Consider the following 115,343-nt stretch of genomic DNA (forward strand, 5'->3'; position numbering starts at 1 on the left):
TGTGCCTCTACAAACAAGAGTGTCGAAGCGCCGACAAACAACTTTTGGGCTCGGTAATCCAATGACTCATCTCTAGTGGAATTCACATGTAACCACTTTAGGCATTGACAAATGACGTTTTGATTCGGTACGTTATCCATAGGAATCTCCTTTGTTGAGGCGTTTTATGGATAACGCTGAGGGTAACTCAACAATAGGAGATTTCTTTATTTTTGTCCACGAATATAGTTCAATAAGTTACAAATATAGAGAATTATAGGGTGAAAATTTTCGTAAAAAGATTGATGCAACGCTAGTGCATTTTTACAGTTTTTCCGGCAAGTTGAGCTGTAAGAAGCGGGGGAAGGGGCAGGGCTGTCTCGCTCAGACCCAAAATATAGGACAGCCCCAGTTCCCGTGGGAAAAATGAAATCCCGAGTCTATTTTGTCTCCGCTTGCAGCGTTCGCACAAACAAGAAAAGATTCCGGCCCGTCTCATCGTCCAACATGGACGGATTCTTTTTCAGCAGAGCTTGAAGCTCGGACAATACCGAATCATCTGGTGCAGTCCGTTGATCAGCCTTCTCAGGAGTGAAAGCCACCGCCGTTTTTGCCGCTGTTATCCCCTCTTTTTCCTCCTTCAGATACGTACTGATCCAATGCTTGTTGTCCGGGATGCGATGGACGAACTTCAGCATGATGCCGAACCAGTCGCCACCGTTCATCATAGCTTCATTCATCTGCTGGTGTCCTTCCGGATCAAATCGCTTCATCAAATCGCCAATGTTGACATAATCATCGGGCGCTCCCGCCGGCTTGGAGGGCATAGATACCTGCGCCGCAGGGTGATGCACAATCGCATCCTCCGCCAGCTTCCGTCCGGCCGCACTGATCTCAACCGTATCATAATTCGCCCCAACAGGCTTGCCCGTTTCGAGTTGCATGGCGCGTCCGGTTTCTCCCTCTCGATTGCTCATGTTGTACAGGTTCGGGGGAAGCAGCGAACCATTGTTGATTTTCATCGCTTAGTCTGTCTCCTTCTCTTTAAAAATAAGTAGGGCAGGTGTTCTTCCAAACTACTAGATTCAGGATGTTATTTACTATATCAGACAATTATTGAAAATATTTGATATAAAGACGGGCAACTAACAGCATCGCCTGCGACCCCGAGACAAGGCCGTAAAGCCGCAGAGGGACGGGTTGACGCTGCAAGCAGCAAGTCAAAATTTTAAGACATATTTCGACACGGCGCATGCCGAACCTAGTTGCTAGCCGGGCAGATTGGTGGCGATTGAAGCGCTATTTTGACGACTTGGCTCAGGAATACTTTCTTTCAAAATAGAAAAAAGACGATGGTTAGATTCATATACAAAAATGGATCTCAAAAATATATTTACAAAATATTTCAATTTGTGTATGATTCTATCAACTTCTTGGGCTTGTTCATCAGGTTAAAAGTATACGAGACAAGGAGGAATGGAATGTGAAAGGCAAAGCTTGGCTGCGGCGATGGCTGATTTTCGTTATCGCGCTCATTATGGGCATGACTTCCGTACCGGGAGCGTATGCGCACACGGGAGACCAGACCGATAATTCGGTCCAGATGGCGGAATCCAACAGGATTCGTCTGCCGCCCGCCGTTGTAGATGGCGAAGTCTATGACGAGTTCGGGCAGGAAGGGACAGGGACTTATATTGTGAAGCTGCGGGAGCAGAGCGACGTGGAGGCCGCCGCGAAGCTGGCCAAGTCTTATTCCGCCTTGAGCGGGGAGACATCCGCGAAGCGCAAGCTGACCGTGCGAAGCTTTGTCTTGAACGACTTGAAGGAGACGGCCGATCGGACTCAGGCCGGGATCAGCGATGAACTGGAAGCGGGCCTAAAGAATGGCTCGGTGCAGGATTACCGCTCCTTCTACATCGTTAACGCTATCGCGGTGACGAGCACGCGGGAGGTGATGGAGCGGCTGGCAGCCCATCCTGCGGTAGAGCGCATCACCCCGAACCGCAAATACATGCTGGAGGTGCCCGACGAGGGGCAAGCCGCAGCGGGTACCGAGCCGTCCAAGGCGGATGGCGCGGGGGGAACGGCCCGGGACAGGACGGGAGGAGCCGCGGCAGCAGTCGAGCTGCCTTGGAATTTGCGCAACTTGAATGTGGGTCAAGCGTGGGACAAAGGCTTTGACGGCATGGGCGTCGTCGTTGCCAACATGGATTCGGGCGTCGATCTGAATCATCCGGCGCTGAAGCGGAAGTGGAGAGGCTATAATGCCCAAGGGCAGGTCGAGAGGCCTGAGCTGAGCTGGTATGACGCCACGCCGGAAAAGAAGAAGCTGCCTTTTGACGGCAACGCCCACGGAACGCATGTGATGGGCACGATGGTCGGATCGGAGCCCGATGGCTCCAACCCGATCGGGGTCGCTCCGCAGGCGAAATGGATCGCGGCGCGCATCTTCAACTCGGCTGGCGAGGCGACGGACGCGGGCATTTTGGCGGCAGGCGAATGGATATTGGCGCCGACTGACGACTCGGGCCGCGCCTATCCCGAGCTGGCTCCGGATATTGTCAACAATTCCTGGGGAAGCGTGCAGGCCGGGAAGAACGAGTTTTTTCAGGATATAGTCCGGTCATGGCGTTCTGCCGGCATCGTGCCTGTATTTGCGGCAGGCAATACGAGACCGCCTTATAATTACGGCGGGCCGGGGTCTATCACCCCGCCAGGCAACTATCCGGAATCCTTCGCGGTCGGAGCGGTCAACAGCAGCAATCAGCTGGCTGCTTTCTCGCTTCAGGGCCCGTCTCCTTACGGGCAGATGAAGCCGGAAGTGTCGGCGCCTGGCGTTAGCATCCGTTCCTCCGTCCCGGGCGGCTCTTACGCTCTCATGAACGGGACATCGATGGCCGCTCCGCATGTGGCCGGAGTTGCCGCGCTGCTGCTGCAGGCCAACCATTCGCTGACGGTGGATCAAGTCGAGAAGATTTTGAAAGATACGGCCATCGCGTTGACGGACAATACGTTCCCGCAGAGTCCGAACAATGGCTATGGATCGGGCATCGTGAATGCCTTGAATGCCGTCTCCACCCAGCAAGCGGGTCTGGGCGAGCTTGAAGGCGCGGTAACGGTGAATGGAGAGGATGCCGAAGAACCGGTCATCGAGCATCATCCCCTGACGCTCGTGTTCAACGCGCTGGATCAGGAAGTATCGGCCCGAATTATGGATGACACCAGCGTCACCCGGGCGGAACTGGAAGTGAAGAAGAAGGGGGAACAGGCTGGAACTGCACTACCTATGGTTCGGATGTCGGGGGATTACCGGGATGGAATCTATGAGGGCATCATCCCGTCATCGATGCTGGACACCGCTGGAATCGAATACCGGATTCGGGCAGTGGATTTCGGAGGCAACGAGGAGGTATCCGCCTGGTGGCCCGTAGAAGTATCGGAGGGAGTCAAGCTCGGATATGCGCAGGACTTCGAGACGGACATCGAAGGCTACGGCTTCGGCGGGGAACCGGGCATCTGGGAATGGGGCGTCCCGACGAGCGGGCCGGGCAAGGCGAGCTCGGGAAGCAAAGTGATGGCGACCCGGCTTGACGGCAATTACCCCACCGGGGTGGAAGAGGCCTACTTCGTCATGCCGCTTATCGATCTGCGGGACAGCGAGCATACGATTCTGAGCTTCAAGCATTGGCACAAGCTCGGAAGCTGGTACTCTATTCTGCTGGACAAGGCAGAGGTTTTTATCGGGCGGGAGTCGGAGCAATTCGAATTCGAGCTCGCGAAGCAATTTGACGGGAAAAGCGGCGATTGGAAAACGGACTACATCGATTTGTCTCCGTACAAAGGAGATCGGATTTTCGTTCTTTTTAATCTCCGGGGAGCCTACGGAAGCGATGAAGGTTGGTATGTCGACGATATCGAGCTTATCGGACCGACTGACCTCCAGCCTGACGCTCCCAAGGTGAAGGCGCGGAGTAACGCCCCGGGCAAGATCATCCTCGAATGGGAGCAGGAGCCGCAAGGCGATGTGAAGGAGTACGTCATCTACCGTTCGTCGGAGCCAGGCGGATCGTACGAGGAGATTGGCGTGAGCACAGGACGCAACTTCGCCGACCACCCCTTGCCGCAGCAGGGAACATATTTTTATATCGCCAAGGCGAGGACATACAGCCATGTGCTTAGCGAAGCTTCGAACGAGGTGAGCTGGACATTTACCGGCGGGGAGCTTATTTACGGCGAAGATTTTGAAGGCGGGGACAGGGGTTGGACGCGTGAAGGCGAGCCGAACGAGTGGGAGCATGGGGTTCCCGATCCGAAGTATGGACCGCCGAAGGCCGTCTCCGGCAAGAACGTCATCGGCACGAACTTCGCTGGATATGTCTCGAAAAATACGAATCAAAGCATCATTTCCCCGGAAATTGATTTGACGGGAGCAAAGCATGCGTCGCTCTACTTTCAGCAGTGGTATGATCTGGAGGACGGCGATAAGGGATACGTCGAGATTAGCGAGGATGGGGGCGCTGTGTGGCAAAGTCTGGCGGCCTATCCGAAGCCAACCTATAATACGAACCATCCCAAAAGGTTTTGGTATATGGATGAGATCGACATCGGCAAATACGCCGGCAAGAAGGTGCACATCCGCTTCCGGCTGAAGACCGGAGGAGCCTCTCTGGCGAACGGTTGGTATTTGGATGATATTCAGGTGCGGGATACGCTGCCAGTCAAGACCTTCATTCCAGCCGGGACCAAGGTCAAGCCTGCCGAAGAAGCGGGGAAGGGAGCGGCGGACCAGGAAGAACGAGTGACTTCGAGGGAAGATGCGGCGGTGAAAGCGCCAGCGGCCCCGAGCTTATCGGCGTGGAGAAGCATGAAGCAGGAGACAGCCTCCCTTGAGACGGCAGACGGGGAGGGAAAACGCTCTTCCGGCCTTCCGGCCGCGGCGACGGTTACAATCGTCGAGACGGACCGTTCGACGAAGACCGATTCCGGGACGGGCCGCTATCGGCTGACGCACCCGCCGGGGACGTATACGATGCGGGTGGAAGCGTATGGCTATCACACGGCCGAACAGACGGTGACGATAAATGATCGGGAGCGGACCGAGGCGAACATTCATTTGCAACCGCTCTCAAGATCCACGATTAGCGGCGTTATTACCGATAAGGCGACGGGAGAACCGATTGCCGGGGCGGCGGTACGTGTGAGGGAAGATGCGCATGTGCCAACGGCCGTTGCGGATGAACAGGGGAACTACACGCTGGAGGTCTACGCTGGAGATTACACGCTGCTCGTCTCTGCGCGCGGGTATTTGCCTTATGAGCAGCAGATCCGTGCGGAAGGGGCGGTGGCGAACCCGATTGCGCTGAAATCTTTCCGCGGGACGGAGGACGAGCTGGCTTACGATCGGGGGAAGGGGGATAATGCGGTAGCTTTTTATGATTCAGGCAATGGCTATGCGGTGCGCATGACAAGCGACGGCCCGGCTCAAGTGACCGGGGCGCGCATGTTCTTCTGGGATGATGGATGGCCGGTTCCCGGCGGAACGGCCTTCCGGTATGCGCTGTATGACGCATCGGGACCCGACGGGCAGCCGGGAGAGCTGCTCTCCGGCCCGCATGCGGGAACGGCCCGCCTGGACGGGGAATGGACCGAGCTTTCTTTTCCGAATGGTCCGTTCGTCGACGGTGATTTCTATGTCGTCTATATTCAGGACGGCTCTTATCCTGACGTGCCGGGACTAGCCGTCGATGAAGAGGGCGTCAATCACGGCCGCTCCTGGAGGCTGGAGGATGGAACCTGGTCACGGGCGGCAGCCTCGCAAGGGAACTATATGATCCGCGCGCGCATTACGCACCCTGATCCTGCCCAACCGGCAGTGAAGATCACGGTGGAGCCGCGTGATATCAGCTTGTACGAAGGACAACAGCTTCAATTGCATGTCAAGGCGGAGGATGAAGCCGGGAACGAGCGCGATGTCACCGCATTGTCCGCCTATGAGGCAGACGGTGGACAGGTCATTGAAGTGAATGCGGAAGGCTTAATTACGGCGCGGTCGGCAGGCGAAGCGACGGTAAAGGTAACCTATGAGGGTCTGGAAGATACCGTTCGGGTCACTGTGACCCCGGTTCCGGACATCCCGGAGGGCGAGATTCGCTCAATTGCCGTCCACCCGCCGGAATTGGCATTGAAGGAAGGGGAAGCTTCGCAATTGACCGTCACGGCCGCGGTCTATTCCGAGGGCAAGGAATTGACGGTCCCGCTGGTGAAGGGCCTGGTGTTCCGTTCGCAGGATGCCGGCATTGCCGCGGTCGATGACGCGGGAAGGGTTACCGGCATTCAAGCAGGCGAGACGGAGGTGACCGTAATCTATGGCGAACTGGAGGCGGTTGTGCCGGTCACGGTAAGGAAGTCCGATGTCCCTCCGACGGAGGAAGCGCGCTCGATCCATGTCCAACCTGAGGAGCTGACATTGAAGGCGGGGGAATCGGCTCAGTTGACCGTGACGGCGGCCGTCTATGCCGACGGCGAAGTGAAGCGCGTCCCGATTACGGAAGGACTGTCCTTCACTTCCTCCAATCCTCAAGTCGCCCGGGCGGAAGCGGACGGCCGCATTGCCGCCCTGAGAGAAGGGGAGGCCCGCATCCAAATTGCCTATGGAACGCTGAAGGCAGAGGCGCTCGTGAAGGTGAAGGGAGCGGACATCGTGACGCCGCCAACGACCCGCCCGGATCCGCCATCATCTGCTTCTGGGTCGGGATCCGGTTCAGGTTCAAGCTCGAGCCCGGCTTCGCCAACCGGGACCCCGATTCGGGTGGATGGCCAATTGATAGGGACGCTGTACGCGACCGATGGCCAGGGCGGCAAGCAGGCGCGCGTGCGGATTGCTTCCGATTGGCTGGAGAAGGAGCTGGACAAGGAGGAAGCTGGCGCTCCGGTCGCGCTCGATCTATCCTCGTTGTCATGGAAGGAGTACAGAGCAGTTGTGTTGGAGATAGTCGCCTCTTCGGCCGAGCGTCTGGCCAAGTCCGGTAAGGCGCTTCGTCTGAAGGGCTTCCGCTTCGCTTTGACCGTGCCGGCAGAAGCGATCCCGGATTTCATTGACCGGGATGGACTGAAGCTGACGCTCTCCGTTCAGGAAGGCTCCGGCGTGGACGGCGCCCGCCAGGCTCTGGTCTCGGGCGATACCGCCGCGCTCGTGTCGGACATCATCGGCATTAAGACTCCGGTGCGGACACAGCAGGCACAGGAGCAAAAACCGGCAGTTGAAAAGCAACAGGGAGCGGGGGGACAGGCGGGCGAACCGGGAATCGGCTCGAAGAGCGCGGCTTGGAGCCAGCCCCTGCTGTTGGAATTGGAACTGGACGAACGGTTGGTCCGGCATCCGCTGGCGGCCGGCATTTATGGGCGCCATGAAGCGGACTCGTGGGCCTACGCCGGGCTGCCGAAGCGCATAGCCAATGAGCCGGGCAAAAAAGGCACGCATGTCCTGACTGTGCCGGTGCGGCAGCCGGGCGAATATGCGGGACTGGAATACGCAAAGACATTTGCAGATATCGCGCAGCATTGGGGCCGCGCCAAGATTGAAGCGCTGGCTTCCCATCATGTCGTGTCAGGACGGAATGATAACCGGTTCGCGCCGAATGATCCGGTGACGCAGGCCGAATTCATGACCTTGCTGGACCGCATCACGGGCAAAGAACCCGATTGGAAGCGGCGGTCCGGCGAGCCGGGGGCTCATGAGGCGCTGCGGCGCGAGGAGATGATCGTCCTGCTCGTGGCGGCGCTCGATCCGGAGCTGCCGCAAGGGCCGGCGGAGGAACTGGACGAGACGGCGCTGGAGCAGGTGTCGCCGGAAGCGCGCGCGGCCGTAGCGTATGCCTATGAGTCCGGATTGGTCAAAGGCATGGGCGCGGGCGGGTTCGCAGGGGATGCTCTGACGACCCGGGCGCAGGTGGCGGTCCTCCTGTACCGCGTATTGCAGCAAATGGGACATATTTAGACAGGAGTTAACAGAGCCGTCCTGCAAGGGAGCAGCAGCCTTGCGGGACGGTTTTTTGCGATGAATAGCGAAGGCAGGGGATAGCCGCGACGAGAAAAAATACGGGGAACCGCAGTGTGCGCGTCTATGGGAGGCAGCGCGCAGAGCAATGAAAAAAGATGAAAGCGAAAGCGGTATCATTTAAATCGAGTGAAATATTCCTTGTTATGGCTTCATATGTTGGTTAAGGATGTTCGATCCGACTTACAGAGAACAGGAGTGGTGGTATGCACGCAATCGACACATTGGCTCGCCTCGTCAGCGAGGTGAAGGAGGAGCCGGCCTGGGAGCTGCGGCTGACGCCGGAGACGAATCTGATTGACGATGTCGGGCTCGATTCGCTTCAGCTCATTCATTTCATGCTGAAGGTGGAGGAGCAGTTGAGCAGTTGAAGGTGCGGATCGATTTCGAACGGTTCGAATACGAGCATTTGCAGAGCGTGCGGGCATTCCTGGGCTTCCTCGGGCAGTTGGACACCGAGGCGGAGCGGCATGCATAATCCGGCCGCGGAGGCTGTGCGGCCGCTGCTGAAGCCGGTCTATGACGGGCCTCGGATCGTACTCGGAACATTCGATGCCGAAGCGTATTGGCGTCCCGATCATCTGGCGAAGCTGCCTGCGGTTCGAGCGGCTCAGGGGCGAGCGGTCGCCGGATGTATGGACGAGCTGCTGTTCCCGCTCTGCGGAGAGGACGGCGTGCTGATCACCCGGCAGCCCATGAACAGGGCCCATGCGGCTTATTTGCGGGAGATTGGCTTCCGCTTCCGGGCGGCGGCGGCAGGAGGGGGCGGGGCTAGCGGCACTGGCGGAATTACCGGAACGGACTCAACCAGCAGAACGGATAGAACTAGCGGAAATGACAAAACGAGCGTAAATGGCAGAACGTGCGAACAAGGCGGAACTGGTCAGCATGGCGGAACGAGCGAACGCGGCGGCACTGACGGAACAGGGGGAGACGATGTCTTCCGGGCCATTGCAAGCCAGCCGGATCAGGAGCAGTGGCGCCGCTGCCTGCAGGAATTGCCCTGGGCTGTCTATGCGGTCATCCCGTCCGCCGCCGCGCTGGCCCGGCGTTATGGTGACGCGGCCCGGGTGCCCGCCGCAGACATCGCGGGCCGGGTCAATTCCAAGGCGTATTCGCATCGGCTGGCGGCCCGCTTGGGCTGGAATCCGCCGGGGCATCTCGCGGAGGATGCCGATGAGGCGATGCGCATCGGGACGGAGCTGCTGCGGGAGGCCGGAAAGCTCGTGCTGAAGGATCCATACGGCGTCTCGGGCAGCGGCAATCTTGCGGCCGATTCCGCGCCGCTGCTGAAACGGCTGATCGGCTATATCCGGGATCAGCAGCGGGCGGGCAAGCGGGTGCAGCTTCTGCTGGAGCCGTGGCTGGAGAAAGAGATTGATTTCTCCTGCCATCTCCAGATTGCGGCAGACGGGGCCGTCTCGCTGCTTGGCGTTCAGCAGATGGTGAACCGCGGGCATAATTACGGCGGTTCTCATGCCGCCGAGCCCGAACTGGCCGATCGGCTGAACGCTTCCGGGTACTTCGCGGCGATGGAACAATTGGCGGGATGCTTGTATGAGGAGGGCTACTTCGGCCCGGTATGCGTCGATTCGATGCTGCTTGCCGACGGCCGCGTCCATCCCGTCGTGGAGATCAATGCGCGGCATTCGATGGGGCTGTTGAATTACAGCCTCGACACGCATTGGGAGCGATACGGACAGCGAAGCTTCCTGTCCTGCCTCCAGCTTGGGCTCCCGGACGCGTGGAAGGCCTCGGCCGGGACGGGCGGAGACATGGAGCAGCCGGAGCGAGAGGACGGCGCTTGGTGCGATCAGTCGGAGCGCTTCGCCGAACTGCTGGCCCGGCTTGATCGGATCGGGCTGCTGTTCACGCCGCAGCGGCGGGAAGGCGTCGTTCCGCTGTCGGCCAATACGCTGTTCGCGCCGGACGGCGGGCGGGTGTCCGGACGCTGGTATCTGGCCGCCGGCAGCCGGGAGGCGAGTGATCGGATCAGCCGGCAGCTCCGCGAGGCGCTGGCGGCGTACGGCTTCCGCATCTATTGAGAACGGGCGAATGAAAATGGATGAATGAAAATGGATGAATGAGAACGGACGAAGTTAATGAACCGTCATGTGCGGCTCAAGCATGAATGGAAAAAAGAAGGTGTCATCTATGCAATCCGCTTCACCTGTTACCATCCTGACCTCAGGCAATTCGCTTGGCGCGTACGTGCCTGGCATCCGCCTGCTGGAGCGGCTGCGGAAGCGCGGCGTTCCGGCGGAATTCGAGGTGCTGGAACGCCTGTTCCCGGAAGAGACGCGGCAGCAGCTTGTCCGGGCGAAGCAGGCGTTCCACGCCAGCTTCGCCACGGCCTTGATGGGCACGCGCTTGGTTCGCGGCATCGGCCCGTCGCTCGCGGACGGGGCGGTGGATGCCCTGCTCGATCGCTGGGAAGCCGAAGGACGCCGCATCTTTCTGTCGGTGACGGGCTTCTGGGCTCCTATTCTGGAGCAATACGAACGGCGCGTTCACCCCGGGACGATCCGGGCGGAATTTCTCCGGCTCGATGCGATCGACACGCCCTCCTACCGCGTCTATCGCGAGACCTATCCCCGCTTCCGCCATCACTGGCTGTTCCGGCTGGAGGGAGAGCAGCCGCTGCTGCATTACCGGCTCGCGATGTCCGATGAGCCGATCCTGCCCTACGCCGAGCGGGACGAGCGGATTGTGGTCCATGGCGGCGGATGGGGCATCGGCACCTACCGCGGCGTGACCCCCGCGCTCCAGGAGCGGTACGCGCTTGATCTCGTCGCCTATGATCAAGACGAGACGGGGGCGGCGCGGCCTGGCGATCGCGTCTATCTCAACGACCCGGCATGGCACCCGTGGTCGGAGGAGCCGGCGCGGCCCGGGCAGCCGCCTTATCCGCCGATGGCGGAATGGAAGGCGGGGGAAGCGCCGATCTATGAGCGGGGCCAGGACGGCCCGCGCCTATACGGCGCCATCCGCCACAGCCTGGCCATCGTCAGCAAGCCCGGCGGCGGCACGCTCGTCGATTCGCTGTCCGCGGCGACGCCGCTCGTCTATCTGGAGCCGTTCGGCGATCATGAGCGGGCCAATGCGCTGCTGTGGGAACGGCTCGGCTTCGGCATATCCTACGACCGATGGGCGGCGTCCGGCTTCGCGCGCAGCGCGCTGGAGCCGCTTCATCACAATCTGCTAAGACATGCGCTTTCACTATCCGATTACGGAGGGATGTATCCATGACACAACCGAAGACAAGCGCCACCCTGACCCCGGCGGAATTCCGCTCCATGAAGCAGACGCTGCACAACCGGAGCGAGGCCAGCCGCGGTCGGAAGCTTGACCGCTCCTTCGCCTTCGATCTGCCGCGCGATATCGGGATCAAGCTGAATAACGGCTGCAATCTGCGCTGCAAGCACTGCTTCGAATGGAATCCCGACGGCTACCATCATGAGTTCGAGCGCCAGGAGGCCCGGCGGGAGATCGATTTTGCCTTGATCGAGCGCATCTTCGAGGAGACGCGGCCTTACCGGTCCCGCATGTACTTATGGGGAGGCGAGCCCTTGATGTATTCCAAGTTCGACGAACTGTGCGAGCTGCTGGCCTCCGATCCGCGCATCTCGACCGTCTGCACGAATGCGGTGCTTGTCGAGCCCAAGCTGGAGTCGCTGCTGAAGCTGCCGGAAGGGGTGACGCTTCTCGCCAGCCTGGAAGGCTTCGAGGCGGAGAACGATGCGATACGCGGACGCGGCATCTTCCGCAAGGTGATGTCCGCCATCGAGCTGCTGCTGGAGCGGAAGCGCGCAGGCGAATTCCGCGGGGATGTGTCGGTCAGCCTGACCATCAACGATGCCATGGTCACCCGGCTGTACGATTTCATGGAATTTTTCGAGGAGGTCGGCGTCAATTCCGTCTACTTCGTCTTCCCTTGGTATATTCCGGAGGAAGTCGCCGAGCGGATGGATACGTACTTCGCCGAGCATTTCGGCTGGCTTGAGGCGGCCCGGCAGGACGCGGAGACGGGCAAAAAGAGCTGGCACTCCTTCACCTACCATCTGTCGCCGGACAATATCGAGCCGCTGCTCGCGGAGATGGAGAAGCTGCGTTCGCGCGTATGGAAGAACCGCATCCGCTTCCAGCCAGCGCTGGAGCCGGAGGAGGTGCGCAGCTTCGTGCTGGGCACGGACCGGCCGGGCATGGGGAGGACCGATTGCCTGGCCTTGTCGACCCGCATGGATGTGCTGCCGAACGGGAAGGTGAATCCATGCAAGTTTTTCCCGGAATTCACGATCGCCGATCTGCGGGACGGCAGCCTGAAGGAGGTCTTTCACGGCGACGGCTACCAGAAGCACCGCGAGGCGCTTGCTTGCGGCTTGACGCCGGTCTGCTCGAAATGCGTTTTGCTGTACAATAACGGCGCCTAACCCCCGGCCCCGGGCCAGGAACAGGGAGGGGCGGACAAGGAAGGAGAGAACTGCCATGAGCGCCATCACGGTGCGGGGATTGAGCAAGACCTTCGCTTACTACCGCAAGCAGAGCGGCCTCCGGCATTCGCTGCGCCATCTGTTCCGCCGCGAGGAGCTGTACCGCCATGCCGTCGACGGCATCAGCTTCGATATTGCCCAGGGCGAAGCCGTCGGCTTCATTGGTCCGAACGGAGCGGGCAAGACGACGACGCTCAAGATGCTGTCCGGCATTCTGCATCCGTCGGCGGGAGAAGCGAAGGTGCTCGGCTATGTGCCTTGGGAGCGCCAGCGGGAGTTCAAGCGCCGCTTCGCCATCGTCATGAGTCAGAAAAGCCAGCTCTGGTGGGATTTGCCCGCAAATGAATCCATTAATTTGAACAAATGCATCTACGGGCTCGACGATCGCGAATACCGGATGACGCTGGACGAACTGGCCGGCATGCTCGATGTGAGGCACCTGCTCGGGGTGCAGGTGCGCCGCCTGTCGCTGGGCGAGCGGATGAAGATGGAAATCATTGCCGCGCTCATTCACCGGCCGCAGCTATTGTTCCTCGATGAACCGACGCTGGGCCTGGACTTCGCCGCCCAGCAGAATGTGCGGCAATTCCTGCGGGCTTATCAGGAAGAGAAGCGGGCGACGATTCTGCTGACGAGCCACTACATGCGGGATATCGAGCAGGTATGCGGCCGGGCGCTCGTCATTCACGGCGGGAAAATCGCCTATGATGGGGAGTTGGCGCGAATAAGCGCGTCCTTCGGCCGCCGCAAGCGGATGAAGGTGCGGTTCGCTGCCGACATTCCCCCGGCCGAGCTGCGAGCGCTCGTGCAGATGCTGGCGGAGGTCCGGGCCCATCACGGCGTGACGGCCGAGCTGGAGGTGGCGGCGGATGAAGTGAAGCCGCTGGCGCTTCTGCTGCTTGACCATGATCTGGTCGAGGACTGGACGGTGGAGGAGATCCCGGTCGAGGAAGCGATCGAGCGGCTGTACGCAGCCAAGTCGGAAGGTGAAGGAGTGCGGGCGGATGGGCAGACATACGAGGCGCCCCGGCATGCGACGGAAGGATAGCGGCGAACGGCGATTGCGGGATGGCAGCGGGACGAATGACCACCCGAATGACCAACCGGATGATCAGCCGGATGACCAACCGGATGATCAGCCGGATGACCAACCGGTCGACCAAACGGATAACCATTCGGCAGAGAAGACGGGGAACAAGCAAGGCGGCCGCCTGCCGGGCAACCGGCCGCACGGCAGGGCCGGATTCGGTAACGGCGGCCTGCACGCGGACGGAACCGGGACGGCGGACGGCAAGGCGCCCGCAGCCGGGCCGGGCAGTTCCAGGGGCGGCCGCTTCCGGCTCGCTGCCGGCAAGTATGCCGCCGCGTTCAAGATCGGGCTGCAGGCCTCAATGGAATATCGGCTTCAATTCCTGATCGGGCTTGTCAGCCTGGTTTTCCCTATCGGCATCCAGTCGCTGATCTGGACGGCCGTGTACCGGTCTTCCGCCGACGGGGTGTTGTACGGGTACGATTACAGCCAGATGATTTTGTACACGATGCTGTCTGGCATCGTGACGAAGCTCGTCATGACCCAACTGGAGCACACGATCGCGGAAGACATTAAGAGCGGCGGACTGAACGCGTATCTGGTCCGTCCGATCAGCTATTTCGGCTATCGGCTTTCCGCTTATGCCGGGAGCCGGGTCATCCCGGACACCGTGCTGGTCGGACTCGTGGCCGCCGTGCTGCTCGTCGCCGTCCGCTACGGCCATGCTCCGCTGCCGCCTGCTCGTCTTGCTCTGTTCGCGGCAGCCCTCCTTCTGGCTGCGCTCGTGCAATTCCTGCTGTCCTACGCGATCTGCGCGCTGGCCTTTCGGCTGGCGGAGATTTCGTACTTTTTCGTCATCACCGGGCTTATCGTGCAGATCGTCAGCGGCGGCATCGCCATCCAATGCGTCTGGATCGTGCTGCTGGCCGGGACCGCGCACATCGCATGGCGGCTTGGCCTGAAGCGGTATGTCGGGTTGGGAGGATGAGGCGGCGATGGGTGTAGAGAGACGGGCGCGCTTCCGGGACGCATGGCGCACGGGAGTGGAGTATTTGCGGCTGTATGGCGTTTTTATCCGGAACAGCCTGGCGGCCAGCATGGAGTACCGCTTTAATTTCTGGATGGGCATTGCGGTCGAAATCGCTTTTTTATGCGCGAAGGCGCTGTACATTTTGATTGTGTATCAGACGAATCTGCATATTGGCAAGCTGACGCCGGATCATATCCTGCTGTTCATCGGCACTTACACGATGATGACGGGACTTTATATGGGCTTGTTCTATGTCAATTTCATCCGGCTGCAGCAATATGTCCGGGACGGGACGCTCGATCTGCTGCTGACGAAGCCGGTATCCCTGCAATTTCTCGTCTCGCTTCGCTATGTCGACATCGGCTTGTCGGTGCCGAACGTGCTGGCCGGAGCCGCCATGATCGCCATCGGCTGGTCCCGCGCCGGGCTGCCGCTCAATGCGGGGAATCTCGTTGGCTTCGCCGGGCTGCTGCTGGCGGCGCTCGCTGTCACCTACGGCCTGATGCTGCTGCCGGCCTTGCTGGCCTTCCGCTTCGTCCAGACCGGGGCGGTGACGGAGATCGCGCATTCGATCTGGGATGCGAACAATATGCCGCTCGATATTTTCCCGTCATGGCTGCAGTGCATCGGCGTCTACGTCATCCCGGTGTTCCTCATCAGCAATTATGCGCCCAAGTTCGTCATGAACGAGTTGAGCGCCGGGGATGTCGCCTGGGCGGCTGCGGCGCCGCTTCTGCTTCTGCTGCTGGCCAGATGGTGCTGGAAGCGGGCGGTAAGCGGGTACAGCAGCGCGGGCAGCTAATAAGGGTCCGGCGGCGCGCATGATTGGCGCAATGAAATGATGAGAGAGGAAGCGATGCAGTGATGGACATACGTGAGAGACTGCGGTTCGAGGCCGGCTTCTTCGATTGCCGGGCCATTCAGTTATCTCTGGCGCTGCAGGAATGGGGAATGCCGGTCGAGGCCCTCTATTATAATGCGTGGGAGAGCACGAAGGAGATTTACGAGCATTTGTATGTGAAAAAGTCGAAGCCATGGTTTTACCATTCCCCTTGTCTGGAGCCGTCCGAACTGGAGCTGATCGGCATTCCTTATGAACAGGTGCCTTATGCGGATGACGAGGAGATTGCCCCGCTGCTGCAGGGCATCGATTACGGCGCTTGCGCGGCCTTCCTCTGGATCTCCTGCGGGGAAGCGCTTTATGCGAAGCCGGGAACGTTCGGCGACCCGGAAGCGGCGCATTCGATATGGGTATGCGGGTGGTCGCCGGATCCTGGCGGTTCGGGCCGCTATGCGATTCGCGATACTTACCCCGAATACGAAGGGGATATATCGGGAGAGGACCTCCGGCGGATGTGCAAGGTTCCTGCGTTGAAGCCGGAGGACAGGGCCGTTTTCCTGCTCCGCAAGCCGGAAGCGAAGGCGAGTCCGGACTGGAATCGGATTAGGGAGAGGTATGCGGATCGCATGGCGCGGCAGCAGGGGGAGACTGCATGCTATGAGATTGTCCGCGCCTATGCATCCGGCGGAGAGACGGGGCCGTTCGCGAGTCTGGCCGAGCTGTATGACTGCCATGCGCATGCCTTCAAATTCATTGCGGGCTCCCGCTTTGCCTTCTCCTGCTTCGTGGAAGCGGCGGAGGGGGACCGGAGCCTGGCGCAGCTGCTGCGCGGCATTGCGCGCAAGGCGGATATGCTGAAAAATTTCTTCCTTATGGCCCTCCACGGCGGAAGCGCTAATGCGGCAATCATCGCGCAGCTATGCAGTGAGATTCAGGAGCTGGAGGAACTGGCGTGGCGTCATATCGCATCGCCTAGCGGCGTGGCGCCCGGCATCGCGCCGCAAGTAACGAATTCCCTGGCATAGCGGCGGGGAGGAGGCCAAAGCCCGGAAGTGGAGTTATCCTGAAAGGGTGGCTTGCTTTCGGGCTTTTTGTAATCTTTATGGGCGAATCGACAACTCGAGGGAACCTCATCTTGGGGCTGCCAATCTAACGATATAGAATAAGCTTAGTCGAGACTAGAGGAGGAGCATGAATGCGCTAACGAGAGACAAGGAGAGGTTGGCTCAGCAGGGAGACTGCGAAGCATTCAAGCGCGATTCATACGTTGAGAGAACCTGCTTACTTCCAAACCTGGCTGTGTCGTATTCTTCTGAACGAATGTCACCAATTAGCCAGCGAAGAGAAGCGCCCACCCTCCGTACAAAAGCATTTCAACGGAAAAGTATTCTGACGGAAAAGATCAAAAGATATGGGCAGCCGCAGTGCCGCTCATCGAAGAGACGGGAGAGATCGTCAATATCTATTTGGATGATCAGTACCTTAGCAAATTGTTACATAAGCCTTCAAAGCGATGAAACCGCTCATGGAAGAACCTATTCGGCATCGATCTGACGGGCTATCAAGTGAAGGTTGACATGAATCGGTATATATTCTCAAAAAAGGGCGGTTTGACCTTAGCGGCCGGGGGGCAGACCATTAACGCTTCTTATTTTCTTTGGCAGCTTGGGCATCTATCGTTTCAAGAAAGTCTTTTGCGGTCCGAACGACATATTTGACCTCGTCAATCGATCTTTCCATCAGCGCAATTTTATGGAGATCAAGAAGCATCTGCTTTTCTTCGATGCCATCCTTGCCGTGGAGCTTCTGAAAATTAAACAACTCAGCCGGTCCAATATCCAGTGCATGCATAAGCGATTCCAATGTTTTCAAGGTCACGTTGACTTTCCCGGATTCGATATCCGAAATGCGTGACTTGCTCATTCCTTCTTTACCGGTTCTTTCCGCAACCTGCTCCTGACTTAATCCCTTTGCGGAGCGAATCATTCTTAGCTGTTCGCCAACAAGTTTAAGTAAATCTGACATGATAGTCACCTCAGTTAGAGGTTAGTAAAACATAGAAGAAAAAGAGATATCACTATAACATAACAAAGATAAAAATGTTATACTATAATAGAACGTTTCCTGGAGATTCCAAGTCAAAAAGAGGAATGAGGCAAAGCTGATAGTTCAGAAATCGATGTGGAGGAAGTAATATGTCCGATTGGGTAAAAGAAACCTTGCATCAACGCCTGGAATATCTAAGAGAGCAAGTGGAACTGCTGCCGGAGATCGCAATACTGCAGAATAAACGGAAAGCATTAGAACGCGCTCTGCAGCGCGAATTACAACAACAGGGAAGCGGCCTGCACATGGAATGGCTGGATGCGCATGCGGAACTCGCCTTAGTGCAGATGGGCTGGTTCTATGCCAAGGGGGTTCAGGACGGGTTGAAAATGCTCATTTTTTTGCAAAACTCGGAAGAAGAGCTGGAGAAGACGATGACGACAATAATGAAATCCTAATTTTGCAGCGGAAAAGGGCAATCCTTCCCCGTCCGTTGATCCAAAAGGGAACAAGGAAGCCAAAAGGCCGAGTCAGGGTGCGTTACCCGGAACTCGGCCTTTTGCGTCGTGCATTCTAACGTCCAGTCTGAAGCCTACTCTTTCTTCACAGACTTCCCAAGTTACATTCCCTGCTCCGCCGATGCGGAGCTCCGCTTCGCGTTGCGCTGCGACCAGGAGGCGAGCCCCATCGTGGAGAGGAGCAGGATACCGGTCACCCAGAAGACGGCATGAATGGAGAACACGCCGCTGATCGCGCCCCCGACCAACGGGCCGAGCATGCCGCCAAGCTGGTTCGCCGTCTGATTCAGGCTGAATGCGCGGCCCCGGAATTCGCTGTCCGTGGTGCGGACGACGAGGCCGTTCAAGGCCGGAAATACGGCGCAGAAGAAGATGCCGTACGCGAACCGGATGAACGAGAACCACCAAATATTGTGGAACGGAATCTGGGCGAGCGTCCCGATGCCGCCGGCGAGAAGGCCAATCAGGAGGACGCGCTGGAATCCGACCCGGTCGGCCATCTTGCCCCAGCGCGGCGCGAAGATGATGCTCGCTACCCCGACGAGCGAGAAGACGAAGCCGGCCGCGAGCGAGGCGTTCTTGTCGGAGATGCCGAGCTCGACAATGTACAGCGGCAGCACCGGCTCGATCGTCATGACGGAGAACTGCGTGCAGAGCGACAGAACAAGCACGACTAGCAGCGGCTTATTGTGGGCCGCCAGGCTGAACGTGTGCACGATCGAGACGCGATCCTTGCTCGGCACGAACGATTCTTCCTTGACCCAGAAAATAATGAGCAGGGTCGCCAGGAAGCAGAGCGCTCCCGCGCTGCCGAAGGCAATCCGGTTGTCGAAAATTCTTGCCAGCACGCCGCCCAGCATCGGGCCCATGATGCTGCCCGTCGCCGTCGCCGTGGACATCATCGACAGCGCATATCCGACCTTGCGCTCCGGCGTATTCGTCCCGACCAGCGCGATCGAACCCGGAATGAATCCAGACAGCAGCCCCTGCAGCAGACGCAGAATGAGCAGTTGAACAGGACTGGTGACGAAGGCCGTCAGCAGATAGATGACGCAGAGCGCCAGCCCGGCCCGAATAATCATCGGCTTCCGCCCGTATTTGTCCCCGACGGCTCCCCAGAACGGAGAAGAAATCGCTCCGGCGAGGAAGGCGCTGCTGAACAGAATTCCGGACCACAGCTCCAGATGATCCTTGACGCCGATCTGAATCAGGAAGAGCGGCAGAAAAGGAACGACCATGGAGAAGCTGGAAGAGACGATGAATGCTCCGAACCACAGTATCCACAGATTTTTCTTCCATGTTTCCATTAGATCTTCACTCCCGATATTCCTTTTTCCACGTACGTTTCGATTGGAGTGTCATTCTAACGGCACTCGATATGTCAGACCGAACACATTATCCGCTTCCTATTATACAGCAAGCAGTCAATCTTTTTCTTCTCCGGCGCGGCCGGCGAACGGGAGCTTGCCTACGCAGAGGTTGATGCATCAAGGGAAAGCGGCAGAAAAAATATTTTTTCAACTGAAGCTGCATATCTCGAAATATGATATTTGGAATTGTTACTATTCTTATCTATTAAGTATGTTATAATGAAAGTTAAAATGTGGGAGAGTGGTTATCCTATGCCAGTTGAGACGTTTAAAGCGACCGCACACCTGCAGGATGGGATGGTGGTAAGAGCTAAATCGAGAAACTTCGAGATCATGATCGATGAACCGAAATCATTGGGCGGCACCGACACAGCCATGAATCCGGTGGAAGTCGTGCTCTGCGCCCTGGGGGCCTGCCAGTCCATCGTCGCCAGAGCCTATGCGCGCAAGTTCAAGATCGATCTTGAGGCATTCTGGGTGGAACTGGAAGGGGATCTGGATACGGACGGCTTTATGAACAAGTCGGATGTGCGCCGCGGATACTCGGAAATCCGTTATAATATACATATCAAAAGCAATGCTTCCTACGAGCAGGCGAAGGAATTCGTAGAGTTCATTGAACGCACTTGCCCGGTGGGCGACACGATCAACAATCCGGTGCGTCTCGTCCTGCAAGATATTATTGTAGAATAGACAAATCCGAGCCTTCCTGCTTATTGGGCAACCTTTCGCAGGAGGGTTCTTTTATTTGCATCATTCTCACACAACCTGTGTTACCGGAGGGATTTGACATGAGCCATCTGCTGCTGCATGAACCTTTTAAGGACGAGATGAAGTCATCGGTAGAGTATATTCCGGACAGCCCGAATAAGCTCGGTGCCGTGGTGACGAATCACGGCTATTCCGATTGGTCGACCCAGGAGGCGGACGAAGGGGACGCGCCGCTTTATTTTTTCAAGAATCGGCAGCGATTTCTATGCCGATTATTCGCTGGATGGGCAGGCCTGGAGGCAGATCCGCATGGCCCATCTGTTCGAACGGGCGGATCTGCCTGTCCAGGCCGGCATCTATGCGTGCAGTCCGCAAGGAGAAGGTTAACTTTAATCGCTGCGGCTGCTCCTTGCTTCGCTGTCCTCTGCTCCGATGCCGTAGCGGGCGAGCGCCTTCGCCGCGCTTTCGCGCATGCGCCGCTGGAGCTTCTCTCCTTCCACGATGCGGACCCGCTTGCCGAGGAAGCGGATTTTGGACAGCACATACTCGCATTCATCGCCCAGGAAGGCGATCCGAATCCGGTAGCTGTCCTCCTCGTCCGCATATTCCACTTCCTTCTCGAAGCAGGAGAAGGCGTACATGATCCGGGACAGCTCCCGGTTGTACATCCGGAGGACCTCGATCACGGCATGCTCCTTGCGGGAATCCAGGACGGCCGCGATTCGGCTCAGCCATGTCTCCGCCATGCCGTCCGGCACCGGTTCCATGTCCGCCTGCGCGATGTTCCGCAGCCGCGTGGACATCAGCATGCGCCGCCGCGGATGGTACCAGAGCAAATACCACTCGCGCTTCACCATGGAATATTCCAGCTTGTAAGGGAAGCCGGACTGCGCAGGCTGCAAGCCTCCGTGCTTGAGCCGGTAAGAGAGGCGGATGCCCTGCCGGGCCGCGATAATGCGGAGCAGGGGGCGCAGGAGCGGATGGTACGCATGGCGCTCGACGCTGGCGGCCTTCTCCGCGACATGCTCGGCCAGCTCGAAATCGGCCTCGTCCCGCAGCGCCGCCGTCAGCTTTGCCAGCGTCTCCGGCGCGAACGCCTCCGCCGCGGCAGGATGATTCAGCATCGTTTTCAGCCACGAGCGCTCCGTCCCCATTGTCCCTGCATCAGGACGCGTTCCTTGACGAAGTTTTTGCGCGCCCCTTCGGGGTTGAAAAACCGGGCCCGAACCGTAACCGGCCCCCCGTATCGATAAGCCAACTGAAGCGCATCTGCTCCTCCAGCTCCCGCAGCCTCCGGCCGAACCGCTCTTCCGGCACGGCCTCTCGTTCCCGAATCTGCGTCAAGCCTTCCATCCGGTACTTCACCAGACCGAGCCGGGAAGCGTGGCCGAGCAAGTACCAGCGGCCGTATTGATGGTCGTAGACGATCTTGAGCGGGAGCACGGTTTCCTGCTTGCCCTCGGCCTCGCGCGTGAAGAGCGGATTCGTATTTTGCGAGGCGTAGGCTGTTCCCTTTTTCGGGGAGAAATAGAGAAAGGACAGCATCCGCCGCTCCCGTATCGCCTGCAGCACCGTATAGAGATGCGCCTCGTCCAGAATGCGCGAGAAATAATGATATTTATACAGAAACGGTTCTGCCGCACCCGCGGCCATCTCTCTCCGCTTCATCGCTTGCTTGAGATTGTCCCGCAGAAGATAGCCCTGCACGGAAGGGACCTGCGTATTCGCCATCACATCGACGTAGTCATACAGATCCATCAATTCGTCATCCGTTAATTCATCGGTCAGATCATGATTTATCGAAAACCGGTAAGGCCGGCCGCCCTTTTCCTTGCGAATGACGCCGATTTCCTCCAAATATTTCAGATCGGAGCGGACCGTCTTCTCGTCCGGCAGCGGATACGGTTCCGGGATGCGGGAACTGCATTCGTCCATCAGCTCCATCGCCGTCAACGGCTGCTCCTGCAGGGCGGTCAAAAGGAGCGCCAGGCGAACGCTTTCCGATTCCTTGACCGATTTGGCGCGGAACAAGAACAGGAGCATCGGATCCGCCGAATCGTAGTAGCTGAAGTGCAGCATCTCCGCGAACTGCCGCCCCTGATCCTCGGGAAGCTGTTCGGTTACCGTATGTACAATCTCCTTCAACCGGCGGATCGTCTTGTCGAAGGTGTGGACCGAGATGCCCAGCCGCTGCGCGAACTGCTCCCGGCTGTATGCGCCGCTCGTCAGGACGAGCATGCGAAGAAACTGGATTTCTTTATCGAAGCTTTCTTTTGCCATTCTGGGAAGCCTCCTTACAGGCCCGATTCGGGCTTATCTTCCATTGTAGCAGGGGAGGCACAAGCGGAGAATGGAAAACTTTCGATCCATTCGTAATACTTGCGCCATGTTCACTTCTCTGAAAATAAGCGAAGATAAGGAGGTGAAGCCGACACCGCGAGTGAAGGCGGCACGGCGGCTCGGTCTTCGCGCTGGCGCTGTACAAAAAAACGCAAGGCAGCTCTCTGTTCTGGCTTTTCGACACGAGCGTGACGGATGCCAAGCCTTCGCGGAAGGATAGCATCCTGACCCAGGCCGATCGCATTCGTCCCCGCGGAGGGACAGACACTGGCGCTCCCGTGCGCGAGCTGCTTCGCCAGCAGAAAAAGGCCGATCAGATCATTATGATTACCAATGAACAGCAGAATAGCGGCAGTCCGTTCTATGCGGCGCTGAAGGACTACCGGGCGAAGGTGAACCGGAACGTGAAGGCGTTCATCGTGGATATCGCGCCGTACCGTTCGGCCATGGTGCCGCCGCTGGATAAGGATACGGGATGACGCCGGCATGACCCATTTTAAGAAAAGAGGAGGGACTTCCATGTCCACACTGTCCAAGATCCATCAGACAATAAAACAGGAGCTGCGCCAAATCGAGAACCGGGAGAACGTACGCATCATCTATGCCTGCGAATCGGGCAGCCGGGCGTGGGGGTTCCCGTCGCAGGACAGTGATTATGATGTCCGCTTCATCTATGTGCGGCCTGTGGACTGGTACTTGTCCATCCGGGACCGCCGAGACGTCATCGAGCGTCCGATTAGCGATCAGCTCGACATTAACGGCTGGGATTTGCGCAAGGCGCTGCAGTTGTTCCGCAAGTCGAACCCGCCGCTGCTGGAATGGCTGCAGTCGCCGATGGTGTATGAAGAGGCGTATTCCGTGACGGAGCGTATCCGCAGCCTGTCTTCGCATACGTTTGCGCCGAAATCATGCATGTATCACTATCTTCATATGGCCAAAGGCAATTACCGCGAGTATTTGCAGGGCAGCCAGGTCAAAATCAAAAAATATTTTTACGTGCTCCGCCCGATACTGGCTTGCGGCTGGATCGAGAAGCATAACGCCATGCCTCCGATGGAGTTTGACGTTTTGGTTCGGGAACTCGTTCCCGAAGGAAGCGAGCTGCGCCGCAATATTAAACGGCTGCTGGAGCGGAAGCGCTCTGGGGAGGAATTGGATGTGGAGTGCCGAATTCCTTCTATAAATGCGTATCTCGAAGATCGCATCGAGCATTATGAGCGCACGGCGGTTCACCTCCTATCGCCGGCTGGACAGCGGCATCAGGATCTGGAGCTCGATGAGCTGTTCCGTTCCGCCTTGCAGGAAGTATGGGCATAGCTGCGCAGCGGCGTGATGAACAAACCCAGCAAGGATCCCGGGGAGGCGACGAGCGGAAGGGAAGAACAGGTGCGAGGAGTGCAAGGATGGAGAGCATGGACATCGGAAAAACGGCGGAACACGAAAATGTGAATATTTTTGCTCTATTTTTATATAGGCTCGAGAATTTTCTCAATGCCAGGGCTTGCCGCAAGCGATTCGGAAATGTGTTTTATGCCGAAGACGAGCCTTCGCTCTTTTTGGTTGCCTCTAACAAAACTAATGGGAAGCCCGTCAGCTTCACTCGTTGGCATGATTTATTTTCGATTTCCAGGTGGGAACAACGAATGCTTGCCAGAGGATGGAGTGAGCAAGATTGTTATATTATCAAGCTGGCATTGTCCCGATTCGGGCATTTGTTCGATATCGATAATCGGCAAAGAACGAATAAGGATTATTTCGTTTTTTTCTACGTCATACAGCTTATCACGCTGAAAAATAGCCCAATGGTAGACAACGATAAAGTTAAGAATCACATGCTTTGCTTTCTGTTGTTTGAATTGAGCATGGAGTATGACGCATATAGCAGGTTCTATATACAGAATAACAAGCTGCTTTACTCCTCTGATCATAGGGGCGAGGTTGATTTCCTTGAGGTGATTGCCACTGTCTATGATGTTCTGGAAGTGGAGAAAAGAAAAGAGAAAGCCCTTCTATTCACGATGAAAAATTTCCACGAAAGTGTCGTCCATTTTCTGGTAACGCCGGATAGCGAAGAGTATCGAATCGATTTTGATGATTGGAATATCGATTTTATTTATCCTGATTTCTTCATGAAGATGCTTGCGCAGGACAGCCGCAAAGTATTCAACGCAATGATCGATGCGGTCGATGTGCGCCAGTCCAACTACAATTTATTTGTGTCCAATATGATCTTGATGAACTATTCTTTTTTATATATTAAAGAATGATCCACGGAATATATTAATATTGAAAAAGCATATCAATGATGATGCATTATTTTTCAAGGTGATGTCCGCATTGATTAACAGACGAATGTGTATCGAAAAAGAAGATTTTGAAGGATTGGATCTGGGGATCGACTTGGATGCGATAGAGGATCAAATATCAACCACTGATGCAGAATAAGGAGAGTTGCAAGCAATGGCATATATAACAACCGACGGCGTACGGGTATGGGGCCAGCCGGAGGAGAGCGCGGTCGCCCAGGCGATAACATGCGCGCGCCACGGGCGCGTCGTCCAGGCGCTCTTGATGGCCGACCATCATAAAGGCTACAGCCAGCCGATTGGGGGCGTCATCGTGTATGATGGACAAATCTCGCCTTCCGGCGTCGGCTATGACATCGGCTGTGGCAATAAGGCGGTGCGGACGAATCTATACGCCGCCGATATCCAGCCGCGGATCGGCGCGATCATGGATGAGATTGCGAGCAAAATATCGTTCGGCGTCGGCCGCAACAATGAGGAGCCGGTGGATCACGAGCTGTTCGACGACCCGGACTGGGCCGTCTATCAGGCGATTGGCCGCCGCGAGCACGACACGCTGAAGGCGCTGGCACGCAACCAATTGGGCACCGTGGGCAGCGGCAACCATTATGTCGACCTGTTTGTGGAGCCGGAGAGCGGGAGGCTGTGGATCGGGAATCATTTTGGCAGCCGCGGCTTCGGCCACAAGACGGCGAGCGGGTTCCTGAATCTGGCCGCCGGGCGGGAATTTCTCGGCAAGGCGCCAGGGGAGAGCATGGATCAGCCGCCGGTGCTGCTGGAACTGGACAGCGAACTCGGCGACATGTACTACCGCGCCATGAAGCTGGCCGGGCGGTACGCCTATGCCGGCCGGGACTACGTCATCGGCCAGGTATTGTCCATCCTCGGGGCGGAGGCGGATTTCGAAGTGCATAATCACCATAACTTCGCATGGCAAGAGCAGCATAACGGACGAGACACCATCGTCGTCCGCAAGGGGGCAACGCCTTCAGCGCCCGGGCAGCTTGGCTTCATCGGCGGAAGCATGGGCGATATTTCCGTCATCGTGCGCGGCAAAGATTCGGAGGAGAATCAGGACGCTTACTACAGCACGGTTCATGGCGCCGGCCGGATGATGAGCCGCACCCAGGCCGCCGGCCGCATGAACTGGAAGACCCGAACCCGGACGGGCGGACAGATCACGCCGGAGCAGATGAAGGCCGCGGTCCGGAGCTTCGGCGTCGAGCTGCGCGGCGCAGGCACCGACGAGAGCCCATTCGTCTACCGCAAGCTGCAGGACGTGCTCGATGCGCACCGGAACACGCTCGACGTGCTGCATGTGCTCAAGCCAATCGGCGTCTGCATGGCCGGAGCGAACGAGTTCGATCCATACAAAGACTAGGCATGTAAGTCGCCCCCTTCGTCTTATCACTAGCCTCACATAAAAAGCAGGGCACTGTGCCCTGCTTCTTTTCGTGTACCACAGGGATATATTGATTAATGATCTGCGGCAATAAGATTTGGGTGCTCTCAATGAAACTTATGGCATAGAGCTTCAAAAGTAAAAATAACGGGAATAGTACGGGGAGATGATGATTTTTGTCAAAAGCAAAATGGAAATTTATCTCTCGCTCAGCTTGCACCGCGGCGTTTGAGGAAGGAAAGGTATTGAAGCAAAGAACAGTGAACCCAAACATAGGCACGGGTAGCGTCATCTTCAGGTCTTGCTGGCATGGAGTTACAAGATGCGATGGCGATCTAATATAGACAGCGAAAAGACGACCGTATTTCAGGAATAACGGTCGTCTTTGGTTTAGGGTCATCTACTTGGTACCGTCAAAACCTTAAGTTCTTCAGTGGCCTCCCATTAGCCGGGCTTTTTTCTAGGAGGATGACCATGGAGCAAGATCTTTACAACGATGGTACTTTGATGGGAAGCCAAGTATTTTGCTTATAATAAATCGTAGATGACCAGGAAAGCTACCTCTAAGACGAGCAGATAAATCATATATCTCCCATACTTAAGTGAATCGTCATCAACGTTTGTTCGATACTTTATTGACCATACGAATAAACCTACTACCGTAAGGCTGGACAGCCGATGACTTATAGGCTTTCATGTTCAATCACTCTCTCGATTATTTGTTACAGTACAAATTCGACAAAACCGTGGGAAAGACCTGTTTAAGCGGACTTTTTCACCAGACTTTTAAAGCTTTTTCCATACTTCCGCTTGGCCTGGCTCTTCGCCGGATGTCCACCAGCGTGCCTCGTAGACAGCGCCATTATGCGCTACCCGGTCACCTGCAACGTAGATCTTGCTTGCGTCCCAAGCTGGATATTGCGAACCGCTGTCGCCCAACGTTTTGACGGTCAGAGCCGCGGAGGGCTGCGATTTGTTGCCTGCCGTATCGACGGCTCTTACTGTGTATGTGTAGGAAGTATTCTTAGTTAGTCCCGTATCGGTATACGAGGTCTGTGCCGTCGTTCCGACCAGGGTGCCGTTGCGATAGACTTCGTACTGCTGGATTCCGTTCGGGCTTGAAGAAGGGCTCCATGTCAAGGAGATGCTCGTCTCCGTCTGCGAAGGCGAAGCTATGCCTGCAGGAATGGATGGCGTCACGCCACCGGAACCATTGTTCAAGTTGACGTCAATGACTTGATAGAACGCATTGCCGGTATCGGCAATTTCCCAGACACCGAGGATGATATGATAGCCGCTGCGATCTGTCGGCACGCTGCATTGATGCGATACGGACTTGTTAGGCTTTTGCCCGCCGTCATTATAGTAGCAGAACGGGTCTGGCTCAAGCTGGGCCCGGGTCAATGGCTGATTTGGATTCCAGTCTTTTTTCGTAATATAGTATTTCCACTCTTTCGTGGCATGCGGCGCAGTCAGATCCCAAGTAAAAGTGTTGTTGCCGCCGTTCATATTGACCTTATTCCAGCGGGTAGAAGATTGCGCATCCAATTCCGGGAACACGCCGCCCCCGGCGATATGGCCATCTTCCGGACCGCCGATCGGGAAGTTGCCCTTTGCTTCGATGCTCTGCGGCTCGTATTGTACGAGTCCGCAATTGGTGTTCTCCCCGAGCTTGCATTGATAGGCTCGGCTGTGCGGGGATTCGATATAGCCATGAGCGGACGCCTGCTCAGCGAATACCACCATGCAGAAGAAGGCGGCCAATACAGCGCCAAAAGCGACAAATAGCGGGGATACTTTGGATGCTAGCGGATTCCATACTCGCAACTGATTCATAACAATACCTCCTAAAAGTTGAAATTATTCGGACAAGCCTTACACAACGCCGGATCGTTGCTTTTGAAAAGAAGACCACCTCCTTCATAGAATGTAAACGTTTTAAAATAAAGTTATCTCGTTTTAACTTTTCTCCAAAAAAAGAAAAGGAATCGTTAAAAAGGACGAAAAATAGTGTCATGTACAGTTAGATAACAGAAGTCAGGTTATGAAGTGGCAGCTGGAACTGCCGGCAGATTGTTATTGTTGATAGTCAGGTTGGACTGGAGCTGTCACATGTTGGCGGCATTTATCACAAAGACAGATTGTGCTTATAAGGTACCGAAAAAGAAGTCGAATTCACGATGAAGGCTTCGTGTCGCCGCGTTTACTCCTTAAGATTCGACAGAAGGGTCGTAAAGCGGGACATTCGTTGGTTTTATATTACAAAATTTTAACCAAATTGGCTATAACCAATTTTCATTATTTTGGAATAAAGTCAAATTGCATCCTTTGATTGGAGGATTATCCGAGGCCGAATTTCCATCTTATCGTGAATGTGAAGAGGGATATCTGTCTTCCGTCACTTTATTTCAGCACTATAAAGAAGACTTCGATTCCAGTAAGATAGTATTATATAATCGTTCGGCGAAAAATTCCGTACCATCTTGTTGGGAGATGTGGATGTTGCTATGATGGGAGGAAACATAGAGGTAAGGAGTCGATCAAGTTGGAGAGACGAGATTATTTGAAGTCTGATGTATGCGCTTACTTGAAGCGGATAGGCTATGACGGTCCGCTTGATGGAAGTGCCGGTGTGCTGGCCGATCTGCAGGAATGTCATCTTCATGCCGTGCCTTATGAAAATTTTGATATTTTGAACCGCGTGCCGTTGTCGCTGGACATTCCTGATCTTATAGATAAAATTATAACCCGCCGCCGGGGCGGCTACTGCTTCGAGCTCAACGCCCTATTCGGATGGCTGCTTCGGGAGCTTGGTTATTCCGTCACCGATTTGATGGCCCGCTTTTGGCGGGATGAACCGCATCTTCCGCCCAAGCGCCGCCACCAGGTTCTGCAAGTCGAGGCAGGAGGCGAGACATACCTGTGCGATGTCGGGGTAGGCGGAATTGTTCCGCGCCGGCCGGTGCGCATCGAAGCGGGCCTGGAGCAGTGGCAGGGGGAGGAATGCTATCGGCTGGAGCGGGATCCGGACTATGGCTGGATGCTGTTCGAGTTCAAGCGGGACGGGTGGAGCCGTCTCTATTCCTTTACGGAGGAACCGCAGCTCGCGCGGGATTTCATCATGCCTTCGTTCTGGTGCGAGTATGCGCCGGAGTCCATTTTTACCCAGCAAGCGATGGCTGCCGTCCGTACTCGTGAAGGACGCAATACCCTCGCTGGAGATGAATTTCGCATCTTCACGGCCGATGGCGTTCACACCTTTGTCCCGGAGACGAAGGAGAAATATGATGAGGCGTTAAAAATCTATTTTGGTATCGTGCTCAGTTAAGCTCGCGGCCGGATGCCATAAAGAGCGCTCCATGCGGGGCGCTCTTTATCCTCTCTTCGGTTGATCCGGGGCCGTTCAGCTTAACTCGAAAGAACTGATTGGCGACAAACGGAAGGTTACAACCTACAACCTCAGCAGAGCCGGATCGAAGGATGGCACAAGCCCTTCCTCTGCCGCTCTTCTCAGAAGAGCATCCACGGCTGCGTATCCGTCCTCGCCCAGATTTGCAGTGAACTCGTTCACATAGAGATTGATATGCGCTTGCGCCACTTGCGGATCCATTTCCTGCGCATGGTGCAGCACGTACGACTGGGACGCTTCCGGATTCGCCCAGGCATATTCCACGGATGCGCGGGTCCATTCGGCGATTCTGCCTGCATCCAGGGTCCGGCGGGCAATGATCGCCCCGAGCGGGATTGGCAGACCGGTATCCGCTTCCCACCAGCTTCCCATATCGGCCAGCAGGGTCAGCCCGTAAGACGGGTAGGTGAAGCGCGCTTCATGGATGACGAGTCCGGCGTCGATATGACCGTCGCGCACCGCCGGCATAATCTGATGGAACGGCATGACGACGATCTCCCCTACGCCGCCGGGTACATGCTTCGCCGCCCACAAGCGGAACAGCAGGTAGGCCGTCGAGCGCTCGCTCGGAACGGCTACCCGCCGGCCGCTGAGCGCCGCCGGATCGCTTCCGGCTTCCTTCGTCAGAACGAGCGGGCCGCAGCCCCTGCCGAGTGCGCCGCCGCATGGGAGCAGCGCGTAATCGGACAGCACCCAGGGAAGCGCCGCATACGAGATTTTAAGGACCTCCGGACCTTGACCGCTGGCGGCCAGACCGTTCGTAATATCGATGTCCGCATAGGTTACATCCAGATCCGGCGCTCCGGGAACAAGCCCGTGCACCCAGGCATGGAATACAAACGTATCGTTCGGACAAGGGGAAAAGGCAATTTTCATGATTACAGCACCTCCGGTAAGACTGAACAAGCGGCTTCCAATGCTTTCAGCGCCTCTGGGATGCGCCATGCCGCCCGATTGCGCGGGCCGACCGCGTTCGAGATCGACCGGATCTCGAATGCCGGCAAGCCGAACTGGCGGGCGGCCACAGCGACACCGTAGCCTTCCATCGCTTCGGCGGCGGCCCCGGGCACCCGCTGCGCCAGCATCGCCGCCGTCTCGGCCGTGCCCGTCACCGTGGACAGGGTCAGCACGGGTCCGGTGCATGCCTGCAGCGGAATGGCCTGCATGGCTTGGCAGATACGCTCGGCCGTATCGGCATCGACTGGTATATGGGCCGAACCGAAGCCAAGCTCGTCCACGCTGCAGAAGCCGTCGGGCGTCTCCGCCCCCAGGTCGGCCGCGATGATCGAGCTGGCCACCACGACGGAGCCGACCTCGGCCCGCTCCGGGAAGCCGCCCGCAATGCCGGCGCATACGGCGGCTCCATAATGAGCGGCAGCCAGCTCCCGTGCGGTGCTCGCTGCCGCTGCGGCCGTGCCGACGCCGCCGACGATTACGTTGAAGCGGGCGTCTCCGCCCAACCCGCGCAGGACGGCATACCGCTCGGCGGGCACGGACGTTACAATGAGGATGCGATGTCCCGTTCCCGCTACCTCGTTGCGGAGAGGGGAGGCATCCACCTTATCGTTATGATATGAACTCATATGAACTGACTCTCCTTGCATGTAGTTCCAGCCGGAACGTTGTCCTACCTCCACGTTATCCGGTTCCCGCCCGGAAGTAAAGGGAGTCTGGACAGGATTTTAGACGTAGGGTAACCCTGCACCTAAGAATATGTTTATAGTAACATATAAAGACAGCGATGTGCATCGCATAAAAAACGCCCCGAAACCTACTGGTTTCGAAGGCGGTTGATCTCTAGTTCATGTTGAGCCGTTTTATGATAGGTGTATTCTATATCTTTGGCCAAGGAATCGACTTTATGGGAAATGAGATGGAGCATGGAATAGATATCGCTTGGCTGCGACTGCTCTATTTGGGACAGAGAAGCATTTGCTTGCTTAACCTCAATTTCTATAGCTTCCAGTCGCGAGTCCATCGTGTCAAGGCGTTGTTCAACCTGTTCGAACCGCTTGTCCATGCCATCTAAACGTTGTTCGACATTATCGAGGCGTTGTTCAACTTGATCAAACCGTTTGTCCATGTTGTCTAGACGCTGTTCGACATTATCGAGGCGTTGTTCAACTTGATCAAACCGTTTGTCCATGTTGTCTAGACGCTGTTCGACTTTATCGAGGCGCTGCTCGACTTGATCGAACCGCTGGTCCATCTTATCCAGACGCTGCTCAACCTGATCGAACCGCTGGTCCATCTTATCCAGGCGCTGTTCAACCTGATCGAATCTCTTGTCCATCTTATCGATCCGCCCGTTCAGACCTTGCAGTTCCTGAACAATCGTGAGAAGAAGCTGCTCGCTCATCGTAACCGTCCTTTCCCATAGCATGATTTTTATTTTACCACAGCCGCTGTCGATTTGGGGCGATGCGGTATCGTTCGGGATATATCTTCTCGGTCGCGCAGTAAGATCCTTCTGATTCAAGGGGATAACCTGTCGAACATTGTTTTTTCCTGAACAGAGGGGAGAATGGCGCTAAGGGTTGCTCAGATGGAGGGGGCGCAAGGATTGCTCATTATGGGAGAACGGCAAAGTATTGTTCGAGCGATAGAATGGGCATAGGATTGGTCAAAGAATATTGCAGTAATCAGACGCTGCAGGCTCGTCCCGGGTCATGCATTTCCCTCCTGCCATCCGCTTGAGGTACAATAAAGCTGTTCGACTCGCGGAAGGCGAGGAAGGCTCAACGGAGACAAGGAGATGTTCGGACATGGGAGTACAGTGGCGCGAGAAGCATTACATACATTCGGACAATTGTGACTACAAGAGGGAGTGCAAGCTGTCGACGCTGCTCGAATGGATGCAGCGGGCGGGCGATGCGCAGCTTGGGCACTACGGGGTATCGCTGGACGAGATGATCCGGCAGGGCATGGCCTGGATGCTGGTTACGATCGATCTGGAATGGAAACGGCTTCCCGTCTATGGCGAGACGATCGAGATTGTGACATGGAACCGGGGGGCCACGGGCGTTCAGTGGCAGCGCGACTTCCGCATTTATGGCCCGGATGGCGCGGACTGGATAGCGCAGGCCCGGACCTCATGGGTGCTGGTCGATCTGAACAAGCGCCGCATTCTTCGCGCATCGGCCTGTCCTTACGATCTGCCGGTGCATCCCGATGATTGCGTAGGCGGCATGCCGCGCAAGGTCGAGGTTCCGGCCGGCCTGAACCGGGAGCATGCCTATGATATGACGGTGCGGTTAAGCAGCATCGACATGAACGGGCATCTGAACAATGCGCGTTTTGGCGATATTTGCCTCGATGCGATGCAGCCAGAGGAACTGGAACGGGGGCTGTCCCGCTTCCGCATCACGTATCACCGGGAAGCGGTCTTGAACGACAAGATTGCGGTCCTCCGCTCCGCATGGCAGGAGGGTCATTGCTTCATCACCGGGGTATCCGAGGAAGGCACGGCGTATTTCGATGCGATGCTTGCAGCGGATCGGGACGAAATGCAGCGGAACGAAGTGGAATAGCAGCCACGGACAGGAGCGACATGGGCTCCTGTTTTCTTTTTTATCCAGGAAAGAAGACATCGGTCAAAGAGACTGTAAAAATAAGGTTTGTGGGTAAAACGTCCTATATGGTAACATTTACACGGTTAACGGCTCGAGAAGGCAGGGACGGGGAACCTGAGGCGGGAACCGTCTCTGCCGGGCATTCATCAGAAGAGAATGGGAGCAGAGAGAATGAAAAAGAGAGCAATCATGGCAGTACTGGGGGCCGCTTTCCTCGCGGCGGTCTTGGGCCAGTATGGCGAGACGCAGGCCGCGGGGCGCAGCGTCGGGTTTATGGATACGGCGGCGAACCGCACCTTCGTGCCGATCCGATACTTAAGCGAGCAACTGAAGTATCAAGTGAAATGGGACAAGGCTGCCCAGCCCATCGATGTGCGCGCGAATGAGGACACGTTGTCCCTGACGGTCGGGAGCAAGAAGGCACAGGTCAATAACGCGGTGAAGCAGATGGATGCGGCGCCTTTTGTCGAGGGAGGGACGACCTATGTGCCGATTCGCTTTGTCGGAGAGGCGATGAAGATCCAGATGAAGTGGGACAAGGCGGCCTCCGCGCTTGTGTTCGCTACGGACAAGGGGACACAGACGCTGCCGGTCGTCTCCATGGAGCGATTTAACCAAGCCGCTGCTCCCCTGGAACAGAAGCAGAAAACATTTACCGTCGGCAAGAAGCGGATGTCGGCTTCGATCGTGGAGGTTGATCTGCTTCATCCGAAAATCCGGCTCGACGTGGCAGTGGCCGGAGGCAAGATTGGCTCCGTGGACAGCCTGAAGCATATGGCGGATACCAGCAAGGCGGCGGTGGCGATGAACGGGACGTTTTTCGATGCGTATACGAAGTCGAGCTATAAGCCTCCGTACGGCCATATCGTGAAAAAGGGCGAGTTGGTGCATCCAAGTCCGGCCGACCGCCGAACCGTGCTTGTGTTCACGAAGGATAATGAGGTGGAGTTCGTGAAGGGCAAGGAGTTCCCGCAGCGCTTCGAGGAAGGCGATGTGGAAGGCGCGCTTCAAGCGGGACCGCGCCTGGTGACGAACGGTCAGGTCAGCGTCGACCCGGTGCCGGAAGGCTTCAAGGATCCGAAAATATTGACGAACAGCGGCGCGCGCAGCGCTGTCGGCGTAACGCCGAACCATAAGCTGATTCTGCTGACGACTTCCGGGGCCACGATTCCGGAGCTCGCACAGATGATGAAGCAGGCCGGTGCGCAGCAGGCGATGAATCTGGATGGCGGAGCATCAAGCGGGCTGTATTACAAAGGCAAATATATCACCTCTCCTGGCCGGGAGATCAGCAACGCGCTGCTCGTCCATTACGGCAACTGATAGATAGGCGGGAGGCATGAACGCGTTGGCGGCTTCCTGCCTCGGGTTCGCGACGGACAAGGCCCACGCCGGCAGGCGAGCGTGGGCCTTGCTCGTGCTAGGAGGCGGTCGTCACGAATATGCCGAGCGGCGTATTTGATTCACCGGCGGTCATGAGGGAGAAGGTGAAAGCGGACAGGCCTTCGGGCGCCTCATATTCGGCGATCCGGCATGCATCCTTGTTCGTCGGCAGCGCCGGAATGCGGAACACCTCCCCGCCGTGCCGTACGGCGCCGGCATATTTCCCCCCGCGCGGATTCACCCAAATGTGGACCTTGGCCGGAGCGCCCGTCTCGTTCCGAATGGGAAGGCTCACCGTGTACACCGCGCCGAATTGGGCGATATTGTTCACCGCTCCGCTGCCGCTGAGCGGATCGCTGCTGCCGGCCGTGAACAGCAGGTCTGCGGGCGGGCTGCCGCCGAATTGGCGCGATTTCGCCAAGGCGCGATAATTATGCGTCGTCCCGCCGACCTCGTATTCCGGCATAAGCGCCAACGTTTCCGAGAACGGCCAACTGCCGCGCGGATGCGGTTGCCCGGCGGCAGAGAGCGGCTCCGATACGATCGTTCTCAGATCGGCATCGGCGCTGCGGCTGGCCGCGGTCCGCACGACATAATGAAGCGGCCCCTCCCCTGAACTCCGGCAGACGGTGAATTCATAAATGAAGCCGATAAGATGGCCATGCGGCACCTCCCGGGCTTCGATCAGGCCGACCTCCTGCGACAACGGCGTGCAATCGGCCGCAGCATGATCTTCCATCGTCCCGGCCAAGCAGGACGCGGCCAGACATTGGCCCGCTTCGATCAGTATATTCGCGGACGCGTCCACGATCCGCACCTCTCGCTTGATATCCCGAATCTGGATTGCGTTCGCTTCGGATTGATTCTCCAGGGTCAGGCCCAAACGCAACGGCTTGCCGGTCTGATTGATATGCCAGCCCATCACCCGATGCTTCACCTGATCGTCGCCGCTTTGGACCGCATCGTGCCAGATCGTCCCGCCCGCTTCGGGGAAGCTGGCGGCATCGAGCACCTCCGGATTATCGCTGAGCATCAGTCTGCGGCGGCTGCCTGGCGCCGCGGCGGCAACTTCTTGGAATGGATAAGCCGCATCCATCTTGCTTGCGGATAATTCAGGCTGCTTGCATCTCATCATTCATGTTCGCCTCCATCTAAGTGATTGGCGAAGAGCGCGAACGCGAACGGGAACCGGATGAACCGGCGGCTTTTCCCGCCTTCCAGCCTCCGATTCCGTTTGGAATTCGCGCCTTCACTTTATTAGGCATTTGGGAACCATGATGTACAACCTGGGTGCGCAAAATCATTATTTAATTTTCTCTGCGGTCCATCAGCTTCACCAGTTTGAATTCGGTCGAGGATTCGGGCGCCGGCGTGTAGATGCTGCAGCGCAGATCGGCGTCGCCCTGCACCTGCAGGGAAGTCAAATGGAATAGCATCTTCCCCGCCCGGGCATGTCTGAACTCAATGACGACCTCCGGGGCGGTGCTTACCTGGCTCTGGTTCCACAGCCGCTGGAAGTCCGGGTGAACCTCCTTCATCTCCTCCAGGAAGCGATCATACCATTCATCCTCTACGTACTGGCCATAATACGCCCGGAATATCGACAGGAATCCTTTGACGAAATGCTCCCAGTTGACCGCCAGACTCTGGAATTCCTTGCGCGTGAACAGCAGGCGAATCATATTCCGCTCTTCGGGCGGAATGGCGGTGAAATCGAGGAAGACGTGAGACGCCGCCTCGTTCCAGCCGACGATATGGCAGCGCCGATCCGACACGATCGTCGGGCAATGCCGCAGCTCCTGCAGAATCCGCTGCAGGGCGGGGCTGATCTGCGGTTCTTCCTCTTCCCGCACGGCGGGGCCGGCCCCTCCCTCCAAGGCCAGGGCATACAAATATTTGCGCTCGTCTACGGTCAGCTTCAAGGCGGCCGCGACACTGTCCAGCACCGAAGCCGACACCTGAATATCCCGTCCTTGCTCGAGCCAGGTATACCAGGTCGTGCTGACGCCAGCCAACTGGGCGACCTCCTCGCGGCGAAGCCCGGGGGTACGGCGCCGGGTTCCTGCCGGGAGCCCTACCGATTGGGGAAGGAGCTGCGCCCGCTTGGCGCGCAGGAACTCCGACAGCATTTGCAATCGAGTCGGTGAATTCATTGATGGCACCTCACACCTCTAATCTGGTACTTATTATACTAGGATAAACAACAACTTGTAATAGGATAATCGCTATGACAAAATAAATTCCGACAACATAGCCAGTACGGATGAAGGAGGAATTGGTAATGGAGAGAGTCGTCATCACAGGGATGGGAGCCATCACCCCGCTTGGCCAGGATACGGATTCCCTATGGCAGGGACTGATTCGCGGGCAGTCGGGAATCTCCGCCATCGATGCGTTCGATGCGTCAACCTGCAAGGTTCGCATCGCGGGCCAGGTGCGGGACTTCGATGCGGAAGCCCGCTTCGGGCGCAAGGAAGCGCGGCGCCTGGACCGCTTCACTCAGTTCGCCTTGGCGGCGGCCGAGGAAGCTTACCGCCAAGCGGAGCTCGACCGCTGGAGCGGGCTCGACGGCGAGCGCATGGGCGTCTATGTCGGATCGGGCATCGGGGGCATCCAGACGATGCTGCAGCAGGATGCGCTTTTGCGCGAACGGGGGCCCGATCGGGTCAGCCCGACGCTTGTCCCGATGATGATCGCGAATATGGCCGCGGCCCAGATCAGCATTCGGTACGGCGCGCTTGGGCCGTCGATGGCCCCCGTGACGGCATGCTCGATCGGAAATACGGCGATCGGGGAGGCGTTCCGCCTCATTCGGGCGGGCGGCGCGGATGTCGTCATCGCCGGCGGAACCGAGGCGGCCCTGACGGATTTGGCGTTGGCCAGCTTCGGCAACGCGACGGCCTTGTCGGTGCGCAATGACGAGCCGGAACGGGCGAGCCGCCCCTTCGATCGGGGGCGGGACGGGTTCGTGATGGCGGAAGGCGCCGGCATCGTCATCCTGGAGTCGCTGACGCATGCGCTGCGCAGGGGGGCGCCGATCTTCGCGGAGGTCATCGGCTATGGAGCGAGCTCCGACGCGTACCATATGGTCGCCAGCCATCCGGAGGGGCGCGGGGCGAGCCAGGCGATGAGAGCGGCGCTGCGGGAAGCGGGAATCGCGCCGGAGGAGGTGGGCGTTATCAGCGCCCATGCGACGAGCACCGAGGTCGGCGACCTGTCGGAGACGCGCGCGATTCACGCGGTATTCGGCGAGCATGCGTTCCGCATTCCGGTCACCGCCAACAAATCGATGCTCGGCCACATGCTGGGCGCGGCGGGAGGCGTCGAAGCGATCGCGCTCGTGAAGACGCTGCAGGAAGGCATCGTGCCGCCGACGATCAATCTGGAGGAGCCGGATCCGGCTTGCGACCTCGATTATGTTCCCCATACGGCCCGCCGGATCGAGGCCCGGATCGGCATCTCGAATTCCTTCGGCTTCGGCGGACATAATGCCGTCATTGCCATGCAGGCTTACGAGGCGTAGCGGATCGCTCTATTCTATAGTTTGTCCGGACCGGAGTCGGCAGCCAGTATCGGAATCTTCGCGTTCAAGGACATTGGAGCCTGTTCAGCCGATTTGCGGCCGGGAGAAGGAGTTTCTTTATTTTTGTAGAATAGGGTTGTCTGTGGAGCGGTGCCGCCACGCGTTAAGCGCGGGTGCGCAAGCGCAGCATTGGTTATGGAAATATGGGACATGGGAACACATTCGGCAAGTGCAGAGTCCATTGGAGGCGATTGTGCCCCGGTGGACTTTTCGCATTCATCTGCGCGGCGATATCCGCTATGAAGGCGTCACCTTCGGCTATGACGGCCTTCCCCCGGTGCTCGAGAATATTGACCTGACGATTGCGGCCGGAGAGACGGTCGCGTTCGTCGGGCCTTCCGGGGCGGGCAAGACGACGCTGTGCAGCCTGCTGCCGCGCTTCTATGACGCCGAGGCGGGCCGCATCACCATCGACGGCATCGATACGCGGGAGATGACGCTTGCATCGCTGCGCCGGCAGATCGGGATCGTGCAGCAGGATGTGTTCCTGTTCGCGGGCACGCTGCGCGAGAATATTGCCTACGGGAAGCTCGACGCGAGCGAGGACGAGATTATGGAGGCCGCGCGCCGGGCGCGGCTGGAGGAGTTCATCCGTTCGCAGCCGCTCGGGCTGGACACGGTCGTGGGCGAGCGGGGCGTGAAGCTGTCCGGCGGGCAGAAGCAGCGGCTGGCTATCGCCCGCATGTTCCTCAAGAATCCGCCGATTCTGATTCTGGACGAGGCGACGTCGGCGCTCGACACCGAGACCGAAGCGGCCATCCAGCAGTCGCTGGCTGAACTGGCGGCCGGGCGGACGACGCTGATCATCGCCCATCGCCTGGCTACGATTAAGCATGCGGACCGGATCATCGTCGTCAATGAAGACGGCATCGCCGAGCAGGGGCGGCATGACGAGCTGCTGGCGCTGGGCGGAAGCTACAGCCGGCTGCATCAGGCCCAGTTCGGGGCATAACGCTAGTCTTGGCCGGCATGATAGGCACGGGGTATGGTGACTCTACAGAAGGGATGGCGGCGAAGATGCGGGGACCGCTTCTTCTTCGCCTCTCGGCCATCCGCCATTGCCAACCAATCGGGAATGCGGTATTATAGGGGCGATTACATATTCATACAAATTCGGGTGCTTGAGGAGTCAGGCTGAGATAGTAGCCAGTATACCGCTACGGACCGTTAATCTGATCTGGATAATGCCAGCGTAGAGAATTCTTGTATTTGTCGTGCGATCATGCCTGCAGGATGATCATCGGCTTACTCTACCGTCTGGGTTCCAGACGGTTTTTTTGTATGAACCATGAGATAAGGGAGAGGGTAGCAATGCAAGAACAGGCAAGTGAAAAGAAAGGATTGCGATTCCAGGACATTCTCATTACCGTCATGATCGGGGTCGTTTTCGGCGTTATCTTCAAGCTGTGGGATAGCGTGTACAGTATCGTGAAGCCGCTGTTCCCGCAGGCGGGGCAATTGACTTACGGCATGTGGTTCATGGCCGGGCCGTTCGCCTACTTGCTCATCCGGAAGCCGGGCGTCGCTCTCATTGCCAGTCTGGCCGCAGCCAATCTGTCGGCCCTGCTCGGGTCGGGATGGGGGCTGGAGACGATCATGTACGGATTCGTCCAAGGCTTGGCGGCCGAGCTCGTCTTCGCCTTGGCGCGTTATCGCCGGGGAGGATTAGCGATTGCCGGAGCGGCCGGAATCATGTCGGCTGCCGGCTCGTTCCTCCTCGATCTCGGATACGGCTATGCCAATTACGAGACATGGGTGCTTGTGCTGAAATACGGACTGCGCGTCATCAGCGCCTTCACGTTCGCCGGCATCTTCGCTTACTTCCTAATGCGCGCGCTGGAGGCGACCGGGGTGACCAAGTCGATCCGGCCGGTCGCGAAGGAAGAATACGCGGCACTGGACCGGTAGGCGCGCAGGACACCGGCTGGCGGTCAGGCCCGCCGGCCGGTTATCATGGCACATGAACGATGGGGTGTTGGGATTGACACAAGAACAAGCGGCCTCAACCGCGGCCGCGATTACAAATCTGAGATTGAAATTCCCGGGAGAGGCGTCCTTGCTGTTCAAGGACCTCTCCTTCTCCATTGCGGCGGGGGAGAAGGTGCTGCTGCTCGGACCGAGCGGCTGCGGCAAATCGACGCTGCTGCAAGTGCTGAGCGGCATTATTCCGGGCTCGGTGGAAGTCCCGCTCAAATATGTGCGGAGGCAGCTCCCGGATAGCTGGGCCTTCGTATTCCAGGATCCGGATACCCAATTCTGCATGCCGTACGTCGATGAGGAATTGGCATTCGTCCTGGAGAATCTGTCGGTGCCGCGTGAGCAGATGGAGCCGCGCATAATAAGCATATTGGAGCGGGTCGGGTTGCGGCTGGATAATCTGCATACGCCGATTGCAGAGCTGTCGCAGGGCATGAAGCAGCGGCTCGCGCTCGCCTCCGTCCTGCTGCTGGAGCCGGAGGTGCTGTTCCTGGACGAACCTTCGGCTCTGCTCGATCCGGAAGGGACGAAGCAAATCTGGGATACGGTGAAGGACATTGCCGGCTCCCATACGCTGCTGATCGTGGAGCATAAGCTGGATCTGGTCGCCGATATCGTCGATCGGGTCGTGCTGTTCGACGGCGAGGGCCGCATTATGGCAGATGGCGAGCCGGGCGCTATTTTCACGATGCACAAGGAAAAGCTGATCGAATACGGGATCTGGTATCCGGACGTGTGGCGGGATCATGTGAAGTCGGAGGCGTACCGCGCCCTCGCGAGTGCCAAGCGGCGGCAGCGCCAGTCCGAAGCGGCGTCCGCTCTTCGGGCGGAGCCAATCATCGCCTTGCGCGGGTTCTCCAGCTACCGGGGAGAAGCCGAGGCCATCGCCGTCGAGGCCGCCGATGTCTATCCGGCCGAATGGATCGCCGTCACGGGCCCGAACGGGGCGGGCAAGAGCACGCTGCTGCTGTCTCTGATGCGGCTGCTTCGCGCCAGCGGCTCCTATGTTATCGGGGGACGTTCGGTCCCGGAGCCGAAGAAGCGCGGCTGGTTCCGGCAGGCCCGGCCGGAGCCGCCAGAGGAGCTGGCCTTCGTCTTCCAGAACCCGGAGATGCAGTTCCTGACCGATTCCGTCTACGAGGAACTGGCTTACGGCTTACGGCTGGCGGAATGGCCTGCCGCGGAGGTCGAGCGTCAGGTGACGGCCTTGATGGCGGCCTTCGATCTCGATATGGGAGCCGACCGGCATCCGTATCATCTGTCGATGGGGCAAAAGCGCCGCCTCAGCGTCGCCACCGCCGTCGTGCGGGAGCATCCGGTGCTGCTGCTTGACGAGCCGACGTTCGGCCAAGACGCGAGGAACACGTTCGCGATCCTGGATAAGCTGGAGCGTCTGCGGGCGGCAGGGACGGCCATCGTGATGGTGACGCACGATCTGAATATCGTCCGCCACTATGCCGATCGCGTGTGGCAGGTCGAACGGGGCAGTCTTACGGTCCTGGACACGATCGGGGAACGGGAGGCGCAGCTTACATGAATCTGCTGATACCGGAAACCGAGACCTGGCTGCATCGCGTCAACCCGGCCTATAAGCTGGTCGTCTTCGTGCTGCTGCTTCTTGTCACCTTGTTGAACAGGCAATTCGACTTCGCCTTGAATCAGTTGATGGCCTATACGCTGCTGCTGTTCCTGTTCAGCGGCCATTCCCGGAAGAAGGTGCTGCTGATTACGCTGCCGTTCCTTTTCTTGTTCATCTCATCCGCTTCGACGATGATCCTGTTCGGCAAAGGCGAACGTATCTGGTGGTCGTGGGGGCTGATTCGCATCTCCGAGGAGAGCTTCTACCGCGGTCTGCTGCTGGGCTGCAAGACGCTGACCTTCGGCATGCTGGGACTGGCCTTCGCCTTGACGACGAAGCCGATTCAGCTCTTCTACGCCTTGATGCAGCAGTTCCGGCTTCCCGCCAAGTACGCCTACAGCTTCATCGCCTCGATTCGGATGCTTCCTGCGGTCTGGGACGATATCCGCACGCGATCCGACGCGCTGACCGTGCGGGGCGTGCGCTATGCCAAGGGAATCAAAGGCATGTACGAGCGGCTGCGGAACTACGCGCTGCCGCTGCTGGCGCAGAGCATCCGCCGGGCCCAGCGCGTCGCCGTTGCCATGGAAGCGAAGCGGTTCCAGATGGGAAAGGCGCGCACGTATTACTATGTGACGAGATATACCCGTTCCGACATCGGATTCACGCTCGCGATGCTTGGACTGGTGGCGGCAGCGTATTATATGGCGATCCGGGTGCCGCTTGTCGGGTGGGGGCTGGGCTGAGAGCAGGCCTCCCGCTCGCTGCCCATGCAGCTGCCGGCTATCCTTGGAGATCTGATTGCTGGCGTTCCATCCGGAGGGATGGATTGCGGCCCGCGAAGAACCCTTCCTTCATCGCATCGGTGGTCGGCAAGCTCCGCGAGACGGTATCGAACGACCAGTAGAGCCCGACGGCCGCCACGGCCAATCCGCAGGAAGCGATGACTGCGGCGCTGGGCAGCAGCGTGCCGAGGCTGCCGCCGAGCAGGCTTCCGATCGGGGAGGCGATTCCGCTTAACCCGGAAGCCGACGCGAAGACAACGCCCAATTGGCGCTGCGGCACTCCTTTTTGAATGACGGTGTTGATCAGGACATTGACGGCTCCGCCGGGAAACCAAGCCAATCCGTAGAGGAGAACGGTAAGCCATGCCCAGGGGCTGAATACGCTCAGCGACCATAAGATTCCGCATGACAGATAGGCGATGGAATACAGGAAGCCTAGCCGAAGGCGCTCCAGCTTCAAATAAGGCGAGCATATGGCGCCGATCAGACTGCAGAGCGCTTGCACCGTGAGCAGGATGCCATAAATGCCGGGGCCTCCAATCTGGCTGCTAAAAGCCGGCAGGAGACTGAAGGTCGCTCCGCCGGCGGCATTAATGGCGATGACCCCGAGGAGAAGCCGGGAGAGGGGCGTGCCCACCAGAAGCCGGATGCCTTCTCGCATGTCGGATATATATTTTTCCACTGGATGAGAGGCTGAATTCGGCTCCGTCCGCAGATTTCTTTCATCGGTTGCGGAAGCCTCTTCGGATGGGGGAATCCGAATCTGCGCGAAGAGAAGGGCTCCAATGAAGAAGCCGACCGAATTCCAGAGATACAGCGAGATCGCCCCGAGCAGTACGATTAGCGCGCCTGACAATGCATTGCAGGCGACTTCCATGCCCTGATAGGCAATCGAGAACAAGGAGTTGCCCTGGGTGAGATGCTTCTTCTCTACCAATCTGGACAGTGCTGATAATTGCGCGGGATAGACCCACATATTGCATGCGGACAATATCGGCGTAATGGTGAGCGCCAGGCCAACGCTCAAAAATCCGCCATACGCCGCCAGCGGAACGATGAGCAGCAAAATGCCCTGCAGGAGCTGAGTGTATACGAGAATGCTCCGAATAGGGAGGCGGTCGATGATGGGCCCGGACAGAAGCTGAATCAGTCTGGGAATCAGGGATAAAAATCCCGCCAGCCCCGTATACAGCGTGGAGCCGCCCAAGTCATACACCAGCCACATCGCTGCCACGGCATAGAGGCTGTCTCCGATGTTCGTCAAGATGCGCCCCGCGAACATAAGCGTGAAATTCCGGTTTTGAAAAATGTCCAATACAATCCCTCCACGTTATGGCACTCGGACGCCAATCAAGACTTCTGCTCCGTTGACACCACTTTCACGCCAATCGCGAACTCTTGACTATTGTCTTCATGATTATCCGCCGTCTTCTGCACCCACTGCTCCAGCAAAGAACGAAATTCGGACACCAGCTCCTCCCGCTGAGCGGGCGATAGATACAAGCGGAGGCTGAGCAGGGTACGGGATACGTCATCCAGATCTTGCGCCAGCGCCGGGTCGTTGAATTGAGCGCCTTCCGAGCTGTACCATTTGGCCTTCGCCTTGTAATACTTTTCGATAATTCCGCCCGCCGACTGGGTATCCACCAGATCGATCAGCCCGCCTTCATACAGCTTCTGGATATGGTAGTGAATGCTGCCGGGCGTCTGCTTCAGTTCATCGGCCACCTGCTTCGCTGTCTTGGGTTTGTCCTGAAGGACGGCAATAATCTTGATTCGCTTGGCGTTGCCAAGCAGCTTGGATTGTTCGACCGAAATCGGAAGAGAGGACTGCGGTGTGAAGTCCATTGATGGGAACCTCCTTAATGAAATGGAATAGCCGAGCAACATATTTTGGATAATCTAATTATTTAGTTCATTCTAAAAAATTAGATCGATATGCAAATCATACTATCCTATGTGGCATGTTTTGTAAATACTGAAGTTTGCTCAGGAGGCAATCGATGCCTTTTAACGTATCAGTTCATTGCGTTATTGCATAGACTTGAAATAATTATGAACTCATGATATTTTGAGGTTTGATTATACAAATTAAGGGATTTATTCCTGCTGTTTTCTTGAAGAGAGGGATGCGATGCCAAGTTTTATATTCCAAGCTCACAGAAAACGTTAAAGTACAAGGTTTAATTTCCGCTTACATCTCAAAATTTTTCTGACCTCAGAATGAGCCAACGCCAAAATCAGATAGTAACATCTAAAAACTTCTAATTTCCTGTGTATTCACTCTCCAAGCCACTTCATGCTTCTGGGTTTAGAACATCTAAAAACACTCTTCATAGCCTAAGACCGTGATAATATTTCGTCTCATTAAACAAACGATTCAAAATTAAAAAGGAGGTAGTTAGAAGTGAAAAAATTTATGAAAATAACAATTGGTATGTTACTAACTGTGTTTATGGTTAGTAATATCTATATTGGTGTGGATGCGTATGCAACTACAGGCTATGGCCTACCAAGCAAACATGAATTTTTGAATATGGTAAAAAATGATGCTCATTATATTCACTACAAAGATAAATTAATTACTGCTGTACCGAAAGTAGTGAATTACCTACGCGATGAAAATAATGCACCGTACGGGTATATTGCTCAGTTCGAATTTGAGTATGGGTATAAAGTAAATGAAACAATCCAATTAGCTTCGTTATTGACATTTATTTATGATGAAAAGAAAAAGGAAATTGAAACTGTGATTATTGATTATAGTAAAGCGTATTCGGATGGGAAAATATATATAAGAGACAATATCGGAAATGTCCTCTATTCTTACGTACTTAATGAAAATGATACTCTAAAAAAATACCTTTCCACACTTACTGAAGAAGTTGAGGAATTAAAAAAAATGAAAGAAACAACTGGTTATGAATCTACCTTAGCAAATCGAATCTGTTGGACGTGTACAAAATATGAGAACCGCGGAGATGATTATGATAGTAAATGTTCTTTATTGATTGGAACAGCATGTTCATTTGGAGATAAAGTACCTATATATGGAAGAATTTTATGTGCTGGAGCCTTAATTGTAGGGTGTTATATTCCACCATATAAGGTTTGTGTTGATGGATACTGGGGAGACATATGCCCCGAAACTGAACTGTAAAATAACGATTAAGAATAAGTAGAAACAGATGTATTTTTATCTGTTTCTACTTATTCTGTATAATCCACTTATATGTATAATGGAAGTGGGGATTTGATAAAAATCTTCTCAAAAAGGGAGAGCAACATGAATATTCGAGAAATGGCGCAGTCCATTGTTATCCACGGCTTTTTAGGTTATTTGTGGGTTCTTTTCATCACTCATATCGTAAACGTTGCGAATTCAATGGACTATATGATAGCACGATCTCTTCTCATCCTGGCAGGTACACTTTTGTTTTGGTGGATCGTTAACCGGATTACTCCATTTCACAGTTATAAATTTACGCACCCTGCCAAAATCGCAGGTATTATCTCCTTTGTCTTGGTTGTCTTGCTGCAAGTGTTCGGACTCACTATTGTATAAACCGGCCGGAAAATCCTCAAAAAAAAGAGACGATCGCACTAGATCGTCTCTTTGGCCGTCTTTTTGATCATACTGCATCCCGGTTCAATTCGATGCCATCAATGGATGCCGTGCGGCGAGCTCCTGAATCTTGGCGATAATGCGCGCTTCATCGTCTCCCTGTAGCGGAATGTCTTCCGTCGCATAGGCGGCCAGCTCCGGATGATGGCCGATCATGACCGCATGTCCGGCCGTCCGGAACATCGGGATATCATTCGCATCGTTGCCGAAGGCGATGTAGCGGCCTTCCTTGACGCCGAGGCGCTGGAGCGCGTTCCATTTATGAATATTCGGCGGGCTGAGATCGATGACGTCCTCGTGGCGGTGACGATGCACGACGACCCCGAGGCGGGACAGCTTTTCCGCCAGACCTTCCATATCGCGAGCGGATAGAATCAGAATTTTTACTATCGTCTTCAGCTCTTCGAGGGCAATGCAGCGCGCCAGCCGGGACGGGTCGAGATTGTTCCGAATCGGATGGTCGTCCGGACCGGTATAAGCATAGTCCCAGTCGCTATCGATGAGATAGGCGGCTTCATGCTCGGCGATAAGCGCGAGCAGCGCCGAAGCCTGCTCCGCCGTGAAGGCTTCGGTGTGCACGACCCTGCCGTTCTTGGCGATCATGGAGCCGTTCCCCCCGATAAGCGAACCGCCATGAAGAGATTCAGGCAGCACAGGCAGCATATCCCGAATCGGGCGGGCGGAGGCGAAGATCACTTCATGGCCCGCTTGGCGCAAGCCCTCCAGACATTGCACAATCGGGTCCGTCAGCGGCTTCCCGCGGAAGCATATGGTACCATCCAAATCAAACACGAATTGCAACAAAATCCCCTCATTTCCACAGATGTAAATCTAATATGATGATAGATGTAACATAACGTTTTCTTGAATTTCCCGCTTTCATCCAGTAGCATAATCATTATCGCAGAAAAGAGAGCTTCTCTCAATTCGTCGGCGACACGATGTGACGCGATTCTATCAATTACAACATTTTCTTCCTATTACGATAACTCCACAAGATAAAACCCGCAGCGTTCCCATCCATCTAGCGTTGCTTCCATACATAGATACGGCCGTTCCCCTCTGCATCTATCAGCGGCAAAGGGGGAGAATTCTCCTAGTCTGTTTCTATTCGTACCTTAGTTTATATATAGGTGTTTGGAGAAGTATCCAGATTATACGGACAGACCGTAGAACGTTCGTTATTTGAATATAAGTAAATATTTGAAAATTTAAAGAAGGATTGGCTCTCTTTTTGTAGAATTATTGCGAAATGGGGCAAAATGGCGAAACCAAGAGAAACGTGTAGGGGTGTGCGATGAGTGTGCGAAGATACATAACCGTTTTCTTCTTATTCCTGGTGCTGTTCGGGTGGCTTATGGACCCTGCCATCGCCCGAGCGGAGCCGGAGCCGCAGAGCATCAAGCTGCACGAATGGGAAGTGATGTGGGAGACGAGTCCCAGGACGTGGGAGGACATCGCTTCCGCCCGGGAAGGCTGGGAGAAGGTCGATAGCAGGAAATCGATTCCGAAGCTGCCGGAGGGCGTGAACTCGGCATGGATTCGGATTCGGTTGCCGGAGTTGGATAAAGATCAACCAGCGCTTTATATTGGGAAATTGTACGCGAAGACACTAGATGTATGGGGAAGCGACGGCAGAAGGCTATTCCATGATTCAAGGGATTACTTTCACGATATTTATCATGTCTTTGTTCCACTGGAGCCAGAATACAGTACGGTATTTATTCATACAACTGCCGATAAGGGAAGAGTCGGGATTCAAGTTCCAGTCATTATTGGTGAGTACCAACCGCTTCAAGTGAAATATGTTAAGGAAGGGCTTACGGAGATAGTTATTGGCAGCAGCCTGATACTTATTGCTTTCATTATGTTTGTATGTGCAATTTTTCTGCGCGGAATCGAGCTGCCAAGCTGGCTATCCTTAACGCTTGTTATCTTTTCCCTAGGCATAGTGACGATAACATACTCAAAGTTCACCTATTCGTTTTTCAGAGAGTGGGGGCATTTGAGCGTTAGATTTTTTGATCTAGCAATGATGGTATTGTTTCCTAGCTTGACCTATTTCTTTATGAAATTTTTGGGAAGCGGTCCTTATAAAATCATTCTTAGATTTTTTATATTCCAAGTTTGTTATTCGGTTATCTGGTTCCTTTTATTTTTGTATTTTTTCGAAATCAAGAAGGATGATTCCCATCGGATTTATACGTTATTTTCAATACATATATTTAGTATTTATATGATTATCCTGTTTATCTTATTGTTGATTTTCTCAATTAGCCACGCCATTCGCAAGAACAAGGATGCAATCTTGTTTACACTTGGTTTCAGCTTGTTCTCTATTATGGCAGTGGGTGAAGTTAGTTGGTACACTTTTATATCGAGGGAATATGAACTACATTTATGGAAGTGGGGGGTTGTCTGTTTTGTTGTGTGTCTCATTCATATACTGGGACGAAGAATTGCAGAAAATCACCGACGTGTAATTTTCTATGCGAAGGAACTGGAATTATTTAATGGCAAATTACAGCAGTCAGAGAAGATGGAAATATTAAGCGAGTTGGCCGCATCCGTTGCGCATGAAGTACGGAATCCCCTTCAGGTAACCCGTGGATTTCTTCAGTTGCTCAGCGGCAAGACAGGAACGAAGGAACAGGAATATTTGAATCTTGCCTTGACCGAACTGGATCGGGCATCCGAGATTATTACCGATTTCTTGACGTTCGCGAAGCCGGAGTTGGACGAGATTCATATTCTCGATGTAGCTGATGAGCTGAAGCATATCGAGGGCATCTTGATGCCGATGGCGACAATGCATGGGGGTGCGATCGAATTGGATGCTGATCCGAATCTCCAGATTCAGGGAAACTCGTCCAAGTTCAAGCAAGCCTTTATTAATATGATTAAAAACAGCATTGAGGCGTTCACCGAGAAAGGACTGATTCGGGTCAAGGCTCACGAGCGGGAAGGGCGGGTTATTATCCGAATTGAGGATAATGGCATCGGCATGAACGAGGAGGAGTTGAAGCGGCTTGGCGAGCCATACTTTTCGAACAAGACGAAAGGGACCGGGCTCGGCCTAATGGTTACTTTCCGCATTATTGAAGTAATGCAGGGGAAAATGCATATCAAGAGCGAGAAGGGCGTTGGTACCGTCATTACCGTCTCTTTTCCTTCTGTTTCAAGATAAATATAAAAGAAGAGGGCTCTCCGGAGCGCCTCTTCTTTTTACTGTTATCAGTTACCAAATACTCTTTCTCGCTGTTGAAGTAGTTTTCATAACCTCCACCGGATTCGGAGGAATCACCAGTACATATTGGTTCGGAGACTCTTCTACCGTAGTCAATTGAATATGGTCAGGAATCGAAATGTCTAATAATTCCTTGATGGCGGACTTTGGATCAGCAAGCAGCTTCTCTTTGAACGTGGCGTCTTCCCATGCTCTTTGGATGATTTGGTTCATATGCATTTGATTAATAGACATAAAACGTATCCCTCCATATTTGTAGAATCAGAAGATTATAGGTAGATTACCATTGATAGATTCCGACCCACCAGTTCTATTTTGCTAGATTAGACAATATATATGAAAATCCGCCCGACTTCAGCTTATTTCTTTCTTCATATATGTACTCCGCATCTTGCCTTAGACTATCAACCATCGCCTGATGGAAGGCGAGCAGGTGCGGAGAGGCGACAGACAGCCGCTGGAGCCGGGCATGGTGTTCTGTCGCGATGGCAGCATAGCCCTGCAAGGCGTCGGACACCGTGATGGCCTGGCGCACCACGTCGGGCGTCAACGGAGCGCCGGAAGGCCGGTTCGTCATGGAACGGATCCAGGACAATAGAGAATTGTAGCTCCCTTCCCGCAAATCCTTCTCCCAGTCCTCTGCATCATCGGACATTTGCAGCGTGACGAGCACAGTCTCTACCGCGGCCGTGATGTCGGTCAGCAAATGATCCGTTCCGCCAAGATAAGCGGCACCGACGGCGGACAGCTTGACGGGCGACGCTTTGTGCGCGATTTTAAGCCGCTCGCTTAGGAAGAAGTCCTTCTCCTGCTCCATGCTGACGGCGTCGGCCCATTCGGCGCTGTAGCGGTTGAAGGCATGCCAGAACGGCGAGAAAGCAGGGAATAGTTCACGGTAAACCCTTTCATATTCGATGTAGCACAGATGTCCGAGCGCTAATGTCTTATGCCACCCTCTCTGCTCAGGGCTATCCATGACATCATCCAGCAAGCAATAGTGCAGCATCATGAAGACACCGGCCAGTCCCAATCGGCGGCAGTCACTTCTCTTGGCCCCGGTTGCCTCCTGAAGCCAGAATGGAAGCAAATAGCAGATATAGTTACTGGACTCAGTAAGCAGCGGGTTGGACTTTTCCAAATAATGAAGGCCCATCTCCTGCAACGGTGCCGGGAACGATGAGATAAGGCGCGCCGCCTCTGCAAATATCGCCTCCAAATCATCCTTGTAATCGTCGAACCATTCCATATTACCGTCCTCCTGGGTCGAAATCGGGTCTACTCCTGGATCCGCTGCGACAAAATTCCTGCATTGTTAGTACCCCTATTATAGAAGCCATCAATCATCGTAGCAACAACATAAGAAACAGAATGTCGAAAAACAAAAGCAGCACAAGGGATTCATGGCGGATAGAGCAGGAAATTAGCGATAACTGTCGAAATAGTGCCTGTGTAGGCTTGCGGCTCACAATCGCATTACAAATTGGAACGGACAGAGGTGCCTCATGAGAACAATTTTTAAATATTCAACCGTGTCGTTCATGCTTCTCATGGCGGCCTTTCTTCTGTGCCCTTCTCTTCTGCTGGCGGAAGCGGAGCAGGGAGAATTGCGGGTGACGCAATGGCAGGTGCTGTGGGAGACGTCGGCCCGGGAGTGGAAGGACATTGCCTCCACGGATGAGGGTTGGCTAGATGTCGATCTTCGTGAAGGAGTGCCCGGCAAGCCCGAAGGGGCCCAGTGGGCCTGGTTCCGCTTCAGGCTGCCGCCGCTGCAGTGGGACAAGCCCGGGCTATGGATTGAACAGGTATATGCCTGCGAAGTAGAGGCATTTGCGGAAGAAGGGCGAAGACTGTTTCGTTCTTCGCGGCTGTTCTCCTTCGATATGAATCCGGTGCTCATTGGGCTGGATCCCAGCGAAGAGGAGCAGGTGCTTTATCTTCATGTCCAGACCCCTTCCGGGCAGTTGGGCATTCATGACGCAATTAGAGTCGGAGACTATCAAAAGCTGCTTCCCGAGTATGTCAAGCAAGGACTCGTCAATGTCGTCATGGGAAGCGCCCTGATACTTATCGCGGTTGTCATGCTCATTTGCACGCTGTTTCTCCGGAACATATTTTTCTCAAGCTGGCTGTCGCTCTGCGTGCTCATTCTATGCGCAGGGGTAATGATCTTTACGTACTCATCGTTTACCTATACGTATTTTTTCCATACCGAAGTATGGTCGCTCGTTATTTATGATTTTGCGATGCTGGTCTTTTTCCCGTTGCTTACGTATTATTTCGAATTGATGTTCGGCCCGGGCCCGTATTGGATCATCCGCAGACTCCGGCAGATCCAGACCGCGTATTCCCTTCTGTCTCTGGCCGTTCTGTTCCTTAATATTTTGTCGGATAACCGCTTTTATGATTTGTACTATTTCCTGTCGATTCGCGTGCTCGGCTTCCTGATCCTGATTCAGTTCGTCGTGCTGATCTCGGCGTCCATCCGGTACGCCTTCCACAAAGATAAAGACGCCATTCTGTTATGCGTCGGATTTGTCGCCTTTGCGCTGATCACCGGATGCGAATTAATCTGGTTCCTGCTTCATCCCGGCTATTATTATATGGTGTACTGGAAGTGGGGGATTCTGCTGTTCGTCGTGGCCCTTATCATTATTTTGGGCCGCAAAGTCGCGCGCAATCACGAGCAGGTCGTTCAATATTCGAAGGAACTGGAGCTGTACAATCACCGGCTCCAGCGATCGGAGAAGATGGAGATCATTAGCGAGCTTGCCGCTTCCGTTGCCCATGAAGTGCGGAATCCGCTACAGGTAACGCGGGGCTTCCTCCAACTGCTGGAGAAGCAGTCCGGTCCAAAGGAGAAGGAATACTACCATTTGGCGCTGACCGAACTGGATCGGGCATCCGGCATTATTACCGATTTCCTCACCTTTGCGAAGACCGAGATAAATGAGCTCGCTCTGCTGAATGTAGGGGAGGAATTGGAGCATGTCCAAGGGGTCCTCCTGCCGTTGGCCAACATGCAGGGGGCGGAGATTACGCTCGACGTGCCGCCGGATCTCACGATCGAAGGGAACTCGTCCAAGTTCAAGCAGGCATTTATCAATCTGGTCAAAAACAGCATTGAGGCTATGCACAGCAACGGATGGATCCGGATTGCCGCTCATAAGCAGGACGGGAAGGTCATCATCCGGATTCGGGACAATGGGGTAGGAATGAACAGGAAGGAGCTTGCGCGGCTGGGCGAGCCTTATTACTCCAACAAGACGAAGGGTACCGGTCTGGGTCTGATGGTGACCTTCCGCATCATTGAAGTGATGCAGGGCAAGCTGGAGTTCCACAGCGAGAAAGGCGTCGGAACTGAGGTTACGGTCACTTTTCCGGCTGTGGAGAAGGAACAGGAGTAAGGCAGCAACTACGGGGAACTCAAGAAATGTGTGACAATCAACATTTTGAACTATTCGTGCCTGCCGAATGAACGATACCATAATGTCTTTCATTTGCGCGAAGATCATTCGCTTATTCCCCTTATTGATGATATTGAAATCCATGTCATGGAACTGCCCAAGCTGAATCAATACGAGGTTCCAGTGAAGGGCGGTTTAGTGAATTGGTTATTGTTTTTGAAAGGTGTAGATAAAACGAAATGGGAGGTGTTTACAATGAACGAACCAATGCTGAAAAAGGCGATGACAACCTTGGAATTTTTGAGTCAGGATGAACAGACGCGGATGGAATACGAAGCCCGTCAGAAATATTTGCTTGACGAAGCATCCCGAGTCGCAGGGGCTAAGGCGGAAGGAATGGCCGAAGGAATGCCCAAAGGCAAGGTGGAAGTGCCCCGAAAATTGCTTGCTCTCGGCGTGGACATCGCTCTTATCGCCCAAGCATCGGGGCTGTCCGAAGAAGAAATTAAAAAGCTGGGACCGCTGCATTAAATAGCACGTTCAGGCAATCAATGTACGTAAAGAAAAATCGAAGAGCCGAAGATCAAATGCGGCTTGATCATCGGCTCTTTGCTGTCTTCTACACGGTCGGTACCGCCCTCTATTTGATAAATACGCCCCCGAACGGGATGACTTCGCGCAGAATGCGCTTGAACAGTCCTTCATCGTTCATCTCGTGCACGAGCGATTGATTCTGCCTTCCGGCCTGGATGAGAACGGAGCCCCTTCCGGTCATTTTCCAATGATAATTCATATGTTGGCTGGCCAGATGATTGCCGTATACGCATAATTCCAGCTTCGCGTTCTCGGGGTAGGCGATAACGCTGCCTGCATCCACGTAGAGCGGTTGGTCCGGGTGGAGCTCGGCTTCGCAAGCGGTCCCTTGGGTCAGAATGCCGATCTGCCCTTCGCCGGAGAACTTCACCTTGACGACATCCTGCGTGATGAGCATGTTCTTCATGCTCAAGATGCGGGTCTGCATCGTAATGCCTTCCGTATAGAACAACAAATGCCGCACATCATAGAGCAGGTCGCTCTCCCCGGTCAACGGAACGGGCTTCATGCTGAATCCGGGGGGCAGCGCGGTCAGAAATTCGCAGGGCCCGGTGAAGCGGGCCTGGATTAGCTTCTTCTTGCGGTACATGCCCTTGGCGGTCATCAGCCGGTCGGAGCGCCCGTCGGGAGCGCCGCGATAGGCGATAATCTGCTGCGGATGGAGCACGTTCACCTGCTCTCCCTCTTGAACCCGGAAGGTGACCGCCTGTCCGTTCGCATGGTTCTCGTGTTCAAATAAGATGTCCATCCGGAACTCCTCCTATCTTGCGCGAACTCGCATCCAGACACGCAGGCCGCGCAGCAGCACGAAATACCCAATCAGAAGGCCGCCCGCCGTGAACAGCAGAGCCCTCATCTTGCGGTAGCTCGCCTGCCGTTCCTCTTCGAGCTGCTTCAACTCGGCAACCATGCGGGTGAGCTCCTGATTCTGCTCGATTAATTTTTGGTTTTCCTGCCGGTATATTTCCATATTTTGATGAGCTTGCTCTAATTGATCGACGGTCTGGCGGTAATTCTCTTTCAATTCATTGACTTCGGCGGGCAGTTCGGAAATATCCTTGATCGTGCTCCACCACCCGGCATGCGCCGCGGGCTGGCCGGAGAGAAGCAAGAAGCAGAACATGGATGCGATAAGTGCGCTCCGGCGGAGCGGCCGCGCTATGTATGGCTTGTTCATTCCCGATGCCCCCTTGTATGCAAACAATGGCTTCATACCAAGAAATACGAAAATAATGTCGAATCGTTTCCTATTTTGGCCAATCTGAAGGATAAAAGCAAGTATTTATTGCGGGTTGCCGCAGGAAGAACGTTGACTCTTGGTAGTGGACTCCGGTACACTGAGGAGATACAAATGATGATAAGAGGAACGGGATATATACGATGGATAGATTCACTACGCCCCCGTCGGCGGGAGGAGCGCGCAGCACCATGCCTCCGTTGGTCCACGGTGCCCCCGGCATGCATCCGGAAGCGCCAGCCAACGTGCGCAGAGCCGGGGGAGAATATCAGGAACAACCGGTTCAGGCTGTCCGGAGACAAGCCTCCCGGAACTCGGGCACGATCGGACTGTTCATTATTCAGGACGCCAGTCATAACAGGATCTATGAGGATGATTTGTTCTACGGCGCGATCGTTGGCGCCATTATCAGCCAGTGCGCGGAACGGGGCTACCAGACGCTGGTCACCATATTGGACGTGTCGGACGTAACCCCGCTGCTGCGCTTATATGAGCAGAAGCGCATCGATGCGGGACTCCTCATTAGCTGGTCCGATGTGCAGGGCATCGTCGATCAAGTCAGCCGGGCCGGGTTCGTGATCGGGGTAATCAATCAGAATAACGTCACGCAGTCCATGACCGTGCTGCCGGCCCCCTACTTAGACAACCGGAGGAGCGCCTATGAGGCGACCCGCTATTTGCTTGAGCTGGGCCATCGTGACGTGGCCATTATTACCGGCCCGACCGGACAGCCCTGCTCGTCCGAACGCTTGGCGGGATTTCTTGACGCGGCACTCGGTCAAGGTCTGGAAGTGCCGGATTCACGCATATGGTGCGGAGATTTCACCGAGCAGGCCGGGGCCGCCGCCGCTATTCACTGGCTGGAGGCGGACGATCTCCCCGCTGCGGTGTTCTGTTCCAATGATCTGATAGCGTACGGGCTTCTGAAGGTCCTGCGGCAGCATCAGGTAGCGGTTCCTGACCGCCTGTCCGTCGTTGGCTTCGACGATCTGATTATCTCGCGCTACACTTGTCCGCCGCTGACGACGATGTCCATCCCGCGGACCGAAATGGCCGCCTACGTGACGAACCGGCTCATCCATCAGTTGGAAAATCCGGAAGAAGCCTATCCGCTGCCGGTCTTCCGTGCGAAGCTCACGGTGCGGGAGTCGTGCCGGGCCGTTCGCGTTCCGGATTTCGCGTAGCCGTGCCCCTTTCAATGAACAGGCTGCTCCGTTCGCGTAGCGGCCTGCTTGCGATCGGGCGGAACAGCGGGGGAGAACTCTGCACAAAGTTTTTTGTCATTCTGTACACATTCCGTGTTTTTTTAGCTTATTTTCAGGTTAATGAGATACAATGGGGGTTCACATCACCTTGTTGACGGAGGGGAGAGGAACTGGCCATGGCAATCGATCATTCTCACGCCGCACCGAGGAAGGAACGGATTGACGAAATCACGATCTTGCGCGCCTTCGCGTTTTTCGCCATTGTGCTTCAGCACTGCATTGGAGAGTATATTTACCGGCCGGACATTCCGGCGGAACAAGCGATTTTCCTTGGAATGATTTATCATTTTACCCGATATGGGACATTAACGTTTGTTTTTTTATCGGCTGTTATTCTATTCTATAATTACGATTACACCGTACCTTACGGGAACTTTTTGAAGCGCCGGGCGGCAGCCATACTGGCGCCGTTCGCCATCTGGACCGTCATTTACGGGATATATACCCTGCGCGGGCAACTCCTGGAGCCGGAAGGATGGAGGCTGCTGGCTGCCCAATTCATTACCCCGACCTACGGCTATCAGCTCTGGTTCGTGCTGATGATCTTCCAGTTGTATCTTCTCTTCCCCTGGCTTGATCGGGGGGCACGCGCTATCGGGCAGAGGATTCGCTCCCATGCCGCCGGGCAGGGGCAGATCGTGCGGCGCGTTGTCCTGCTGTTGGGGGCGTTGGCCGCAGCCTATGCGGGCCTGATGTACTGGTCCTACAGCGTGGCTCCGGCCTGGGATGCGCCAGCCTGGCTGCAGCCGCTGCTTGGGCATCGGACAATGCTGCTGCCATTCTATTTCTTCTATATCGCGCTCGGCATTGTCTGCGCATGGCATGTACAGCGCTGGCGCAATCTGATGCGCCGAAGCGTGCCCTGGAGCCTTCTGCTGTTCATTATCTTCTACACCTATGCCGGATATCGGCTGCTGCAGGCCGGGGCAGCGCCCATTAATTTGAATGTTTCCACCTATCTCAAGCCGTCGGTGTTCCTGCTTATCCTCGCTCAAATGCCGCTGATGTATGCTCTAGCGCTATATGTTTGCCGGCGCAAGGGAAGAGCTTACCGCATTTTGCATAAAATCGGCACGTATTCCTTCGGCGGCTATCTGGTGCACGCGCTTGTCCTCGGACAGATTGCCCGTTTTACTTGCGAGATCCCGCTTGCAGGCATGCATGCCGCATTGACATTGATTACGTGGGCCGCCGTCGCCGCGCTGTCGATTGGAATTACGATGCTGTTGGATCGGCTGCCGTTCGGCATCTGGCTGACTGGACCGATGGGCCGCCGTCAGGCAGCTTCAGCCAAGCCGCTTAGCAGCAATCCGGCCGTGCTCCCTTATCGATAGCAGTACAGTACAGCAAAGACCGCAATTATGAATTGCGGTCTTTCCGTTCTGTCAAGAAATGCACATAATCCGCCCCTGTCTGCAGGAAGAAGGCATACGCGTCCAGCGGATGAGCATCGGAGGCGAAGGAGATGCAGATGCTATAGTTGCTTTTGGTCTTGACTTCATTATACGTAAAGGCGATCAGGCGAAGAAGCACGGCCGGATTCATCACGGATGGCTGAAGGGCGGCAAAGACGTCGGGGTAGTCATGCTGAAGCATCCGTGAACGTTCGTGGCTCAACGGCTGAAGGTAACTGTAAGGGGCGCTGTCCACGATACCAAATCCGTACAGACTCTCTTCGCGCTGCAGCGTGACGATATGTTCCTTGTTGAGCATGTATAGTCCTTTGAATTGGTACCATAGATGCTCGTTCCGTTCGTTGCACAGTACGACATCTTGAACGTTGTGGATTTTGACATTCACCTCATCACCTCGCAAAAAACATAAATAACTTCATATAGAACATAATAACATTTATAAATTTTAAAAACAATAAAAGCATGAATATGGGTATTTTGCTTCCCGGAAGTTTTTTATAAGCTTAACTTGTGAGGTGACGGGCATGTCGGACTTGAAAATATTTTTAGGCGCACGGATTCGCGAGCTTCGCAAACAGAGAGGCTATACTCAGGCAGAGCTGGGAGAGCAGTGCGGAATGAAGGCTTCGTATATCGGCGGCGCTGAACGCGGCAGCTTAAATATTTCGCTTGATTCACTGGAACGGATTATTCGTGCTCTGGATGTCAGCATCGAACAGTTTTTCTCGTTTGACATGGCAAGCGTAGATGCGGAGCGTCTGGGCATCGCCGGCACCCTTGAACTGCACGTGAAGCTGTTGAAGGGCCGGGAAGCAGAAGATGTGAAGCTGGTCCATCGGATTGCGAAGGACATGCTGGAGACGTTCGACCGGAGAATGAACGATAACTAGTGCAGCGACGAGGATTGAGAGCGGGGAAGCCCGCCATTGGCGAAGCTTCCCTTTTTTTATTGAACAAGCACTTAGCTTTTTTATAATGTTGCAGCCGGCATAAGAGATGTGCAAAATATAACCAGAAATGTTATTATCCAAAAGATCAAGATTTGATAAGGAAATTCCTTGGGTTATTACAACGAAGTCAGGGGGAATATTCATAAAAATTTTAAATTACATCGAGATGTTTACATATAGAAGCCCTAACCACTGTTATGCAATCCCCCAGAACTATACCGTAACGTCAGAACATTCCCCCTAAAACACCCCGCAGCCACGCTGTCTCCGCAGAATGATTTTTCTCTCTCTTATCTCTACTTATCCTTTCGAATGAGACTTATTTCTCATTACCTCGAACAGGTATATAATTCTATTTACCTATTACGTTTTCTTCTCTTTTTCCTCAAAAAGTGACATATATTGAGTTGCAATGTCGAATTTTGCTACGTATTATTAAGGAGTGGCGTTAATCAATCGACATATATTTGCCGATATTCTGAATAGAGCCTGAGAAGGAGCTATTCGGTACGATGGAGCACATAACCGCGAGAGGTGTACTTAAGACCTAATCTGCGAAGCATATCCCGAACGCCCGTCCGCGTCATGTGCACCTGGAAATGCTTCTCGAGCAAATCCTGGATGTCACGCATCGACCAGCCCGTCGATGAGCCGCGAGAAGGCATACGGCTGCTGATGATGCCGATCAGTTCTTCTTCCTGCTGAGGGGTCAGTATTCTTGGCTTCCCGGGAGTCGCAACATTGGATAGCAGTTGTTCGATGCCGCCGTCGTTGAAAATTTTTACATAGTTCGATACCGTCTGGCGGTGAAGGCCCAACTGCTTCGCGACATCCTTGGCAGTGTGTCCGGACATGACAAGACGGACGGCCTCCACCTTGATCCGCTGCTTCGGATCTTGGATGGTGGACGTCAAGCGGTTCAAGGAATAGACATTCCATCCATGACGGTTCGTAATCAACAGTTTTCGCATTATCGGCTCACGCTCGTATCTATACTTTTACTCGTAGTATGGGTATAGAAGCATGATGCTATACAGAGATAGCTACTGCCGCGGAGAGAGAAGCAACCGTACCGTTTACATACAACAAAACTTGATAAAGGCAAACTTGTCGAAAGGCAAGGACGCAAAGCCTCGGGCCTAACTCTCCTTCATGGAGCCATGGCGGCCGGGTTGCCATGTTGAATAAGGGATCATTCACGTTCTTTATGGTGATGAGGCTATTGCTGGAAGTAGCCTTTTTTCTATGTATAGAGGATGTTGAAGCCTATGAAGATTGCTGCTCTCCGCTGGGACCGCCATACCGATGATCGCATCGTTCAACGTCTTGTTCCGTTCCTGTCTGCCGAACAGCAGGAACGATACGCGAGACTGAGCCGGCGTGCGGATCGTCATCTCATGGTTATTGCCGAAGTTCTCGTCCGGTGCCAGATCTGCCGTCTGACCGGGAGGAGAAACGACGAGATTGCATTCATCCGGAACCGGTTCGGCAAGCCGTATATGTCCCCAAGCAGTTCCATATTTTTCAATATATCGCATTCGGGTTGCTGGATCATGACGGCAATCGATCGCTGCGAGGTCGGCATCGATATCGAGCGGATCAGGCCACTGGAGCCTGAGGAGGCCCGCATTCTGTGCACGCCCCGGGAATACCGGATCGCTTCCGGCCTGGACGCGGATGCGCGCGCCCGCTTTCTCCATTGGCTGTGGACGGCCAAGCAGAGCTATCTCAAAGCCCGCGGAACCGGACGATACGGCCCGCTGGATGAACTGGAGATACTGCCGGACGGAGTCCGCCCGTGGCGGCTTCCGTCGGTCTGGCATGCGCGGGGATATGTCTTTACCCGGATTGAGAGTCTGGATGCCGGGTATTGTGTGACGGCATGCGGTGTCGATTCCAAGATTGCGCCCATAGAGCATTGGACATTGGAACAATTATTGGATAGGTTCCAACCCTATTGTTCGTCAATGATAAGGAGCTGAATCAATTTGTCTGCCATTCCATTTACAACCGAACAGCTTACGGGCTATGACGCCCATACATTCGAGATTCCTTCCGCCATCGTGGATGGTCTGGAACAGCTGACACGCACCCGTTCGGTCACATTGGAGGCTGCAGTGGGCGTGGCATGGAGCGGTCTGGTTGCGCGATACCATAACGCAGAGGAAGTCGTTCTTCATGCGATGGCCAGCCAGAGCCGGGACGGCGTGCTGGTGGCGGTTCGTCCGGAGGAGACGCTGTGGAGCGCGGCGGAGGCGCTGTGCGGCCAGTTGCAGACCGGCGGGGAGGATCCGGGCGCAAGCGGCGACATCACGACATGCTGCTGGTGCCAGGATGCCGAGGTGCCCGGCAGGACGAGAGCCGATATTTCGGCCGGAGACCTGCATGCCCGGATTTTGGGCCGGGAAGCGGCATTTCTTGGCCCGTTTTTATTTACGATTTATTATCGACCGGAGCGCTTCAGCTTGGATGCCGCCACACGGATGGGCCAACAGTTGAACCAGATGCTGAGCGAGGCGGCGCAAGCCCCGGACAAGCCGATCGGAGAGTGGGATCTTCTGACGAAGGAGGAGATCCGGCGCTACATCGAGAGGCATAACCGGACACAGTATCCTTATCCGAAGCACCGGACGGTGCCGTCCCTGTTCGAGGAGCAGGCGGCCCGCATTCCTGACGAACCGGCCATCATCGAAGAAGGCCGCCAATTTACATACAAGGAATTGAACGAAGCCGCGAACCGGCTTGCTCATTATTTGCGTACGCAAGGGGTCGCGCGCGAGCAAGCGGTCGGCATACTCGCCGAACGGACGGCGGAGATGGTTATCGGGATTCTCGCGATCATCAAGGCCGGGGGCGCGTACGTCCCCATTGATCCGGATCATCCGCAGGATCGGATTCAATATTTGCTGGAAGACAGCGGGGCCCGGCTCGTGCTGACGAGCGCCGGGCTGTCCGGTCGCTTGCCGGCGGATGCGGTGCAGGTGCCGTTAGAGGGAACGGCTTGGGCCGATCAGCCGGAGCATAATCCGGAGCCGATCGGAGGCGCGGAGGACTTGATTTACATTATCTACACGTCGGGATCGACCGGCAGACCGAAGGGGGTCATGGTGACCCATCGCAACGTGGTCCGTCTCGTCAAAAATACGAATTACGTGGAGTTTCAGCCCGGAGATCGGATTTTGCAGACCGGGTCGCTCGTCTTTGATGCGTCCACCTTTGAAATCTGGGGCTCGCTCTTGAATGGAATCGGCCTCGTGCTGGTCGATAAGACGACGATATTGGACAGCCGTCAATTGGATGAAGCGCTGCGCCGCTTCGGCATCACGACGATGTTCCTGACGACGGCGTTGTTCCTGCAGCTCGTTGACCGCAATCCGGCCATCTTCAAGCCCGTTCGCCAGTTGTTCGTCGGCGGCGAGCTGATGTCGCCGAAGCATTTCTATCGGGCGGCGCAGGAATGCGCGCCGATTCGGCTGTCGAACATCTACGGTCCGACGGAAAATACGACCTTCTCGACTTGCTATGAGCTGAAGGAAGAGCGGGAGGGCCCAATTCCCATCGGGACGCCGATCGGGAACTCGACGATATATGTCGTCAATGCGCATGGCAAGCTGCAGCCGCCCGGGGCGACCGGGGAGCTGTGGGTCGGCGGAGACGGCGTGGCCCGCGGTTATTTGAACCGTGACGATCTGACAGAGAGCATGTTCATCGACAGCCCGTTCGTGCCGGGGGAACGAATCTACAAGACCGGGGATCTGGTTCGCTTATGCGAAGACGGGCAGTTGGAGTTCGTCGGCCGCAAGGACCATCAGGTCAAAATTCGCGGCTACCGCATGGAGCTCGGCGAGATTGAAGCCCGCATTCACGGTCATAGCCAGGTAAAAGAGACGCTCGTCACCGACTTCGAGGAAGCGCCGGGGCAGAAGGCGTTGTGCGCCTACGTCGTCGCGGAAGGCGGGCTGGACGCGGCCGGGCTGAGAGCGTATCTGGCCAAGCTGCTGCCGGAATATATGGTTCCCGGCTATTTCATGTTCCTGGAGCGGATGCCGCTCACGATCAACGGCAAAATCGACCGGGCCAAGCTGCCGCGGCCGGAGAGACAAGAGCGGGCGGCGGTCCATTACGCGGCCCCGACGAACGAGACGGAGCGCAAGCTGGCGGCCATCTGGGAGGAGCTGCTTGGCATCGAGCCGATCGGCATCGACGATCATTTCTTCGAGCTGGGCGGACACTCGCTCAAGGTCGCTCAATTGCAGGCGCGAATCTATGAGACGTTCCAGGTGAACATTTCCTTCAAGCTGCTGTTCGAGATGCCGTATATCCGCTCGCTCGCCTCGCTGATCGCCCAGCTGGAGCGGGGCGGCTTCGAAGCGATCGAGCCTGCGCCGGACAAGCCGCATTACCGGCTCGCCCCGGCTCAGCAGCGGATGTACGCCTTGCAGCAGCGGGCAGATATCGGCATGGCGTACCATGTGCCGCTCCTCTATCGCCTGCCGGGAGATTGCGAACCGGAGCGGCTGGAGCAGGCGCTCCGGAAGTTGGTGGAGCGCCATGAGGCGCTGCGGACATCCTTCCATTGGGAGGACGGCGAAGTCGTACAGCGGGTGCATCCGGCCGTCGACTTCGCTATGCAGCGGCTGGAGGCCGATGGCCGCACGGCAGAGGAGGCGGCCGCCTCGTTCCTGCGGCCGTTCCGGATGGAGGAGGCGCCGCTGCTGCGGGCGGCCTGGATCCGGTTGGCGGAAGGCGAGGCGGCGCTGCTGCTTGACGTTCATCATATCGTCTTCGATGGCACCTCGCTGAGCCTCCTGGCCGAGGAACTGGCCGCTCTGTATGCGGGCCGGGAGCTTCCGGCGCAGACGCTGCATTACAAAGATTACGCCGAATGGCAGGCGGAACGGGAAATCCGGGAGCAGGCAGCGGAAGAGGCGTATTGGCTGCGGATGCTGGAAGGCGAACTGCCGGTGCTGGAGCTCCCGACCGACTTCCCGCGGCCGCCGATGCAGACCTTCGCGGGAGATATCGTCCGCGCGGCGCTGCCGGCCGCCGATGCCGCCGCGCTGAAGAAGCTGGCTTCGGAACGGGGGACGACGCTCTACATGGCGCTGCTCGCCGTGTACAACCTGCTGCTGGCCGCTTATGCGGACAAGGAGGATATTATCGTCGGCTGCGCCGTCGCGGCGCGGACGCATCCCGATTTGGAGCGGATGATGGGCATGTTCGTCAACACGCTGCCGATTCGCAGCTATCCGGAAGGGGGCAAAGCCTTCGCGCACTATCTGGCCGAGCTGAAGGAGAGCTTGCTGGCGGCGTATGAATACCAGACCTATCCGCTGGACAAGCTGGTCGACCGGCTGTCCTACCCGCGGGATATGAGCCGCAACCCGCTGTTCGACACGGTCTTCGTCATGCAGAACATGGGCGATACGACGCTTGAGCTCGACGGCGCGGCCTGCGAGGCCATTCCTTATCATAACGGCACCTCGAAGTTCGACGTGACGCTGGAGGCCGTGGAGCGGGAAGACGCCGTCTTGCTGAACTTCGAGTACAATACGGCTCTCTTCCGCCGGGATACGATCGAGCGGCTGGCGGGGCACTTCCTGCAGCTCGTGCAGGAGGCGGTGCGGAAGCCGGAAGCCCTCATCGGCGAACTGGACATGATTACGGCGCGGGAACGGGAGCAGATCGTCGCCGAGTTCAACCGGACGAAAGCCGACTATCCGCGCGAGGCGACGATTCACGGCCTGTTCGAGGAGCAGGCGCGGCGCACGCCGAATCGCACGGCGGTCACCGATCCGCAGCGCTCGCTTACCTATGCCGAGCTGAATGCGGAGGCGAACCGGCTGGCTCATGAGCTGCGGCGCCGCGGCGTCCGCCGGGAGCAGGCGGTCGGCGTCTTGACCGAGCGGACGGCGGAAATGATCGTCGGCGTCCTGGCGATTATGAAGGCGGGCGGCGCGTATGTGCCGATCGATCCGGATTATCCGGCGGATCGCGTCGATTACTTGCTGGAGGACAGCGGAGCGAAGCTCGTGCTTGCGAGCGGCTCGCTGGCAGGGCAGCTCCCGCCGCACATCGCCCGTGTCGGGTTCGAAGCGGCTGCGGCCGCGCACGGTTCAAACGGCGAAGAAGAGCGGGCGATCGATCCGGACAGCGTGAATGAGGCGGAGGATCTCGCCTATCTGATGTACACGTCGGGATCGACCGGCAAACCGAAGGGGGTCATGGTGACCCACCGCAACGTCATCCGGCTCGTGCAGAATACGAATTTCGTCTCCTTCCGGGAGGATGACTGCATTCTCCAGACGGGCTCGCTGGTGTTCGACGCTTCGACGTTCGAGATTTGGGGAGCGCTGCTGAACGGACTGCGCCTGGTGCTCGTCGACAAGATGACGATTCTGGATGAGACCGCCCTGGCCGAAGCGATTGAACGCCACGGGGTCACGATGATGTGGCTGACCTCGCCGCTGTTCACCCAGCTCGCGGAGAAGAATCCGGAGCTGTTCCGTCCGGTGCGCACGCTGCTCGTCGGCGGCGACGTGCTGTCGCCGAAGCATATTTACCGGGTGCGCGAAGCGAGCGGGCCGATCACGATCATCAACGGGTACGGGCCGACAGAGAACACGACGTTCACGGCCTGCTACGAGATTGCTGGCGAGCGCCCTGGCTCGATCCCGATCGGCAAGCCGATTGCCAATTCGACGGCTTATGTCGTCAATGCGTTCGGCAAGCTGCAGCCGATCGGCGTTCCGGGCGAGCTGTGGGCCGGCGGCGACGGCGTCGCTCGCGGCTACTTGAACCGGAGCGGCTTGACCGCGGAGAAGTTCATCGACAGCCCGTTCCGGCCAGGGGAACGAATCTACAAGACCGGCGATCTGGTGCGCTGGCTGCCGGACGGCAATATTGAATTCCTCGGGCGCAAGGATCATCAGGTCAAAATTCGCGGCTTCCGCATGGAGCTGGGCGAGATCGAGGCGCAGATCCGCACTCATCCGCAGGTGAAGGACGTGCTCGTGTCCGTCCGCGAGGAAGCGCCGGGGCAGAAGGCGCTCTGCGCCCATATCGTGGCGGAAGGCGCGCTGACGGCGGCCGATGTCCGCGCCTATGTGCTGACCAGCCTGCCGGATTATATGGCGCCGTCCTATTTCGCCTTCCTGGAACGGATGCCGCTGACGACGAACGGCAAGATCGACCGTTCGAAGCTGCCGGAGCCGGAGAAGCTCGAAGGAGCGTCCGGGAGCATGGTTGCGCCGGAGAACGAGATCGAGCAGAAGCTGGCCGACGCGTGGCAGGAGGTTCTCGGGCTGACGGCGGTCGGCGTCGAAGACAATTTCTTCGATATCGGCGGCCATTCCTTGAAGGCGATCACGCTGGTCGCCCGGCTGAAGCAGGAATTCATCGTCGATGTCGCCGACATCTTCGCGTATCCGACGATTCGGCAACTCGCCCGCCACATTGAATACCGGCCGAACCATCTGCAGGAGAAGCTGGCGCGGATACGCGAACGGTACGCCGCGGCCCCGGACGGGGAAGCGCCGGCCGTGGCGGAAGCGCGCCGCCGCTACCGCAGCGGCATCGAAGGCCGGATTCCTCCGGCGGCGGAGCGCCGGACCGAGTACCGCCACGTGCTGCTGACGGGAGCGACCGGCTATCTGGGCGCTTATCTGCTGCACGAAATCATCTCGCGCACGGGCAGCGAAGTCAGCGTCATTGTAAGGGGACGGACGCCGGACGAGGCGCGCGGGCGCTTGGCGGACAAGCTGGCCTACTATTTTGGCCCGGATTGGTTCCCGGCGCATGCCGCGCGCATCCATCTCGTGAACGGCGAACTGTCGTCGGAACGGTTCGGCCTCGAGACCGAGGACTACGAGCGGCTCGCCAGCGAAGTCGACTGCATCGTTCACGCGGCGGCGAACGTGAAGCATTACGGCCATTATGACGACTTCGTGCGGAGCAATGTGACGGCGACGGAGCGGCTGATTGATTTGGCGCTGGAACGGACGCCGAAGGCGTTCCACCACGTATCGACAATGTCAGTCGGCATGGGCACTATCGAAGGCCGAGCCGAGGCGCTGTTCACGGAAGATGACGGGGATCTCGGCCAGCAGCATCATAACGTCTATGTGAAGACGAAGTTCGAAGCGGAGCTGCGCATTCAGGAAGCCCGCGCCCGCGGTCTGCAGGCGAGCATTTATCGGGTCGGCAATATCGTCTGCCATTCGGACACGGGCCATTTCCAGGAAAATATCGCGGACAACGCTTTTTACAATACGATCAAATCTTATCTTGGCCTGGGGGCGGTGCTGGCGTCGGAGCCGGATACCGATTTGTCCTTCGTCAATCAGGTGAGCGCGGCCATCGTCACGCTGTTCGACAAGCCGGCGCTGTACAACGGCACCTACCACGTGTACAACCCGCATCTGATCAGCTTGGCCGACCTGCTGGCCGCCCATCCTGGCATCACGGTGAAGCCGCTGGCTGCCGGTCCGTTCTTCGAGGAACTGTACGCCCGCTTCGAGCGGGAAGAGAACCGGGAGGCGGTCGAGAGCGTGCTGCTGCACAACGGCTGGATGGATGAAGCATCGAACGGGACCGTCTTCGTGCATACGGCGGAGCGGACGGCAGCGCTGCTCGCTCGCTTGGGCTTCGCATGGACGAAGCCGGCCGCGGCGGAATTCCGGCGCCTGCTTGCGCATGCCGAGGCGGTGGGCTTCCTGCCGCAAGCATCCAGCCATAAATAGCCGGTTCACCTGTCAGGCCTAGTTTGGTCAATACGGACAAATACGGCCTGATACGGATGTAAGGACTGACACGGATGTAAGGACTGGTACGGTGGATACGGACTGATACGCATTGACGCGCGCCGAAATGGATTGATACGGCCGCATCGGAGCGGCACGGTGCGTTACGCTGGACTGGTTCCCGCTGCGGCGGCAGGGGTAGACCACGTCTGGGAGGGGATAAGAGAGCACAACATCGAGAGGCAGATTGACAGCGGGAATGCCGGACGCATCCTGCCATGGCATGATTTCTTACGATCAACGACGACTACATTTGAGGAGGAAGTACAACTATGTTTAACGTAAAATACGACGCAGCAAAGAACCGCATTTATATCAAGCTTGAAGGCATGATGGGCATGGACGAGGCGAAGGAGTATGACAAAACGGCCCGCCAATATGTTGACAAGGCGAAGGAAGGATATACGTTCTGCATCGACATGGCGGACGCTCAGCCGGCTCCGGCCGACGTAAATGAATATTTGGCGGGCCTGCGCGAATATATGGCCAAGAAGAAAATTCTCGGCTCGGCCATGATCGTCAGTTCGGCGCTCACCAAGCTGCAGCTGTCCCGGTTGATCAAGGAGCTCGGCGGCGACAACGGCGTATTCCAGAGCTACGAAGAAGCCGACAAATATCTCGACAGCTTTAAATAAGAGTGCGGACTACTGATGCGAAAAAGACTTGCCCGCGATGCGGGGAGTCTTTTTCCGCATAGCGGCCTGTAACGAATACAGACTTGAATGACTTGTGTTCAACGAATACAACCCGAAGGTGAGAAGACAATGAACGCTCAAATCACATCCGTGACCAAACGGCTGAAATTCATGGGCAACTGGTGGCATAAGTCGCTGTTGGCGCGAATTCTCGTTCCCATGACGCTCTTGACTTTGCTTATCATTGCAGCTACAAGCATGATCAATGTCAATTTTTTGAAAGAAACGATAACGGACCTGATGATTAAAGATACGGAGCAAGACGTCTCCCATGTCATCAGCTTGATCGAACGCAGCGGCGACTCGAACCCGAATGAATGGCTTGACAGCATCGCTCTCCGGGAACACAGCTTCGCGCTCATTATCGACGGCAACGAGATCGCGGCGGTCGCAGGCGCCGCAGATAAGACGAAGCTGGCCGATTATCCGCAGTTGAAGCCGCTGCTGGAATCCCAGAAGGCAAGCATGTTCCTGGATAATCAACTGGAGTATGGCGTATCCGGCCAAGCCGGGAAGTACCGCGTCATCATCGTGTCCAGCCTGCTCGATTTCAGCGACGGGATCGGATACTATCAGTTGATGCTGCTTGCGGTCGCCATCGCCTCCATCCTGGTGATTTGCGGAACGATATGGCTGCTTGTAAATCGGTTCATGGTGAAGCCGATCCATGAAGTGGCCGAAACGCTGGACCGGATTGGAAGCGGAGATTTGACGCAGCGCCTCTCCATGGATGTGAACCGGCAGGATATATGGGGAATGGTCGCCCGCGGGGTAGACAACATGACCTCGAATCTGCGGAATCTGGTCGAACAGGTCGTCGCGACAAGCGACAAGGTTACCGTCACCTCGGGAGACTTCGTCCACAGCGCGCAGGAGACGAGCAAAGCTTCTGAGCAGGTGACCCTCTCCTTGCAGGATATCTCGCAGGGCGTGGACGAGGAGGCGCGCATGCTGCGCAATATCGGCGGCACGATGGAGGACATTACGATGGCCATCGGCGAAGTCGAGCAGGTCGTCAAGTCGATGACGAGCGATTTCGCGAGCGCCAGCGAGCTGGTCTCGAGCGGCAGCGTCATGGTCAAGGACACGGTGAGTCAAATGAACGAGTTGGCAGAAAACGTCGGCTCCAGCTCTGTCGTTATCACCGAATTGGAGCATCGTTCCGGCAAGGTCGGCGAGATTATCCAGATAATTACCGAGATTGCGGGACAGACGAATCTGCTTGCCCTGAACGCGGCGATTGAAGCGGCCCGGGCGGGCGAGCACGGTCTTGGCTTCGCGGTTGTCGCCAATGAGGTGCGCAAGCTGGCCGATCAATCGAATCAGGCTGCGCTGGAAATCCAGGAAATCATTTCGCTCGTTCAGGCCGATACGCTCCAGGCCGTCGAGTCGATGAGCAAGAGCACGAAGCTGGTCGAGTCGGGCATGGAGAGCGTGAACCAGACCGGGCAAGTGTTCGGAGCGATCGTCAAGACGATTCAGGAAGTGTCGAGCAATGTGGAAATGGTCGACGCGATCGTGCAGGAGGTCAACCTGAACGCGAAAGAAATTTTGGAGCGGGTTCAGGGCATTATCCAAATTTCCGAGGAATCGTCGGCCAACGTGCAGTCGATTGCTGCCGCGACCGAAGAGCAAAATGCGATTATGGAAGAATTGGCCCTCTCGTCCGAAGAGCTCAATCGCTTGTCGGGCAATCTGCGGGAAGCCTTGACGAAATTCACCGTATAATGCAAAAAGGATATGTGTATCATCGGCATCGGCCGTGTTCTCCTTGAGAGAGCACGGCCATTGCTGCATTCGGGGGGCCGGCGGAAGGCTTCAGCAAGCCGTAAGCAGGCACAAGGGGATGTTGGGGCAAAAATCAAGTGAACAATTCGTAAACAAATAGATTGAACGGTTATTCCAATTGTTTTATTATCTATATGTTGACATAATGGTCCTGAAAGGAGGCGAACATGCCGATGAGAGACATGGATGGATCCGTTCCTCCCGCCTGCAAGGACTGCGGATCCGATCGCGATCTCTGACGGCGCCGGACTCGATAACGGTACGGGATGTGAGAGAGAAGATGAAAGGAAAGTCATTGTTATTCGGTCATGTTCGGGCTCACTGGTTCTTTTATGTGACGGCGGTGCTGTTCATGGCGGCCGCCAACGTTATCAATTCGTTCTACCCCGCTCTGCTCGGCCAGTTCACCGATGAATTGCAGCAGAACGGGCTGACGCGGGCCGCGGTCATTCATTACAGCCTCTGGCTCGCGGCGATAGGCATCGGGTATGGCGTGCTCTTCGGCCTGGGACAGTACATGAATCACCGTCTCGGCCGGCTGTTCGAGTTCAATACGCGGCAGCGGCTGTTCGGGCAATTCACCCGGTTGAGCGAGCATTATTATTCCAAAAACGGGGTCGGCAAGCTGCTCAGCTATTTCATGAATGATGTGCGGGCCGTCCGGGAATCCATCGCCAACGGCGTCAATCAGATGACGAATGCCACGATTCTGCTCGTATCCGTCCTCGTGATGATGATGCTGAGCCATATACCGCTGCATCTGGTCTTCGTCTGCGTCCTGCCGCTGCTCTCCATTCCGCTGTTCGTCGTCTACTTCGGCCCCCGCATTCGCATGCGCTCCCGCGCCGTGCAGGATGCGCTTGCCGGGATGACGGAATCCGCGGAAGAACAATTCGGCGGCATCAAAGTAACGAAAACGTTCGCGGTGGAGCATATCGCGCAAGCCCGCTTCGACGGGACGGTCGACCATATCCGCGACAATCAGCTTCGCCTCGTGCGGATGACGTCCTTGTTCCAGGCGCTCATCCCGTTCGCCGGCGCGCTGTCGCTGGCGTTAGCGATCACATACGGAGGGATGATGTCCATCCGCGGACAGCTGTCGCTTGGGAACTTCGTTACATTGACGCTTTACCTGCGCATGATCATGACGCCGCTGCAGCAGATTGGCAATGTCATCAATACGATGCTTCGTTCCCGCGCGTCGCTCGACCGGCTCAACCGGCTCATGGAAGAGGAGCCGGATATCCAGGAGGCGGAAGAGGCGGCAGCGCTGCGTCCGGGGGAGGCGGAGCTGGAGCTTCGCCATCTGTCCTTCGCTTACCCGGACAGCGACACTCCCTCGCTGCAGGATATCAGCATCCGCGTCGCTCCGGGCAAGACGCTCGGCATTGTCGGCAAAACGGGAAGCGGCAAGACGACGCTCGTCAAGCTGCTGCTGCGGGTATACGATCCGCCGGAGGGAAGCGTCTTTATCGGCGGCGACGATATCCGGCATCTGACGCTGGAGAGCCTGCGCACGCAGATTGCCTACGTCCCGCAGGACGGATTTTTGTTCAGTACGACGATTCGCGACAATATCGCTTTTTATAACCGCGAGATCGATGACGGGCCGGTTCAGGAAGCGTCGAAGCTGGCGGACATTTACCGCAATATCGAGGAATTCCCCGACAAATTCGGCACGAAGCTGGGCGAGCGGGGACTTACCTTGTCCGGCGGCCAGCGCCAGCGCACCAGCCTGGCCCGCGGGCTCATCAAGAACGCGCCGATCCTGATCCTGGACGACAGCGTCAGCGCCGTGGACGTCGTCACCGAGTCCGCTATCCTGGCGAATTTGCGCCGCGCCCGCAAGGGCTTGACGACGCTTATCATCGCCCATCGCATCAGCGCGGTGCGCCATGCGGACGAGATTGTCGTCCTCGATGAGGGGCGGATTGCGGAGCGCGGCACGCATGCCGAGCTGCTCCGCCAGGGCGGCTACTATGCTTCGCTGTATGCCATTCAAGAGGAGGGGATGCTCGATGCGTGAAGCAGCAAGCGCGAACCCGAATGCCGCGCAGGATATCTCGCGCGAGGATCGCATGCGCTCCTTCGCGGCGATGCTGGCCTACGCCAAGCCGTACCGGCTCACCTTCCTCGCGGTGTTCGTCTGCACCTTCTTCGCCATCGGCGCGGATCTGCTTCAGCCCTATCTTGTGAAGGTGGCGATCGACGAGAACATGCTGACGGGCGCGCACGGGGCAGTTACGCTGCTGCTGCTCGGCGGCTGCTACTTCCTGCTGGCGGCGGTCAGCCTGCTCTTCTCCTACATTCAGGCGAATCTGCTGCAAAAGGTCGGGCAAAGCATCGTCGGCCAGCTACGCAAAGATCTGTTCCGCCATATCTCGAAGCAGTCGATGTCCTTCTTCGACCGCAATCCGATCGGCAGTCTCGTGACGAACGTCTCCAGCGACACGGAGACGATCAACCAATTTTTTACGCAAGTGCTTTTGAGCCTGGTGCGCGACGGCTTGTCGCTATTGCTGGTCGTCGCCTTCATGTTCTCCCTGGATGCGCAGCTCGCGCTGTACTGCCTGCTGCTGTTCCCGGTCATCTTCGCTATCGCGGCCGCTTTCCGTTCGCTCCTGCGGTCGGCCTACCAGCGGGTGCGGGGGGAGCTGTCGCGGCTTATCGCTTTTCTGGCGGAGAACTTGGCCGGAATGAGCTTGATTCAAGCGTTCCATCAGGAAAAAGAGCAGACCGGCCAGTTCACCATCCGCAACCGCAGCTATTTGCGCGAAAATTTACGGGAAGTGCGCACGAGCATTTTGTTCAACCGCTCGTTCGATATGCTCGGCAACCTGTCCGTTGCCTTCGTCGTCTGGCTGGGCGGCATGGCCGTGCTGGACAAAGCGCTGGAATTCGGGGTGCTCTACGCCTTTATCAATTATATTCGCCAATTTTTCCAGCCCATCAACCAGATTACCCAGCAATGGAACACGCTGCAGTCGACGACGGTGTCGATGGAGCGTCTCTGGCGCATTTTCCGCGTCGCGCCGCAGGTGACCGACCCGGAACCCGGTCAGACGGTTGCGGTGAAGCCGGAAGAGGTTCTCGGCCAGGTGGACTTCAAACATATCCGCTTCGCCTATGCCGAGAACCGCGATGTGCTGCATGATCTAGACCTGCATATCGCTCCCGGGGAATTCATCGGGATTGTCGGCACGACGGGCGCGGGCAAAAGCTCGCTCGTCAGTCTGCTGGCGCGCTTCTATGATGTCCGCCAGGGCAGCGTCGAGATCGATGGCATCGACATTCGCCGGATGAAGCAGGAGACGCTGCACCGGATCGTCGGCCTTGTCCAGCAGGACCCGTATCTCTATTCCGGCACGATTGTGGACAATGTCCGCCTGTTCCAGGAGGATGTGCCGCGGGACAGAGTCATTTGGGCCTGCCAGGCGGTCGGCGCGGACAGCATGATCAAGCGGCTCAAGCACGGCTATGACACGCGCCTCTCGGAACGGGGCAGCGGGCTGTCCGCTGGCGAACGCCAGCTTATCTCCTTCGCCCGGATTCTTGTGTTCGAGCCGCGCATCCTGATTCTCGACGAGGCGACGGCCCATCTGGATTCGCATACCGAGCGCCTCATCCAGCAGGCCTTGAATGTCGTCTCGAAGGGCAGGACGACGATCGTGATCGCGCATCGCCTCTCGACGATTCAATATGCCGACCGCATCATCGTCATGAGCGGCGGCCGCGTCATCGAGGAAGGCAATCATGAGGCGCTGCTGAAGCGGGGCGGCAGCTACGCCGAACTGGTGCGCCATTCCCGCACCGGCGGCGCGGAGCTGCAGGCGTCGATGTAGCGCGGGCTTCTCCGCTCTGCCCATTCTCCGCTTTGCCCCATATTTGAAACCTTTGCGAACCCGCATGGACGGCATCCATGCGGGTTGCTGCATTTCTAGGGGCTTGATTCCTGCATTGGTGCAGCATTTTCCCCTTCAGAGAGGAGATTTGGCTGAAATTCCTGCACAGCTGCAGCTTTTCGCCCTAAATCCCTTCCAACCCAGCCAAAAACGGAGGAGATTGCTGCACATTTGCAGGATTTCCTTTTTCCCGATTGGGCGTCCAGAAAAAAACTGCAGAATTGCAGTATTGGCCGAAGCAGCCGGACGGCGGGGACAAGCCTCAACTTCCGCCGAGCGAGGAATGTTCACGGGATTGCTACATTTTATAGCTAGATGGAGTCATGTCAGCCGTAAGCAGCTCGGTTACACTGTGGGGTCGTGATTTAGATCACATTTTTTTGTAACGGAAAGGTTGGGATTGTATGAACATGAAAAAAGCCGCCAGCATCCTGCTTGGCACGCTGCTGTCCGCCTCGTTCGCCATCCCCGCGTTCGCGCATGACGGGTGGTCGCAGACGAACAGTCCCGTCATTGGGGCGGGCGAGGTCGCCTATGTGGACATGATGCTCGGCAATCATTCCAATGAGCACCGCAGCTACCGCATCGCCGGCCAATGGAGCACGGATTCCTCGCAAGTCTACGTCGTGAACCCGGCGGGCAAAAAGATCGACATTACCGATACGCGCTTCTATGCGGGCGAAGCGGCGACAGAGACGGAGCCGGCGGTGAACAACTATTTTGTCTCTTCCTTCTCCTCCTCCCAGCCTGGAGCCTATATCGTCTCCGTGGAGGGAGACAGCATCTTCAAGGGAGCCGATGCGGCGAGCCGCACCTTGCGCAGCGCCAAATCGTTCGTCGCCGTCATGGACATCCCGACGATGAAGCGGGCCTCCTTGCTGACCGGCTTCCAGCGGCAAGTGAGCCCGGACCGCGCCGAACTGGTTCCGTTGTTCAATCCGGCTGCGGCGCAAGCCAACACCTCCGCAGAAGTCCAATTGCTGCTCAAGGGCAAGCCGCTGGCCGATATCGAAGTATCGCTTATTCGCCGCAGCAATTCGGAGGCGGTAACCGTGAAGACGGATGCCAAGGGCATCGCCAAGTTCAAGCTGGGCGGCGCCGACTATTATTTGCTGCGCGCCAAGCCGGCTGCCAATGAGAAGCGCGAGGGCGAGTATGACACCGTCAGCTATGAAGCGACGATGACCTTCATCGTCCAGAACGGCGCCTACGAGCTGTCCGGCACCCCGGCCGAAGCGAAGCCGCAGGTATTCCTGAACGGCAAGCCGCAACCGGATGCCTCGTTCTCCTTCGCCAACGGCACGCTTGTGGCGGATGCGGGCTGGGTGAAGGAGGCCTTTGGCGGCAAGAGCAAGAACGCCGCATCTGCGGTCTCGCTGCGGGACGCGGCTTCCGAGGCGGGGGCCGTGCTGGAATATTTGCCGGCGGTCGGAGCGAACCGCGCCGCCGTCTACTTGTACCTGACGAAATAAAACCGGCTTCCCTTGGGCGGGCCGCTGCATGTGGTGGCGGCGCGCATCGTGCTGGCCGCCGGACATGCGGGACGCTATTGTCGGGACAGCGTCCATCCCATCGGCCGACAGCTGCCCTGCAGGGCCTGCTGCTGCTCGGCCTGGGGCTGACCTTCCCGCTGACCGGCCATGCCGTCTCGGGGTCCCCGCTGCAGGCCGCGGCCGCTGTCGTCTCGCATGCGCTGCATTTCGCGACGGCAGGCATCTGGTTCGGCGGCCTCGCCGGGCTGCTGATTGTCACCCGGAGCCTGCGCCGGCAGCCCGACGCGGATGCCTTCGCGGAAGCAGGGCTCCTCTGGTCGCGCTTCTCAGCCGCCGCCCTGCCTTTGACGGTCATCACGGTGGTGACCGGCTTGGTGCTGGCGGTGATGCATGTCGGAAGTTGGGAGGCGCTCTATACGTCTGCTTACGGACAGACGCTGCTCGTCAAGAGCGCGCTCTATGCGGGCGTGCTCGTGATTGCCGCCTTCCACCGCTTCTTCTGGCTGCCCCCCTTCATGAAGCAGGAAGGCGACCCGGAGCGGGTCCGGGTCTTTCTGCGCGGCGTCAGTCTGGAGGCGGCTTGCGGCGCGATTATATTTATTATCGCCGGGATGTTGTCAACCGGAATGCCGCCGGGCTTGGGATAAATGACACCCTTTTGGCCTTGGAATGAACTTTCATCGTCAAAAGGGTGTTCTTTTATTCATTTCCAGAATATAATAGATATTAATTTAGAATTATTATTGATTAGCTGTATTGGATGTGGTACATTAGTTGATGAAAATGATAATTATTATCACTTAATAGTGATTTGATTCAACTGGACTAACGGAGGGGATTTGATGAAGGAATCCAATTTCATGACTACGAATCAGGGTGCGCCCGTTGCCAATAATCAGCACTCGAAAACCGCCGGGGCGCGCGGTCCCGTGCTGCTGGAAGACTATCATCTTATCGAGAAGCTGGCTCACTTCGATCGGGAACGCATTCCGGAGCGGGTCGTGCATGCGCGCGGAGCGGGCGCGTTCGGCGTGTTCAAGCCTTACCGGAGCATGGCGAAGTACACGCGGGCGGCGTTTCTGCAAGATCCCGATGTAGAGACACCCGTCTTTGTCCGGTTCTCGACCGTGTCAAATATACATGGAAGTCGCTGCAGGGCGTGCGCGGCTTGAGCGCGGAGGAAGCGGAGCGGATTCAAGCGAAGGATTTCAGCCATGCGACGCGCGATCTGCATCAGGCGATTGAAGAGGGCCGCTACCCGGAATGGGAGCTATGCGTTCAAATGCTTGAGCCTTCGCGGCTGGACGATTTCGACTTCGACCCGCTCGATCCGACGAAGGTATGGCCCGAAGCGAGTATACCGATGATGAAGGTAGGCCGGATGACGCTGAATCAGAACCCGGACAATTATTTCGCCCAGGTCGAGCAGGCGGCGTTCTCGCCTAGCGCGCTTGTGCCCGGGATTGAACCGTCCGAGGACAAATTGCTCCAGGGCCGTCTCTTTTCCTATCCGGATACGCAGCGGCACCGTCTCGGTCCCAATTACTTGCAAATCCCGGTGAACTGCCCGTTCGCGCGGGTAAGGAATCATCAACGGGACGGGTTGATGACCATGAAGCAGGATACGTCCCCGGTCAACTACGAGCCGAACAGCCATGCCGGGGCATATACTGAAGCGGGAGAGACTTATGCCGAGAGCGACACGGTGGTGGAAGGAACGACGATGCGCCGCTCGATAGACAAGACGAATAATTTCGGCCAGGCCGGAGAGAAATACCGTGAGATGTCCCCGGAAGAACAAGATCGGCTCGTGCAAAACCTGGTGAACGATCTAAAGCAGGTGCGCCCCGAAGTTCAAATGCGGGCGCTGTGCAATTTCTTCCGGGCCGATGCGGAGTATGGAATGAAGCTTGCGTCCGGACTCGGCGTGGATATTAGCGAATATTTGCAGCATGCACCGCGTTCATAGCGCGAAGATATAGAGGTTGGACTGTCTTTGAAAATTCGGTAAGGAAAGGAATGGGGCACGTGAATCATAACAAGGTGGAAGCTTCGGTTGTTCGGCAGGGCAAGGACAAAAAAATGCATATGACCCAGCAAAGAGAGGCCGTCTATGCTTGCATCCGTCAAGCGGCGTCCCCATTGACCGCAATGGACGTATTTCTGGCTTTGAAGTCGGGCGGGCAGCGGATTTCCCTCTCTACCGTCTACTGCAGTTTGAAGTATTTCGTCAAAAAAGGACTTGTTCACGAGGTTCAAGACGATCAGCTCTCCAAGCGTTACAAGCATGCCTGCCCCATATGCCGAGGCGCATAACCGGCCGCTCATGATGTTCATCGCGAGGTTCCTTGAACCTGATGCGATAGCAAGCCCTTTGCAGAACCGCTGCAGAGGGCTTTTTCTCTGCCGCCGAGCGGCGATTATTTGAAACAAAATATTATATTTTCAAAAATATATTTGAAATAATATTTCAATCACGTATAATAAAGCTAACTTGGCAATTCTTTATTCACCCACTTTTCTCATATAACCCCGCAAGAATAGCATGCCCCTGTACAACGAATGTGCTAAACTCCACTTTTATTTTATATGGTTACTAATAACTCTCATGCATCGTGCTGCTTTGATTTTCGAATGGGGAGGGGGAGATAACGATGCGGATTGTCATGCCGAACCGCCCTTATCGTACCATCATTGGCCTGATGTCAGGCACATCGCTGGACGGAATCGATGCCGCCGTTGTCCGGGTGCAAGGAAGCGGGATCGGAACGGAAGTCGAGCTGCTGGCGTTTCATTGCATCGAATATGATGACGAGCTGCGCGGCAGGATTAAGCGATTATGCGGAAAAGAGCATTCTCATGCCGCCGACCTTTGCATGATGAATGCTTATCTTGGCCAGCGGTTCGCGGCGGCCGCCCGGGAAGCGGCAGCAGCGGCCGGGATTCCGATGGAAGACATCGATCTCGTCAGCTCCCACGGGCAGACGGTCTGGCACCAGCCGATGGCGGACGGCGAAGATCCATATTGCGTTCCTTCCACGCTTCAAATCGGAGATTTGTCCGTCATCGCGAAGCTGACAGGGCGGCCCGTGGTCGGAGATTATCGCCCCGCCGACATGGCCGTTGGGGGCCAGGGGGCACCGCTTACCCCCTATGCGGATTATATCTTTCACCGCCATGAGCGCATGGGGCGCATTGCCCAGAATATCGGCGGTATCGGGAACTGCACGGTCGTTCCGGCCGGGGCCGATGCGCATCAAGTGGTTGCCTTCGACACCGGGCCGGGCAATATGCTGATTGACCAGGCCGTCCACCGGCTGTCGGAAGGGGCGCTGGCCTATGACCGCAATGGCGGCTGGGCCGCCCAAGGCCAGGTGAGCGAAGCATGGCTGGCTGAGCTGCTGGAGCATCCTTACTATGCCCAGAAGCCGCGGAAGACGACGGGCAGAGAAATGTTCGGCGAGGCGTATGCCACGGATTTGATTCAGGAGGGTCTGAAGCGGGGCTTGCCGGCTGCCGATATCGTGGCGACCTTCACGATGCTGACGGTGCGGACCATCGCCGGCGCATACCGCGATTTTATATTCCCTGAGCATGACATCCATGACGTGATCGTCAGCGGAGGCGGGGCCCGCAACGAGACGATGATGCGATGGCTTGCGGCAGAACTACCCGAACAGCGGGTCCAGCGCTCCGATGAGATTGGCTTGCCTGGCGATGCGAAGGAGGCGATTGCCTTCGCCGTGCTGGCGAATGAATTTGTGCACGGGATCGCGAATCAGCTTCCTTCCGTAACCGGAGCGTCGCGCCCAACCGTCATGGGCAAGCTAGCCCTTCCGTGAACGCCGAGGCGGAGCATGAATGTCATTGAACGGAGTTTGGCATCCATTAAGACAAGAAGGCGGTTTTTCCATGAAAAAATGGGATCTGTCGGCAGCCGGGCAGCTAGGCCTGTGCGAGGAAGGACTGCAAGCCGCTTGGTCGGCGCTCGATAATGCGATCGAGCAGGGAATTATCCCCGGAGGCGTGGCCCTTATTGGACGCCGCGGCCATGCGGCGGCTTATGCCGCCGGGCATGCGTTCCTCAGCGAGGAGCGTGCCATTCCGGCCAGCGTGGATACGATCTATGACTGCGCGTCATTGACGAAGGTCGTCGTCACGCTGTCGCTCATGCTCATCTTGATGGATCGGGGCCAAGTTCGGCTTGCCGATCCGGTGGCGCAGCATATCCCCGCATTTGGAACCGCGGGGAAGGCAGAGGTTACGATCGGGCAATTGCTGGCCCATACCTCGGGCTTGCCCGCGCATCGCGATCTGTATTCGCACGGCTGGACGCCGCAGCGGATCCATGAGGCGATCTGCGCGATGGAGCCGGACTATCCGCCAGGGACGCGCTGCGTCTATAGCTGCCTAGGTTATATGATCCTTGGGCAAATTATCCGGAAGCAGTTCGGGCGTCCGTTAGAGGAAGCCGCCTGGAGCGAGGTGCTGCAGCCGCTCGGAATGACGGCGAGCCGGTATAATCCGCCGCCGGAATGGAAGCCGCGCATCGCGGCGACGGAATACGATGCGGCGCTGGGCGAATACCGCTGGGGCTTCGTGCACGATGAGAACGCCTATGCGCTTGGCGGGGCGGCGGGCAATGCGGGGCTGTTCTCGACCGCGTCGGATCTGCTGCGGTATGCCCGCATGTGGCTGGCCCTGGCGAGCAACGCCAGTTGTGAGGCCGGCGAGGCGAACGCTTCCTTAAGCCGCTCCCGGACAGGGGATGGCCCGGAAGCCTTCATATTATCGCGCGAGGCCGTGAAGGAAGCGCTGCGAAGCCATACCAATGACATCCCTGGAGCGAATCGGGGGCTGGGATGGGTGCTGCACGGAGACCCGGCCAATGTTGGCGGGAAGGGACTGTCTCCATACAGCTTCGGCCATACGGGCTTCACCGGAACGAGCCTTTGGATCGATCCGGCGCAGGATCTAATTATAATTCTGCTGACGAACCGCGTACATTACGGCCGGGGCAACTCGATCGCGGCGCTGCGCCGGCAGTTCCACGAGGCCGCCGCAGCGGCCATACAGAACTAATTCCTATATCAAAACCTTGGGAAGTAGATCCTAACCTTGCGAATCACATCCAGAACCTGGAGGGTATATCCAAAATCTGGCGAGTACATCCAGAACCTTGCGAAGTACATCCAGAACCAGGTGAGTGCATCAAATCCTTGGCAAGCGCATCCGACGGGATGCCGGCCAGGGATTTTTTTGCTGGCAAAGAGGCTCTGCCGAGCAGTTGGATTGGCGCATGTCGTGATAGACGGCAACGTGCTAGATCGAAGGCAGTTGAATCCAGGCAGCAGTGTATCTGCGAGGTCTGTGATCCACTCTTCCTTTCGTCTCAGAGAGAAAGCACAGTAAGGCCCGATTAGCGTGGAATAAGTCGGGGCGAGCCACTACCATCAGGCGAGCAAGTTGTAGAGCAAGGAAACGCAGCAAGCAGATGGACCAAGTGGTTGAATTTAGAAGACGGAATAGCAAACAAAGGGATGCCAACGAAGGGTACAATCAGCGCCCCTGAGCCAGTGGGAGACTGGCTATAAGGCCTCAGGAGTGGGCAAGCCCGTCCCGGCTTCTGACTCGATGGGATAGTGACGCAAAGAATCAAAACACGCATGTACGGAACGAGTTTCTGATTCGATGGGAGAGCGATCTTGAGTGGGGAGGAGCAACCCCCAGCGCGCCTCTGAGTTGATGGGATAGTGACCCTGAGGAAGAAGACGCAACATCCCCTCGGCGCGTCCCTGAGCCAGGGGCCCGGGCCTCCTCACAGGCATTACATCAAATGTAAGGTATGTGCTTCCATAATATACATATGTCTACTACAAAAGGACATCAAAACCGCAGTGTCCGCATGGTAAAAACAAGTAAAAATAGTTGTTGATCTTTCGTTCGCATCGTTTATAATGATGAAAAATTATTTATAGAAACAGTGTATCTATTATCGGTACAGAGGCCTTATTGAATGAAAAAGGGGAAGAGGTGAGGAAGTGTCGCTCAAGACGCTGGCCAAATCGCTTGAATTGCTCGATTGCTTTACATCGGAACATCCGATATGGGGGGTACGTGATTTAGCGAAGAAGCTGGGAATGCACCACTCGGTCGTGCATCGCATCGTTAGTACGTTTGAACAGCACGGCTTTCTCATTCAGAACAGAGACACGCAGAAATACCATCTCGGCTTGAAGCTGCTGGAGTATGGCAAGGTGGTCACCGAGCAGTTGAACATCCAGCAATATTTTCAGCCGATATTGAAGGAGATTGCGAATTCGACCGGGGAATCGGTGTACCTGAATATGCTCGAAGGGAAAGAGGGCGTCTGCGTATCCATCGTCCTCAGCTCGAAGGATATTCAATATCTGATTCCGGTCGGTGACCGTTCGCCGCTGTATGCCGGAGCTTCGCAGAAGGTGATGATGGCCTATCTATCCGAGGAGCTTCAGGAGGAAATCATCCAGGAAGGCCTGACGGCCGTCACTTCCCGAACGATAACGGATCCGCTCCGCTTGCGGGCCCAGTTGGCTCAAATCAAGGAGGAGGGCTGGTGCATTTCCGTCGGGGAGTATACGGAAGATGTCGTCGGCATTTCCGTGCCGATGCTGGACAGTCATCGCCGCATTCTTGGCTCCATTACGATTGCCGGGCCAAGATACCGGATCGACGACGAGAAATGCGAGTCGTACTTGCGTATTTTGATTGACCAAGTCCCTTTAATACGTCAAAGCTGCAATATTATATCGCATATGTGGTAACCAGGGTTCACATTTTTACACAGCCGCACTTTATTTAGATAATGAGATACCGCTTTAAAGGGGGAGGGGTTGCTCTTGCTACAATTCATTACTCGTCGTCTGTTGTACCTCATTCCAAGCTTGCTCGGCATCGTGCTCATCACGTTCATTCTGTCCAGAGTGCTGCCGGGCGACCCTGCTCTGATGATTGCCGGAGAACAAGCGCCGCAGCATGTGGTGGAGAACATTCGCGCCCAGCTCGGGCTGAACGAGCCGCTGTATGTTCAGTTCGGCGCTTATCTCAAGCAGCTGGCCCAAGGGGATCTGGGGATCGCCTGGCACACGGGACACACGGTGCTGGAGGATTTCGCCGTCCGTCTCCCGGCCACGATTGAGCTTGGCTTCGCCAGTCTGTTGATTGCGTTGTTGGTCGCTATTCCGGTAGGCATTGTGGCCGCCACGAAAAAAGAATCGATTGCGGATCACATCTCCCGCGTTTTTTCACTAATCGGCGCCTGCATGCCGGTCTTCTGGCTGGGACTGCTGCTCATCCTGTTTTTCTATTCCAAGCTCGGCATTGCGCCCGCTCCTATGGGCCGAATCGGCGGAGATATCCTCCCGCCCACTCCTATTACCGGATTGTATCTGGTGGACAGCTTGCTTACGGCGGATTGGGTCGCCTTCAAGCAATCCTTGTCCCATCTCATTCTTCCGGCCATTTGCCTTAGCGCCGGCACGATGGCTATCATCGCCCGCATGATGCGTTCCAGCATGCTGGAGGTCATCGGCCAGGATTATATCCGAACGGCCCGCGCCAAGGGGCTCAACGAACGTTCCGTCGTGTACAAGCATGCTTTGGCCAATGCCTCGATCCCGACGATTACGATGGTCGGCCTCCAGATCGGCTACCTGCTCGGGGGCGCGGTCATCACGGAAACAATCTTCGCCTGGCCCGGCGTCGGAAGCTATGTGACGGAGTCGATTCTCGCGACGGATTACGCCCCGATTCAGGCGTTCACGCTGCTAAGCGCCGTCGTATACAGCGGCATCAATTTGCTGGTCGATGTCATCTACGGCTTAATCGATCCGCGCATCCGCTATGAATAATCCATCTCTCATGTCATGACATCTTAGGAGGTGCAACCGTGATGAAAGGATCAACCTCATCGACCGCTGCAATCGCGGCGGCGAGCGACACATCCAGGCTGCAGGAGCTCTGGCATGGGCTCCGGCAGTGGAGCAAGCTGTTCCTTCGCAACAAGCTTGCCGCGCTCGGCCTCTTCCTGATCGTGCTGTGGACGCTCCTGGCTATCGCCGCGCCGCTGGTCGCGCCCTATGCGCCGGATGCCACGCAGCTGGATGCGAAGCTGCAGGGGCCGAGCGGGGAGCATTGGTTCGGGACGGACCAGTTCGGCCGGGATATTTTCAGCCGAGTCGTCTACGCGGCGCGCATCTCGATCTGGACCGGGCTTATCGCCGTCGGAATCTCTTTCTTCATCGGCGTTCCGCTCGGCGGCATCGCCGCTTATTACGGCGGCTGGATCGGGAATCTGATTATGCGCGTCATGGATATTTTTCTGGCGTTCCCTTCGCTCATTCTGGCGATGGCGATCGCGGCCGCCATGGGCCCCGGCCTCGTCAGCGCGATGATGGCTGTTGGCGTCGTCGGCATTCCGGAGTTCGCCCGTCTGATGTACAGCCAGACCATCTATTTGAAGGAACGCGAATTCGTGGAGGCGAGCCGTTCCATCGGGGTCAAGGACGGCACCATTCTTGTCCGGCATATTTTCCCGAATTCGCTCGCGCCGCTGCTCGTCCGCATCACGCTCGGGATGGGCTTCGCCATCTTGACGGCGGCGAGCTTGAGCTTTCTCGGTCTCGGCGTGCGCCCGCCGCTGGCGGAGTGGGGGGCGATGATATCCGAAGGCCGCGAGTACATTATTACCGGCGAATGGTGGCTGGTCACCTTCCCGGGGCTTGCCATCGCAACAACGATTCTTGGCTTCAATCTGCTTGGCGACGGACTGCGTGACGTCCTTGATCCGCGGCTGCGCACAAGCCGGAAATAAGCGATATTTTTCAGTCGAATATTCAGGGGGAGGAAACAATGATGAAACGAAGCAACTTGACGATGGCCCTTGTATTGACACTCATCTTGGCTTTGGTTGCGGGCTGCGCGCCGAAGGCGAACCAGTCCGGGGGAGACAGCGCCGCCGGCTCGGGCGAACAAACGAACTCATCCGGCAGCGGCTCCGGAGGCAAAACGCTGACCGTCACCTATTCCGAAGGCGGGCAGACGCTCGATCCGGCGGAAGCGAACGATCTGACGTCGGATACGCTGGTGCTGTCCACGTATGATCAGCTCGTCACGTACGGCGTCAAAAACGTAGATGGCGCGGATATCGCCGCTACGGAAGAAATCAAGCCGATGCTGGCCGAGTCATGGGATGTGTCCGATGACCAGAAGACGTATACGTTCAAGCTGCGCCAGGACGTGAAGTTCCATAGCGGCAATCCGCTCGACGCGGATGCGGTCGTGTTCTCGCTCGATCATATCAAAAACTCGAACTCGGGCGGATTCCTGTATCAGCAAGCCTCCATCGAGTCGTACCGCAAGGTGGACGACCATACGGTGGAAGTGAAGCTGGAGCGCCCGAACCATATGTTCTTGCAAATTTTGGCGATGTACTCCTTTTCCGTCATCGATCCGAAAGCGATCGAAGGGGATCCAAGTGAATTTTTGAAGACGAAGACGGCAGGTTCCGGGCCATTCAAGCTGGAGAAATGGGATCCTTCCTCCGAGGCGGTATTCGTGGCGAACGACGATTACTGGCAGGAGCGCGCCAAGCTGGACAAAGTCGTCATGAAGTTCATGAAGGAAGCTTCGTCCCGCACGATGATGCTGAACAAGGGCGATATCGACCTGGCCATGGAGATTCCGCCGAAGGATGTCGATACGCTGAAGCAGAACACCGGGCTGACCGTGCGCTCTGACGCGAGCAACCGCATTTTGTATATGGGTCTGAACAATAACATGAAGCCGTTCGACAATCCGAAGGTGCGCCAGGCGATCGCCTACGCGATTCCGCATGATGCGCTTCTGAAGGATGTCATGTACGGACAAGCCAAGCAAATGAAGAGCATCGTGGCAAGCAATACGCCGGGCTTTTCCGATAAGGGCTACGAGTATGAATACAACCTGGAAAAAGCGAAGGAGCTGCTGAAGGAAGCGGGCTACGAGAATGGCTTCTCGTTCGACTTCACGCTCGGCTCCGGCTTCAAAGACTGGGAAGACGCCGCCACGGTCATCCAGGCGGAGCTGAAAAAGATCGGCGTCACGATGAACATCAATAAGCTGGCGCGCGCGCAATTCCTGGAACAGCTTCGCACCGGCAACGTGCAGTCCTTCATGTCGAAATGGACTTCTTTCGTCAACGATCCGGAATACCACCTCGGATTCCTGGTAGATAGCGAGAGCTCTTCCAACTACGTGCATTACGACAACGCGAAGGTCAATGAACTGTTGGATCTGGCGGCTGTCGAGACGGACATGACGAAGCGCAATGCCATGTATGAAGAAATTCAGGGCTTGATCAATGCGGACATGCCTTATGTGTACATGTACGAGTACAACCGCCTCGTGGCGTTCAACAACGACGTGAAGGGGTATATTTTCTTCCCGGATGAATGCTTGCGTTTTTACCCGCTTTCCAAATAAGAGACCAGAGATAACGATCGCAACGGATATGGATACAGGAGGGGATTACGGTGAACGAATGGAAGCAACGCTGGATAGACGAAGTGGAAAAACGTCAGGACGAATTGTTGGGCTTGTGCTCGAAGCTGATTCAATTCCCGACGGAAAATCCGCCTGGGGACTCGCGTGACATCAGCCAATTCATTATCGATTACTTGGCCGAGGCCGGCATCGAGACGAAGGTGTATGACGCCGGGGATAACATGCTCAATCTGATTGCGGCGATCGGCGATGAGTCCGCATCGGAACGCCATTTGATCTATTGCGGCCATACCGATGTCGTGCCGGCAGGCGACCGCTCCCGCTGGGACTTCGATCCGTTCTCCGGCGAAGTGCGGGACGGCTATGTGCTCGGACGCGGGGCCAGCGACATGAAATGCGGCCTGGCCGGGCTGATCTTCAGCGTCAAGCTGCTGAAGGAGCTGAATGTTCCGCTCAAGGGCAGACTGTCGCTGCTAATCGTGCCGGATGAAGAGACCGGCGGGCATCTCGGCGTGCCGTGGGTGTTCGAGCGGAAGCTGATCCACGGGACGGCGGCGGTCATCGCCGAGCCGTCGCACCCGCTGCATCCGACGATCGGGCAGAAGGGAAGCTGCTGGTTCAACTTCACGGTGACAGGCACGCCGGGCCACGGCAGCCTGTCGCCCATCCTCGGCGACAATGCGATTATGAAGGCGGCCGCAGCCGTTCAGGCGCTGCAGCAGCTGCATCATTATCCGGTGGAGCTCCCGGAAGAAGTGAAGGATATTATCGAAGTGACGAAGCGCTATATCGCGGAAAAAGAAAATGCCGATTTCTCCGCCATCATCGATCGCGTGTCGGTCAATGTCGGCCTGATCGAGGGCGGAACGAAGACGAACGTCGTGCCTGACCGCTGCACGGTCAGCGTCGATACCCGCCTTCCGTTCGGAGTCGAACCGGCACAGGTTCTGGCCGAGGCGAAGCGGCTGCTGGCCGAGATCGGCATCGAGACGGAGCTTCAGCCGGAAGGCTTTCAGGGGCTGGCGAACTGGACGCCGCCCACCGATCCGATCGTGGAGGAGCTCGTGCAGCATATTTGCGACGTGAAGCAGGAAGAAGGCTATGGCGTCCTGCAATGGGCTTCCAGCGATGCGCGGCATTTCCGCCGCGCCGGCATTCCGGTGCTGCAATACGGCCCTGCCGAGCTGTCCACCATTCACGGCTTCAACGAGAAGGCGCCGGTGAAGGACGTGGTCGACGCGGCCAAGGTGTACACGCTGACGGCGCTCAGCTACTTGGGTGGTGAGTAAGATGGAACCGGTGCTGGCCGTCGAAAAGCTGGAAACGGAATTTGTCACGAACGGGGGCGTCTTCAAGGCGGTGGACGGCGTAAGCTTCCAAGTGCACCAAGGCGAGACGCTCGGCGTTGTCGGCGAATCGGGCTGCGGCAAAAGCGTTACCTCCCTGTCCATCATGGGCCTTCTTCCGAAGAAAATCGGCCGCGTGAAGGGCGGGCGCATTCAGTTCCACGGGAACGACCTGCTGCAAGTCCCGGAAAAGCAAATGAGGTCCATTCGCGGCAACCGGATCGCGATGATCTTCCAGGAGCCGATGACGTCGCTCAATCCGGTGTTCCGGATCGGCGATCAACTGGCCGAGGCCATTCAGCTCCATAAGAAGCTGAAGCGCAAGGAAGCGATGCGGCATGCCGTCGACATGCTGCGCAAGGTCGGCATTCCGCATCCCGAGTCGGTGGCGCAGGAATATCCGCACCAGCTCTCGGGCGGGATGCGCCAGCGGGTCATGATCGCGATGGCGATGTCCTGCAATCCGGAGGTGCTGATCGCGGATGAGCCGACGACGGCGCTTGACGTGACCATTCAAGCGCAAATTTTGGATTTGATGCGGCAGCTGCAGGAGGAAGAGAAGACGTCCATCCTGCTCATTACCCACGACCTCGGGGTCGTCGCCGAGATGTGCCACCGCGTCGTCGTCATGTACGCGGGGCAGGTCGTGGAGGAGGCGGATGTGGACACGCTCTTCGAATCTCCGCGGCATCCGTATACGCAGGGGCTGCTGGCCTCGCTGCCGCAGCTCGCCGGGGAGCAGGAGCGGCTGGAGTCGATTCCCGGCACGGTGCCAAGTCCGCTGCAGATGCCGCCGGGCTGCCGCTTCGCCCCGCGCTGCAAATACCGGACGGAAGCGTGCGATCAGGCGCAGCCCGAACTGACGGAGTTGGGCGGCGGGCACCGCTGCCGCTGCCTGCTCGTCGAGAAGGGGGTGGCGCGATGACGGCATTGCTGCAAGTGCGCAATCTGAAAAAGCATTATCCGATTCGCAAAGGGCTCCTCAACAAGCAGGTCGGCTCCGTGAAATCGGTGGATGGCTTAAACTTCGATATCTATGAAGGCGAGACCTTCGGCATCGTCGGCGAATCCGGCTGCGGCAAGTCGACGACGGGCCGCTCCGTCTTGCGCCTGATTGAACCGACGGAGGGCGAAGTCTGGTTCCAGGGACGGAATATTATGGCGCTCTCTCCGAAGGAGCTGCGCCAGCTTCGCCCCGAGATGAGCATGATCTTCCAGGATCCGTACGCGTCGCTGAATCCGCGCTGGACCGTGCAGCGCATCCTGGAGGAGCCGCTGCAGACCCATCTGCCGATCCGGTCCTCGGAGCGGAAGCAGCGCGTGCAAGAACTGATGGAGCGGGTAGGGCTGTCGGCATTTCAAGCGAACCGTTTTCCGCATGAATTCTCGGGCGGCCAGCGGCAGCGCGTCGGCATCGCCCGCGCCCTGGCGCTCAACCCGAAGTTCATCGTCTGCGACGAGCCGGTCTCGGCGCTGGACGTCTCGATTCAGTCGCAGGTGCTCAACCTGATGCAGGATTTGCAGGAGCAAGAGAAGCTGACCTATATGTTCATTTCTCATGATTTATCGGTCGTCAAGTTCCTGTGCACGCGGGTCGGAGTTATGTATCTAGGCAAAATGGTCGAGCTGGCGCCGAAGCGGAAGCTGTATGCGAATCCGCTCCATCCTTACACCAAGGCGCTCATGTCGGCGGTTCCGGTGCCGAACCCGAAGGCGAAGAAGGAGCGCATCGTCTTGTCCGGCGAAGTGCCAAGCACCAAAAATCCGCCGCAAGGCTGCGCCTTCCACCTTCGCTGCCCGATTGCGTCGGAGCGCTGCCGCACTGTCCAGCCGGAATGGCGGGAGGCGGATGAAGGGCACTGGGTGGCCTGCCATCATATTTAAGGGTTAAGGCATCCCTGTCTGATTCCGGCCCGGCAGAGAGGCTGATCGGGTGCGCTGCAACGTAACTATGATATCGACAACTATGACATCGAGCGGAAAGGGAGAGAAAATCATGGCTTTACTGCAAACGTTGCGAATCTATGAAGCGGTAGACAATGCATTTACATCCGGCGAGGCGGTGAAGGAGCTGTTCAAGCCTTATCCGCTGGCCGAAGTAAGCGTGCAGCGGGTTCATGGCGAGAAGGGATTTACGGATTTCATCCGCATCCTTATCCCGGGGACGGAGGGCAAGCACGGAGGCGGACAAGCGCCGAGCTTCGGCATCGTCGGCCGGCTGGGCGGCTTGGGCGCGCGGCCGCAGCGCATCGGGCTCGTCTCCGATGGCGACGGCGCGATTGCGGCGCTGGCAGCCGCATTGAAGCTGGCTGACATGAGCGTGAAGGGCGACCGGTTACAAGGGGATGTATACATTACGACCCACATCTGCCCGGACGCGCCTACGCTGCCCCATGAGCCGGTCGATTTTATGGATTCGCCCGTGGATATTGCGACGATGAACGAATACGAGGTGCTGGACGAGATGGAAGCGGTCTTGTCCATCGATACGACGAAAGGCAACCGCGTCATCAATCATAAAGGAATCGCTATTTCCCCGACGGTGAAGGAAGGCTACATCCTGCGCGTCAGCGACGATCTGCTTCGGATCATGGAGATGACGACCGGACAGCTTCCGGTCACGTTCCCGGTGACGACGCAGGACATTACGCCGTACGGCAACGGGCTGTATCATATTAACAGCATCCTGCAGCCTTGCGTAACGACCGCCGCGCCGGTCGTCGGCGTCGCAATTACCGCCCAATCGACAGTGCCCGGCTGCGGGACGGGGGCAAGTCATGAAGTCGATATCGCGCTTGCCGCGCGCTTCGCGGTGGAGGTCGCCAAGGAATTCACGAATGAAGTCTGTTCCTTCTATAATAAGGAGGAGTTCGAGCACATGCTTAACCTGTATGGGCCGATGAATGCGCTGCAGACGTTGGGAAAAAAGGTGCAAGCTTAACCCTGCGAGGTCATTCGCCGTGTGGCTTGAGGCCCCGCCGCAAGAGAGAAAGGAGGCTGCCGGGATGGAACGAAGCGACAGCCGGCAACGCGTCAAAATAGGTCTCATTACGATAGGACAAGCGCCGCGAACGGATGTGCAGCCATTGATTGAGCGCTGGCTGGCCCCTTGTGCGGATGTGATCCAGCTTGGCGTGCTCGATGGCATGGCTCCGGCGGAGATCGAGCGCGAGCTTGGCCCGCAGCAGGGCGAATTCGTCCTGACGACACGGTTAGCTGACGGTCAAGCCGTCGTCTTGTCCGCGGCCAAAACGGAAACAGTAATGCAGCGCTTGATCGACGAGTGTGAACGGCAGGGCTGCCAAGTCATCATTCTGCTCTGCACCGGCGCCTTCCGCCATCTTGCCGCTGAACGGGCGTTGTTGATTGAACCGGAACGGATACTGACGCCTGCGATTGCGAAGCTGGCCGGCGGGACGCAGCTTGGCCTGATCATTCCGCTGGCGGAGCAAGCGGAGGAGATGCGCCAGAAATGGGGCGCGTTCGGCGCCTCGATTACGACGGCAGCCGCTTCTCCCTACACGGCGACGCGGGAGCAGCTTGCGGCCGCCGCACAGGAACTGAGAGCTGCCGGCGCCGGAATCATCGTGCTCGATTGCATGGGGTACACGCCAGAGCATCAGCGGATCGCCAGAGAGGCGAGCGGATGCTTCGCGCTGTTGTCGAGCAGCTTGCTGTTCAAACTGATAACAGAATTGTGCGAGTAAAGGTTAGAATGACGGTAATCAACGGATGACAACCGCCTGTTGTTTGCGGAAGCAAGCAGCGGGCGGTTTTTGGGTTGCCTGCTAGTACCTGCTCCAAGGCCGCTCTGTTTTGGAAAGGATCCGCCTTCTCCGCTCTTCGCTTCACTATCCCCTCGGTTCAGACTGATGGGGGCAGTGCGGGATGACTGCATTTCTAAGTATAGGCAGCGAGGGAAGGGGCAACACGGAATATAGGGACGTAAAAGACGGCGGCGGGCCAAAGGGCGGAAGAGAGATGCGGCAGAATATCCTGCAAAAGCGCAGTATTTTTCGTGATTTGAGACGCTATTGGATGAAATTCCTGCATAAGCGCATCAATTTTCCTGATTTTCAATGGAAACCCATTGTCATGGCTAAAATTCCTGCAGTTTTGCAGGAACCTCGGTAACGGAGTAAACGTCACAAGGAAAAACTGCGTATTTGCATTTTTTCGGCAAGTCGAGCCTGTGAGAAGGAGTACGGCAAGCCGCTCCTATGAGAAGAAGTTCGGCATTGCGAGCTGAGAGAAGAAGGGGGCTGTCGCCCTGAAGCTAAAACTGCTTCATGGGACAGCCCCTGGAAGATGCGTTCAAGTTATGGCGTCCACCAGTTGCCGGAGACGACGATCAGGCTGAGCAGGCGGATGCTGTTCCCGAAGTAGGTATCGCCGTTGGTCGATTTCGAGGTCGTGTTGCTCCATAAGGAATTGAGCCATGCCTGATTGCTGGAATCGATCATGGCGCTGACGGCGAACGGAGTGGAGAACGGAAGATCATAGTACGAGACGAGCGGGCTTCCGTTCAGCTTATATCCCGCGCGGATGTTCGCCGGTTTGCTGCCGGTGCTGCTCTTGATCCAGCTATTCAGCTTCGTGAGCTGCGCCTTCGCGCGGGTATCGCCCGTCAAGATGTAGTCGGTCGCAATTCTCCACGGCGTCCGGCAGGAGTTGTAATAGTAGTTGCCGTCATTCGGCGTTTCCAGGTAGGTTCCGTCGGCGGGTTTATAGCCGCTGGATTCTTTGGTCGCGAAATCCGGCATCAGCCCGGTTGAGCTGGAATAGCCGGAGAACAACTGCTGAATGATCGTATAGGTCTGATTCAGCACATTGTCCCAACGCGAATCTCCGGTCGCCGCCTTGAAGGCGCGGAGATGATTGAGCATAAAGTCGGACGGCCGCGTTCCTTTGCCCCACTTCGAGTCCGAATCGGAAGCCCAGTCTCCGAGCTTCAAATGCCAAGTTTTCTGGTTGACCTCGCTTTGCATGATGGCATTGATAAGGTTGACCGCTTCCGCGCGGTAATTGATGCCGCTGGAGCTGCCCCATTGCTTGTCGGCCAGCAGGAGCGCATAGGCCATATCCATGTCGCCATCGGTGGCGGCATCCGAGCCGGCTTCCGTATTATTGACGATGGCGGAGCCGTTATCGATCTGCTGCCAGGCCATCAGCTTCGGGTTAATCTCGCTCGGGTTCGCCTTGTAGAAGCGGTACAATCCGTCAAAATAGGTTTTTGCATTGGCGTCATGCCCTGCCATATAGGCGGTAATGAGCATGCCATATCCATTCGCTTCGCTGGTTGTGACGGCATTCGGGTACTTGTCATCGGATTCGCCGTTTAAGTTGTAATGAACGAAATATTGATTGCTGACATACGGGTTTTTCTTTAAATATCGGGCCTTCCATTCGTCGTACAGCCGCTTCACTTCGTTGTCCATCTGGCTCTGGCTCACGTTATTCGGCTTAATGACCCCTGAAGCGTACGATTGGTGCTGCGGGAACGGACGATTGACTGTGGCGGCAGACGCCGTCTTCTCGGACAGGACAAACAGGGTTTGAACCGAACCGAGAAGCAGGGTAAGGCAGAGAAACCATTTTACTGACTTTCGCAAGGCAAGACGACTCCTTTCAATTTATAAAGTTGAAGCGACTCAATTTTCACGCATGAAAATTAAATCGGTTTCACTTTAAGTTATGCCGATGGCGATAACTTCATGATTGCAAAGCATTGCGCAGAGGAAAGCCATCTGGACCGGGAGGAAAGTGGCAAGTCAAGCAAATCTGGATAATCAGGTAAGCAAATCAAACAGATTAGTTGAGCAAGTCAAAAAAGGTAAGCAAAGCAAATGGTTTCAGCCAATCGAGCAAGCAATCGAATCAAATATCACAATAGATCACAATGAACCAAATGAATCAAATGAATCAAGCGAATGCAGTCTCACACGAAAATATAAGCGATTTAACTTTTGGTGCCGAAAACAAGGGCGTGTATGAATCAGAGGTATTTTTTTCAATTATAATACGAGCCCATCAAAAAGAAAAGAAAAACTTAAAGCGCTTACATAATCTTAAAATGATTCCCTTTATTCCCCGAAAATGCGATCCGAAAAAAAAGCCGAATTTAACGACATAAATCCCTAAATTTTGAAAAAACGATTTCATGTTATAGAATATAATGGAAAATGTTTGTATAATAAGGAGGAATTGATTTCCTTCTCCGAAGGAAGCTGTTATGAAGACGACACCGATTTTGTATATGGTTGTTCCTTGCTATAACGAAGAGGCGGTGCTTCCCCTCACGATGCAGACCTTGACCGGCGTGCTGTCCCGCTTGGTTCAGGAGCGCGCCGTCTCCGCCGAGAGCCGGATATTGCTGGTCGATGACGGCAGCAGAGATGCGACCTGGCTGACCATCGTGCAGGAACGGGAACGGAATCACTGGATTGCCGGATTGAAGCTGTCCCGCAATGCCGGACATCAGAAGGCGCTGCTCGCCGGGCTGATGTATGCCAAAAATTTTGCCGATTGCGTCGTCTCCCTTGACGCCGATCTGCAGGACGATGTCGCCGTCGTGAGGCAATTCGTCCAGCATTTCCGCGACGGCTGCGATATTGTGTACGGCGTAAGGGACAACCGGGATAACGATACGTATTTCAAGCGGTGGAGCGCCGAGTTTTTCTATAAGCTGATGCGGCGGATGGGCATTCCGCTTGTCTACAATCATGCCGACTACCGGCTGATGAGCCGCCGTGCTCTCGACTACCTGAGCCAGTTCCCCGAGTCCAATCTGTTCCTGCGCGGGATCGTGCCGCTCATCGGCTTCCCGTCTTCCGTCGTTCCTTACCGGAGACTGGAGCGGGCTGCGGGCGAGACCAAATATCCGCTCCGCAAGATGCTGTCGTTTGCCTGGGACGGCATTACGTCATTCAGCATGAAGCCGATGCGGGTCGTTACCGCGCTTGGCTTCGTCAGCCTGGGCGCAAGCGCGCTGGCGGGCCTCTACGCCCTCCTGTCCAAGCTGCTGGGACAGACCGTGTCCGGATGGACTTCTCTGATGCTGTCCGTCTGGTTCGTCGGAAGCGTCCAATTGCTGGGCCTGGGGGTGGTCGGGGAATACATCGGCAAGATCTATTCCGAGGTCAAGCGGCGCCCGCCTTACATCATTGAGCAGGTGCTGGCGGACAAGCCGGGGATCGAGCAGCCGGTCCGGGCCAATGGAACGGGGTGGGCCGAGTGAACGGCGCGAAGCTGGCCGTGCGGGGCGGCGCCCGCCTGTTCGGCCGCTATGCCGCCGTCGGGGCCGTGAACACGCTGGTCGGGCTCGGGACGGTGTATGTGCTGCTGTATGCCGGCTGGAGCCATTTTCACGCGACATTCGTTGGCAACTCGGTCGGCGTAGGAGTGAGCTTCATTCTGAACCGGCGCTATACGTTCCGCTATCGGGGGCAATGGCTGCCAAGCTTGCTCCGGTTCATCTCCATAGCCTTGCTCTGTTACGGGCTGGCGTACCAGGCGCTGCATCCCGCCATGTCTGCATTGGCGTCCCTGCTGCTGCCCGCTTGGGCCTCGCCTTGGAAGCCGTATGCGGCCGTATTGGGGGAAGCGGCGGTCTATACCGCTGCCTCGTTCCGGCTTCACCGGGGCGTCACGTTCGCCCGGGCAAGCGGCGGGGACGACGATACCCCGCCTGTCGAAGCCGGCGTCAAATAGCAAGCAAGCATAGCGATTTCCACACGGGAGGGTGATTCATGCATGAAGCAGAAAGACTGGGTAACGTGGGGAGCCATGGGAATAGGCGCGCTTATTCTCATCGTAATTCTGTTCATTCCCCCGTTCATTGGAGTCGCGAACAATGGCGATTTCGAACGGATTGTGGGCAGCGGCGGCATTGCCCCGCTGAGCGACAAGTTCACCTATGAACAAAAATATTTCGGATACAGCCACTCGCGCTATGACTACGGCCCCTTCTCCATAAACTATTGGTCATCCCAAGCGCTGTTCGTCTTCCTGGCCGGGCTGCTCGGGCGGGCATGGAGTTCCGCTTCGTTTCCGCTGGAGGCGATGGGGGCGATCTATGCCGCCCTGCTGCTGGCGGCGTTGTTCCTTATTGTCCGATACGCCTGTTCCGGTCAGCGCTGGCTGCAGGTGACCGTGGCCCTCTGCCTGCTGTTTATCTTTTTCGATATTGGCTATGTGGCGTATTTTCAATCTTTTTTCGGCGAGCCGGTCTCCCTCATCTTCCTGCTTCTCGCATCCGGAACGTCCTTCGTGCTGGCATCGCGGCGCAAGCCTTCCATCGGTTGGCTCGTTCTGTTCTTCATCTCTGTCCTGATTCTATCCGCATCCAAGCTGCAGAATGCGCCGATCGGCCTCGTCTTCATCCTTTTCGCTTTCCGGATATACCGGAAGCGCCCGGAGCGGAGCTGGAGGAGCACGGTCATTGCCGGCTCGGCCTCGATACTGGCGATGTCCGTATTGGTGTATGCCTATGCGCCGCAGGAGCTGAAGCAGATTAACCTGTACCAGACGATATTTTACGGAATATTGAAGGACTCGCCTCATGTGGAGAGAGATCTGGCAGAGTTGGGCATCCCGGAGAAGTTCGCCGTACTCGCCGGAACGAATTACTTCCAGAAGGATGTGCCGATCCGGCAGGACGATCCGGAATTAACGGAGCATGTCTACTCCCGGCTCGGGCATGTCGATGTGGCCGCCTACTATCTGCGCCATCCCGGGCGGATGATCGATAAGCTGGAGGCCGCTTCGTCTCAAGCCGCGATGATTCGGCCGTACTATCTGGGCAACTATGAGCAAGAGGCCGGCAAGCCTCGGGGCGCCCTGTCGTATACATACAGCGTCTGGAGCGAGACCAAGAAGGATCTGCTCCCGCAGCGCTTCGCTTTTTATCTCGTTTTTTTCCTTCTATATATAGGTGTCGCGCTCAGGGAATATACTCGCAGACGCTATGGGAAGCATGTGGTCGATGCGGCGCTGGTCATCGGCTTCGTTGCCATTATCGCGGTGGCGGTCCCGCTGGTGGGGGACGGCGAGGCGGATTTGGGCAAGCATTTGTTCCTGTTCAACGTCAGCTTCGACATGATGATCATCGTATCGGTCGTCTGGGTGATAGCCCAGATTCGCAGAATTTTTGACCGATCCCCCGAATTGCATTGATGAAGCGCAGGCAACATGGCGTTGAGGGCCGTATGCACCCGCTGGCATATGACCTTGTTCCTAGCGAATCGTTCAAAAATAAGGATATTGTAGATGCGACAGCCGGTGATGCCGGCCGCATCTACAGTTTAAGGGGGCACGGGATATGAACGTTGACGTGAGAGACATCGCCCGCCATCGATTCACTGGTGTCATGTGGAAGACCGTATCCGAGGATTGCAATCTCGCATGTGATTACTGCTACTACAGTTCCTGCCAGGGTCGGCCTGGCCATACGATTCAGCGGATTGACGACGATGTGCTCGACAAGTTCATCCGCCAATGGATGGAGCAATCGCAGGGGGTGGCCTCCTTTGCTTGGCAAGGAGGGGAACCGCTGCTCGCGGGCAAGCCCTTCTTCGAGCAGGTCGTCCGGCTGCAGGCGGCCTATGCGCCGCCGCGCACGGTGATCAGCAACGCGCTGCAGACGAACGGCACCCTGCTCAATGCGGAATGGGCGGCCTTTTTCAAGCAATATGCCTTCCTGATCGGGGTTAGTCTGGACGGTCCGCAGCCGATACACGACAAGCACCGCGTCACCGGATCGGGAGCCGGCTCCTATCAAGCCGTCATGCGCGGCATCGATCATTTGCGCCAGGCAGGCGTTGACTATAATATTTTGACCGTCATCCACGAGGACAATGTAGGCGAGGCGGCCGCGCTGATGGATTTCTTCGCGGCGGAGCGGTTTACGCATATCCAGTTCATACCGTGCATGGATTTCCGCTCTCAGCACGTCGATGCGCCCGGCATCTATACGATCGCGCCGGAGCAGTACGGACAATTTCTATGCGAAGCTTTCGATAAATGGTACAACGGCGGGGAGCCGCTCTTCTCCGTCCGGATGTTCGACAACGTCCTTCAGGCCGAATTGGGCCTGGATCCGGAAATGTGCACTCATCGCGAATCCTGCCCCTCGTCGCTCGTGCTGGAGCCGAACGGGGACGCCTACCCGTGCGACTTCTTCCTGCACGACCGCTACCGGCTGGGCAATGTCGGCACCGACCGGATGGCCTCCTTGTCCCGCCATCCGAGCTGGCAGCAATTTCATCAGATGAAGCAGGATGTGCCGGATGCTTGCCGCGCATGCGAATATTGGCGCTACTGCCATGGCGGCTGCCCGCGCAACCGGATCGGCCGGGACGGTGTATGGGGAGGCCATACCGACTATTTCTGCGAGAGCTACCGGATGCTGTATGCGCATGCGGGAGAGCGCATCACTACGCTTGGCCGGAAGATCCGCCTGCAGGAGCTGCTGCGGCTCCGGGGGAGCGGCCGCCCGCTGCCCGGCCGCAATCAACCTTGCGTATGCGGCAGCGGACGCAAGTTCAAGCAATGCTGCGGGCCGCTGCTGCCGTAGGCTGCCCGCTTCCAAGAACAAGAGGCGATGCCCGGATGGCATCGCCTCCTATGTATACTACCACTTCATCCACAAGTCGCCTTTCCAGGTGAACACCTTGCCCCAGCGCTGCTTATTCCCGTCGTAGCGAACCTCTGACACATTCACCATCTGCGGGGAGAGCGCGCCTACCTTGCGGCCATTGACTTGGTCATACAACGCCGTCTTTTCCTTCAGCTTCGCCTTCTGCTTCTCCTGGCTTGGGGATATGACCCAGGCCTTGCCCTTGTAAGTGTGAAGCTGATACCACACGAACCCGGAGTCGTCGACCTGTTCATTGATTACGTTTACGGTCTGGCGGCTGAGCACTCCAAGCCTCTTGCCGTTTACTTTATCGTAGAAGACCGTTTTGTCGGGCAGGTCGATCGTCTTGTAGGAAGCGTTCGGATCCTTGAAGTAGCCGTATCCGATCCAGGTCAATGCTCTGTGCCAGGTCCGGTTGTCTTGATCCACGACCGATTCTTCGATATTGATGACCTGGGGCCCCAACGCTCCCAACTTCTTCCCGCCCGGAAACGTATAGAACGGGACGGACTCATCGAGATCGACTTGCTTCGTCGGCTTCCCGACCGTGCCTGGAACCGCGTGTCCCTCAGAATCCGCGGCCCATGCCGCCGCAGCCGAGAAGGCGCTTAGGACTGCAGTCAATGCCAACACTGCCGATAATTTCTTCATCATTGAATTCTCCTCTCTCATGGTTATACAATGGTATGGTTTACAGCGATGAGATATACGTGACGCCGTCTATCTCATACTTGCTTGTACACTATGTAACCGTGGGCAATTCGATTTGAAACAGGGCCTTCCCGCTGGTTAAATAGAAGGAGAGGGAGGAGATTGCATGAAAAAAGGATGGAAATGGCTGGGGAGAACGATTGCCTTCCTGATCTTATTCGTGATTATCGCAAGCGTTGCTTTCATATTCTATATTAGGCCGGAGGACAAGATTGGGTGGCCGGGCCATGTCGAGGTATCGATCCTCGGCAAGCTGGAGCAGATGGTGAAGAACCGTTCCTTGTCCCTGCAATTGAATGAGGACGAGATCAATGCGCTGGCGGTGCAAGGGATGCAGAAGACGGAGCCGTATCGATCGTACATGAAATTGTGGAAGCTGGACGGCATGCGGATTCATCTGCAGCCGGGCGGCCTGGAGGCGCAGGTCCAGATGGAGCCGTTCCCGGGCATCCGGGCCGAGGTGAACATTCTCTATGAGATGGAATGGAACCCGGAGCAGCAGAGCGTGCGCGCGGTTCCGCAGTCGGTGCGCTTGAAGGGCTGGGAGATTCCGGAGTCCTGGCTGAACCTGAAGCCGATGGAATTCCCGATCGCGGCGGAGCTGCCGGATTGGGTGAAGGTCAAAAAGTTCGATTTCCATGCCGACGGCTGGGTAATGAAGCTGGGGCTGTCCTTGATCAGGTAACAACGCCCGCCGCGCGCCATCCAAGGAAGACCGTCCATCGAATGCATCGCTTTCCTGCGCTGGATAACTGTTCCCGAATTGGGCAGTAATAAAAACGCAGGGGACCGGCAACCGGCTGCTCCAGAGATTTTGAACCAGGACAGAGGAGTGATGTAGAGATGACAGTCGGATGGTGGGTAGCGGTTCACGCCATCATTATGCTCGGCCTGGTGGCGCTGCTGTACCGCATGCAGCGCAAGCATGTTTCATTTACGAAGCGGGTATTCGCGGGTCTTGGTCTCGGAGTTGTATACGGGGCGGTGCTGCAGTGGCTGCATGGCCCGGACAGCGCCGTGGTGGAGCAGGCGGCGGACTGGTTCGAGATCATCGGCGTCGGGTATGTACGGCTGCTGCAAATGGTCGTCATGCCGCTCATTATCGTATCCATCATTTCCGCCATCATTCATGTGAAGGCCAAGGCGGGGGTAGGCAAGATGAGCGCCTCCATCATCGGCATCTTGATCGGCACCACTGCCGTGGCCGCCGTGGTCGGCATCGTCACGGCCCTCGTCTTTCAGCTCTCTTCATTCGAGATTGAAGCGGGCAAGCAGGAGATTGAGCGCGGCAATTATTTGGACAGCAAGCTGGGCGAAGTCAGCGAGATGACGCTGCCGCAGCAAATGATTGAATTCATTCCGGCCAATCCGTTCCTCGACATGACGGGACAGCGGCGGACCTCGACGATTGCCGTCGTCATTTTCGCCGCCTTTGCCGGCGTTGCCGCGCTTGGCGTGATGCGCAAGAAGCCGGATACAGGGGCCGCCTTCATGTCCCTTATCGACGCGCTGCATGCCGTCGTCATGCGGATGGTCACGCTGGTGCTGAGGCTGACCCCTTATGGCGTGCTGACGCTGATGGCCGTCGTGGTCGCCACGACAACGCCGTCGGAAATATGGAAGCTCGGGAAGTTCGTCATCGCTTCGTATGTGGCGATGATTATTATGTTCTGTCTGCATCTGCTGCTCATGGCGCTCTCTGGCATTTCGCCGCTCCGGTTCGTGACCGGCGCGCTGCCGGCGCTCGTCTTCGCGTTCACCTCCCGCACGAGCGCAGGATCGATACCGATCAACGTCGAGATGCAGGTCAATCGGCTCGGCGTGCCGGAGAGCTTCGCCAACTTCAGCGCCTCGTTCGGCGCCTCGATGGGGCAGAACGGCTGCGCCGGCATCTATCCGGCGATGCTGGCCGTGATGATCGCCCCGAGCGCGGGGATCGATCCGTACAATCTTGGATTCCTTCTGCAATTGGTTGCGGTGGTGGCCATCAGCTCGTTCGGCGTCGCCGGGGTCGGGGGAGGAGCGACCTTCGCCGCGCTGATCGTGCTGTCCTCGATGAACTTGCCGGTGGCGCTGGCGGGGCTGCTGATTAGCGTCGAGCCGCTGATTGACATGGGGCGGACGGCCTTGAACGTGAACGGCTCGATGACGGCCGGCGTTCTGTCCTCCCGCTGGCTCGGCCAATGGAACCGCAAGCGGTTCTACGAGGAGCGTCGGTCCCATCGCGAGGATATATAGCGATTGATGCCTATGGGAAATATGAACAAGCTTTCACACTTTTTTGCCCGCAAATGCGATACAATACAAAGGACGCCTTCTTCGTCGGAAGGCGTCCTTTGTTGCATGGAGAGGCAGGCTCGGCTGCGCGCTGCCTCGCTATGGCGCTCTTCCTCCCGTGAACAAAGAGATAATGAACAGAATCAGGAACAGGAAGAACAAGAACTTGGCAATGGACGCCGCGGCCTCCACAATGCCGAAAAACCCGAATATCCCGGCTACAATCGCGATAATCAAAAAGATGACGGACCATCTTAGCATCGGTTTCCACTCCTTTGGCAGATTAATGGGTCTAATGATTGCATGGATGCTCACCGGCCGATGGATCCACTGTGAAGTTAAGGATGAATAACCGGCCTCCAGCCGGAATGAAACAAATCAAGATAACTGTTTCACAAGCGGGCCTGACGGGTACTAAATGGATGATTTCATGGACAACATGCACATCCGTTTTTGCAAATAAATGAGTGGGTACACATTTATACAGAGAGAGAAAGGCGGAGATGTTATGCTAGTTGAAATCAGCGCGCTGATTGCGGCGCTGGCCTTCGCGGTGCTGGTCGTCTTCCTGATTCAGACGCTGCGATCGGCCAAGCAGTCGCTCGACAAGGCTTCAAGGACGCTGGAGGATGTTCAGCAGACCGTGCAGATGCTGAGCGGTGATCTGCAGGCGATCGCGCGGAATGCCAATCACATGACCGAGGAATTGCAGGGACAATTGAAGAAGATCGAGCCTGTGGCCGATTCGGTCCAGAATGCCGGAGAGGCGCTGAATGAATTGACGCTGGCCGCGAAGCAGATCTCGGTCGGCCTCGTCAGCGGCGTCCGCAAAGCGGCGAGCCGCTTCGAGAAGAAGCGCCAGGACGAGCCGGCCGCGGGAAGGCAGCCGGGGAACGCGGCGGGCTCCTGCGCGGGCAGTCCGGCTCCAAGCGGACAGGCCGCTGCGCCGCTGCCGGACGGAGCGCCCGGAGCAGGGGCCGCTTCCGCGCTGCCGCTCGCGGCTGCCGCTTCGCAGCGCCCGCAACCGGGAGCGCCGGCGAAGCAGGGCGGAGACGATTGGAAGGCCTGGGTCGATCTCGGAATACGCGCATGGCAGCTATGGAGACAACGAAGCTAGTTATCCAGCCGGACTAACGGTGACGTTAGCCGGCTTTTCCGATCTGAACGGGAATGCCGTTGGATCCTATGCCATAAAAAGGGGTGCGAAAGCAGCTGCGTTTCCGTTATATTGGAAGGTAGAGATTGTAAGCGTTCGGGCAGTGGAATGCTGTCGATTGAGGGGAGGAGAAGGATGTTGAACGTACTTGTTGTCGACGATAATCCGACCAATGTCATGCTGATTCGGGAGATCCTTCGCAAGGCGGGCTATACGGGGGTGCAGTCCGCCTCTTCGGCGCGGGAAATGTACGAAGTGCTGGGCCTGGAAGGACCGGTAGGTCCGCTCTATGTGCCGGATATTGATCTTATTTTGCTGGATATGATGATGCCCGAGATTGACGGGCTGGAGGCGTGCCGGACCATTCAGCAGTATTCGGAGCTGCGGGATATTCCGATTATTATCGTGACCGCGATCGGGGATTCGCATATGCTGGCCGAGGCGCTGGACGCGGGAGCGGCGGACTATGTGACGAAGCCGATTAACCGCATCGAGCTGCTCGCCCGCATCCGGCTGGCCCTTCGCTTGAAGCAGGAGAAGGACTGGCATAAGGAACGCGACCGCCATATCCGGGAGGAGCTGCGGCTCGCCGCCCGGGTGCAGACGTCGGTGCTCACGGAGCCGCTCTCCGACGAGCGGATTACGATAGACGCGCTCTACCAGCCGTCCGAGGAGCTGGCCGGAGACCTGTACGCCTGGTTCAAGCTGGGGGAAGGCCGGTACGGCATCATGATTATCGACATGATGGGACATGGCGTCTCCTCCGCGCTGCTGTGCATGTTCATCGCCTCGGTCCTGAGGGACGCGGTGGTGCAGACCGAGCAGCCGGACATGGTGCTGAAGCGGTTGAACACGAAGTTCCACCAGCTTCATATGAACGGGAATCTGATGCTGTATTATATGACGGCGCTCTATGTCGTCGTGGACACGAATGAGCGCACGATTCAATATGCCAATGCGGGCCACCCGCCGGGGATCGTCATGATGGAGGACGGCCGGATGGTGACGCTGGAGTCGACAGGCTATCCTGTCGGCATGTTCGCCGAGCTGGAAGTGGATACCCATGCGCTGAGATTCGACTCGCGGGCGCGAATCGCGCTGTATACCGACGGGCTGCTGGAAACGGCAGGCGCAACCGTGGAGAGCGCCATGGAGCGGATAGGAGCGCTGTTGAAGCAGGAATCTTCCTTGAAGAGCACAGCCTGGGAGGAGCTGCTTCATCCGCCGGGAGAAGAGAGCGAGGACGACAAATGCCTCGTATGGGTCGACATTCATTAGACAGAGGGGGAGCAGGCGTTGAAGCTGCGAACGAAGCTCATCATCGGCTATGTCATGTTCATGATCATCATTCTCTCGCTGGGCTGGTATTCATTTGCCCGGATGGGGGGCCTGAAGCAGGATCTGGATCATTTCTACCGGGACAGCTTCCAGAAGGTTGAACTTGCGCTGACGACGCGGGACGATGCCAATGCGATCGCCCGCGATCTGGTAACCGAGCTGCTCAATCCGGACAAAGCTGATCAGAGCGGCAGAGAAGTGCTGGATAAGGTCGACGGCTTCAAGGAGCGGGTCAACCGTTCCCTGGAAGAGCTGACCCGCAAAGCGGCCAAGGCCGAGGAGAAGCAGCTGGTCGAGGCGGCGCTTGACGATTGGGGCAGCTACGACCAATTCGTGACCGATGCGATTCGGCTGAGCATGAAGAATGAGTATGAGCAAGCGAACCAGCTCCGCAATGAATACGGGCTTGATTATCAGAACGATTTGCTGGACAGCCTGGGCGATCTGGCCCGCTACCATGAAGCGATGATGGAAGATCAAGTGACGGCCGCGACCGATACGTATGAAGCCGCCCTTACCTGGACGGCGGTCATTATGCTGCTCGGCATTATCGTGACCGCGGCGGTCATGCTGTGGGTCATTCCCAGCGTCACGCGCAATCTGAATACGATGTCGGTCATGATTCGGAGTCTGGCCCGCGGACGGATGCGCGTCATTCAGAAGCTGGAACCGGATACGAATGACGAGATCGGGGAAGTCATCCATGTCTTCAAGCAGATGGCCGAGGATATCGAGAGACGGAAGCGGAGCGAGGAGCAGTTCCGGCTGGCGCAGGAGGAGCAAGCCTGGATGGACGCCAACATCGCCCGCGTGACGGAGCTGTTGAACGGCGCGACGACCTTGAACCAGGTCGGGGAGACGTTCGTGAGCGAGTTCGTCCCGACGCTCGGGGCGCAGTACGGGGCGCTCTATATCCGGGATGACCTGAAGAACCCGGATTGGCTTCATCTGTGCGGCGCTTATGCGGCCGCCGGCAGCCTTCAGGCCGTGACGGGCTTCCGCGTCGGCGAAGGCTTGGTCGGACAGTGCGCGCAGGACGAGAAGCCGATCTATATTCATGATTTGAAAAACAGTTCGCTGCGCATCCAGAGCGGGATATGCGATACGGATCCGGTAGAGCTCATTGTCTATCCCATCATCTTCGAATCTACGGTTATCGCCGTGCTGGAGCTGGCTTCCTTGTCGCCGCTGACGAGGAAGGAGCAGCAGCTTCTGGATCAGCTGGCGGACAAGCTCGGCGTCATCATCCACACGATTTCCGGACGGCTCAGAGTCGAGGAATTGCTGCGCGAATCGCAGGCGCTGACGGAGGAGCTACAGTGCCAATCCGAGGAGCTGATGACGCAGCAAGAAGAGATGCGGCGCTCGAACGAGCATCTGGAAGCCCAGACCGAGGCGCTGAAGCGATCGGAGGAGATGCTGCAGCGCCAGCAGGAGGAGTTGGAGCATTACAATACGGAGCTGATCGCGAAGACGCGCGCGCTGGAAGAGCAGATGCTGGCCACCCAGGAGAAGAACGAGGAGCTGGAGAGCGCCCGCAAGGAGCTGGAGCGCCAGGCGCTTCAGCTTGCGCTCGCTTCCAAGTACAAATCGGAATTCCTGGCGAACATGTCGCATGAATTGCGGACGCCGCTCAACAGCCTCCTCGTTCTGTCCCAGCTGCTCTCCGAGAACAAGGAGGGCAATCTGCAGCAGAAGCAGATCGAGTATGCGCGCACGATTCATATGTCCGGATCGGATCTGTTGAAAATGATTGACGAGATCTTGGACTTGTCCAAAGTCGACGCGGGCAAAATGCAGTTGAACTATGAAAAGGTTCATTTGTCGGAGCTGACCGCTTATATCCGGGACAGCTTCTCCGAGATCGCATCGCAAAAAGGCCTCCGGCTTGATGTCCATATGGACGAGAACGTGCCGGACAGCCTGGTGACCGACGGGCACCGGGTCTTGCAGATCATCCGCAACCTGATGTCCAATGCGGTCAAATTCACGAACCGCGGAAGCGTCGCCTTCCATATCGGCATGGCGGCGGAGGAGGAGATACCGGCACATATCCGCAAGGAGGGGCTGCCTTTCTTTGCGATGCGGGTGACCGATACCGGAATCGGAATTCCGAAGGAGAAACAGGATTTGATCTTTGAAGCGTTCCAGCAGTTGGACGGCACGACCAGCCGGAAGTACGGCGGAGCCGGACTGGGGCTGTCCATCAGCCGGGAGCTGGCCCGTCTGCTCGGCGGGGCGCTTGCGGTGGAGAGCAAAGAGAATGAGGGCAGCACCTTTACCTTCTATTTGCCGGTTCAAGCGGCCAGTCAGCCGGAAGCGGCGGAGAGCAGCGTCCGCCTCATCGAGCATTGGAACGGCAAGGCGGCGGCGTCTGCGGCGGCGGGGCCATCCGCAGCGGCAGGGTCATCCGAAGCGCATCCGGAAGAGAGGCGGGACGATGAGTCGGCGGCTTCGGCGGCTTCGTCCGATCCCACGTGGAAGACGTCGCACCGGGAGTGGGACCACGCGGTGAGGCATGAGGTTGCCGCAGCCGAGGAGCAGAAGCGGGAGCGGGTATGGCCGATGGAACGGAAGAAGCTGCTCATTGTGGAGGACGACGGTCCGCAGCGGCAGTCGCTGATCGCGCTCATCGAGGGCGCCGATGTCGAAGTGCATGCCGTCTCGACCGGTACGGAGGCGCTGAAGTCGCTGGCGGACACGAAGTACGACGCACTGGTGCTGGATTTGCTTCTCCCTGACATGAACGGATTCGAGATCCTGGACCGTATGAGCGCTCATGAGGAGTGGAGCAAGGTTCCGGTCATTGTCTATACGGGCAAGCTGCTCAACAAGAAGGAAGAACTGGAGCTGAAGAAGCGCGCGCGGAGCATCATCATCAAGGATGTGAAGTCGCCGGAGCGGCTTCTGCAGGAGACGATGCTGCTGCTCAACCGGTCGGGGGAAGAGGAAACGGGGGCGCGCGCGAGCGGGCAAGCATCGAACGATCAGCTGCTGGCAGGCAAGCGCATCCTGCTCGTCGATGACGATGTGCGCAACGTGTTCGCCCTGTCCAGCGTGCTGGAGCAGTACGATATGGACATCATCTACGCGGAGAACGGCAAAGAAGCCATCGAAGCGTTGACCGCGGATCCCGAGCATTTCGACCTGGTCCTGATGGACATGATGATGCCGGAAATGGACGGCTATGAGGCGATGCGCCTCATTCGGGAGATGCCTGCGTTCGAGAAGCTCCCGATCATTGCCCTCACCGCCAAGGCGATGAAGGAAGATCGCAATAAATGCATTGAAGCCGGGGCCTCCGACTATGTGAGCAAGCCGTTCCAGACGGATCAACTGCTGTCGCTGATGCGGGTCTGGCTGTACAAGTAGACGGGAATTCTTTGTCAAGATGACACAGACATGAAGGAGTATGGGATGGAGATGACAGGCAGAGAAACCGGGCGGAACCGCGAGGAACGTCGTCCGCATGATTCGGATCGGGAGAGAGTAGAAATCGAGCTGCTCCTGGAAGGAATTTATCGGGTCTATGGTTACGATTTTCGGGACTATGCCTTTCCTTCTCTCCAGCGGCGGATCTGGCATCAAGTATATGCCGAGCAGGTGGAGACGATCTCCGAATTGCAAAGCCGCGTGCTTCATAACCGGGACAGCCTGCAGCGGCTCGTGCACAGCCTGTCCATTCCGGTGACGGAGATGTTCCGCGATCCCCAGATGTTCGGCGCGTTCCGCCGCACCGTCGTCCCTCTGCTCCGAACCTATCCGTACATCCGCATCTGGCATGCCGGCTGCTCGACGGGGGAGGAGGTCTACTCGATGGCTATTCTTCTTCACGAGGAAGGGCTGTACGAGAAGACGAGACTGTATGCGACCGATATGAATTCGCGTTCGCTGCGCATAGCCAAGGAAGGCACCTGCCCCTTGGACAAAATGAAATTGTACACCAAAAACTATATGGAAGCGGGCGGCACCCGTTCCTTCTCCGAATATTACACGGCTTCCGGAGAAGGGGTCGTCATTCATCCCTATTTGCGAAAAAACATTATTTTTGCGGAGCATAATCTGGCGACGGACCATTCCTTCAACGAGTTCAATGTCATTCTCTGCCGCAATGTGATGATCTATTTCAACGAACCGCTGCGCAATCGGGTGCATGAGCTGTTCTACGAGAGTCTCGCCCCGCTGGGCGTGCTCATTGTCGGCGCCAAGGAATCGCTGCATTTTACGGTGCATGAAGCGCGCTATGAGGAGATGGACCGGAACGAGAAGATTTATCGCAAAATACGGTAGGAGGTATACGGATGACTGCCTTGGAACCGATAAATATACTGCTGGTTGATGACAGACCTGAAAATTTGCTGGCGCTGGAGGCGGTCCTGTCCGAAGAAAGCTACCGGCTCGTCAAAGCCACGTCGGGCGAGGAAGCCTTGCGCCATCTGATGAAGAGCGAATTCGCGGTCATCGTCCTCGACGTTCAAATGCCCGGCATGGACGGCATCGAGACCGCCAAGTGGATTAAAGCGCGGGAAAAGACGAAAAACATCCCGATCATTTTCGTATCCGCCAATTACAAAGAGACCGAGCATCTCTTTGCCGGCTATTCGGCCGGCGGGGTGGATTACATGATCAAGCCGTTCGTCCCCCATATTCTCAAATCCAAAATTCACAGTTTCGTCGGCATGTTCCTGGCGCAGAAGCGGCTCCAATCGCAGAAGATGCTCCTTCACCAGAAGACGCAGGAACTGGAGCGGATGAACCGCGAGCTGGCTGCTGCCAAGGAAGCCGCTGAACGCGCCGCTCTGGCCCGCACGCAGTTCCTCGCCATGATGAGCCATGAGATCCGCACTCCGATGAACGGAGTGCTCGGGATGGTCGATCTGCTGATGGATACCGAGCTCACTCCCGAGCAGGGGAATTATGCCGAGATGATCCGGAAGAGCGCGGATGCGCTCATTCGGACGATCAACAACATCCTCGACTTCACGAAGATGGAGTCGGGCAAGCTGGAGCTGGACGAATTCCCGTTCGATTGCAAATCGCTCGTCACGGAAGTGTATGAGCTGTTCATGCCGGAAGCGAGCAAGCGGGATCTGAAGCTGGCATACACGATTGCGCCCGAGGTGCCGAATTGTCTCTACGGCGACATGTTCCGGCTGCGGCAAATTCTCGTCAACCTGGTCGGGAACGCCGTCAAATTCACGGACAGCGGCGAGGTTGAGATCCGCATCTCCCTTCTGCCGGAGCGGCAGAAAGAGGAGGACCGGGAACGGGTGAAGGTCCAATTTGAAGTGAAGGATTCGGGCGTCGGCATTCCCGAGAGTAAAATGGACGGGCTGTTCCAGCCGTTCTCCCAGTTGGATTCCTCGATGAACCGCAAGTATGGCGGGAGCGGTCTCGGACTGGCGATCTGCAAATCGCTCGTCCACATGATGAAGGGAGATATCCGCGCCGTTCCGGTAGAAGAAGGGGCGTTGTTCGTCTTCCATGTATGGCTGGGGACATGCGAGGAGCAATAGGATTCGTTTCGATGTTTCGGGCCCGCGCATTTCGGTTATTTAGGTTACAGTGAGGGCATTAGGTTAGAACCTAGAAGTCGTGAGTTAGGAGAGGAAGCTATGAACGGCAATAAATTCAAAGTAACGACCCAGCAAGATCAACATCAAGTGACAGCGCACTTGCAAGGGGATCTGGACCTGGCGGCCGCGGGGGAGTTCCGCAGCCTGCTGGAGTCGATAGTCAATGACCCGGCACTGGATTTGACGCTCGATTTGGAGAAGCTCACCTATATCGACAGCACCGGAATCGGAATTCTCATCTCCGTGCTGAAGCTTCGGAAGGAGCAGCAAGCGCAGTTCCGTATCGTTCACGTGCCGCAGCAGATTCAGAAGCTGTTCGATATGACCGGGATCTCCAAGTTTTTGACACCGAATGCATAAATTTATGGAAATATGAAAGGGAATGACTTATGGCAAATGACAGAGATCGGAAGCAAATCAAATTAATTCTGCCTGCGCAAGCGGCTTATGTCGATCTGGCCCGTCTGACGCTGTACGGCATTGCAAGCCGCATCGGCTTCTCTTACGAGGACATCGAGGATATGAAGGTCGCCATCTCCGAGGCCTGCAACAACGCGGTATTATATGCTTACCGAACGACGCAGGGGATGGTCGAGATCATTTTCGAGGAGGGGCCTGACGAGATTGGGATCATGGTCAAGGACGAGGGCGGCAGCTTCGATGCGGACAGCAAGACGAGCGGCTTGCGCGGGTTGCATGACAAGAGCCTGGACGAGGTAGAGGCCGGGGGGCTCGGGTTCTACCTGATGCAGGCGCTGATGGATGATGTGGAAGTGATGAGCACGGAGGGACGAGGCACCGTTGTCAAAATGCGCAAGCGACTTTTGAAGAGTGGAGAACTGTTATGAGCGCGGCCTCCCGGCATGGAACCGCCGAAGATGCGGTTCAGCTTATCAGCGCTTATCAGAAGACGCAGGACAACGATATCGCCACGATCCTCATCCAAAAGTACGAGCCCATGGTCAAGATGGCCGCCGGCAAAATTTCGCGCAATCGCCCCGATTTGTACGAAGACCTGATGCAGGTCGGCAATATGGCATTGATTCGTCTGCTGCAGCAGTTTGACAGCTCCTTGGGCGTGCCCTTCGAAGCTTATGCGATGAAGAGCATGATCGGTCATATGAAAAATTTCCTCCGGGACAAGTCATGGTATATTCAAGTGCCGCGCCGTATCAAGGAGAAGGGCGCTCTCATTCAGCAGACGATCGACGAATTGACCGTTCAGCTGGAACGTTCGCCGAACGTGGAGGAGATTGCGGAGCGGCTGGAATTATCGGTTGAGGAGACCGTCGAAGTATTGGCGGGCCGGGAATGCTATCACTATGTGTCGCTGGACACGCCATTGTCGCAGGAAGAGAGCGCGGCGACGCTGGGGGAGCTGATCAGCTCGGACAGCGACGATTACGAAGCCGTCGAGCGCCGGATGGATCTGAGCGATGCGATGGCAGCGCTTAAAGCGGAAGAGCGGCAGGTGCTTGCTCTGGTCTTCGAGGAAGGGCTGTCCCAGCGCGCGGCCGCCGAACGGCTCGGGGTATCCCAGATGAGCGTCTCGCGGATTCAGCGCAGAGCCACGGACAAGCTCCGGCATATCCTATCCTCCCGTTATGACGCATAGACGCAATGAAGATGCTTACCCGAGCGGGGCAAGCATCTTCATTGCGTCTATGTTTGCTGCCTTGCGCCTCATGAAGCAGACGCAAGGCAGCACGCCCTGGAGGCGTGCTTCGGCGGTTGCTCTTCCCGATGACTGAAACAGGCCCGTCACACTCAATCCGTCATGGCTTGGGCCTGTCTCAGTTCCGCTTCGCCTGGAGCGAGGGCTTGGAGCACGTCCGCGCCGGAAGCGGGAGGCTCCATTCCAGGCACGCTTAGCTTGCGCTCAAGCTGGGCGCACAGCTTCGACAGGATGGTCCACGCCCTGGCCTGGATCGCTTCCGGCACAGGCGCATTGCTCGCGAAGCCGGCCAAGCGGGCTTCGATCTGCAACGCGCCGTTCGCCAGCTTGACGGCCGGGACGGTGAACATATGGCTTGCCCGCTCTGTGTCCAGCGCCTCATTCACCAGCCCAAGCACGAACACTTCCTGCTCGCTGCACTGAATGCCGGTGAAGCCGTGCCGCAAAAATAATTTGCGCACGGCTTCGGCCTGAGCGGAGACCGGAGGTATCGGCGTCATTCCCATTCCTCCCGTCAGTTCGAGTTCAGTTGACTTGCCACTTCATCCGCCACATCGGCGGAAGCTTCCTTCAACTGCGTTGTCGCTTCCGAGGCAGCGTCCTTCACGCTGGCCGCTACCTGCTGGGACGCATCCTTCATGCTGTTGACGACCGCTTCGGCCTTGCTGCCGACCGACTTGACCGCATCGGCGGTCTTCGAGCCGAGATCGCAGGCGATATCCTTCGTCTTCTCGCCCACCTTTTGCGCCGTGTCGCACAGATCGGAACGGAGTTCGCGGCCCGATTTCGGTGCCAGCAGCAGGGCTGCCGCCGCTCCGACAATGCCGCCAACGATGGCGCCTTTCAAAAATGCGTTGGAATTGTTATTATTTTCACTCACCAAAATCATCTCCTTGTGCGTCATTCGTTGCTATCTACCATACGTTTACACCGATTTACCGCTTTTGAAACAAGCGGCGCCGAAATTTGAGCCCGTGTCATGCCCGGCGTTTGCAGCGGATCCATTGCAGCGCGTAGATGCAGGCGATGAGCCAGACGCCTCCTGCGCAGAAGCCGGCGATTACATCCGTAGCATAATGGACGCCCAGATAGATCCGGCTCAAGCCGATAGCCAGGACGAGCAGCCCGGTCAGGATGAGAATATAGGCGGCTGGCCGCCCCCGTTCCTTGCGATGCAGCCAGAGAAGATAGCCAAGCATGCCATAGAACGCGATCGCAGCCATGGAATGGCCGCTCGGGAAGCTGTACCCGGATTCGACCACCCAGTGCTCCCAGGACGGTCTGGTCCGCTGGATCAGGTTTTTGATGACCAGGTTCAGCGTATAGCTTCCGCCAAGCGCGGCCAGCAAGCCGAGCGCGTCCCAACGCCGCTTGAATCCCCAGGCGCTTATTCCCGCGCACAGGAGCGAGATGGGAATGATGCCGTGGCTGGAAGCAAGATCGGTGAACAAGGCTACGGCCTTGGTCAGTGCCGGCGATGCCGCAAGGCGCACCGTCTCCGTGACGGCGGCGTCAAATTGCTGAAAGCTGTCCGCAAGGACTCCCCGAATGAGCATAAAAAGCAGCATGATCAGAATCAGAACGGCTAGGCCGCCCCATAATAGGCTTAATGTGAACATCGCCGTTTCTTTCGGGGAGGGAGCAGCCGATTTGTTGCTTGACTGCGATGGTTGATTAATGGCTGTCATGATTTCTCCTAACGCGGCACACAGGCGGGCGAGCACATGCTCTCGCCTGAGGCTCTGTGAATATAAATAGACCGAGTACAGGAAAGAGCCCAATTATATGAATATCACAAAGCTTCTATCGAATGCAAATAGACCGATAGGCAGCGGCTTGGGAAAGGGATATAATTTAGGAAGTGGCTACGAGGAAAGGAAGACCGAAGATGAATGAACGACTGATCGAAGAAACGCGCAACGGCTGGCTGGAATGCGAGCATCGGGGCGCGATCTGCGGCGTGGACGAACATGGCCGCATCCGTTATGCTGTAGGAGATACGGACCGGCCGATGTTTCTGCGTTCGGCGGCCAAGCCGCTGCAGGCGATTCCGGTCGTGCGAAGCGGCATGCTGGAGCATTTCCGGCTTGAGGACCGGGATCTGGCCCTGATGACCGCCTCGCACCGGGGAGAGGCGGCGCATATCGATACGTTGGAGCATGTGATGGAGCATTGCGGGCTTCACGACGAGGCATTGATCTGCAGCCCTTCCCTGCCGCTTCATGAGGAGTCGAGGGAAGCGCTGCTTCGCCAGGGCGGAGACCGGAGGCGCATGTACCATAATTGCGCCGGCAAGCATTTCGGCGTGCTCGCCTGGAGCAAGATGGCCGGCATGGATATGGGGTCGTATGCCGATCCGGCGCATCCGGCCCAGCGCCAGATGAGAGACATGATCAGCTACATGTCGGAAGTGCCGGAGGCGGCGATGATTCAAGGGACGGACGGGTGCGGATTTCCGGTATACGGCATTCCGCTGACCGGTTTGGCGACCGCCTACCTTAAGCTGGCCTGTCCCGACCTGATCGGGGACGCCGCCACGAGGGAAGCCGCGGCGCGCGTTCGCCGCGCGATGCAGCGCTACCCATTCCTGGTCGGGGGCACGGATCGGGTCGATACGCTGCTGATGGAGGATGACAACATCATCGCCAAGGGCGGGTTCAAAGGCATTTTCGCCTTCGCGCTGACCAAGGAGCGGCTCGGCTTCGCCTTCAAGATCGCGGACGGATCGGATGAAGAGTGGGCGCTGGTGGCCGCCTCCATTCTGGAGCAGATCGGGTACGAGCGCCGGGAGACGATTGATCGTCTTCGCAGCCGGATACCGGCGGTGATTCTCAATGACAACGGCCGGCAGGTCGGGGAACAACGGGCCGTCTTCGTGCTGCAGCCGGGAACGTAAGCGGCTGCAACCGAAGGCGGGGACGCAACATGGAGAGAGGCAGGGTGATGGAGATGAAGCAAGTGCTGCTGGAAGTGATAGGGACGACACGGGAAGAGGTGGTGACGGCGGCCCGGAACGGGGCGGATCGCATTGAGCTGATTACCGCCATTACCGAAGGCGGGCTGACGCCGAGCCTTGGATTGGTGCAGGAGGCGGTGGAGGCGGCAGACATTCCGGTCAACGTCATGATTCGGCCGCACAGCCGTTCTTTTATTTATGATGCGGATGATATGCGTACGATTGTGGCCGATGTCCGGCTTATCCGCTCCACCGGAGCGAACGCGATCGTATTCGGGGCGTTGACGCCGGAAGGAACGATAGACAAGGCGGCCCTGGAGCGCGTTCTGGAGGCCGCAGACGGCCTGCCGATGACGTTCCATCGGGCCGTGGACGAGACAAGGGACATCTATGAAGCGCTTGACGTGCTGCTCGGGTATCCTCAGATTACAAGCGTGTTGACCTCGGGCGGACAGCCGAGCGCCCTGCAGGCGGCCGGCGTGATCGCCGAGATGGTCCGGCGCGCCGAGGGCTCCTCGCTGGCGATTCTGGCGGGCAGCGGGCTTACGGTGGAGTCGGTTGGCGGGTTCATTCAGGAGACGGGCGTCCGCCATGTTCATTTCGGATCGAACGTAAGGCAGGGAACGCGTGCGCTGTCACCGATCGATCCCGAGCGGCTGTCGAGTCTCGCCGCGCTGCTTCGCACGGTATAGACACCTTATTCCGCTCTTGCCCGGCTGCCGGCTCCGCCGCCCCGGTCAAGGGCCGGGACTCAGCCCCGGCGCAGACGGCCGAGCTCGGAGACGAGCGCTTCCATTTCGCTGATGCTGTACGACGACTTGCTCATGACGATATCGTATACTTCCTTAATATCGTCATACTGCTCCACGGAGAAGGCGGAGGGCTGCATCGCGGCGGCCGTCGCCATCTTCAGGCGCCCCTTGATCGCCTCAATCATCAATTCCACGTTCTGCTGCGTTTTTTCATTGGTAATCATGCTATTCCTCCTCGAACGGTTGTGAGCAACCTGCTCGTATTGTATCACGAATGCGGCGCAAACTGAACGAACTTCCGCGATTCGCTCCGCGCCGGCCGGCGCTGCGGCACAGGCTTGGCATGGCCCGAAATGTGAAGTACAATAAGGCATCATGAAGATGAAAAGGAGTACGCACCCGATGCAGCTCAATTTATTTCCGCCCCTGGATCCCCGGTCCGCGGAGCGGCGGCAGAAGTTGGCGGGAGCGCAAGTGTCCGGTTTTTTGCAATCGGTGGCCGCGGCGCATCCGTCCGAGCCGATCATGTTCATCTGTATCGGAACCGACCGTTCCACGGGGGACGCGCTTGGCCCGCTGGTGGGAACCAGGCTGCGGGAGAGCGGATGGACGAATGTGATCGGCTGCTTGGACGAGCCTTGCGATTCGTCCAATCTGGAGGCGAGGCTCGCCGGATTGCCGGATAATCTTATCACGATTGCGATTGACGCCTGCCTTGGCCATCCTTCGACGGTAGGCTATTATCTGGTCGGCAATCAGCCGCTGCTTCCCGCGGAATCGGTTGGCATGACGCTCCCTGCGGTAGGCCGTTACAGCATCGCCGCGGTCGTCAATACGAACGGGCCGAAGCCCTACTGGACCCTGCAGACAACTTCTCTCCGCTTCGTGATGAAGATGGCGCATGAACTGGCGGATGCCATTTTACAATCTTTCCCAGATAATCATAAGGAATAAAAACGTTATTTTCCCCATATGAATGATGTCGTGGGCCTGGGGAGGCATCCCGTTCGACAGGTTCGGATACAGAATAAAAGAGCCGGACCCGACATCCGACTCTTTGGCACTGATCGCGTTAACCCCTATGTTGATCCGTTCCTGGCATGAACGGATCATTTTTTATCCTGCCGGTCCGTCAGCTTGATGATGAGCTGAACCAGGCCGAGCACAAACGCACTCGTGGCGAAGAACATTTCGAACCCTTCCATGATGATCACCTCCTTTCGCGGCCGGACAACAAATACTGGAGCAGATACTGCGCCATAGAAGGTGCTGATTCAGCGGTATTCATTTCGTGTAATATTATTCTATATCTATGTAGAAAAGTCGTTTCATAGAATCCATCTGTAGGAAATTTTGAATTTTTTTTGCACTTTGTGACAAGCATTCTTAATATACAACGGCGCGCATCCGATGCGCGGCGCTTACAGAAAAGAGGAGATAGCTATGCCAACGATCGCGGTTCAACCACAATTCAGCATGCATATGGAGGAGCAAGGCCAGGGACCGGCCGTCGTGCTGCTGCACGGGTTCTGCGGCAGCTCGCGGTACTGGGCGGATCTGGCGCCGCTGCTCGCGG

General features: G+C 56.8%; 94 protein-coding genes, 6 pseudogenes and 2 riboswitches (1 of these 102 running past the window's edge). Of the genes and pseudogenes, 73 read left to right on the forward strand and 27 right to left on the reverse strand.

Annotation, left to right across the window (positions count from 1 at the left end; genetic code table 11):
- Positions 1 to 419: 419 nt before the first annotated feature.
- Entirely contained in the window at positions 420 to 1,001 is a 582-nt protein-coding gene (locus tag ABD76_RS04820; protein ID WP_197254688.1) for a flagellar biosynthesis anti-sigma factor FlgM, read from the reverse strand.
- 461 nt (positions 1,002 to 1,462) lie between these two features.
- Here ABD76_RS04820 and ABD76_RS04825 point away from each other — a divergent pair, with 461 nt between their 5' ends.
- The 9 genes from ABD76_RS04825 (at position 1,463) to ABD76_RS04865 (ending at position 16,451) form a co-directional block, all read left to right on the forward strand.
- Positions 1,463 to 7,975: a S8 family serine peptidase gene (locus ABD76_RS04825; protein ID WP_197254690.1), complete on the forward strand. Its 6,513-nt coding sequence runs from the start codon at positions 1,463 to 1,465 to the stop codon at positions 7,973 to 7,975.
- Between the two features lie 266 nt (positions 7,976 to 8,241).
- The gene (locus tag ABD76_RS29265; protein ID WP_242069373.1) at positions 8,242 to 8,406 is read left to right on the forward strand and encodes a phosphopantetheine-binding protein; all 165 of its coding nucleotides are present in this window, start codon (positions 8,242 to 8,244) and stop codon (positions 8,404 to 8,406) included.
- 99 nt (positions 8,407 to 8,505) lie between these two features.
- Positions 8,506 to 10,080, forward strand: a complete 1,575-nt coding sequence (locus ABD76_RS04835; protein ID WP_197254692.1) for a hypothetical protein — start codon at positions 8,506 to 8,508, stop codon at positions 10,078 to 10,080.
- A gap of 109 nt (positions 10,081 to 10,189) precedes the next feature.
- Positions 10,190 to 11,284, forward strand: coding sequence for a hypothetical protein (locus ABD76_RS04840; RefSeq protein ID WP_197254694.1), 1,095 nt, complete (start codon positions 10,190 to 10,192; stop codon positions 11,282 to 11,284).
- On the forward strand, positions 11,281 to 12,465 hold the full coding sequence (locus tag ABD76_RS04845) for a radical SAM protein (RefSeq protein ID WP_197254696.1): 1,185 nt from the start codon (positions 11,281 to 11,283) through the stop codon (positions 12,463 to 12,465). Before ABD76_RS04840 ends, ABD76_RS04845 begins: the two co-directional genes overlap by 4 nt.
- A gap of 55 nt (positions 12,466 to 12,520) precedes the next feature.
- Positions 12,521 to 13,573 carry an ABC transporter ATP-binding protein gene (locus ABD76_RS04850; RefSeq protein ID WP_197254698.1) on the forward strand — a complete coding sequence of 351 codons (1,053 nt, stop codon included), beginning with the start codon at positions 12,521 to 12,523 and terminating at the stop codon, positions 13,571 to 13,573.
- Complete coding sequence (locus ABD76_RS04855) at positions 13,557 to 14,543, forward strand: ABC-2 family transporter protein (protein WP_242069374.1); 987 nt, start codon at positions 13,557 to 13,559, stop codon at positions 14,541 to 14,543. Before ABD76_RS04850 ends, ABD76_RS04855 begins: the two co-directional genes overlap by 17 nt.
- Positions 14,544 to 14,550: 7 nt before the next feature.
- Positions 14,551 to 15,387, forward strand: a complete 837-nt coding sequence (locus ABD76_RS04860) for an ABC transporter permease (protein ID WP_197254702.1) — start codon at positions 14,551 to 14,553, stop codon at positions 15,385 to 15,387.
- Positions 15,388 to 15,449: 62 nt separating this feature from the next.
- Positions 15,450 to 16,451 carry a hypothetical protein gene (locus ABD76_RS04865; protein ID WP_206765528.1) on the forward strand — a complete coding sequence of 334 codons (1,002 nt, stop codon included), beginning with the start codon at positions 15,450 to 15,452 and terminating at the stop codon, positions 16,449 to 16,451.
- A gap of 613 nt (positions 16,452 to 17,064) precedes the next feature.
- On the opposite strand, the gene ABD76_RS04870 is transcribed toward ABD76_RS04865, so the two are convergent.
- Entirely contained in the window at positions 17,065 to 17,451 is a 387-nt protein-coding gene (locus ABD76_RS04870) for a helix-turn-helix domain-containing protein (protein ID WP_111155194.1), read from the reverse strand.
- A 170-nt stretch (positions 17,452 to 17,621) separates the two neighbouring features.
- Between ABD76_RS04870 and ABD76_RS04875 the strand changes: the two genes are divergently transcribed.
- Entirely contained in the window at positions 17,622 to 17,930 is a 309-nt protein-coding gene (locus ABD76_RS04875; RefSeq protein WP_197254706.1) for a hypothetical protein, read from the forward strand.
- A 161-nt stretch (positions 17,931 to 18,091) separates the two neighbouring features.
- On the opposite strand, the gene ABD76_RS04880 is transcribed toward ABD76_RS04875, so the two are convergent.
- A complete protein-coding gene (locus tag ABD76_RS04880) occupies positions 18,092 to 19,297 on the reverse strand; it encodes an MFS transporter (RefSeq protein WP_197254708.1) in 1,206 nt (401 codons plus the stop codon).
- Positions 19,298 to 19,612: 315 nt separating this feature from the next.
- On the opposite strand from ABD76_RS04880, the gene ABD76_RS04885 reads away from it, so the two are divergent.
- On the forward strand, positions 19,613 to 20,053 hold the full coding sequence (locus tag ABD76_RS04885) for an OsmC family protein (RefSeq protein ID WP_168181983.1): 441 nt from the start codon (positions 19,613 to 19,615) through the stop codon (positions 20,051 to 20,053).
- 297 nt (positions 20,054 to 20,350) lie between these two features.
- Positions 20,351 to 20,458, forward strand: a complete 108-nt coding sequence (locus ABD76_RS29270; RefSeq protein WP_338125051.1) for a DUF1349 domain-containing protein — start codon at positions 20,351 to 20,353, stop codon at positions 20,456 to 20,458.
- A gap of 2 nt (positions 20,459 to 20,460) precedes the next feature.
- Here the strand turns inward: ABD76_RS29270 and ABD76_RS04895 are convergent, their stop codons facing one another.
- Positions 20,461 to 21,225: a WYL domain-containing protein gene (locus ABD76_RS04895; protein WP_242069375.1), complete on the reverse strand. Its 765-nt coding sequence runs from the start codon at positions 21,223 to 21,225 to the stop codon at positions 20,461 to 20,463.
- A pseudogene (locus ABD76_RS04900) lies at positions 21,219 to 22,351 on the reverse strand (helix-turn-helix transcriptional regulator); the annotation flags it as partial. The gene ABD76_RS04895 and the pseudogene ABD76_RS04900, both read right to left, overlap by 7 nt.
- Before the next feature lie 176 nt (positions 22,352 to 22,527).
- Here ABD76_RS04900 and ABD76_RS04905 point away from each other — a divergent pair.
- From ABD76_RS04905 to ABD76_RS04925, 5 genes and pseudogenes are all read left to right on the forward strand, one after another.
- Positions 22,528 to 22,884 (forward strand): annotated as a pseudogene (locus ABD76_RS04905) (TROVE domain-containing protein); the annotation flags it as partial.
- 46 nt (positions 22,885 to 22,930) lie between these two features.
- On the forward strand, positions 22,931 to 23,728 hold the full coding sequence (locus tag ABD76_RS04910) for a nucleotidyltransferase domain-containing protein (protein ID WP_197254710.1): 798 nt from the start codon (positions 22,931 to 22,933) through the stop codon (positions 23,726 to 23,728).
- Positions 23,719 to 24,678, forward strand: coding sequence for a hypothetical protein (locus ABD76_RS04915; protein WP_197254712.1), 960 nt, complete (start codon positions 23,719 to 23,721; stop codon positions 24,676 to 24,678). Before ABD76_RS04910 ends, ABD76_RS04915 begins: the two co-directional genes overlap by 10 nt.
- A gap of 19 nt (positions 24,679 to 24,697) precedes the next feature.
- Positions 24,698 to 24,856: a hypothetical protein gene (locus tag ABD76_RS04920; RefSeq protein WP_197254713.1), complete on the forward strand. Its 159-nt coding sequence runs from the start codon at positions 24,698 to 24,700 to the stop codon at positions 24,854 to 24,856.
- Between the two features lie 15 nt (positions 24,857 to 24,871).
- Positions 24,872 to 26,098: an RtcB family protein gene (locus ABD76_RS04925; RefSeq protein WP_197254715.1), complete on the forward strand. Its 1,227-nt coding sequence runs from the start codon at positions 24,872 to 24,874 to the stop codon at positions 26,096 to 26,098.
- Positions 26,099 to 26,905: 807 nt separating this feature from the next.
- Here ABD76_RS04925 and ABD76_RS04930 read toward each other — a convergent pair.
- Entirely contained in the window at positions 26,906 to 27,955 is a 1,050-nt protein-coding gene (locus ABD76_RS04930) for a lytic polysaccharide monooxygenase (protein WP_197254717.1), read from the reverse strand.
- A gap of 703 nt (positions 27,956 to 28,658) precedes the next feature.
- On the opposite strand from ABD76_RS04930, the gene ABD76_RS04935 reads away from it, so the two are divergent.
- Positions 28,659 to 29,447, forward strand: a complete 789-nt coding sequence (locus ABD76_RS04935) for an arylamine N-acetyltransferase (RefSeq protein ID WP_197254885.1) — start codon at positions 28,659 to 28,661, stop codon at positions 29,445 to 29,447.
- A gap of 123 nt (positions 29,448 to 29,570) precedes the next feature.
- Here the strand turns inward: ABD76_RS04935 and ABD76_RS04940 are convergent, their stop codons facing one another.
- The 3 genes from ABD76_RS04940 to ABD76_RS04950 form a co-directional block, all read right to left on the reverse strand.
- Positions 29,571 to 30,404 (reverse strand): 1,4-dihydroxy-6-naphtoate synthase, encoded by an 834-nt coding sequence (locus ABD76_RS04940; RefSeq protein WP_197254718.1) that lies wholly within the window; start codon positions 30,402 to 30,404, stop codon positions 29,571 to 29,573.
- 2 nt (positions 30,405 to 30,406) lie between these two features.
- On the reverse strand, positions 30,407 to 31,111 hold the full coding sequence (locus ABD76_RS04945) for a futalosine hydrolase (RefSeq protein ID WP_206765524.1): 705 nt from the start codon (positions 31,109 to 31,111) through the stop codon (positions 30,407 to 30,409).
- Between the two features lie 188 nt (positions 31,112 to 31,299).
- On the reverse strand, positions 31,300 to 31,911 hold the full coding sequence (locus tag ABD76_RS04950) for a tropomyosin (protein WP_338125052.1): 612 nt from the start codon (positions 31,909 to 31,911) through the stop codon (positions 31,300 to 31,302).
- A gap of 382 nt (positions 31,912 to 32,293) precedes the next feature.
- On the opposite strand from ABD76_RS04950, the gene ABD76_RS04955 reads away from it, so the two are divergent.
- Both ABD76_RS04955 and ABD76_RS04960 read left to right on the forward strand, forming a co-directional pair.
- Entirely contained in the window at positions 32,294 to 33,058 is a 765-nt protein-coding gene (locus tag ABD76_RS04955; RefSeq protein ID WP_197254720.1) for an acyl-[acyl-carrier-protein] thioesterase, read from the forward strand.
- Positions 33,059 to 33,271: 213 nt separating this feature from the next.
- The gene (locus ABD76_RS04960; protein WP_197254726.1) at positions 33,272 to 34,423 is read left to right on the forward strand and encodes a phosphodiester glycosidase family protein; all 1,152 of its coding nucleotides are present in this window, start codon (positions 33,272 to 33,274) and stop codon (positions 34,421 to 34,423) included.
- Between the two features lie 97 nt (positions 34,424 to 34,520).
- Here the strand turns inward: ABD76_RS04960 and ABD76_RS04965 are convergent, their stop codons facing one another.
- Positions 34,521 to 35,618, reverse strand: a complete 1,098-nt coding sequence (locus ABD76_RS04965) for a hypothetical protein (protein WP_197254727.1) — start codon at positions 35,616 to 35,618, stop codon at positions 34,521 to 34,523.
- A gap of 172 nt (positions 35,619 to 35,790) precedes the next feature.
- A complete protein-coding gene (locus ABD76_RS04970; protein WP_197254729.1) occupies positions 35,791 to 36,636 on the reverse strand; it encodes a helix-turn-helix transcriptional regulator in 846 nt (281 codons plus the stop codon).
- Positions 36,637 to 36,764: 128 nt separating this feature from the next.
- Here ABD76_RS04970 and fabF point away from each other — a divergent pair, with 128 nt between their 5' ends.
- The 5 genes and pseudogenes from fabF (at position 36,765) to ABD76_RS04995 (ending at position 42,368) form a co-directional block, all read left to right on the forward strand.
- Positions 36,765 to 38,006, forward strand: a complete 1,242-nt coding sequence (fabF, locus tag ABD76_RS04975) for a beta-ketoacyl-ACP synthase II (RefSeq protein WP_197254732.1) — start codon at positions 36,765 to 36,767, stop codon at positions 38,004 to 38,006.
- Positions 38,007 to 38,286: 280 nt separating this feature from the next.
- Positions 38,287 to 39,018, forward strand: a pseudogene (locus ABD76_RS04980) (ABC transporter ATP-binding protein); the annotation flags it as partial.
- A gap of 151 nt (positions 39,019 to 39,169) precedes the next feature.
- A riboswitch (TPP riboswitch) is annotated at positions 39,170 to 39,282 on the forward strand.
- A 95-nt stretch (positions 39,283 to 39,377) separates the two neighbouring features.
- A complete protein-coding gene (locus ABD76_RS04985; RefSeq protein WP_006677180.1) occupies positions 39,378 to 39,974 on the forward strand; it encodes an ECF transporter S component in 597 nt (198 codons plus the stop codon).
- A 64-nt stretch (positions 39,975 to 40,038) separates the two neighbouring features.
- The gene (locus ABD76_RS04990; RefSeq protein ID WP_338125053.1) at positions 40,039 to 41,580 is read left to right on the forward strand and encodes an ABC transporter ATP-binding protein; all 1,542 of its coding nucleotides are present in this window, start codon (positions 40,039 to 40,041) and stop codon (positions 41,578 to 41,580) included.
- Positions 41,577 to 42,368: an energy-coupling factor transporter transmembrane component T family protein gene (locus tag ABD76_RS04995; protein ID WP_197254736.1), complete on the forward strand. Its 792-nt coding sequence runs from the start codon at positions 41,577 to 41,579 to the stop codon at positions 42,366 to 42,368. Before ABD76_RS04990 ends, ABD76_RS04995 begins: the two co-directional genes overlap by 4 nt.
- A gap of 37 nt (positions 42,369 to 42,405) precedes the next feature.
- On the opposite strand, the gene ABD76_RS05000 is transcribed toward ABD76_RS04995, so the two are convergent.
- The gene (locus tag ABD76_RS05000; protein ID WP_197254738.1) at positions 42,406 to 43,722 is read right to left on the reverse strand and encodes an MFS transporter; all 1,317 of its coding nucleotides are present in this window, start codon (positions 43,720 to 43,722) and stop codon (positions 42,406 to 42,408) included.
- A 35-nt stretch (positions 43,723 to 43,757) separates the two neighbouring features.
- Positions 43,758 to 44,255 (reverse strand): winged helix-turn-helix domain-containing protein, encoded by a 498-nt coding sequence (locus ABD76_RS05005; protein ID WP_197254740.1) that lies wholly within the window; start codon positions 44,253 to 44,255, stop codon positions 43,758 to 43,760.
- Between the two features lie 559 nt (positions 44,256 to 44,814).
- Between ABD76_RS05005 and ABD76_RS05010 the strand changes: the two genes are divergently transcribed.
- Both ABD76_RS05010 and ABD76_RS05015 read left to right on the forward strand, forming a co-directional pair.
- The gene (locus ABD76_RS05010) at positions 44,815 to 45,567 is read left to right on the forward strand and encodes a hypothetical protein (RefSeq protein WP_197254742.1); all 753 of its coding nucleotides are present in this window, start codon (positions 44,815 to 44,817) and stop codon (positions 45,565 to 45,567) included.
- A 126-nt stretch (positions 45,568 to 45,693) separates the two neighbouring features.
- Complete coding sequence (locus ABD76_RS05015; RefSeq protein ID WP_242069376.1) at positions 45,694 to 45,972, forward strand: hypothetical protein; 279 nt, start codon at positions 45,694 to 45,696, stop codon at positions 45,970 to 45,972.
- 84 nt (positions 45,973 to 46,056) lie between these two features.
- Here ABD76_RS05015 and ABD76_RS05020 read toward each other — a convergent pair whose 3' ends face one another.
- A complete protein-coding gene (locus tag ABD76_RS05020) occupies positions 46,057 to 46,833 on the reverse strand; it encodes an HAD-IIB family hydrolase (RefSeq protein WP_197254746.1) in 777 nt (258 codons plus the stop codon).
- 496 nt (positions 46,834 to 47,329) lie between these two features.
- Between ABD76_RS05020 and ABD76_RS05025 the strand changes: the two genes are divergently transcribed.
- Positions 47,330 to 49,219, forward strand: a complete 1,890-nt coding sequence (locus ABD76_RS05025) for a sensor histidine kinase (RefSeq protein WP_197254748.1) — start codon at positions 47,330 to 47,332, stop codon at positions 49,217 to 49,219.
- Positions 49,220 to 49,270: 51 nt separating this feature from the next.
- On the opposite strand, the gene ABD76_RS05030 is transcribed toward ABD76_RS05025, so the two are convergent.
- Complete coding sequence (locus ABD76_RS05030; RefSeq protein WP_197254750.1) at positions 49,271 to 49,513, reverse strand: NHLP leader peptide family RiPP precursor; 243 nt, start codon at positions 49,511 to 49,513, stop codon at positions 49,271 to 49,273.
- A gap of 76 nt (positions 49,514 to 49,589) precedes the next feature.
- Positions 49,590 to 50,525 carry a methionine synthase I gene (locus ABD76_RS05035; RefSeq protein WP_197254752.1) on the reverse strand — a complete coding sequence of 312 codons (936 nt, stop codon included), beginning with the start codon at positions 50,523 to 50,525 and terminating at the stop codon, positions 49,590 to 49,592.
- 256 nt (positions 50,526 to 50,781) lie between these two features.
- Between ABD76_RS05035 and ABD76_RS05040 the strand changes: the two genes are divergently transcribed.
- Entirely contained in the window at positions 50,782 to 52,683 is a 1,902-nt protein-coding gene (locus ABD76_RS05040) for a sensor histidine kinase (protein WP_206765525.1), read from the forward strand.
- Positions 52,684 to 53,214: pseudogene (locus tag ABD76_RS05045) on the forward strand (Rpn family recombination-promoting nuclease/putative transposase); the annotation flags it as partial.
- A gap of 109 nt (positions 53,215 to 53,323) precedes the next feature.
- Here the strand turns inward: ABD76_RS05045 and ABD76_RS05050 are convergent.
- Both ABD76_RS05050 and ABD76_RS05055 read right to left on the reverse strand, forming a co-directional pair.
- Positions 53,324 to 54,025, reverse strand: a complete 702-nt coding sequence (locus ABD76_RS05050) for an AIM24 family protein (RefSeq protein ID WP_197254755.1) — start codon at positions 54,023 to 54,025, stop codon at positions 53,324 to 53,326.
- A 12-nt stretch (positions 54,026 to 54,037) separates the two neighbouring features.
- Entirely contained in the window at positions 54,038 to 54,454 is a 417-nt protein-coding gene (locus tag ABD76_RS05055; RefSeq protein WP_197254756.1) for a hypothetical protein, read from the reverse strand.
- 203 nt (positions 54,455 to 54,657) lie between these two features.
- On the opposite strand from ABD76_RS05055, the gene ABD76_RS05060 reads away from it, so the two are divergent.
- Both ABD76_RS05060 and ABD76_RS05065 read left to right on the forward strand, forming a co-directional pair.
- Positions 54,658 to 55,698, forward strand: a complete 1,041-nt coding sequence (locus ABD76_RS05060) for a LacI family DNA-binding transcriptional regulator (protein ID WP_242069377.1) — start codon at positions 54,658 to 54,660, stop codon at positions 55,696 to 55,698.
- A gap of 197 nt (positions 55,699 to 55,895) precedes the next feature.
- Entirely contained in the window at positions 55,896 to 57,113 is a 1,218-nt protein-coding gene (locus ABD76_RS05065) for an acyltransferase (RefSeq protein ID WP_197254758.1), read from the forward strand.
- Positions 57,114 to 57,138: 25 nt separating this feature from the next.
- On the opposite strand, the gene ABD76_RS05070 is transcribed toward ABD76_RS05065, so the two are convergent.
- Positions 57,139 to 57,579 carry an arylsulfatase regulator gene (locus tag ABD76_RS05070; RefSeq protein WP_197254760.1) on the reverse strand — a complete coding sequence of 147 codons (441 nt, stop codon included), beginning with the start codon at positions 57,577 to 57,579 and terminating at the stop codon, positions 57,139 to 57,141.
- Positions 57,580 to 57,718: 139 nt separating this feature from the next.
- Here ABD76_RS05070 and ABD76_RS05075 point away from each other — a divergent pair, with 139 nt between their 5' ends.
- Positions 57,719 to 58,084, forward strand: a complete 366-nt coding sequence (locus ABD76_RS05075) for a helix-turn-helix domain-containing protein (RefSeq protein WP_197254762.1) — start codon at positions 57,719 to 57,721, stop codon at positions 58,082 to 58,084.
- A gap of 560 nt (positions 58,085 to 58,644) precedes the next feature.
- On the opposite strand, the gene ABD76_RS05080 is transcribed toward ABD76_RS05075, so the two are convergent.
- Positions 58,645 to 59,115, reverse strand: a complete 471-nt coding sequence (locus ABD76_RS05080) for a helix-turn-helix domain-containing protein (RefSeq protein WP_197254764.1) — start codon at positions 59,113 to 59,115, stop codon at positions 58,645 to 58,647.
- Between the two features lie 119 nt (positions 59,116 to 59,234).
- Positions 59,235 to 59,324: riboswitch (cyclic di-GMP riboswitch) on the forward strand.
- Positions 59,325 to 59,412: 88 nt separating this feature from the next.
- Here ABD76_RS05080 and ABD76_RS05085 point away from each other — a divergent pair.
- From ABD76_RS05085 to ABD76_RS05190, 22 genes and pseudogenes are all read left to right on the forward strand, one after another.
- Entirely contained in the window at positions 59,413 to 60,126 is a 714-nt protein-coding gene (locus ABD76_RS05085; RefSeq protein ID WP_197254766.1) for a 4'-phosphopantetheinyl transferase family protein, read from the forward strand.
- A 6-nt stretch (positions 60,127 to 60,132) separates the two neighbouring features.
- Positions 60,133 to 66,885 (forward strand): non-ribosomal peptide synthetase, encoded by a 6,753-nt coding sequence (locus tag ABD76_RS05090; protein WP_197254769.1) that lies wholly within the window; start codon positions 60,133 to 60,135, stop codon positions 66,883 to 66,885.
- A 332-nt stretch (positions 66,886 to 67,217) separates the two neighbouring features.
- Positions 67,218 to 67,580 (forward strand): protein kinase, encoded by a 363-nt coding sequence (locus ABD76_RS05095; RefSeq protein ID WP_197254772.1) that lies wholly within the window; start codon positions 67,218 to 67,220, stop codon positions 67,578 to 67,580.
- A gap of 129 nt (positions 67,581 to 67,709) precedes the next feature.
- On the forward strand, positions 67,710 to 69,368 hold the full coding sequence (locus ABD76_RS05100; RefSeq protein ID WP_197254774.1) for a methyl-accepting chemotaxis protein: 1,659 nt from the start codon (positions 67,710 to 67,712) through the stop codon (positions 69,366 to 69,368).
- A 340-nt stretch (positions 69,369 to 69,708) separates the two neighbouring features.
- Entirely contained in the window at positions 69,709 to 71,454 is a 1,746-nt protein-coding gene (locus ABD76_RS05105) for an ABC transporter ATP-binding protein (RefSeq protein ID WP_197254776.1), read from the forward strand.
- Positions 71,447 to 73,270, forward strand: a complete 1,824-nt coding sequence (locus ABD76_RS05110) for an ABC transporter ATP-binding protein (RefSeq protein ID WP_197254778.1) — start codon at positions 71,447 to 71,449, stop codon at positions 73,268 to 73,270. Before ABD76_RS05105 ends, ABD76_RS05110 begins: the two co-directional genes overlap by 8 nt.
- 464 nt (positions 73,271 to 73,734) lie before the next feature.
- Entirely contained in the window at positions 73,735 to 74,802 is a 1,068-nt protein-coding gene (locus ABD76_RS05115; RefSeq protein WP_197254780.1) for a DUF4198 domain-containing protein, read from the forward strand.
- Between the two features lie 77 nt (positions 74,803 to 74,879).
- On the forward strand, positions 74,880 to 75,470 hold the full coding sequence (locus ABD76_RS05120; protein ID WP_197254782.1) for a copper resistance D family protein: 591 nt from the start codon (positions 74,880 to 74,882) through the stop codon (positions 75,468 to 75,470).
- A gap of 195 nt (positions 75,471 to 75,665) precedes the next feature.
- A pseudogene (locus tag ABD76_RS05125) lies at positions 75,666 to 76,792 on the forward strand (catalase).
- Between the two features lie 50 nt (positions 76,793 to 76,842).
- Positions 76,843 to 77,139: a Fur family transcriptional regulator gene (locus tag ABD76_RS05130; protein WP_197254785.1), complete on the forward strand. Its 297-nt coding sequence runs from the start codon at positions 76,843 to 76,845 to the stop codon at positions 77,137 to 77,139.
- Positions 77,140 to 77,477: 338 nt separating this feature from the next.
- Positions 77,478 to 78,665, forward strand: coding sequence for an anhydro-N-acetylmuramic acid kinase (locus tag ABD76_RS05135; protein ID WP_197254787.1), 1,188 nt, complete (start codon positions 77,478 to 77,480; stop codon positions 78,663 to 78,665).
- A 70-nt stretch (positions 78,666 to 78,735) separates the two neighbouring features.
- Entirely contained in the window at positions 78,736 to 79,905 is a 1,170-nt protein-coding gene (locus ABD76_RS05140) for a serine hydrolase domain-containing protein (protein ID WP_197254789.1), read from the forward strand.
- Between the two features lie 959 nt (positions 79,906 to 80,864).
- Positions 80,865 to 81,626, forward strand: a complete 762-nt coding sequence (locus tag ABD76_RS05145) for an IclR family transcriptional regulator domain-containing protein (RefSeq protein ID WP_197254791.1) — start codon at positions 80,865 to 80,867, stop codon at positions 81,624 to 81,626.
- 75 nt (positions 81,627 to 81,701) lie between these two features.
- Positions 81,702 to 82,712 carry an ABC transporter permease gene (locus ABD76_RS05150; protein WP_197254793.1) on the forward strand — a complete coding sequence of 337 codons (1,011 nt, stop codon included), beginning with the start codon at positions 81,702 to 81,704 and terminating at the stop codon, positions 82,710 to 82,712.
- Between the two features lie 41 nt (positions 82,713 to 82,753).
- Positions 82,754 to 83,674: an ABC transporter permease gene (locus ABD76_RS05155; RefSeq protein WP_197254893.1), complete on the forward strand. Its 921-nt coding sequence runs from the start codon at positions 82,754 to 82,756 to the stop codon at positions 83,672 to 83,674.
- A 41-nt stretch (positions 83,675 to 83,715) separates the two neighbouring features.
- The gene (locus tag ABD76_RS05160; RefSeq protein WP_197254895.1) at positions 83,716 to 85,323 is read left to right on the forward strand and encodes an ABC transporter substrate-binding protein; all 1,608 of its coding nucleotides are present in this window, start codon (positions 83,716 to 83,718) and stop codon (positions 85,321 to 85,323) included.
- 50 nt (positions 85,324 to 85,373) lie between these two features.
- The gene (locus tag ABD76_RS05165) at positions 85,374 to 86,633 is read left to right on the forward strand and encodes an ArgE/DapE family deacylase (protein WP_197254796.1); all 1,260 of its coding nucleotides are present in this window, start codon (positions 85,374 to 85,376) and stop codon (positions 86,631 to 86,633) included.
- Position 86,634: 1 nt separating this feature from the next.
- Positions 86,635 to 87,615 (forward strand): ABC transporter ATP-binding protein, encoded by a 981-nt coding sequence (locus ABD76_RS05170; RefSeq protein WP_197254798.1) that lies wholly within the window; start codon positions 86,635 to 86,637, stop codon positions 87,613 to 87,615.
- The gene (locus ABD76_RS05175) at positions 87,612 to 88,574 is read left to right on the forward strand and encodes an ABC transporter ATP-binding protein (RefSeq protein ID WP_197254800.1); all 963 of its coding nucleotides are present in this window, start codon (positions 87,612 to 87,614) and stop codon (positions 88,572 to 88,574) included. The genes ABD76_RS05170 and ABD76_RS05175 overlap by 4 nt, the downstream gene beginning before the upstream one ends.
- Before the next feature lie 112 nt (positions 88,575 to 88,686).
- On the forward strand, positions 88,687 to 89,631 hold the full coding sequence (locus tag ABD76_RS05180; RefSeq protein ID WP_197254801.1) for a DUF1177 domain-containing protein: 945 nt from the start codon (positions 88,687 to 88,689) through the stop codon (positions 89,629 to 89,631).
- Positions 89,632 to 89,695: 64 nt separating this feature from the next.
- Entirely contained in the window at positions 89,696 to 90,397 is a 702-nt protein-coding gene (locus ABD76_RS05185) for an AroM family protein (protein ID WP_197254802.1), read from the forward strand.
- A 181-nt stretch (positions 90,398 to 90,578) separates the two neighbouring features.
- Positions 90,579 to 90,824 (forward strand): hypothetical protein, encoded by a 246-nt coding sequence (locus ABD76_RS05190; protein WP_197254803.1) that lies wholly within the window; start codon positions 90,579 to 90,581, stop codon positions 90,822 to 90,824.
- Positions 90,825 to 91,009: 185 nt separating this feature from the next.
- Here ABD76_RS05190 and ABD76_RS05195 read toward each other — a convergent pair whose 3' ends face one another.
- Positions 91,010 to 92,302 (reverse strand): family 8 glycosyl hydrolase, encoded by a 1,293-nt coding sequence (locus ABD76_RS05195; protein ID WP_197254804.1) that lies wholly within the window; start codon positions 92,300 to 92,302, stop codon positions 91,010 to 91,012.
- Between the two features lie 620 nt (positions 92,303 to 92,922).
- Here ABD76_RS05195 and ABD76_RS05200 point away from each other — a divergent pair.
- The 4 genes from ABD76_RS05200 to ABD76_RS05215 all read left to right on the forward strand — a co-directional run bounded on the left by ABD76_RS05200 (position 92,923) and on the right by ABD76_RS05215 (position 97,263).
- The gene (locus ABD76_RS05200; RefSeq protein ID WP_197254805.1) at positions 92,923 to 93,927 is read left to right on the forward strand and encodes a glycosyltransferase family 2 protein; all 1,005 of its coding nucleotides are present in this window, start codon (positions 92,923 to 92,925) and stop codon (positions 93,925 to 93,927) included.
- The gene (locus ABD76_RS05205; protein ID WP_197254806.1) at positions 93,924 to 94,400 is read left to right on the forward strand and encodes a GtrA family protein; all 477 of its coding nucleotides are present in this window, start codon (positions 93,924 to 93,926) and stop codon (positions 94,398 to 94,400) included. The genes ABD76_RS05200 and ABD76_RS05205 overlap by 4 nt, the downstream gene beginning before the upstream one ends.
- A 42-nt stretch (positions 94,401 to 94,442) precedes the next feature.
- Entirely contained in the window at positions 94,443 to 95,864 is a 1,422-nt protein-coding gene (gene wsfD / locus ABD76_RS05210) for a glycan biosynthesis hexose transferase WsfD (protein WP_197254807.1), read from the forward strand.
- A 145-nt stretch (positions 95,865 to 96,009) separates the two neighbouring features.
- A complete protein-coding gene (locus ABD76_RS05215; protein ID WP_197254809.1) occupies positions 96,010 to 97,263 on the forward strand; it encodes an anaerobic sulfatase maturase in 1,254 nt (417 codons plus the stop codon).
- Positions 97,264 to 97,320: 57 nt separating this feature from the next.
- Here the strand turns inward: ABD76_RS05215 and ABD76_RS05220 are convergent, their stop codons facing one another.
- A complete protein-coding gene (locus ABD76_RS05220; protein ID WP_197254811.1) occupies positions 97,321 to 97,977 on the reverse strand; it encodes a hypothetical protein in 657 nt (218 codons plus the stop codon).
- 166 nt (positions 97,978 to 98,143) lie between these two features.
- Here ABD76_RS05220 and ABD76_RS05225 point away from each other — a divergent pair, with 166 nt between their 5' ends.
- Both ABD76_RS05225 and ABD76_RS05230 read left to right on the forward strand, forming a co-directional pair.
- Positions 98,144 to 98,722: a hypothetical protein gene (locus ABD76_RS05225; protein ID WP_197254812.1), complete on the forward strand. Its 579-nt coding sequence runs from the start codon at positions 98,144 to 98,146 to the stop codon at positions 98,720 to 98,722.
- Between the two features lie 158 nt (positions 98,723 to 98,880).
- The gene (locus ABD76_RS05230) at positions 98,881 to 100,275 is read left to right on the forward strand and encodes an L-cystine transporter (protein ID WP_197254813.1); all 1,395 of its coding nucleotides are present in this window, start codon (positions 98,881 to 98,883) and stop codon (positions 100,273 to 100,275) included.
- Positions 100,276 to 100,413: 138 nt separating this feature from the next.
- Here the strand turns inward: ABD76_RS05230 and ABD76_RS05235 are convergent, their stop codons facing one another.
- Positions 100,414 to 100,575 carry a DUF1328 domain-containing protein gene (locus ABD76_RS05235; protein WP_197254814.1) on the reverse strand — a complete coding sequence of 54 codons (162 nt, stop codon included), beginning with the start codon at positions 100,573 to 100,575 and terminating at the stop codon, positions 100,414 to 100,416.
- Positions 100,576 to 100,822: 247 nt separating this feature from the next.
- Here ABD76_RS05235 and ABD76_RS05240 point away from each other — a divergent pair, with 247 nt between their 5' ends.
- The 8 genes and pseudogenes from ABD76_RS05240 (at position 100,823) to ABD76_RS05275 (ending at position 109,999) form a co-directional block, all read left to right on the forward strand.
- The gene (locus ABD76_RS05240) at positions 100,823 to 101,431 is read left to right on the forward strand and encodes a DUF948 domain-containing protein (RefSeq protein ID WP_197254815.1); all 609 of its coding nucleotides are present in this window, start codon (positions 100,823 to 100,825) and stop codon (positions 101,429 to 101,431) included.
- A 177-nt stretch (positions 101,432 to 101,608) separates the two neighbouring features.
- A complete protein-coding gene (locus tag ABD76_RS05245) occupies positions 101,609 to 102,748 on the forward strand; it encodes a SpoIIE family protein phosphatase (protein ID WP_197254897.1) in 1,140 nt (379 codons plus the stop codon).
- 18 nt (positions 102,749 to 102,766) lie between these two features.
- On the forward strand, positions 102,767 to 106,180 hold the full coding sequence (locus ABD76_RS05250) for a response regulator (protein ID WP_197254816.1): 3,414 nt from the start codon (positions 102,767 to 102,769) through the stop codon (positions 106,178 to 106,180).
- Positions 106,181 to 106,231: 51 nt separating this feature from the next.
- Positions 106,232 to 107,098 carry a CheR family methyltransferase gene (locus ABD76_RS05255; RefSeq protein ID WP_197254899.1) on the forward strand — a complete coding sequence of 289 codons (867 nt, stop codon included), beginning with the start codon at positions 106,232 to 106,234 and terminating at the stop codon, positions 107,096 to 107,098.
- A gap of 11 nt (positions 107,099 to 107,109) precedes the next feature.
- Positions 107,110 to 108,318: pseudogene (locus ABD76_RS05260) on the forward strand (response regulator); the annotation flags it as partial.
- Positions 108,319 to 108,423: 105 nt separating this feature from the next.
- Positions 108,424 to 108,744 carry an STAS domain-containing protein gene (locus ABD76_RS05265; protein ID WP_197254818.1) on the forward strand — a complete coding sequence of 107 codons (321 nt, stop codon included), beginning with the start codon at positions 108,424 to 108,426 and terminating at the stop codon, positions 108,742 to 108,744.
- Between the two features lie 29 nt (positions 108,745 to 108,773).
- Positions 108,774 to 109,232 carry an anti-sigma B factor RsbW gene (rsbW, locus tag ABD76_RS05270; protein WP_197254820.1) on the forward strand — a complete coding sequence of 153 codons (459 nt, stop codon included), beginning with the start codon at positions 108,774 to 108,776 and terminating at the stop codon, positions 109,230 to 109,232.
- Entirely contained in the window at positions 109,229 to 109,999 is a 771-nt protein-coding gene (locus tag ABD76_RS05275; protein WP_197254822.1) for a sigma-70 family RNA polymerase sigma factor, read from the forward strand. Before rsbW ends, ABD76_RS05275 begins: the two co-directional genes overlap by 4 nt.
- Before the next feature lie 152 nt (positions 110,000 to 110,151).
- Here ABD76_RS05275 and ABD76_RS05280 read toward each other — a convergent pair whose 3' ends face one another.
- The 3 genes from ABD76_RS05280 to ABD76_RS05290 all read right to left on the reverse strand — a co-directional run bounded on the left by ABD76_RS05280 (position 110,152) and on the right by ABD76_RS05290 (position 111,747).
- Positions 110,152 to 110,559 carry a hypothetical protein gene (locus tag ABD76_RS05280; protein WP_197254824.1) on the reverse strand — a complete coding sequence of 136 codons (408 nt, stop codon included), beginning with the start codon at positions 110,557 to 110,559 and terminating at the stop codon, positions 110,152 to 110,154.
- A gap of 14 nt (positions 110,560 to 110,573) precedes the next feature.
- Positions 110,574 to 110,948, reverse strand: a complete 375-nt coding sequence (locus ABD76_RS05285) for a YtxH domain-containing protein (RefSeq protein ID WP_242069385.1) — start codon at positions 110,946 to 110,948, stop codon at positions 110,574 to 110,576.
- Positions 110,949 to 111,036: 88 nt separating this feature from the next.
- Positions 111,037 to 111,747: a phosphatase PAP2 family protein gene (locus ABD76_RS05290; RefSeq protein ID WP_197254828.1), complete on the reverse strand. Its 711-nt coding sequence runs from the start codon at positions 111,745 to 111,747 to the stop codon at positions 111,037 to 111,039.
- 200 nt (positions 111,748 to 111,947) lie between these two features.
- On the opposite strand from ABD76_RS05290, the gene ABD76_RS05295 reads away from it, so the two are divergent.
- Complete coding sequence (locus ABD76_RS05295) at positions 111,948 to 112,955, forward strand: asparaginase (RefSeq protein ID WP_197254831.1); 1,008 nt, start codon at positions 111,948 to 111,950, stop codon at positions 112,953 to 112,955.
- A 29-nt stretch (positions 112,956 to 112,984) separates the two neighbouring features.
- Positions 112,985 to 113,707 (forward strand): copper homeostasis protein CutC, encoded by a 723-nt coding sequence (locus ABD76_RS05300; RefSeq protein ID WP_242069378.1) that lies wholly within the window; start codon positions 112,985 to 112,987, stop codon positions 113,705 to 113,707.
- Positions 113,708 to 113,766: 59 nt separating this feature from the next.
- Here ABD76_RS05300 and ABD76_RS05305 read toward each other — a convergent pair whose 3' ends face one another.
- Entirely contained in the window at positions 113,767 to 113,991 is a 225-nt protein-coding gene (locus ABD76_RS05305) for a DUF1128 domain-containing protein (RefSeq protein ID WP_197254833.1), read from the reverse strand.
- A 178-nt stretch (positions 113,992 to 114,169) separates the two neighbouring features.
- Between ABD76_RS05305 and yyaC the strand changes: the two genes are divergently transcribed.
- Together yyaC and ABD76_RS05315 are read left to right on the forward strand one after the other, a co-directional pair.
- Positions 114,170 to 114,721 carry a spore protease YyaC gene (gene yyaC / locus ABD76_RS05310; protein ID WP_197254835.1) on the forward strand — a complete coding sequence of 184 codons (552 nt, stop codon included), beginning with the start codon at positions 114,170 to 114,172 and terminating at the stop codon, positions 114,719 to 114,721.
- A gap of 489 nt (positions 114,722 to 115,210) precedes the next feature.
- Positions 115,211 to 115,343, forward strand: the 5' end (the start) of a protein-coding gene (locus tag ABD76_RS05315; protein WP_197254838.1) for an alpha/beta fold hydrolase. The gene runs 656 nt beyond the window's last position; 133 of the gene's 789 nt are visible here — the first part of the coding sequence; it begins with the start codon at positions 115,211 to 115,213; its stop codon lies beyond the right edge, outside the window.

This window comes from Paenibacillus dendritiformis, assembly GCF_015845845.1.
GTDB classification, from domain to species: domain Bacteria; phylum Bacillota; class Bacilli; order Paenibacillales; family Paenibacillaceae; genus Paenibacillus_B; species Paenibacillus_B dendritiformis_C.

What these genes read in the sequence shown, in the direction of transcription:
- ABD76_RS04820 (WP_197254688.1), bottom strand. Translation starts at nt 1,001, where the DNA reads ATGAAAATCAACAATGGTTCGCTGCTTCCCCCGAACCTGTACAACATG.
- ABD76_RS29265 (WP_242069373.1), top strand. Translation starts at nt 8,242, where the DNA reads ATGCACGCAATCGACACATTGGCTCGCCTCGTCAGCGAGGTGAAGGAG.
- ABD76_RS04835 (WP_197254692.1), top strand. Translation starts at nt 8,506, where the DNA reads ATGCATAATCCGGCCGCGGAGGCTGTGCGGCCGCTGCTGAAGCCGGTC.
- ABD76_RS04840 (WP_197254694.1), top strand. Translation starts at nt 10,190, where the DNA reads ATGCAATCCGCTTCACCTGTTACCATCCTGACCTCAGGCAATTCGCTT.
- ABD76_RS04845 (WP_197254696.1), top strand. Translation starts at nt 11,281, where the DNA reads ATGACACAACCGAAGACAAGCGCCACCCTGACCCCGGCGGAATTCCGC.
- ABD76_RS04850 (WP_197254698.1), top strand. Translation starts at nt 12,521, where the DNA reads ATGAGCGCCATCACGGTGCGGGGATTGAGCAAGACCTTCGCTTACTAC.
- ABD76_RS04855 (WP_242069374.1), top strand. Translation starts at nt 13,557, where the DNA reads ATGCGACGGAAGGATAGCGGCGAACGGCGATTGCGGGATGGCAGCGGG.
- ABD76_RS04860 (WP_197254702.1), top strand. Translation starts at nt 14,551, where the DNA reads ATGGGTGTAGAGAGACGGGCGCGCTTCCGGGACGCATGGCGCACGGGA.
- ABD76_RS04865 (WP_206765528.1), top strand. Translation starts at nt 15,450, where the DNA reads ATGGACATACGTGAGAGACTGCGGTTCGAGGCCGGCTTCTTCGATTGC.
- ABD76_RS04870 (WP_111155194.1), bottom strand. Translation starts at nt 17,451, where the DNA reads ATGTCAGATTTACTTAAACTTGTTGGCGAACAGCTAAGAATGATTCGC.
- ABD76_RS04875 (WP_197254706.1), top strand. Translation starts at nt 17,622, where the DNA reads ATGTCCGATTGGGTAAAAGAAACCTTGCATCAACGCCTGGAATATCTA.
- ABD76_RS04880 (WP_197254708.1), bottom strand. Translation starts at nt 19,297, where the DNA reads ATGGAAACATGGAAGAAAAATCTGTGGATACTGTGGTTCGGAGCATTC.
- ABD76_RS04885 (WP_168181983.1), top strand. Translation starts at nt 19,613, where the DNA reads ATGCCAGTTGAGACGTTTAAAGCGACCGCACACCTGCAGGATGGGATG.
- ABD76_RS04895 (WP_242069375.1), bottom strand. Translation starts at nt 21,225, where the DNA reads ATGGGGACGGAGCGCTCGTGGCTGAAAACGATGCTGAATCATCCTGCC.
- ABD76_RS04910 (WP_197254710.1), top strand. Translation starts at nt 22,931, where the DNA reads ATGTCCACACTGTCCAAGATCCATCAGACAATAAAACAGGAGCTGCGC.
- ABD76_RS04915 (WP_197254712.1), top strand. Translation starts at nt 23,719, where the DNA reads ATGGGCATAGCTGCGCAGCGGCGTGATGAACAAACCCAGCAAGGATCC.
- ABD76_RS04925 (WP_197254715.1), top strand. Translation starts at nt 24,872, where the DNA reads ATGGCATATATAACAACCGACGGCGTACGGGTATGGGGCCAGCCGGAG.
- ABD76_RS04930 (WP_197254717.1), bottom strand. Translation starts at nt 27,955, where the DNA reads ATGAATCAGTTGCGAGTATGGAATCCGCTAGCATCCAAAGTATCCCCG.
- ABD76_RS04940 (WP_197254718.1), bottom strand. Translation starts at nt 30,404, where the DNA reads ATGAAAATTGCCTTTTCCCCTTGTCCGAACGATACGTTTGTATTCCAT.
- ABD76_RS04945 (WP_206765524.1), bottom strand. Translation starts at nt 31,111, where the DNA reads ATGAGTTCATATCATAACGATAAGGTGGATGCCTCCCCTCTCCGCAAC.
- ABD76_RS04950 (WP_338125052.1), bottom strand. Translation starts at nt 31,911, where the DNA reads ATGCTATGGGAAAGGACGGTTACGATGAGCGAGCAGCTTCTTCTCACG.
- ABD76_RS04955 (WP_197254720.1), top strand. Translation starts at nt 32,294, where the DNA reads ATGGGAGTACAGTGGCGCGAGAAGCATTACATACATTCGGACAATTGT.
- ABD76_RS04960 (WP_197254726.1), top strand. Translation starts at nt 33,272, where the DNA reads ATGAAAAAGAGAGCAATCATGGCAGTACTGGGGGCCGCTTTCCTCGCG.
- ABD76_RS04965 (WP_197254727.1), bottom strand. Translation starts at nt 35,618, where the DNA reads ATGATGAGATGCAAGCAGCCTGAATTATCCGCAAGCAAGATGGATGCG.
- ABD76_RS04970 (WP_197254729.1), bottom strand. Translation starts at nt 36,636, where the DNA reads ATGAATTCACCGACTCGATTGCAAATGCTGTCGGAGTTCCTGCGCGCC.
- fabF (WP_197254732.1), top strand. Translation starts at nt 36,765, where the DNA reads ATGGAGAGAGTCGTCATCACAGGGATGGGAGCCATCACCCCGCTTGGC.
- ABD76_RS04985 (WP_006677180.1), top strand. Translation starts at nt 39,378, where the DNA reads ATGCAAGAACAGGCAAGTGAAAAGAAAGGATTGCGATTCCAGGACATT.
- ABD76_RS04995 (WP_197254736.1), top strand. Translation starts at nt 41,577, where the DNA reads ATGAATCTGCTGATACCGGAAACCGAGACCTGGCTGCATCGCGTCAAC.
- ABD76_RS05005 (WP_197254740.1), bottom strand. Translation starts at nt 44,255, where the DNA reads ATGGACTTCACACCGCAGTCCTCTCTTCCGATTTCGGTCGAACAATCC.
- ABD76_RS05015 (WP_242069376.1), top strand. Translation starts at nt 45,694, where the DNA reads ATGAATATTCGAGAAATGGCGCAGTCCATTGTTATCCACGGCTTTTTA.
- ABD76_RS05025 (WP_197254748.1), top strand. Translation starts at nt 47,330, where the DNA reads ATGAGTGTGCGAAGATACATAACCGTTTTCTTCTTATTCCTGGTGCTG.
- ABD76_RS05030 (WP_197254750.1), bottom strand. Translation starts at nt 49,513, where the DNA reads ATGTCTATTAATCAAATGCATATGAACCAAATCATCCAAAGAGCATGG.
- ABD76_RS05035 (WP_197254752.1), bottom strand. Translation starts at nt 50,525, where the DNA reads ATGGAATGGTTCGACGATTACAAGGATGATTTGGAGGCGATATTTGCA.
- ABD76_RS05040 (WP_206765525.1), top strand. Translation starts at nt 50,782, where the DNA reads ATGAGAACAATTTTTAAATATTCAACCGTGTCGTTCATGCTTCTCATG.
- ABD76_RS05050 (WP_197254755.1), bottom strand. Translation starts at nt 54,025, where the DNA reads ATGGACATCTTATTTGAACACGAGAACCATGCGAACGGACAGGCGGTC.
- ABD76_RS05055 (WP_197254756.1), bottom strand. Translation starts at nt 54,454, where the DNA reads ATGAACAAGCCATACATAGCGCGGCCGCTCCGCCGGAGCGCACTTATC.
- ABD76_RS05060 (WP_242069377.1), top strand. Translation starts at nt 54,658, where the DNA reads ATGGATAGATTCACTACGCCCCCGTCGGCGGGAGGAGCGCGCAGCACC.
- ABD76_RS05065 (WP_197254758.1), top strand. Translation starts at nt 55,896, where the DNA reads ATGGCAATCGATCATTCTCACGCCGCACCGAGGAAGGAACGGATTGAC.
- ABD76_RS05075 (WP_197254762.1), top strand. Translation starts at nt 57,719, where the DNA reads ATGTCGGACTTGAAAATATTTTTAGGCGCACGGATTCGCGAGCTTCGC.
- ABD76_RS05080 (WP_197254764.1), bottom strand. Translation starts at nt 59,115, where the DNA reads ATGCGAAAACTGTTGATTACGAACCGTCATGGATGGAATGTCTATTCC.
- ABD76_RS05085 (WP_197254766.1), top strand. Translation starts at nt 59,413, where the DNA reads ATGAAGATTGCTGCTCTCCGCTGGGACCGCCATACCGATGATCGCATC.
- ABD76_RS05095 (WP_197254772.1), top strand. Translation starts at nt 67,218, where the DNA reads ATGTTTAACGTAAAATACGACGCAGCAAAGAACCGCATTTATATCAAG.
- ABD76_RS05100 (WP_197254774.1), top strand. Translation starts at nt 67,710, where the DNA reads ATGAACGCTCAAATCACATCCGTGACCAAACGGCTGAAATTCATGGGC.
- ABD76_RS05105 (WP_197254776.1), top strand. Translation starts at nt 69,709, where the DNA reads ATGAAAGGAAAGTCATTGTTATTCGGTCATGTTCGGGCTCACTGGTTC.
- ABD76_RS05110 (WP_197254778.1), top strand. Translation starts at nt 71,447, where the DNA reads ATGCGTGAAGCAGCAAGCGCGAACCCGAATGCCGCGCAGGATATCTCG.
- ABD76_RS05115 (WP_197254780.1), top strand. Translation starts at nt 73,735, where the DNA reads ATGAACATGAAAAAAGCCGCCAGCATCCTGCTTGGCACGCTGCTGTCC.
- ABD76_RS05130 (WP_197254785.1), top strand. Translation starts at nt 76,843, where the DNA reads ATGGGGCACGTGAATCATAACAAGGTGGAAGCTTCGGTTGTTCGGCAG.
- ABD76_RS05135 (WP_197254787.1), top strand. Translation starts at nt 77,478, where the DNA reads ATGCGGATTGTCATGCCGAACCGCCCTTATCGTACCATCATTGGCCTG.
- ABD76_RS05140 (WP_197254789.1), top strand. Translation starts at nt 78,736, where the DNA reads ATGAAAAAATGGGATCTGTCGGCAGCCGGGCAGCTAGGCCTGTGCGAG.
- ABD76_RS05155 (WP_197254893.1), top strand. Translation starts at nt 82,754, where the DNA reads ATGAAAGGATCAACCTCATCGACCGCTGCAATCGCGGCGGCGAGCGAC.
- ABD76_RS05160 (WP_197254895.1), top strand. Translation starts at nt 83,716, where the DNA reads ATGAAACGAAGCAACTTGACGATGGCCCTTGTATTGACACTCATCTTG.
- ABD76_RS05170 (WP_197254798.1), top strand. Translation starts at nt 86,635, where the DNA reads ATGGAACCGGTGCTGGCCGTCGAAAAGCTGGAAACGGAATTTGTCACG.
- ABD76_RS05175 (WP_197254800.1), top strand. Translation starts at nt 87,612, where the DNA reads ATGACGGCATTGCTGCAAGTGCGCAATCTGAAAAAGCATTATCCGATT.
- ABD76_RS05180 (WP_197254801.1), top strand. Translation starts at nt 88,687, where the DNA reads ATGGCTTTACTGCAAACGTTGCGAATCTATGAAGCGGTAGACAATGCA.
- ABD76_RS05185 (WP_197254802.1), top strand. Translation starts at nt 89,696, where the DNA reads ATGGAACGAAGCGACAGCCGGCAACGCGTCAAAATAGGTCTCATTACG.
- ABD76_RS05190 (WP_197254803.1), top strand. Translation starts at nt 90,579, where the DNA reads ATGACTGCATTTCTAAGTATAGGCAGCGAGGGAAGGGGCAACACGGAA.
- ABD76_RS05200 (WP_197254805.1), top strand. Translation starts at nt 92,923, where the DNA reads ATGAAGACGACACCGATTTTGTATATGGTTGTTCCTTGCTATAACGAA.
- wsfD (WP_197254807.1), top strand. Translation starts at nt 94,443, where the DNA reads ATGAAGCAGAAAGACTGGGTAACGTGGGGAGCCATGGGAATAGGCGCG.
- ABD76_RS05215 (WP_197254809.1), top strand. Translation starts at nt 96,010, where the DNA reads ATGAACGTTGACGTGAGAGACATCGCCCGCCATCGATTCACTGGTGTC.
- ABD76_RS05220 (WP_197254811.1), bottom strand. Translation starts at nt 97,977, where the DNA reads ATGAAGAAATTATCGGCAGTGTTGGCATTGACTGCAGTCCTAAGCGCC.
- ABD76_RS05225 (WP_197254812.1), top strand. Translation starts at nt 98,144, where the DNA reads ATGAAAAAAGGATGGAAATGGCTGGGGAGAACGATTGCCTTCCTGATC.
- ABD76_RS05230 (WP_197254813.1), top strand. Translation starts at nt 98,881, where the DNA reads ATGACAGTCGGATGGTGGGTAGCGGTTCACGCCATCATTATGCTCGGC.
- ABD76_RS05235 (WP_197254814.1), bottom strand. Translation starts at nt 100,575, where the DNA reads ATGCTAAGATGGTCCGTCATCTTTTTGATTATCGCGATTGTAGCCGGG.
- ABD76_RS05240 (WP_197254815.1), top strand. Translation starts at nt 100,823, where the DNA reads ATGCTAGTTGAAATCAGCGCGCTGATTGCGGCGCTGGCCTTCGCGGTG.
- ABD76_RS05255 (WP_197254899.1), top strand. Translation starts at nt 106,232, where the DNA reads ATGACAGGCAGAGAAACCGGGCGGAACCGCGAGGAACGTCGTCCGCAT.
- ABD76_RS05265 (WP_197254818.1), top strand. Translation starts at nt 108,424, where the DNA reads ATGAACGGCAATAAATTCAAAGTAACGACCCAGCAAGATCAACATCAA.
- rsbW (WP_197254820.1), top strand. Translation starts at nt 108,774, where the DNA reads ATGGCAAATGACAGAGATCGGAAGCAAATCAAATTAATTCTGCCTGCG.
- ABD76_RS05275 (WP_197254822.1), top strand. Translation starts at nt 109,229, where the DNA reads ATGAGCGCGGCCTCCCGGCATGGAACCGCCGAAGATGCGGTTCAGCTT.
- ABD76_RS05280 (WP_197254824.1), bottom strand. Translation starts at nt 110,559, where the DNA reads ATGACGCCGATACCTCCGGTCTCCGCTCAGGCCGAAGCCGTGCGCAAA.
- ABD76_RS05285 (WP_242069385.1), bottom strand. Translation starts at nt 110,948, where the DNA reads ATGATTTTGGTGAGTGAAAATAATAACAATTCCAACGCATTTTTGAAA.
- ABD76_RS05290 (WP_197254828.1), bottom strand. Translation starts at nt 111,747, where the DNA reads ATGACAGCCATTAATCAACCATCGCAGTCAAGCAACAAATCGGCTGCT.
- ABD76_RS05295 (WP_197254831.1), top strand. Translation starts at nt 111,948, where the DNA reads ATGAATGAACGACTGATCGAAGAAACGCGCAACGGCTGGCTGGAATGC.
- ABD76_RS05300 (WP_242069378.1), top strand. Translation starts at nt 112,985, where the DNA reads ATGGAGAGAGGCAGGGTGATGGAGATGAAGCAAGTGCTGCTGGAAGTG.
- ABD76_RS05305 (WP_197254833.1), bottom strand. Translation starts at nt 113,991, where the DNA reads ATGATTACCAATGAAAAAACGCAGCAGAACGTGGAATTGATGATTGAG.
- yyaC (WP_197254835.1), top strand. Translation starts at nt 114,170, where the DNA reads ATGCAGCTCAATTTATTTCCGCCCCTGGATCCCCGGTCCGCGGAGCGG.